This is a genomic window from Streptomyces carminius, from assembly GCF_002794255.1.
Lineage (GTDB): Bacteria > Actinomycetota > Actinomycetes > Streptomycetales > Streptomycetaceae > Streptomyces > Streptomyces carminius.
Genome location: NZ_PGGW01000063.1, coordinates 2501 through 116893, shown reverse-complemented (window position 1 = coordinate 116893; position 114393 = coordinate 2501). Strand labels below are relative to the sequence as shown.

Sequence of the window (114393 nt, the reverse complement as noted above, 5' to 3'; positions counted from 1 at the left end):
CTACGGTCCGCTGCCGGAGCCGGTGGAGAACCTGCTGCTGGTGGCGGGGCTGCGGATGCTGGCGCGGTCGTTCGGGGTCGCCGACATCACGCTCCAGGGGCCGAACGTGCGGTTCGCGCCGGTGGAGCTGCGCGAGTCGCAGGAGCTGCGGCTGAAGCGGCTGTACCCGCGGTCGGTGATCAAGCCGGCCGCGAACCAGGTGCTGGTGCCGCGTCCGGCGACGGCGCGGATCGGCGGGAAGCCGGTGGTGGGGCGTGAACTGCTGGCGTGGGTGGGTGAGTTCCTGACCACGGTGCTGGGCTGAGGGCGGCCGGTGGCGGGGGGAGCCGCCGGTGGGAGCGATCCCGCGCGGGCTGACCTGGGTGTATGAAGGCGGACCGGTCCGGTGTTCCGGGCCGGTCCGCCCGTAGGATCGCGTTCATGGAGCAGCGAGTACTGGGAAGGACGGGCCGCGCGGTGTCCGTCGTGGGACTGGGCACCTGGCAGCTGGGTGCGGACTGGGGTCAGGTGCGTGAGGAGGACGCCCTGGCGGTGCTGGACGCGGCGGTGGAGTCCGGGGTGACGTTCTTCGACACCGCGGACGTGTACGGGGACGGCCGCAGCGAGCGGCTGATCGGCCGGTTCCTGCGGGAGCGTCCGGGGCTGGACGTGTTCGTGGCGACGAAGATGGGCCGCCGGGTGGAGCAGCTTCCCGAGCACTACGCCCTGGACAACTTCCGGGCCTGGACGGACCGTTCGCGCACCAATCTGGGTGTGGAGACGCTGGACCTGGTGCAGCTGCACTGCCCGCCGACGGCGGTGATCTCCTCGGACGAGGTGTTCGACGGGCTGGACACCCTGGTGGCCGAGGGGCGGGTGGCGGCGTACGCGGTGAGTGTGGAGACCTGTGCGCAGGCGCTCGCGGCGATCGCCCGGCCGGGGGTGGCGAGTGTGCAGATCATCCTCAACCCGTTCCGGCTCAAGCCGCTGGAGGAGGTCCTTCCGGCGGCGTCGGAGGCGGGGGTGGGCATCATCGCGCGGGTGCCGCTGGCCTCGGGCCTGCTGTCGGGCCGCTACACCCGCGAGACGGTGTTCTCGCCGGACGACCACCGGAACTTCAACCGGCACGGTGAGGCGTTCGACCAGGGCGAGACGTTCTCGGGGGTGGACTACGAGACGGGTCTGGCGGCGGCGAAGGAGTTCACGGAGCTGGCTCCGGAGGGTTACACCCCGGCGCAGACGGCGCTGCGGTGGATCGTCCAGCAGCCGGGGGTGACCTCGGTGATCCCGGGGGCACGCAGTGTGGAGCAGGCGCGGGCGAACGCGCGGGCCGCCGAGCTGCCGCCGCTGCCGGAGCGGACGCTTCAGGCGATCGGGGAGCTGTACGACCGGCGGATCCGGGCGCAGGTGCACCACCGCTGGTGACGGGTGCGGGCGGCCGGTGGGCCGGGCGGGACACACCGCCCGGCCCACCGGTCTTTTCTGTTTCTTTTCGAAACGCTTACCGGTGTTATGCGCCGTGTTTCCCCAGGTGGGCGAATGGTCGCCGGGCCGCAGGGTAGCCGGAAGGACTCGTGATCCAACGCGCGAGGAGGCGGCAGTGGCCCAGACGAACGTGTTCGTCATCGGACTGGACGAGGAGAACCGGCGGACCCTGAGTGAGGTGCCGTTCGCGGTGGGCTACCGGTTCCACCCGCTGCTGGACGTCGCGGAGCTCCAGCAGGGCGAGATCCCCGTGGCGGACCTGCTGGCGAAGGCATGCAAGGAGCTGGACGCCTTCGACGGGAGCATCGACGCGATCGTCGGCTACTGGGACTTCCCGGTCAGCACGCTGGTGCCGATCCTGGCCGAGCGGTACGGGACGCGCGCCACCAGCCTGGAGTCCGTGGTCAAGTGCGAGCACAAGTACTGGAGCCGGCTGGAGCAGAGCCAGGTCGTCGACGAGCACCCGCGTTTCGCGCTGGTGGACCTGGAGGGTGAGCCGAAGCCGCCGGAGGGCCTGCGGTTCCCGATGTGGCTCAAGCCGGTCAAGTCCTACTCCTCGGAGCTGGCCTTCGGGGTGGCGGACGAGACGGAGTTCCGGCAGGCCGTGGCCGAGATCCGGGAGGGCATCGGCCGGATCGGCCGCCCCTTCGAGTTCGTCATGGACCGCCTGGACCTGCCGCCCGAGGTCGCCGAGGCGGGCGGGCAGGCGTGTCTGGCCGAGGAGTCGCTGTCGGGGGTGCAGGCCGCCGTCGAGGGCTATGTGTACGACGGCGAGGTGGTCGTCTACGGGGTGCTGGACTCGATCAACTACCCCGGCACCTCCAGCTTCCTGCGGCACCAGTACCCCTCGGCGCTGCCCGAGCCGGTGGTGCGGCGGCTGCGGGAGGTCTCCCGGCGGGTGATCGAGCGGATCGGCATGAACTGGGCGACGTTCAGCATCGAGTACTTCTACGACGCGGCGAAGGACGAGATAGCCCTGCTGGAGATCAACCCGCGGCACTCCCAGTCGCACGCCGAGCTGTTCGAGTTCGTCGACGGCGTGCCCAACCACCACTGCATGCTCAGCCTGGCGCTGGGACGCGACCCGGAGCTGCCGTACCGCGCCGGCCCCTACGCGGTGTCCGGCAAGTGGTACCACCGGCAGTTCACCGACGGCGTGGTGCGGCGGGTGCCGACGGAGGAGGAGATCGAGCGGGTGGAGCGCGAGATACCCGGGGTGCGGGTCGCGGTGAAGGTGGCCGACGGGCAGCGGCTGTCGGAGCTGTCGGGCCAGGACAGCTACAGCTACGAGCTGGCGCACGTCTACGTCGGCGCGGACAGCGAGGCGGAGCTGCGCGAGAAGTACGACCGCTGTCTGGCGATGCTGCCCTACGAGTTCGGAGAGGAGTAGGTTCCCCCGTGCGCTGTGTGACGAGCCTGCCGTACGCGGTCAAGGAGGAGGAGCACGTCTGGATCCCGGTCTCGGACGGGACCCGGCTGGCGGCCCGGATCTGGCGCCCGGTCTCCTCCGACACCGAGCCGGTGCCCGCGGTCCTGGAGTACATCCCCTACCGCCGGCGCGATCTGACCTCGGTGCGCGACTCGATCCACCACCCCTACATGGCCGGGCACGGCTACGCGTGTGTGCGGGTGGACGTCCGCGGCACCGGCGAGTCCGAGGGCGTGCTGCGCGACGAGTACCTGGAGGTGGAGCAGACCGACGCCGAGGACGTGCTGGCCTGGCTCGCCGAGCAGCCGTGGTGCGACGGCGGCACCGGGATGATGGGCATCTCCTGGGGTGCCTTCGCCGCGCTCCAGGTGGCCGCCCGCCGCCCGCCGAGCCTGAAGGCGATCGTCGTCTCCTCCTTCACCGACGACCGGTACGCCGACGACATGCACTACATGGGCGGCTGTCTGCTGTCGGACAACCTGGCCGAGGCGGGCACGATGTTCGCCTACGCCACCTGCCCGCCGGACCCGGCGCTGGTGGGGGAGCGGTGGCGCGAGATGTGGCGGGAGCGGCTGGAGAACACCCGGCCGTGGGCCCTGGAGTGGCTGCGCCACCAGCGGCGCGACGAGTACTGGCGGCACGCCTCGGTCTGTGAGGACTACTCGGCGGTGAACGTCCCGGTGCTGGCCTCCAGCGGCTGGGCGGACGGCTACTCCAACGCCGTCACCCGGCTGCTGGAGAACCTGGACGTGCCGCGCAGGGGGCTGATCGGCCCGTGGTCGCACAAGTACCCGCACCTGGGGCAGCCGGGGCCGGCGATCGGCTATCTGCAGGAGGTGGTGCGCTGGTGGGACCACTGGCTCAAGGGCGCCGGCCACGCTGACAACGGAGCGCTGGACGCGCCCGTGCTGCGCGCCTGGATGCAGGAGAGCGTCCCGCCGTCCACCTCGTACGAGGAGCGGCCCGGCCGCTGGGTGGGTGAGCCCGACTGGCCGTCGCCGCACATCACGCCGACGGTGCTGCCGCTGGACGCGCACCGGATCGGCCGGCCGGCGGAGACGGCGGACGGCCGGGCCGAGGAGACGGAGCTGACGGTGCAGTCGCCGCTGTCGGTGGGCCAGTTCGCCGGGAAGTGGGCCTCGTACAACGCGCCGCCGGACCTGCCGTACGACCAGCGCGAGGAGGACGGCGGCTCCCTGGTGTTCGACAGCGACGTCCTCACCGAGCGGGTGGAGATCCTCGGCGAGCCGACCGTGGAGCTGGAGCTGTCGGCGAGCGAGCCGGTGGCGATGGTGGCCGCGCGGCTGTCGGACGTGGCCCCGGACGGCCGTGCCACCCGGGTCACCTACGGGCTGCTGAACCTCACCCGGCTCGGCGGGCACGAGGCGGATCCCGAGCCGCTGGTGCCGGGCCGCCGGTACCGGGCGACGGTACGGCTCAACGGGGTGGCGCAGGCCTTCCCGCCGGGCCACCGCATCCGGCTGTCGCTGTCCACGTCGTACTGGCCGCTGGCCTGGCCGCCGCCGAGGCCGGTGCTGCTGAGCGTGTACACACCCGCCAGCACCCTGACGCTGCCGGTGCGCCCGACCGCCGAGTCCGACGAGGTGTACGGGGACCCGTTCGGCGAGCCCGAGGGCGCCGAGCCGCTGCGGACCACCCAGCTCACCCCGCCCGAGCAGCGCTGGAGGGTCACCCGGGACCTGGTGGGCTACGAGTCGGCGCTGGAGATCGTCAAGGACGGCGGCACGGTCCGCTTCGACGGCATCGACCTGACGGTGCACCGCCGCGCCTGGGAGCGGTACGCCTCGGTGGCCGACGACCTCACCTCCGCGCGGGGCGAGACGGAGTGGACGATGGAGTTCTCCCGCGGCGACTGGCGGGCGCGGACGGTGACCCGCCAGGTGCTGCGGTGCACCGAGGAGGAGTTCCTGCTGGACGCCACGCTGGACGGCTACGAGGGGGAGCACCGGGTGTTCTCCCGCACCTGGAACGAGCGCCTGCCCCGCGACCACGTCTGACACGTCTGACACGTCTGACGCGCCCGGCGGGGACCCGTGGTGACGCGGCCCCGGGCCGCCCGGCTCCGGTCCGGCTCCTGTGCCGGGCCGGTGCCGGGCGGTGCCGTCAGAGCGGCAGGCTCCACTGGGCGGGCTCGGAGGTGAAGTCCAGCAGGTCCACCTCGACGTCGAGGTTCTTCGCGTCGGCCGGGACGTCGAAGGCGAGCACCGCGGTGGCCTTCTTGCCCGGCAGCAGGTTGCCCTGGAAACCGTCACCGACGCCGTTCTCGCTGTCGAAGACCTGCTCGGCGGTCACGCCCTCCTCGCCCGCGCGGGCGGTGGGCATGATCAGACTGATGTCGATCTTCTCGTCGCCGTTGTTCGCCAGGGTGACGGTGACCTTGTACGCCTTGTTGCCCTCGGTGTGACCGGCCGAGTACTCGCCGGGGGTGTAGGCGGCGGCCTCGGAGACGGTGACGCCCAGGCCGCTGTCGTAGCTCGCGGTGTCGCCCGCGCCGAGCGGGCCGTCCGCCGCGGTCTCCTTCTTGTCGGCGGCCTTGGCGTCCCCGCTCTTCTCCGTGCTCTTGTCCGCACCGGCCGCCGTGGCCTTGGTGACGGTCGGCTCCTCCGTCGTCCCGCAGGCGGTGAGACCGCCCAGGGCGAGGACGGCGACGGCCGCGGCGGCGGTCAGACGCTTGCGGGCGGGGCGGGTCTGCTGAGCGGGCATGGGCGGAACACCTTCCGGGCGCATGGAACCTTGAACGGTGAACCAACTACAGCACCATGTGTGAATGCAGTCAATGGACGTTTATCTCATCGAGATGTCAATGACCGTCAGCCGACGGGATGCCGGACGGCTGTCCGGCATCGGAACGGTATCGGCGTCCCGGGACCGGGTCCGGAGAGTGTCCGGGGCGGTGTATACCTTCACTGCGAACGATGTCGGAGTCAGGAGTCGGAGCACTGATGTACGGTCCGGCCGTCCCGCCCCCCGCGCCCTCCCGCCGCGGGCCGGGCGCCGGGGGCATGGTGGTGCGGCTGCTGTTCGCCGCGGTCCCGCTGCTGTCGCTCGGGCTGCTGTCCTGGGTGCCCTCGCTGCGCTTCGCGCTCATCCGCGGGCGCCGGGCGGACTGGGCCGTCTTCGCCGTCTCCGCCGTGCTGACCGCGGTCTACGTGGTGCTGCTGTTCACCGTGCCCGAGGGCGGGAAGGACGCGGAGGGTACGGCCTCGCTGCCGGCCGGGCTGTACATGGTCCTGCTGTTCGGCGGTGCCACGGTGCACGCGGTTCTCGGCGACCGCTTCCTGCGCGACCCGGCCGCGTACCGGACCGGCCGTCCCGTGCCGTACCCCCTCGCGGGACACCCCGGCCCGCCTCCCGCCGCGTACCCGCAGCCGTACGCCGCGCCCGTACCGTTCCAGCCGCAGCCGCAGCCGCAGCCGCAGCCGCCGTCGACGCGTATGCGCCAGGTCGCCTCGGAGCTGGACGAGCTGGACGCGCTGCTGCGCGGGCGGGACGGGTACGGCCGCGGGCACGAGCAGGGAAGCCGGTGAACGGGCGGCTGATCGCCGGGCGGTACGAGCTGACCGGACCACTGGGCCGGGGCGCCATGGGCCAGGTGTGGGAAGCCCGCGACCACGGACTCGGCGGGCGCCGGATCGCCGTGAAGCTGATGCACTCCGGCCAGGTCGCCTCGCTGGCGGGCGGCACGGACCCGGAAGAACTGCGGGGGCGGTTCGAGCGCGAGTGCCGCGTCACCGCGCAACTGGACCATCCGGGCCTGGTCGCCGTCCACGACGCCGGCCGGGACGGCGACGACCTGTACCTGGTGATGCAGCTCCTGGAGGGCAGCGACCTGCGCGACCACCTCGCCGAGCGGGAGCCCTATCCCTGGCGGTGGGCGGTGGCCGTGGCCGCCCAGTTGTGCTCGGCGCTGGTGGCGGTGCACGGGGTCGGCATCGTCCACCGGGACCTCAAGCCCGGCAACGTCATCGTCCGGGAGGACGGCCGGGTCGTCATCCTGGACCTGGGCATCGCGTCGGTACGGACGGGCGGCGAGACCGCCCGGCTGACCCGTACCGGCGCCCTCGTCGGCACCCCCGCCTACATGGCGCCCGAGCAGGCCGTGGGCGGCAGCCCCGTCGGCCCCCGCGCCGACCTGTACGCGCTGGGGACGCTGCTGTACGAGCTGCTGACCGGGCGGATCCCCTTCCAGGCTCCGGAGCCGCACGGGCTGCTGTACAAGAAGCTCCACCACACCCCCCACTCCGTGCGGGAACTGCGCCCCGAGGTGCCCGCGGAGCTGGCCGACCTGGTGCGGCGGCTGCTGGACCGCGGCCCGGAGGGACGTCCCGCCGACGCCCGCGAGGTGTACGTGGCCCTCGCCCCGCTGCTGCCCCGGCCCGGGGCGGCCGGACCGGTCCTGCCGCTGGACCCCACCCGCCCGTTCCGCGAGCCCATGGCACCGTGGCCGCCGCACGGCCCCGCTGCGGCCGTACCGCCGCCGCCCCCGCAGGCCGGGCCGCCCCCGCAGTCCCCGCCGGCCGGGCCCGGCACCTCCGCGCCGGGCTTCGGGCCCCCTCCACCGTGGCCGCCCGCGCCCGCCGCCGGGCTGGGCGCCACCCTGGAGGAGGCGCGCGCCCTGCTCACCGCGGGCCACTACACCCGGGTCGCCGAACTGCTCGGCGGTGCCCTGCCCGCGGCCGTCGCCGAGCACGGCCCGCAGTCGCCCGTCGTCCGCACCCTGCGCAAGCAGTACGCGGCGGTGCTGCTGGACACCGGCCAGTACGCCCGGGCGCTGCCCGAACTGACCCGGCTCGCCCAGGAGTACACCGCCGAGCGCGGGCCGTACGACCCGGTGGTGGCCCAGCTCCGCCGGGACGAGTCCCTGTGCCGGGAGCGGCTCGGCCGCTGACCCGGGCGGGCCGCCACCGGCCGTACGCCGAGAGTTAATCCAGGCGTCCCCTGACGGGCACCCGCAGGGCCGGGTGCGTGGCTAGCCTCCAGCCGGGGCCGGGTGGTTCAGTGCCGCGACCGGCCGTGCCGTCCTGTCCGCAGCGTCTGGAAACCACGTGCCGAAGCTCTCAGTCATCGTCCCCTTCCACAACGTCCAGGACTACGCGCCGGACACCCTGCGCAGCCTCGCGGCCAACGCGCGGCCCGGGACGGAGTTCATCCTGGTGGACGACTGCTCGACGGACGCCACCGGGGAGATCCTGGAACGGGCCGCGGCCGGGCTGCCGCGCGCCCGGCTGCTGCGCCACGAGGAGAACCGGGGCATCTCCGCGGCCCGCAACACCGGCATCGATGCCGCCGAGGGCGACTACCTGACCTTCCTCGACGGCGACGACTGGTACGCGCCCGGCTACCTGGACGAGCTGGTGGGCGCCGCCGAGGAACTGGGCTGCGACTTCGTCCGCACCGACCACGTGCGGTCCACCGGCCGCGCGCGCTCCGTCAAGCGGGCGCCCGCGCGGCGGCGGGACGCCGTGCTGGACCCCCGGGACGCCGTCGCGCCGCCCGAGATGGAGACGATGGTGGACTACCCCTTCGTCTGGGCCGGGATCTACCGCCGCGCCCTGTTCGACCCCGGCGAGGGGGCGGGCCTGCGGTTCACCGAGCATCTGCGCACCGCCGAGGACCGGGTGTTCACCTGGCAGCTCCACCTGCGCGCGCGGACGTTCGCCGCGGTCGGCCTGCTGGGGGTCTTCTACCGGCGCGGGGTGGCGAACTCCCTGACCCAGATCCGCGACGCGCGGCAGCTCGACTTCATCCCGGCCCACGACCTGATCCTGGCCGAGGTCGCCGCCGACCGGGACGCCGAACGCTTCCTCCCCAAGATCGTGCGGACCTACTGCGCCATGATCGCCTTCCACGCGGCCGGGGCGCACCGCTACGAGTCCGCCGCCGCCCGGCGGCTGCGGCACGAGTCGGCGGCGGCGCTGCGCCGCATGCCGCGCGAGGTGCTGGAGCGGACACTGACGGCCATGGACCACGAACGTGCCCGGACGCTGCGGCGGCTGCTGGGCGGCGCGACCCGGAAGGCGGCCTGACATGCCGGACACCACCGACACGCCCGGCACCTCCGGCGTCGCGACCGGCGGGCGCACCCCCGTCCAGCTCTTCGAGGTCTCCACGCTCTACGGCGCCGCCACCCTGGCCGCCGCCCTGGACGCGGGCCTGTTCGGGCCCCGGCACCGGGCGCTGCGCGTGCTGCTGGTCTCCAACAACGCCGAGGTGCCCGAGACCGCCTCCCGGCTGGACGGGATGCGGGGCTGGCACCGGATCGCGGCCCGTTTCGACCGGGTGGTGGACTGGAACGACACGATCCGCCCCCACCACCCCGGCGCCTGGACCCCGGCGGCCGACGACGCCCCGCTGTGGGAGCGGCTGTTCCGGTCGAGCTGGGAGCTGGGCGACGGACCGGTCGACCTGGTGGTGGAGTCGGTGCACGTCAGCCCGGCGAAGGCGCTGGCCGCGGTGTTCGCGAGCGCGTCCGTCCACGTCTACGCCGACGGCCTGATGAGCTACGGCCCCACCCGCGAGAAGCTGCCGCAGACGACCGCCTGCCGCATCCGGCGCCTGCTCCACCTCGACCTGGTGCCCGGTCTGCGGCCGCTGCTGCTGACCGAGTACGGGGTGCCGGCCGAGCTGGTGCCGAACGAGGTGTTCCGGGCGGTCCTGGACGGACTCGACGAATCCGGGCCGGAGGACGGGCCGGACGCCGTGCCGGCCGCGGGCACGGAGAACGCGCCCACCGCCGTGCTGCTGGGCCAGTACCTGGCGGCGCTGGGCATCCTCACCGTGGCCGAGGAGGAGGCGCTGCACGAGCGGATGCTGCGCGGCGCCGCCGCGGCCGGGCACCGGTCCGTGCTGTTCAAGCCGCACCCCACGGCCCCCGTGAGCTATTCGAGGACGCTGGACAAGGCCGCCGCGGACGCCGGGGTGCGGCTGACCGTCCTGGACCGGCCCATGCTGGCCGAGACGGTGTTCCGGCGCTGCCGCCCCCGGCTGGTGGTGGGCTGCTTCTCCACGGCCATGCTCACCGCCGCCGCCCTGTACGGGGTGCCCGTCGCCCGGGTGGGCACCGAGCCGCTGCTGGACCGGCTGACGCCGTACCAGAACAGCAACCGCGTCCCGGTGACCGTCGTCGACGCCCTCGTGCCGGACCTGGAGACGGAGCGCCGGGGCGAGGTGGTCACCGACTCCGCGGCGGCGGTACGGCGGATCGGGCCGCTGGTGCGGGCCGTCGGGTACTGCATGCAGGCCGAGCGGTACCCCGGTCTGCGGGCCGAGGCCGAGGAGTGGCTGACCGCCCACCCGGGCGAGGACACCGCGCGCTACTTCAAACGGCGCCGGCTGACGGCCCTCGGCCTCCCCGGCGGTCTCACGCCCGGCCTGGTGCGCCGGCTGCCGGGCAGCGGCACCGCGCTGCGCGCCGCGCGCCGGGTGAAGCGGGCCACCGCGGCCCGCGCCCGCGCGAACCGCGGGAGCTGAGAGCGGCGGCGGGGACGGGCCGGTCCACGGCCCCGGCCCGTCCCCGCCGCACTGGGCGGTACACCTAGCCCAGGTACCTGCGCAGTCCCAGCCGCCCCCACAGCAGGCTGGCACCGAACGACACCGCGACCGTCGCGGCCAGCAGGAGGACGGACAGCGGGCCCGTGACCGCGCCGGACAGCTCCGGGGCGACCAGGGGCTCGACGATCGCCGAGATCACCATCACGTGCACCAGGTAGGCGCCCAGCGCCGCCCCGGACAGCCGCCCCAGCAGCGGCCGCCACCGCTCGGGCACCCGCACCCGGACGAGCGTCATGAGCAGGGCTCCGGTCATCACGGCGACCAGCGGGTGCGCGTTCGGGATCACGTAGTGGACCTGGGTGTGGTACCAGAGCACCCCGGCCGCCGTCAGCAGCAGCGGCACCGTCCACAGCAGGCGCCGTCCGGCCACGGCGTGCGCCGGGAGGGCGAACAGCAGCGCGCCGCCCAGCGCGTACATCAGCTGGTAGACGCCGAAGCCCCAGCCGAAGTGCGGCAGGTCCCAGCCGGTCCACCGTTCCAGGTCGGCCAGGAGGGAGGGCGCGGCCGCGCACACCAGCAGCACGGCGCCCAGGCCCCACGGCCGCTTCCCGGCCCGGAGCAGCACCGCGAAGGCCAGCGCGATGATGAGCGGGATGTAGGCGTACATGAACCACAGGTGGTAGGCGGGCCGGACCGAGCCGAAGACGGCGTCCAGCGCCAGCCGGGTCACGGGCCCGTCGTTGGTGCCCCACAGCCGGCCCCAGAGCAGGTAGAGGGCCGTCCAGACGAACATCGGCAGCACGTTCCGCGTGATCCGCCGCCACATCCGGCGGTCGTCGGCGGGCGGCGCCCCGACCAGCACGGCCCAGCCGGCGATGGCGAAGAACACCGGCACCGCGAAGGGGTTGACGGCCTCGATGAGGTGCCCGGTCCAGTACACGGCGGGGCCGTTGGCCTCCTCGCGCTCGACCGCGGTCAGGAACACGCCGCCTATGTGCCCCAGCATCACGGCGACCGAGCACACCAGCCGTGCCAGGTCGACGTCGTACCGGTGCTCCCGGTCCGGCCGGGGCGGGCGGGGGGCGGGTCCGGAGGACACGTCGGAGGGGCCGGTGGAGGGGCCGCCGGACGGATCCTCGGAGAGGGCGTCCGGCGTGCCGGGGGGAGAGGGCCGCCGGGACTCGTTCCCCCGGGGGACCGGGCCGGTGCCGTTCCCGTGGGGCTGCAGGGCTGTTTCGTTGGACACGGCGCCCCACTCTGGGTCATCCGGGTGTACGGAACGGTAACGGCGGGCAACGGCGGGCCGACGCGGCCCACCCGTACCGCGTGAACCGTCGGTGTCCGGCCCGCGCGGCCCGGAACCGTACCGCCGCCCGGCTCGTTGGCCGAAACGGTGCCGAACGGTGCTCCGAAACGGTGGTGGGAGCCGAGCGGACTGCTTAGCATCGATCATCGCCGGGACGGCCCTGCACAGGTGTTCCCCAGCACCGTCCACACCGTCCGCTCCACCGCCGCTCTCAGGAGGCTCAATGTTCCGCCGCAGGACCTCGCTCTCCCTCTCCGCCGCGGCAGCGGTGCTCGTCGCGGCACCGCTGCTGACCGCGTGCGGCGGTGAAGCCCACGCGGGCGCGGCGGCCGTCGTCGGCGGTGAGCGGATCACGATGTCGCAGGTCCAGTCGAAGGTCGAGGCCGTACGGGCCGCCCAGCGCGATCACGAGCAGGCCGACATCCTGATCAAGGAGACCGGTCAGCTCACCCGGAGCACCCTCAACGGCCTGGTCCTCCGGGAGGTGCTGGAGCGGGCCGCCGGGGACGCCGGGGTGACGGTGAGCCGGGGGGAGATCCAGGAGGCCCGCGAGCTGGCCGCGCGCCAGGTGGGCGGTCCGGAGCGGCTGGAGTCGCTGATGCTGCGGCAGCAGGCCGCCACCCCGGACGAGATCGACGAGATGCTGCGCGTCCAGCTCCTGGTCCAGGGGCTGGCCGAGAAGCTGGGCGCGAACCTGCAGACCCCGCAGGGCCAGGAGGAGCTGCGGGCGGAGCTGGAGAAGGCCTCCAGGGAACTGGACGTGAGCGTCAACCCGCGCTACGGCAAGTGGGACGACGAGCAGGTCAGCCTGACCGAGGCCGACCGGCCGTGGATCAGGGAGCTCACGAACCCCGAGCCCGAGCAGGCCGCCTGACGCCCGCCCGCCTGACGCCCGCCCGCCGGGCGGGCGCCGGCGTGCCGACGCTTCCCCCACTGTTCACCCGGAGGGCACCCGGGCGCCACGTGTGCCGCATCGCGCTCGGGCACAGTTCGGCGTCCTGCCGCCGAACCGTGGAGAGCGATGAAGGGGACGAAGAGGCCCGAGGGCGCGAGGAGGGCCAGGGCCTGGACGGAGATTCTCCGGCCGGCCGGACCGGGCGCCGCGCGTGAGGCCGCGGCGCGCGCCGCGCTCGCCGAGTGCGTCCACGACTGCGCCGGGCGGCTCGCCGCCCTCGCCGGGGCCGCGGACACCGCCGGACCGGACCGCCCCGGGCACCCCCGGCTGGTGGCCGCGCTCGGCGCCCTGGCCGCCGCGTACACCGCCCACGCCGCACAGGCGGGACGGTCCGGCCCGGCGGCCGACCGGGAGACCTTCGACGCCCTGCTGCGCGCCGGTGACCGCGCCCTGGAGACGGGGCCGGGGACGGATCCGGCGGATCCGGCGGCCGACGGGAACGGGGCCGGGCTGGCCCTGCGGCTGGCGGACACCGCGCTGGCCGTCCGCCGCCGGTCCCGGGGCGCCCAGCTGCTGCGGGCCCGCGCGCTGGAGGCCCTGGGCCGCGAGACGGCGGCCGCCGAGGCGTACGAGCGGCATCTGGAGCTGTGCGAGCCCGGCCCCGGCGCCCGTACGGTCGCCGCGCACCTGGCCACGCTCACCGAGCGGCGGGACTGTCTGACCGGGGCGCTGCGGCTGTTCCCGGCGGACGACTGCGCCGAGGCGCGCGCCCTGGCCGCGGCCGTCGCGGACGAACGGCCCGCCGCCGAGGTCCGCGCGGTCTTCACCGCCTGCGTGGGGCGGCGGCTGCGCGAGCACGGCGCCGCCGACCCGGCCGTACGCCGGCTGGCCGCGCTGTACGCCACGTACTGCCGGCTGTCCGAACGGGACCGCATGCCCGACCCGCTGCTCGGCGGCGCCGGGCCGGTCGGGGTGTGGGACCTGCGCAACGCGGTGGCGGGCCGGACGGTGTGCCTGGTGGCGAACACCCGGGAACTCGCCGGGCACCCGCCCGACCCCGGAGTCGACGACTACGACCTGGTGGTCCGCTGTGACGCCTTCCCCCACCCCGCCCCCGGCGCCGGGGAGCGCACCGACATCCACGTCCTGAACCACCGCACCACCGCGCGCCTGGACCACCCGGTGGACATCCGGCTGGTCCTGGGCGACCCGGCCGGACAGTGGCGGCAGGCGGTACGGCGGCTGGTGCCCGGCGCGCAGCGCCGGGTCGGCGACGACACGCTCCGCCGCCCGGTGACCGACCCGGACCTGCTCGGCGAGGGAGCCGAGCACCCCGCCCCGAGCACCGCCTTCTCGGTGCTGCGGCTGCTGGACTTCCTGGACGCCGCCCCGGTCCTCGACCTGATCGGCTTCGACCTGCCCGGCCCCGGCCGGCTCGGCCCCACCGAACGCGCCTGGGTCGAGGCCCGCGCCACGGACCGCACCCCGACGAGGATCAGCCTTCGATGACCGCGCCCCGACCGCACACCCCCGCTCCGGGCGGCACCCCCGCTCCGGGCGACAGCGCCGCCCTGACCGGCCGGCGCCGGATCGCCTTCGCCTGCCACGCCGACGAGGACACCCTCCCCGGGCTGCTGACCCTGCTGCGCAGCCTGGCCCTGACCAACCCCCGGGTCTGCGAGGACTTCCTCCTGCTGCACCCCGGGCTGCCCGAGGACGCCCTGGCGGCCGCCCGCCGGCTGCACCCGAGGATCACCGACCGCGCCGTCCCGGCCGGCCGGGACCTCCGCGCCGAGGTCTTCCGGACGACCGGCCACGACACCGTGATCGCCCTCAGCCCGCACATGGTCGTCCTGGGCGACATCGGCGAACTGCTGCGGGCCCGGCACGGTGTGGCGGCGGTGCCGCAGCTCCCGCTGCCGTCCGGCCCCCGCCGGGTGGACACCGGCGAGGGCCTGCTGGTGGTCCAGCGCGAGCACCTCACCGAGGACACCCCCGGCCGGCTGGCGGACGGCACCCTGGAGTGCGTCCCGCTCCCCGCCCGCCACGACTTCCTGGTCCGCCGCCTGTACGACGGCGCGCCCGTGCCGGAGGACACCGTGATCCTGCGGTTCGACGGCGCCGCGCGGGGCCCCGGCCCCGGGCGGGACGAGGGGTACGGCCCCGCCGAACGCGCCCGGGCCCGCCACGAGCTGTCCGACGACGACTTCCGCACCGCCTACTGTGCCCTGCCCGGCCCCAAGCACCCCGAGCTCCTCACCCATCTCGCCCGCCCGCTGGCCGAGCGCGGCACCACCGTGGACCTGGCCCGCACGCTGGCCGTCCACCACACCGCCGAGGGCCGCTACGCCGAGGCCGTCGAGGTGCTGCTGTCGGTGACGCCCAAGGCCGACCAGCCGCGCTTCCACGAGACGCTGGGCAGCGCCCTGCTGGCCGAGTCCCGCTATGCCGAGGCGGAGACGCATCTGCTGCTGGCCACCGCCTCGCCCGAGGTCGCGCCCAAGGCGTTCAGCCGCCTGGCGCGGCTGGCCTGGCTGCGCGGCGACGAGGACGCGGCCCGCGCCCACGCCCGCGGGGGACTGGACTGCGAACCGGTCAACCGCACCTGCCGCGAGCTGGCCCTGCTGCCGGCCGAGCCCGTCCCGGACGTCCCCGACGGCGAGCAGCTCGCCCATGTGGCGCTGTTCGCCTCCGGCCAGGAGAACGCGGGCGACAAGGTGCTCCCCGAGGCCGTACGGCTGTGCTTCGGGCCCGACACCGGGCCGCGCCGCTGGCTGCCGGTGCCGGTGCACCGGCACTTCGACGAGGTGGCGCTGGAGCGCGTCAACGCCCGGCGCGCCCTGGTCGTCGGCGGGGGCGGCCTCTTCCTGCCCGACACCTGGCCCAACGGGAACAGCGCCTGGCAGTGGAACGTCCGGGACGAGACGCTGGCCCGGATCGAGGTGCCGCTGGCGGTCCTGGCGGTGGGCTACAACGTCTTCGACGGGCAGGTCTACCGGCGCGCCCGGTTCACCGGGAGCCTGCGGGCGCTGGCCGAGAAGGCGGTGTTCTTCGGGCTGCGCAACCACGGCTCCGTCGAGCGGGTCCGCGAGCTGCTGCCGCCGTCCCTGCGCGAGAAGGTGCGCCACCAGCCCTGCCCGACCACCGTGCTGCGCCTGCTGGCCCCCGACTGGCGCGACGCGGCGGAGCGCACCGACACCGTGCTGCTCAACTGCGCCTACGACCGCGCCGGCCTGCGCTTCGGCCACGACTACGGCCACTTCCTGGCCGAGATGGCCAAGGCGGTGCGGGCGATCGGCAAGCGCGCCGAGGTGCGGTACGCGCCCCACGCGCCCGCCGACGAGCGGTTCGTGTACGACCTGCGCCGGGAGCACGGCATCGCGCTGCCCGTCGAGCCGCTCTACGACCTGTCCAACGCGGAGGTCTACGACCGCTTCCGCCGGGCCCGGCTGGTCATCGGCATGCGCGGCCACGCCGGGATGATCCCCTTCGGCTGCGGCACCCCGATCCTCAGCCTGATCTCCCATCCCAAGCTGGCGTACTTCCTGGCCGACATCGGCCGCCCCGAGTGGGGCGTGTCCGTGCACGACCGGGAGCTGGGCGGACGGCTGGCCGAGCGGGCGGCGGCCCTGCTGGACGACCACGACGCGGCGGTGGCCGACGTCCTGGGGCGGCAGTGGTCGCTGTGGGAGACCACCCGCGCCAACCTCGCCGAGCTGGGCGGCCTGCTGGGCGTCCCCGTCGCGGCGGGCGCCGGGGGCGGGGACGGGCTCGCGGACGGGCTCGCGGACGGGCCGCTTCCGGCCGGGGAGCGGCCGGCATCGGTTACGTTCGAGGCGTGAACGCCACAGCATCCCCGGCCTCCCCCGCGTCCCCTCCCCCCGAGCCCTCCCGGCCGGCCCCGCCCGCCGGCCGTGTCGTCCTGCTCACCACCAGCCACCGGGTCGCCCCCGGACTGCTGTCCTGGCCCGCCTGGCAGGCGCTGCGCACCGCCGACCGCGTGCTGTGCGCGGATCCGGACCACCCGCAGCTCCCGTACGTCCGCCAGGCGGGGGTGACGGTGGAGACAGCCGCGCCCACGGCCCGTGAACTGGCGGACCTCTGCGCGGGCGGCGACGGCGGCGACGGTGACGGTGGGGACGACGGGGACGGTGACGGGGACGGCGGCGGCCGTACGGTGGCGGTCATCGCCGGGGCCGATGGTGAGCCGGAGCTGACCGACGGCCTCGCCCGGCTGGCCGGCTCCGGCCGCGCGGCGCTGCCGGAGCTGGAACTGCTCCCCGGCTCCTACGACCTGCCCGGCGCCCGGCTGCTCGATCTGGTGGGGGTGATGGACCGCATCCGCGCCGAGTGCCCCTGGAGCGGGACGCGCACCCACCGGGAGCTGGCCAAGTACGGCCTGGAGGAGGCGTACGAGCTGGTTGAGGCCATCGAGGAGGGCGACCGCGGGGAACTGCGCGAGGAACTGGGCGATGTGCTGCTCCAGGTGGTCTTCCACGCCCGGATCGCCGAGGACGATCCCGACGAGCCGTTCTCGATCGACGATGTCGCGGGCACGATCGTGGCGAAGCTGATCCACCGGCACCCCCATGTCTTCGGTGACGCCACCGCCGAGACCCCGGAGGAGGTCAAGGCCCACTGGCTGCGCACCAAGGCGGTCGAGAAGCGGCGCACCTCGGTGACCGAGGGCATACCGCTGGGCCAGCCCGCGCTGGCCCTGGCCGCGAAACTGGCGGGCCGGGCCCGTACGGCGGGCCTCGGCGCGGTCCTGGCCCCGGTCCTGGACGGGAACCGGGGCGTCGGCTACGAACTGCTGGCCCTGGCCGCCCGCGCCGAGGCCGAGGGCACCGACCCGGAGACGGCCCTGCGGGCGGCGGCCCGCGCCTACCGGGACGCCGTCCTGGCGGCGGAGGCCCGCAGGACCGCGGCCGGGACGGAGTGACCGGGGCACAGGGGGGTACCCGAGAGGCATGAACGGTACATACGGCACATACGCAGCGGGCGACGCGCTTCCCGTCGCCCTGGAGCTGCCGCTGGAGGGGCTCGGCGCCGCGATTCCCGGAATCATCGTCGCGGGCGGGCTGGTCCTGGCCGTGGTGTACGGGCTGCGCCTGCTCAAGAGGGGTGATGAGGGGATCTCCACGCCCTCCGAGCGCCCGGAGCACCCGCGCGGCTACGAGGACGGCGTCCGGGAGGACGACCCGATCCCCACCGACGGCAGGCGTCGCTACCCCCACGAGCTGCAGGAGCACGAGGACACCCACCCCTGCGACCCGAACGAGCGGCCCACCTGGAGTCCCGGCAGCAGCGGGGGCTTCGGTTCCGGAGGCCCCGGCCGCACCTGACCCGCCGGGCGCGCGGCCGTGCCCGTGTGCCGCACCCGGCCACCGGGTGCGGCACACGGGCACGGCCGCGCGCGGGGCGGCCGGGCAGGGTGCACCGGACGGCCCGGGACGAGCGTGCGCGCCGCGCGGTACCTCACCGCCGCCGAGGAGGGCGAGGAAGAAGAGGCGAAGGAAGCCGAAGGAAGCCGAAGGAAGTCGAAGGAAACCGAAGGAAGAGAAGGGCGCCACCCGCTGTCGTAACCGCTGCCGTAACCGTGCGCGACAGCAAACCCACGGACGGCGGCACGGACGGCCGCAGAGCCGGCCGCGGTCCGACGCGGTGACCGGCCGTGCCGACGCCTTCCGTCCGGGCCCGCTCACCGGGCCCCGACGGGGGAGTCGGTCCGGCGAGCCGGGGACCGAACGGGGCCGCCGCAGCCGGGGACGAGCCGGGGACGGGGCCGGGGACACCGCGCGGTGTCCCGGCCCCGTCCCCGGCTCGTCCCCGGTCGGCGACTCCGGTCAGTTGTTCCGGGGTCAGTTGTTCTGGTTGGCCTCGTCACCGAAGTCCTCGGCGCACTGCCGCTCCTCGGAGGTGCTGTTGGCCGCCTCCATGCAGTCCCGGTAGTTGTCGAACTCCTCGGAGTTCAGTATGGAGACGCCCGCCGCCAGGATGAGGCCGGAGGCCACCAGGCCGAGCGCGCCGGCGATCGCGCCGATGAGCGCCATCGCGCCGTTGGTCGCCTCGCCGCGCTTCTTGCGGCGGTAACCGATGATGCCGAACACGATCGCCGCCACTCCCAGCAGGATTCCGCCGAGGACCGTCCAGAACGTCACCAGGGCGAGGATTCCGAGGACAAGGGCGGCTATCCCCATTCCGTTGCGGGGGTTGCCCCGGTACGGAGCGGTTCCCGGGGCGCCGGGGCCCTGGCTCTGCCCGGGCGAGGAGTACGAAGTCACTGTGGAGTCCTTTCGGCTCGACTTGTGGACCGCTGTGCCAGGTCTGTGAAGTCCCTTCCGCGGGAGTGGATTTCACGCCGTCCGGGTGCCCGGGCCCGTACCGTCGAAACGTCCGCCGCGAGGGCGGGAGACGGGCCGGGTGTCCTTGGATTCGGTGGTCCGCGGCCATTTTGGCCATTCTGTGGAATCCGGGCCGGGGCGGCGGCCCGCTCCCGCCGGGTCCGGGAAGCGGGTGGACCTCCCTCCGGCCCGGTGGCGGAAACCGACGCGGCGCGGTGGCCGGAATTCCGGGAATTCACGCCGTGTGCCGCACACGGGAACGGCCGCACGGCCGGGGAGCGATTCGGATTCCCGCCTTCCGATTCCTGTTCCGTCCGGTGTCCTCGGTCCCGCATAGCATGACGGCATGGCCGAACGCCCGGTTGAGACCGACACCCGCCGACCGCCCGGTACGGACGCCGCCCGACGGCCCCCTGCCCGTACCCCCTGGCTGGTCGTCGTCGCCGCCTGCGCCGGGCAGTTCCTCGTCGTCCTCGACGTCTCCGTCGTCAATGTCGCGCTGCCCTCCATCCGCGCCGACCTGCGCATGGACGGCCCCGGCCTGCAGTGGGTCGTCAACACCTACACCCTGACCTTCGCCGGGTTCATGCTGCTCGGCGGGCGGGCCGGGGACCTCTTCGGGCGCAAGCGCGTCTTCCTGGCCGGGCTCGGCCTGTTCACCGCCGCCAGCCTCGCCGGCGGCCTCGCCCAGGAGCCCTGGCAACTGCTCGCCGCGCGGGCCGTGCAGGGCGTGGGCGCCGCCGTGCTGGCACCTTCCACGCTCAGTCTGCTCACCACCTCCGTCCCCGAGGGCCCGGCCCGGCACCGGGCCATCGGCACCTGGACGGCGGTGGGGGCCGGCGGCGGGGCGGCGGGCGGATTCGTCGGCGGGGTGCTCACCGACGCGCTGTCCTGGCGGTGGGTGCTGCTGGTCAACGTGCCCGTCGGGGCGCTCGTCCTGGCCGCGGTGGCGTTCGGCCTGGTCAGGGACCGGGCGGGCGGGGACGGACGCGGCCTGGACGTGCCCGGTGCGGTACTGGTCACCGGCGGGCTCGGCACGGTGGCGTACGGGATCGTCCAGACGGAGGCGGCCGGCTGGGGCGAGCGGGCCGCCCTGGTGCCGCTGCTGGGCGGGCTGGCGCTGCTCGCCGCGTTCGTCGCGGTCGAGGCCCGGGCCGCGGCGCCGCTGATGCCGCTGCGGCTGTTCCGGCTGCCGTCGGTCGCGGGTGCGAACACCGCGATGTTCGTCTGCGGCGCGGCGACGTTCTCCTCCTGGTACTTCATGTCCCTGTACATGCAGAACGTGCTGGGCTTCACGCCCCTCCAGGCGGGTCTGGGCTTCCTGCCGCACTCGCTGAGCATCGTCGCCGGCTCCATGCTGGCGCCCCGGCTGATGCCCTGGGCGGGCGCCCGGAGCACCGCGCTGGCCGGGGTGGCGCTGGGTGCTTCCGGCTTCCTCTGGTACGGCCTGGTCATGGCCGCCGACGGCGGTTACGCGGGCACGGTCCTGGGGCCCGGGATGACGGCGATGTTCGGCGTCGGGCTGCTGGCCACCCCGCTCGCCGCCCTGGCCACCACCGGGGCGCCGCACCGGGACGCGGGTGTGGTCTCGGCGCTGGTGAACACCTCCCGCACGATGGGCGGCTCGCTGGGCCTGGCGGTGCTGTCCACCGTCGCCGCCTCCCGTATCACCGGCGACACCCCGGGAGGCCTCGCCCCGGGCTACGCGCTGGCCTTCCGCACCGGCTCGGTGATCCTGCTGTGCTGCGGGCTGCTGATCCTGCTGGTGCTGCCGAGGGTGCCGGGGGAGGGCGGCCGCCGCGCGGCGGCCCGCTGAGCGGCCGCCCGGCGCGGCGGGGCCGCCCGGCGGCTCAGGGCCACAGCCCTTCGCCGAAGTCCGTCACGCACCGCTCGACCGCGGCGCCGTCCCCGGAGTCGCGCAGGCACTCCCGCAGGGCGCCTAACTCACCCGACTCCACGGCCACCGTGGCCGCCGAGAGGACGAGGACGGCACCCGCCAGACCGAGGAACCCCAGCACGGTCCCCGCGAGGGCCGTACCACTGCCCGGCACCCCGTGGCGCCGGTCCCGGCGGCGCCCGGCGAGTCCGAGCACCAGCGCCGACAGCCCCAGCACCGCGCCGCCGGCGACCGTCCAGAAGGTCAGGAGGGCGAGCAGCCCGAGGACCAGCGCGGCGGTCCCCGGCCCGTCCCGGAACGGCTCCGCGGGCGGCTCGGGCCCCGGACCGAACTGCGGCCCGGGCTCGGGTTCCGGCTCGGGGAAGTAGGGCTCCCAGTCCCGCGGCGGGGGAGGTGGAGGTGGGTAGCGTGAGGACACCACGGCCTCCTTCGGAGGTTCTCGCCGTTCCGTCCCCCGCGCCGTACCCCCGGCACGGCCCGGCAACCGGGTTGTGCCGGGGGTACGGCCCCGGGGAACGGGCTGGAGGGAGGGGGGAAGGAAACGGCGTCACACGCGGACCCACTGCACCGGTGACGCGCGCTCGAGTGAGGCGGCCGCACAGAGCTTGGGGACATGAGAGCCGTCCGACGAGGCTACTTTCACAGGTCCTGCGGCCCTGCTCGCCGTCGCGACGACGAGCGCGTCCACAACGCACTCGTGACCGTCCAGCCCGGTGCTCTCCAGTAGTCCGGCCGCCAGATCAGCGATCTCCTCGGTCGCGGGCACGATGACGAGTCGCGATCTCAGCCAGCGCAGTCTGCTCTCGGCCTTCCCGGTGCGCCGCACCTCCGCGAGCGTCACGGTGCTGACAGCCGGAGCGAAGCTCTCCCGCCGAGCGACCTCGATCAGTGCCGCCATCCGCGGATCGTCGTCCGCCAGCAGGGACAGCGGCTGGGCATCCAGGACGAACTGGGGGCCTGCGGGCATACCCCCACCGCGTCCGGTCACTCGCCTCGCCATGCCCGCCTCGCCTCTTCCAGGGCTTCCTTGGGCAGCGGTCCGACGCGGTGCTCGTGCTCCTCCACGATCTCCCGCGCACGCAGCAGGGCCAGCCAGTGCTCCGCCGCGGCGTCTATGAAATTGGAGAACCCGCGGGCTCCTGCTCTCTCCTCGATCTCCTCGACGACGGACCGGCGCAGGGTGATCGATTTCTTGACGGTCGTCTCGCGGGGCGGAGTGCTCTCGGTCGCGTGGTCGGTAGCCATGGACCAATTATGCCACTACTGGTGGGATAATTCTCGCTGGTGCGCGCGTCCGCTTCCGTTTCCGGGTGGGGAGGGAAGCGAACGCGTGCACCGGCGGCGCGTTAGCGTCGGGGCGTGCACCAGGAGAACCGAGGCCCGGAAACCTGCCCGAACACCCGGCCGGACACCGCCGCACCGCCGCCGATGCCCGCCCTGTTCACCCACGAGTTCGCCACCGACCCGTACCCCGCGTACGCCTGGCTGCGCGAGCACGCGCCGGTGCACCGGACCGTGCTGCCCAGCGGGGTGGAGGCCTGGCTGGTGACCCGGTACGCCGACGCCCGCGAGACGCTGGCCGACCCGCGGCTGAGCAAGAACCCCGCCCACCACAGCGAGACCGCGCACGGCCGGGGGAAGATCGGCATCCCCGGGGAGCGCAGCGCGAACCTGATGACGCATCTGCTCAACATCGACCCGCCCGACCACACCCGGCTGCGGCGGCTGGTGTCCAAGGCGTTCACCCCGCGCCGGGTGGCGGCCTTCGAGCCGCGGGTGCGGGAGCTGGCCGACCGGCTCGTCGACGGCTTCGCGGGGCGCGGGAGCGCCGACCTCATCCACGAGTTCGCCTTCCCGCTGCCCATCTACGCCATCTGCGACCTGCTCGGCGTCCCCGCCGGGGACCAGGACGACTTCCGCGACTGGGCGGGCATGATGATCCGCCACGACCGCGGGCCGCGCGGCGGGGTGGGCCGGGCGGTGAAGCGGATGCGCGCGTATCTGGCCGAGCTGATCCACCGCAAGCGCGCGGAGCCGGGCGACGACCTGATCTCCGGACTGATCCGGGCGAGCGACCACGGCGAGCACCTGACGGAGAACGAGGCCGCCGCGATGGCCTTCATCCTGCTGTTCGCCGGGTTCGAGACCACCGTGAACCTCATCGGCAACGGCACCTACGCCCTGCTGCGCCATCCGGAGCAGCGCCGGCTCCTGCAGGACGCGCTGGCCGCCGGGGACACCGGGCGGCTGGAGAGCGCGGTGGAGGAACTGCTGCGCTACGACGGGCCGGTGGAGCTGGCCACCTGGCGGTTCGCCACCGAGCCGCTGGAGCTGGGCGGGCAGCGCGTGGAGGCCGGCGACCCGGTACTGGTGGTGCTGGCGGCCGCCGACCGCGATCCGGAGAGGTTCGCCCGTCCGGACACGTTGGACCTTACACGTAGTGACAGCCAGCATCTCGGCTACGGGCACGGCATCCACTACTGTCTGGGGGCGCCGCTGGCCCGGCTGGAGGGACGGGTCGCGCTGTCCGCCCTGCTGGGCCGCCTCCCTGACCTGCGACTCGCGGCGGAACCGCCCGAATTGCGGTGGCGCGGCGGTCTGATCATGCGTGGACTGCGGGCACTCCCGGTGGAGTTCGACCCGGTACTGTGATGACACAGTGTCACTTGCGTGACCTACGCGTGATCTACGCGACACTGGCTTGTGATGATCCGTCTCGGGCGCTACGTTCTGCCGTCAACACCCCCGCAGAACCTTTCTGTCTCCCCACGTACGAGAGGCCCCACACATGCTCTCCGGGACCGGTAAGCACCGCCGCCCCCGTCAGGCCCCCGCCGCGTTCGTCACGGCGGGGATGACCGGCGCGGGAATCGCCATACCCCTCCTCGGCGCGTCGGGCGCCCAGGCGGCCGACCTCGACACCTGGGACCGGGTCGCACAGTGCGAGAGTGACGGCCTGTGGAGCGCCGACACGGGCAACGGCTACTACGGCGGCCTCCAGCTCACCCAGGGGCTCTGGGAGGAGTACGGCGGCATGTCCTACGCCGACCGCCCCGACCTGGCCAGCCGCAGCCAGCAGATCGCGGTGGCCGAGAAGATCCTCGCCGACCGGGGGCCGGAGGCCTGGCCCGGCTGCGGCATCAACGCCGGACTGCGCTACGACACCACCGGTGAGGCCCCCGCCATCGCCCCCGAGAACTACCTGCCCGGCGAGGCGCCCGCCGCCCCGTCGGTTCCCGCCGCCGGGACGAAGAGCGCGGACGGCGCTCCCGGGAAGACCGAGAAGACCGGGGAGACCGGGGAGACCGGGAAGGCCGGGGAGACCGCGAAGACCGACGGGGAGGCGGACGACTCCGCCGGCGGAGCGGCCACCGAGAGCCCCGGGGCGGAGACCGTCGAGGAGACCGGGAAGGCCGGTACGGATCCGGCCGCCGGAGCCGAGGACCCGGCCGGGGCCGGTCCGACGGAGGGTGCCGGGAAGCACCGCGGCGAGCGCGACCCGCTCGAACTGGAGCTGGAACAGCAGGCGGACACCGAGGGCACCGGGGACACCGAGGGCGCCGCGGACACCGGGGACGCCGGGGAGGCGGCCGACCGCTCCGACGCGGCCACCGCGGGCGGTCAGGAGACCCTCGCCGCGGGGGACTACCTCGTGCAGCCGGGGGACTCGCTCGTGCAGATCGCCCAGAAGCACGAGCTGACCTGGAGCGAGCTGTACGAGTCGAACAAGGACGTCCTCGGTGAGAACCCGGACCTGATCGTGCCGGGGCAGGGGATCGAGCTCGACTGAGCCCGCGGAATGACCCTTCCGGACCAATTCCGGCGCCTTGCGGCGTGTCCTCGCTGTCCGGCCTAACGCCGACTCCCTGACCTGCGCACTCCACCATTCTGACCGTCAGGAAGGGTGACGGGACGGGTTCTGACATGTTTTGAGGTATTTGCCCGGGTGTGCTTACGGTCTACTCGCTCGCGACCGCGAGTGCCATCGACCGCAGCGCCGAATCCTGCCGGCGGCCGGTGGGGTAGTCGTCGCGTCAGCGCCGCTGGCAGGAGCGGGGGAACCAGGTAGGCGCCGCCGCGGGCGTACCGCGCCCGCGGCGGCTTGGGGTGAAGCCGGTACGGGGACGCCCGTCCCCGTACCGGCCGGGCTGCTCACGGCCCGAACCCGACAGCTCACCTCGCAGGCGTCGGTGAGTAGGGACGTTCATGCTGTTCACCGCCAAGGGTCACGACAGTCGTACCGCCAAGGCCGTGCGTGCGGCCGCTCTGACCGGCGCCGCGGGCGCCGCCATCGCCGTTCCGCTGGCGGGTGCCCAGGGCGCCGCCGCGGCGTCCGTGGACACCTGGGACCGGGTCGCCGAGTGCGAGAGCAGCGGCAACTGGTCCATCAACACCGGCAACGGCTACTACGGCGGGCTGCAGTTCTCGCAGTCCAGCTGGGAGGCCGCGGGCGGGACCCGGTACGCGCCGCGTGCCGACCTGGCCACCAGAGAGCAGCAGATCGCCGTCGCCGAGCGGCTGCTGGCCATGCAGGGGCCGCGCGCCTGGGGATGCGCGGACGAGGGCGGGCTCACTGCCGGCGGCCCCCGGGCGCAGGTACGCCCGGACGGCGGTGACCGGGGCGGTGCTCCGGCCGGTGACCGGGCCGGCGGGACCGGAGCAGGGGCCGGAACCAGTGCCGAAGCCGAAGCCGGTGCCCGGGCCGGTGCGGAGGACGGAGCCGGCTCCGCCGCGGACGGGACCGGCGCCTACACCGTCCGGCCGGGCGACACCCTGCGGGAGATCGCCGCCGCCCACGGCACCACCTGGCAGAGGCTCTACGAGGCCAACCGGGACGTGGTCGGCGACGACCCCGACCTGATTTTCCCGGGCCAGCAGCTCAGGGTCTGAGCCGAGGTCCGTCACCAGGCGGAGCCGACCCGGTGCGGCGCGTCACCCCTCTTGCGGAGGGTGCGCCGCATCGGGTTTATTTACTTCGGAAACAAAATGGTTCCGTTCCCTGCCGAGCCGGTGTTTCCGCGGTCTTCGACGCCTCTTCGGCGCGTCTTCGCCGACCGTTCGGCCGTACGGCGCGGACTGTCGGCGAGGTGGTGCCGCGGGGCGGATAGGCTCAGGGGCGGCAATCCCGCAGACACCTCAGTCGGACACTCCAGTCGGACACCCAGCCAGACACACACGAAGGAGACCCCCGTGCCGTCCATCGACGTCGTAGTGGCCCGCGAGATCCTCGACTCGCGAGGCAACCCCACGGTCGAGGTCGAGGTCGGCCTCGACGACGGCAGCACCGGCCGCGCGGCCGTCCCGTCCGGCGCCTCGACCGGCGCCTTCGAGGCCCTGGAGCTGCGCGACGGCGACAAGGACCGCTACGGGGGCAAGGGCGTCGAGAAGGCGGTCCTCGCCGTCATCGAGCAGATCGGCCCGGAGCTGGTCGGCTACGACGCCACCGAGCAGCGCCTGATCGACCAGGCGATGTTCGACCTGGACGCCACCCCGGACAAGTCCTCGCTCGGCGCCAACGCCATCCTCGGCGTCTCGCTGGCCGTCGCCCACGCCGCCTCCGAGGCCTCGGACCTGCCGCTCTTCCGCTACCTCGGCGGGCCGAACGCGCACCTGCTGCCGGTCCCGATGATGAACATCCTCAACGGCGGCTCGCACGCCGACTCCAACGTGGACATCCAGGAGTTCATGATCGCGCCGATCGGCGCCGAGTCCTTCTCCGAGGCCCTGCGCTGGGGCACCGAGGTCTACCACACCCTCAAGAAGGTGCTGAAGGAGCGCGGGCTGTCCACCGGCCTGGGCGACGAGGGCGGCTTCGCCCCGAACCTCGGCTCCAACCGCGAGGCGCTCGACCTCATCCTGGAGGCCATCGGACAGGCCGGTTACACCCCCGGCCAGGACATCGCCCTCGCCCTGGACGTCGCCGCCTCCGAGTTCCACAAGGACGGCAAGTACGTCTTCGAGGGCCAGGAGCGCACCGCCGCCCAGATGACCGACTACTACGCCGAGCTGGTCGAGGCGTACCCGCTGGTCTCCATCGAGGACCCGCTGTTCGAGGACGACTGGGACGGCTGGAAGACCATCACCGAGCGACTCGGCGACAAGGTCCAGCTCGTCGGTGACGACCTGTTCGTCACCAACCCCGAGCGGTTGGCCCGCGGCATCGAGGAGGGCGCCGCCAACGCCCTGCTGGTGAAGGTCAACCAGATCGGCTCCCTCACCGAGACCCTGGACGCCGTCGAGCTGGCCCAGCGCAGCGGCTTCAAGTGCATGATGTCCCACCGCTCCGGCGAGACCGAGGACGTCACCATCGCCGACCTGGCCGTCGCCACCAACTGCGGCCAGATCAAGACCGGTGCCCCGGCCCGCTCCGAGCGCGTCGCCAAGTACAACCAGCTGCTGCGCATCGAGGAGATCCTCGACGACGCCGCGGTGTACGCCGGACGCTCGGCGTTCCCGCGGTTCCGCTCCGCGGGCCAGTGAGCGCAGCCGCTCCGCGGACCAGTAGGCGCAGTCGCTTCCGCGGGCCGGTGAGCGCAGCCGCTTCCGCGGACCAGTAGGCACGGCAGGCCCGGCCGGGCCGGCGGGCGGCCGCCGCGCCGGGCACCGCCCCCGCCCTCCCGCAGCCACCGTCCCGTACGGTGGCGGGAGGGCGGGGGCACACGTCCGTGCGACGACCGCGCGCGGAGCAGGACAGGGGAGGCGAGGTGGCCGCGGAACGGGAGCGGTTCTCCACCGCGACCAGGCTCAGGGCGCTGGGGACCCAGGCGGCGGAGCGCGTCTACCGGGCGCAGCACCGCCGGATGCGCGCTCCGCGGCGCAGCAGGCTGACCGGCCGCGCCGCGCTCCTGGTGCTCGTGCTGTGCTCGCTCGTCGTCGTCCTCGCCTATCCGATGCGGCAGTACGTCTCGCAGCGCGCGGAGATAGCCGAGCAGCGCCGCCTGGTGGAGGAGAAGCGCGAGCGCGTCGAGCGGCTGCGCGACGAGAAGGCCCGCTGGCAGGACCCCGCCTATGTGGAGCGGATGGCCCGCGAGCGCCTGCTCTACCTGCGCCCCGGCGAGACCGGCTTCCTCCTGCCGGACGACACGGCCGGCCCGGACCGGGAGCGGGAGCGGGACGCCGACGGGGCCTCCCGCGCCCGGCGCTCCCCCGACGGCCGGGAGGCGGCCCCCGGCCGGCCCTGGCACCGGCGGCTGTGGGAAGGCCTGGACGCGGCGGACGCCGGGGCCGCCGAGGACCCCGCCGAGGACCCCGCCGAGGACCCGGGCGGCCGGCCGCCCGACACCGGCCGCCCCTGACCGCCCGCGCCCCGGCCCCTTCCGACTCCCGACGCCACCTTCCGAGGAACCATGCGAACACCCCCGCCCCGCACCCCGCCCACCGCGCCCACCGAGGCCGACACCGAGGCCTTCCGGCAGCAGCTCGGCCGTCCGCCGCGCGGTCTGCGCGCCATCGCGCACCGCTGTCCCTGCGGCCTGCCCGACGTGGTGGAGACGGCGCCCCGGCTGGAGGACGGCACGCCCTTCCCGACGACGTACTACCTCACCTGCCCGCGCGCGGCCTCCGCGATCGGCACGCTGGAGGCCGAGGGCGTGATGCGGGAGATGACCGAGCGGCTGCGGACCGACCCGGAGCTGGCCGCGGCCTACCGCCGGGCGCACGAGGACTACCTCGCCCGCCGGGACGCCATCGAGGTGCTGGCGGGCTTCCCCAGCGCGGGCGGGATGCCCGACCGGGTCAAGTGCCTGCACGTCCTGGTGGCCCACTCGCTGGCCGCCGGACCGGGCGTCAACCCGCTGGGCGACGAGGCGATCGCCATGCTGCCCGAGTGGTGGCGCAAGGGGCCGTGCGTGTGCGCGGCCGGTACGGAGGACGGGGCCGGGGACCGCGGGACCGGGCGGCCGGCCGGAGGACAGGGGAGCACCGCATGACCAGGGTCGCCGCCGTCGACTGCGGTACGAACTCCATCCGGCTGCTGGTGGCCGATCTCGACCCGGCCGCCGGAGTCCTGACCGACCTCGACCGCCGTATGACCGTCGTCCGGCTCGGCCAGGGCGTCGACCGCACCGGGCGGCTGGCCCCCGAGGCACTGGAGCGCACCTTCGCGGCCTGCCGCGAGTACGCGGAGGCGATCCGCGCCCACGGTGTCACCCCCGACCGCGTCCGCTTCGTCGCCACCTCGGCCTCGCGCGACGCCGAGAACCGGGACGAGTTCGTGCGCGGGGTGGTGGACATCCTGGGCACCGGGCCCGAGGTGATCACCGGCGACGAGGAGGCCGCGCTGTCCTTCGCCGGTGCCACCCGCGAGCTGACCGGCGGCATGCGCCTGCCCCGGCCGTACCTGGTGGTGGACATCGGCGGCGGCTCCACCGAGTTCGTGGTGGGCGACGACACGGTGCGGGCCGCCCGCAGCGTGGACATCGGCTGCGTGCGGCTGACCGAGCGTCACCTGCTGCGGGACGGGGCGATCGCCGACCCTCCGGTCCCCGGGCAACTCGCCGCGCTGCGCGCCGACATCGACGCCGCCCTGGACCTGGCGGAGAAGACCGTCCCGCTGCGCGAGGCCCGCACCCTGGTGGGTCTGGCGGGCTCGGTCACCACCGTCGCCGCCGTCGCCCTGGACCTGCCGGAGTACGACCCGGCGGCCATCCACCACTCCCGGATCCCCGTCGCGCGGGTCGCCGCGGTCACCGACCGCCTGCTGGCCGCCACCCACGCCGAACGCGCCGCGATCCCGGTGATGCACCCGGGCCGGGTGGACGTGATCGGCGCGGGCGGCCTGATCCTGCGGGCGGTCATGGAGCGGACCGGGGCGGCCGAGGTCGTGGTGAGCGAGCACGACATCCTGGACGGCATCGCCTGGAGCGTGCTGGGCGAGGTGTGAGGGCGCCGGGCGGCCCCGGCCCGGCCCGCCCCGCCCGGCACATTGCGCTCACAGGTTGCGGTAGACGTCCCGGCGGTCACCCACCTTGACGACGAGGACGACGAGTTCGCCGTCGTTGACCTGGTAGGCGACCCGGTAGTTGCCGACCCGGAGCTGGTAGAGGCCCGACGGGCCGGTGAGTTTCCTGACATCGGCGTCCTCGCGGTACGGATCGTCGCCGAGCGCGGTCAGCGCGGTCAGGATGCGCATGGCGTCGGGTCTGCTGACGGCCCGGAGTTGCCGTTGTGCCGCCGTGGTGAACCGGAAGGCGTACTTCACGGCGCCTCGCCGTCCTGCTCGGTGAACAGGTCCGCCAGCAGTTCCGCCATCGTCACCGTGGGGCCGCCCTCGGCCAGGACTGCTTCCGCTTCGCGCGCCAACATCACATCGGCTGCTTCCTCCAGCGCCTCGAAGTCCGAGATCGGAACCACGGCCGCCACCGGCACGCCGTTGCGCGTGACGACCGTCGGAATACCTTCCTCGGCCCGGTTGATGTGGTCCGCGAGGTGCGCGCGGGCTTCCCGTACGGTCACGGTGTTCTCGGTCATGAGGTCAGTGTACGCAGTCGCGTGTACACCTGGCTGCGGTCCGGGAGCCGCGTTCGTGAGCCGTTCTCGGCGGCATCGCCCGGAGCATGCCGGGAACCGGATGGGCGGCCCGGTCACGGCCCGGCCGCCGACCGCCGGCCGTCCGCCTCCCGGGAGGTGGTGCCCCGTGGTGAACTGCCGCCCGAGTGCCCGGAGCCGAAGGGGGTTCGGGACCCGTGGGCGCGCTGGTGGGAGCCGTGTGGCGGAGCTCGCCCGGGGCTCGCCGGAAAACTTCGTGAAGTTCTTCACAAGGAAAACCGCGGGAGCCGTCCACGTTACGGGCCGGTAGGCCGAATTCCGGGTGGCCGGGGCCGGGAGAGGGCGTTTCGAGGTCGTTACGGTGCCGCCTCCGTGGAGGTCCGGCACGTTGCCCGCCGACATCCCCGGCATGAGATCACGCAGCTCACATGGGGTGCGAGGAGGCCTGGACGGCCCGATGTCCCACAGTGCCGCGGAAGGTCCGCATCGTGAGCCGGGGCACTATAACACAGGTACCGTAGGTGCTTGTGAAGGGGCTCACGAGGTACCCCCCGGACGGCGGGGGATACTCGAAGACATGAGCACCACGGAGCGTCCGCGAATCCTCGTAGTGGGTGGCGGGTACGTCGGTATGTACGCAGCGCGCCGCATCCTGAAGAAGATGCGGTACGGCGAGGCGACCGTCACCGTCGTCGACCCGCGCTCCTACATGACGTACCAGCCCTTCCTGCCGGAAGCCGCCGCCGGCTCCATCTCCCCGCGCCATGTGGTCGTCCCGCTGCGGCGCGTGCTTCCCAAGGCGGAGGTCCTCACCGGGCGGGTCACGGCCGTCGACCAGGACCGGAAGGTCGCCACGGTCGCGCCGCTGGTCGGCGAGGCCTACGAGCTGCCCTTCGACTACCTGGTCGTCGCCCTCGGCGCCGTCTCCCGCACCTTCCCGATCCCCGGCCTGGCCGAGAACGGCATCGGCATGAAGGGCGTGGAGGAGGCCATCGGCCTGCGCAACCACGTCCTGGAGCAGCTCGACAAGGCCGACTCCACGAACGACGAGGAGGTCCGCCGCCGGGCGCTCACCTTCGTCTTCGTGGGCGGCGGCTTCGCCGGCGCCGAGACCATCGGCGAGGTCGAGGACATGGCCCGGGACGCGGCGAAGTACTACACCAACGTCCGCCGCGAGGACATGCGCTTCATCCTCGTCGACGCCGCCGACAAGATCCTCCCCGAGGTCGGCCCCGAACTCGGCCGCTGGGGTCTGGAACACCTCAAGAAGCGCGGCGTCGAGGTCTACCTGTCCACGTCGATGGAGTCCTGCGTCGACGGCCACGTGGTGCTCAAGAACGGCCTCGAGGTGGACTCCGACACCATCGTGTGGACCGCCGGTGTGAAGCCCAACCCGGCGCTGGCCCGCTACGGCCTGCCGCTGGGCCCGCGCGGCCATGTGGACGCCGAGGCGACGCTCCAGGTCAAGGGCACCGACCACATCTGGGCCGCGGGCGACAACGCCCAGGTCCCGGACCTCGCCGCCCGCGCGGCGGGCAACGAGAACGCCTGGTGCCCGCCGAACGCCCAGCACGCGCTGCGCCAGGCGAAGGTGCTCGGCGACAACGTCATCGCCGGGATGCGGGGCTTCCCGCAGACCGAGTACCGGCACGCCAACAAGGGCGCGGTGGCCGGGCTCGGCCTCCGCAAGGGCGTCGCGATGATCGCCGTCGGCAAGCGAGTCAAGATCAGGCTCAGGGGCCGGCTGGCCTGGTACATGCACCGCGGTTACCACGGCCTGGCGGTCCCCACCTGGAACCGCAAGATCCGGGTCTTCGCGGACTGGACGCTCGCCCTGTTCCTCAAGCGCGAGGTCGTCTCCCTCGGCGCGGTGCAGAACCCGCGCGAGGAGTTCTACGAGGCCGCCGCGCCGGTCTCGGCCGCGGCACGGGAGTCCGGCGACGCCCGGCCGAAGGCCAGGGCCTCCTGAGGCCGGACGGCGCCGGGCGGTAGCGGACAGCACCGGCGGATCACCGCTCCGGCGCCCTCCGAAGGGCCGCCCGCCTCCCTCGACCGGGGAGGCGGGCGGCCCTTCGCGCTGTCCCCGGCTGTCCTCCGGCCTTTCCCCGGCTTGCCCTCCGCCGCTGCCCGCCCGCCGTGCCGTACGGGCAGCACCGGCCGGTGCGCGGCGCGGCGGCGTGAACGGCGGGGCGCGCGGGGATAGCTGTCTGTGGGTGTGACGGAGCGGAGTGGCCGGCTCCGTGGAAGGGGGACCGGTGGCAGCGCAGACCGCGGCAAGACTCGTCAGAGCCCTGGAGGAGGTGCTGGGCGGGCCCGTGCCCCTGCGGGTGCGGGCCTGGGACCGCAGCGAGGCCGGACCGCCCGGCGGGCCCGTCCTCGTGGTACGGCACCGGCGCGCGCTGCGGCGGCTGCTGTGGAAGCCGGGCGAACTGGGGCTCGTCCGCGCCTGGGTGGCCGGGGAACTCGACATCGAGGGCGACCTGTACGAGGCGCTGGGCCGGCTGGCCGGGCAGGTGTGGGAGCGCCCCGCCGCCCCCGCCCCGCCGCTGCCCCGCCGGCTGGAGAGCCGGTTCGGGCTCGGCCGTGAGCTGCTGGCACTGGCCGGACCGCTGCCCCCGCCGCCCCCGCCGCGCGAGGAGGTCCGGGGCCGCACCGGGCTGCGGCACACCCTGCGCCGCGACCGGCGCGCCGTCAGCCACCACTACGACGTCGGCAACGACTTCTACGCCCAGGTGCTCGGGCCGTCCATGGTCTACTCGTGCGCCTACTGGGACGGCAGTGCCTACGGGGATGCCTACGGGGACGCCGGCGGGCGCCCGGTCATGACGCTGGAGGAGGCGCAGGAGGCCAAGCTCGACCTGGTCTGCCGCAAGCTCGCCCTGGAGCCCGGGCAGCGGCTGCTGGACGTCGGCTGCGGCTGGGGCTCACTGGTGCTGCACGCGGCCCGCGAGTACGGCGTGACGGCGGTGGGTGTCACCCTCTCCCGGGAGCAGGCCGGGCTGGCCCGCAAGCGCGTCGCGGAGGCCGGGCTGGCCGACCGGATCGACATCCGGGTCCAGGACTACCGCGAGGTCGGCGACGGACCCTACGACGCGGTCTCCTCCATAGGGATGGCCGAGCACGTCGGGGCGGCGCGCTACCGCCTGTACGCCGACCGGCTGTACGCGCTGCTGCGGCCCGGCGGGCGGCTGCTCAACCACCAGATCGCCCGGCGCCCGGAGCCGGACGAGGAGAAGTACCGGATGGACCCGTTCATCGACGCCTACGTCTTCCCCGACGGGGAGCTGTCCCCCGTCGGACGGACCGTCACGCTCCTGGAGCGGGCCGGGTTCGAGGTCCGCGACCTGGAGTCGATACGGGAGCACTACGCGCTGACCCTGCGCCGCTGGGTGGCCAATCTGGAGGCCGACCTGCCCCGGGCGGCCCGGCTGGCCGGCCCGGGCCGGGCCCGGGTGTGGCGGCTGTACATGGCGGCCTGCGCGCTCGCCTTCGAGCGCAACGAGATAGGCGTCAACCAGATCCTGGCCGTCCGCACCCCGGGGAGCGGGGTCTCGGGGCTGCCGCTGCGCACCCGCGACTGGCGGGGCTGAACCGGGTCGCCGGGGGCCGGGACCGGCCGGAGACGGCCCGGCACGCGGCACGGCGGCGGCACGGCCGGGGGCCCGGACCGCGAGCGCGGTCCGGGCCCCCGGCCGGTGGGGCCGTCCGGCCGGATCACTCGGTCTTGATGGCCGTCAGCATGTTCATGCGGGCCGCCCGGCGCGCGGGCCACAGCGCGGCCAGGATGCCGACCAGCGCGGCCAGCGCCAGGAAGAGGGCCAGCCGGTCCCAGGGCAGCGCCAGCTCGTAGGTGGTGATCGGGCCGGCGAGCAGCTCGCCGGCGGCCCAGCCGAAGAAGACGCCCAGACCGACCCCGAGCACGCCGCCGAACAGCGAGATGATCAGCGACTCCAGCCGCACCATCCGCTTGACGCCGAGCCGCTCCAGGCCGATCGCCCGCAGCATGCCGATCTCCTGGGACCGCTCGAAGACCGACATCGCCAGGGTGTTGACCACCCCGAGCACCGCGACGATCACGGCCATGGCCAGCAGCCCGTAGAGGACGTTCAGCATGATCGCGATCTCCCCGGCGGCCTTGTCGGAGATGTCCTGCTCGCTCTGGATCTGGATGGCCGGGTTGTCCCCCAGCGCCTTCGCCAGCGCGTCCTTGGCGGAGGCACTCGCGCCGCCCTGGACGGAGAGCATGATCTGCATGCTCTCGATCTTGCCCAGATGGGGGTCGAGGTCGGCGGTGTCGATCAGGGCGCCGTAGAACACCTCGTTGCTGCGGTACACGCCGCCGACGGTCAGCTCACCGCGCTCGCCGTCCTCGTACTCCGCCTCCAGGGAGGTGCCGGCCTTCCAGCCGTTTGCGTCGGCGATCCCGGAGTCCACCAGGATCTTCCCGTCGCCCAGCTCCTCGGACGAGCCCTGGGTGAATTCGAGGCTGGTCAGCTTGCCGAAGCTGTCGGCGTCCACGCCGAAGAGGTCCGCGTACTCGCCGCCGAACTCGGCGTAGGAGGAACGCATCGGGGTGAGGGCCGTGACGTCCTCCCGGTTCTCCAGCGTCTTCTCGACCTCCTCGGAGAGGTAGGAGGGGGTGGCCATGGAGACGACGTAGTCGATCCGGAGGGACTCCGCGGCCATGTTGTCGATGCTCTTCTGGACGCTGCTGGCGATCACGGTCAGTCCGGTGATCAGGGTGAGGCCGATCATCAGCGCGGACGCGGTGGCCGCGGTGCGGCGCGGGTTGCGCGCGGCGTTCAGCCGCGCGAGCCGTCCGGAGACGCCGAACCCGCGCAGGAGGGGGGCGGAGGCGGCTATCAGCGGGCGCGACAGCAGCGGGGTCAGCACGAACACGCCGATCACCGTCAGCACGGCACCCGCGCCCATCAGCGCCTCGCTGTCCTTCATGCCGGTCGCGGCCACCACGAGTGCCGCGCCGCCGGCCGTCAGGACCGTACCTATGGTGTTGCGGACGACCAGGCCGCGGGGGGTGGCGACCGCGTGGACGCTGCTCATGGCGGCGACCGGCGGGATCTTCGCGGCGCGCCGGGCGGGCAGCCAGGCGGCGAGCACGGTGATGACGATGCCGACGGCCAGCGCGGCGACCACGGCGTTCGGCGGGATCACCAGCGGACCGTCCGGGACGGTGAGGTCCAGGGCGCCCAGCAGGGCGCGCAGCCCGGCGCCGATCCCGATGCCCGCCAGCAGACCGACCGCCGCGGCGACCGTGCCGACGACCAGGGCCTCGATCAGCACCGACCGGGTGACCTGGCGGCGGCCGGCGCCGACCGCGCGCAGCAGGGCCAGCTCCCTGGTGCGCTGGGCGACCAGCATGGTGAAGGTGTTGGCGATGATGAAGCTGCCGACGAACAGCGAGATCCCGGCGAAGACCAGCAGGCCGGTGCGCATGCCCTCCATCTGGCTCTCGACCGTCCTGGCCTGGACGGCGGTGAGCTCGTCGCCGGTGACGGCCTCGGCCTGCCGCGGCAGGACCTCCTCGACGCGCTCCTTCAGCTCCGTCTGGGTCACCCCGCCCTCGGCGGCGAGGATGATCTCGGAGTAGTGGCCGGGGGAGGCGAACAGCTTCTGCGCGGTGGCGGTGTCGAACAGGACCAGGACGCCGCCCGCGGCGACGAAGCCGTCGTCGGTGTCGAAGACGCCGGTGACCTTCTCCTCGCGGACGGGGCCGTCGACGGACAGCCGCACGGTGTCACCGACCTCGTAGCCGGTGCGCTCGGCGGTCCTGGAGTCCAGCGCGACCTCTCCGGCCCGCCGCGGGGCACGGCCGTCGCGCAGGTCGTAGCGCGGGTCCTGCCCGCCGTCCACGGCGGCGTGGTTGTTGCCGAAGGTGGACCAGCCGTCGCCGACGAGCTCGCCGTCCTTGTCGGCCAGGGCCACGGTGCCGGTGGCGGTCCCGAAGGCGGACGCGACGCCGTCCACCCCCCGCAGCTTCTCCAGCAGGCCTTCGGTGAGGGCGAGTTCGGGATCGGCCGGCTCGCCGTCCGCTTCCTCGCTTCCCTCGCCTCCCCCGCCGGTGGACCAGTCGGGCTGGACGGAGACGTCGACGGCCTCGTAGCCCTTCTGCGAGCTGCGTTCGAAGGCCTCGGAGAGGGTGGCGGTGAAGACCAGGGTGCCGGCGACGAACGCCACGCCGAGCATCACGGCGAGCGTGGTCATCAGCAGTCTGGCCTTGTGCGCGAGCACGTTGCGCAGGGCGGTTCGGAACATGGGGGATCTCGTGTTCTGGAGTCGGGGTGGCGGGGGTTTCCGGGCGTGCGCGGCGCGGGGACGCGCGCCCGGAGGGCGCGGCGGTCCCCGGGGCGGCCCTGGGGGTCCCCCGGAGGTGCGGTTCTCGGAGCCGGGTGAGCGGGCGGGCGGGGCGCGCCGCGCCTCAGCTCGTACGGCCCTTGGCGTCGAAGGCCTTCATGCGGTCCAGGACGCTGTCGGCGGTGGGGTCGGCCATCTCGTCGACGATCCGTCCGTCGGCGAGGAAGACCACCCGGTCCGCGTAGGAGGCGGCCATCGGGTCATGGGTCACCATGACGACGGTCTGGCCCAGCTCCCGCACGGAGTTGCGCAGGAAGCCCAGCACCTCGGCGCCGGAACGCGAGTCCAGGTTGCCGGTCGGTTCGTCACCGAAGATGATCTCGGGGCGGGCGGCCAGGGCCCGGGCGACGGCCACGCGCTGCTGCTGGCCGCCGGAGAGCTGGTTGGGGCGGTGCCTGAGCCGGCCGGACAGGCCGACGGTCTCCACGACGCGGTCCAGCCACTCCTTGTCCGGCTTGCGGCCGGCGATGTCCATCGGGAGGGTGATGTTCTCCAGCGCGTTCAGCGTGGGCAGCAGGTTGAACGCCTGGAAGATGAAGCCGATCTTGTCCCGGCGCAGCCGGGTCAGCTTCTTCTCCTTCAGGGAGGACAGCTCGGTGTCGCCGATCCACGCCGAGCCGGAGGAGAACGAGTCCAGTCCGGCCATGCAGTGCATCAGCGTGGACTTGCCGGAGCCCGACGGGCCCATGATCGCGGTGAACCGGCCGCGGGTGAACTCCACGGAGACGGCGTCCAGGGCGACCACCTGTGTCTCACCCTGGCCGTAGACCTTGCTCAGGTTCTCGGCCCGGGCGGCCGCTGTCCCGGTGGGGGCGGTGGGGGCGGTGGCGGCACCGGTGTGGGTGGTGGTCACGAGGAGGGGCTCCTGTCACAGCGTTTTGACGGTTCCCCACCATGGTGGGTGCGGATTCGGACACCCGCGTCCCTCCTCGAACCGGTCTTCGGGGAGCCCTTCAGAGGGACGGGGGCGGTCCCGAATCATCCCTGCGGAGGAGAACCGTCCTGGCGCCCCGTCCCTGGGCAGCGACTTTCCGTCATTCCTGGAGGTGGGAAGAGGGTGGGCAAGCTGTATCCAAGAGGGGTGCGCGCCGCTGATGCGCTATCAGTTGCCAATAAAATCAGACAACTTGAGGCCATGGCCCCGTTGCCCGGACGGGCGCCCCGGCTAGGCTCGTCCAGCGTCCAGGGGAGGGTCGTTCGCAGTCGGCAGCGCGGCCCAGCAGGAGCCGGTGCCCGGATGGTGGAATGCAGACACGACGAGCTTAAACCTCGTTGGCCTACAGGCCGTGCCGGTTCGAATCCGGCTCCGGGCACACCGGACTCGCCCCCGGTCGAAGGAAACGTTTTTTCACGGCCGCCGCCCTCCGGGGGCTCAGAAGGGCCGCGGGGATCCCGTCCGCGCGTTCCGCCGAACGGCGAACATGTGCTCCCACTCCTCACAGCGCCGGCGGCGCGCGGACTGTCACACCCGGGCGGTACGGCGGGTCCCCGGAGGGTGCGGGGATCCCTCCGGGGTGTCACCGGTTGTACGCCGGGTACCGGAACAATCACGAGTCCTTCCGTCGTTCAACCCAGTGCACTACCGTGCGGTCTTTGCTAAGACATTACTCTGGAGGAAGGGCCGCGCGGTGCGGCCATGGAGGAGTGAGATGAGGAGCAGCAACCCGGTCTTCTCGCGACGGGGATTCAGCCGAGACAACGGCTACGCCGGCTTCAACGCCACGCAGCAGCCGCAGGCCGGGAACCCGTACGCGGGCGGCCCCCAGACCGCGAACCCATACGCCACCAACCCGTACGCCCAGACCCAGGGCGCGCCGCCCGCCGCCCCGCCGCGGGCGGGCCGGATGACGATGGACGACGTCGTCGCCCGGACGGCCATGACGGTGGGCCTGGTCGTCGCCACGGCGACGGTCGCCTGGATCACCGACCTGTCCCTGGGACTGGCCCTGGGCGCGATGCTGATCGCGTTCGTCCTGGGCATGGTGCAGGCCTTCAAGCGCAAGGCGTCGCCCCCGCTGATCCTGGCCTACGCCGCCTTCGAGGGACTCTTCCTCGGCGCGATCAGCAACTACGTCGACAGCTACATCGCCAACGGCGCGGCGATGCAGGCGGTGCTGGGCACCATGGCGGTCTTCGCCGCGGTGCTGTTCATGTACAAGGCCCGCATCATCCGCGTCACCCGGCGCTTCTACCGTTTCGTGATGGCCGCCGCCATCGGCTTCATCCTGCTGATGGGCATCAACCTGCTGTTCGCGGTCTTCGGCGGCGGTGACGGCCTCGGCTTCCGCAGCGGCGGCATGGGCATCATGTTCGGCATCATCGGCATCGTGCTCGGCGCCGCCTTCCTCGCCCTGGACTTCAAGCAGGTCGAGGACGGCGTCGCCTACGGTGCTCCGCGTGAGGAGTCCTGGCTGGCCGCCTTCGGGCTGACCCTGACCCTGGTCTGGATCTACCTGGAGTTCCTGCGGCTGATCGCCATCCTGCAGAGCAGCGACTGACCCGGCCGCCGGTGGCGCGCGCCACCGGCACGGCGGGGCAGGGCTGTCAGGGGCCCGCGAGGCATCGCCTCGCGGGCCCCTTCCGGCTTTCCGGACCCCCGTTGCGGTGTGCTTGCGCGGTGCTCTGTGTCTCCGGCCGGACCGGTGCCGCCCGGATACGCCCGGCGCGGGGCGGCGGACACCCCGGCCCGCGGCTCCCGGCCGGCTCCTAGTGGGCGCCCGCCGACCGCCGCAGTTCGTACTCCCGGGCGATGGCCTTGGCGTGGCCGTAGGCGAGGTGGTACTCCCGGCGCAGCCAGCCCACCCTGTCCTCCAGACGGGGAGAGGCGGGGGCGTCGGCGAGGGTGCGCAGCCAGTCGGAGATGTCCCGGCCGGTGCAGCGGGGGATGCGGGAGAGCAGGTTCCGGTGGATTTCCTCTTGGGAGAAGAGCTGGGACATCGGCGCCTCCGGACGCTTTCGATGAGTCCTCTTCACTGCACCGTGCCCCAATGTCCACCCCTTGGCAACGGGGCGTGCGCGGTGCGTAAGGTTGTCCCCGTGCCCGATGTGATCCCCCTGCTCACCGCCGTGGAGCGCCTCGCCGACCGGCTGCGCGCCATGCCGCACAGCGCCCTGGCGCGGGGCGCCGCGGCCGAGGGGCTGGGGCTGGCCGGGGAACTGGCCGACCGGGCCCAGCGGCTGGAGTTCCCCGGCCGGGCGCCCCGGCGGCTGCCCGACGCCGGTGTCTTCGCCGTCGGCGACCAGCTCGCCGTCGCCGGGCACGACCTGGCGGAGGCGCTCCGTACGGCCGGCGGTGCCGCCGGCGACGCCGTGGCCGAGGCCGTGGCGCTGGTGGAGGCCGCCGAACTCAGAACGAGGTGATCACCCGGTCCGCCAGGACGTAGACGTGCTCCTCGCCGCAGGCGAAGGTCAGGGTGTACGCGCCGAACACCCCGGAGCCGCCCAGCAGCACCGGCTCGGCGCCCTCGCGCAGGGCGGCGCCGAGCCGGTCGGCGGCCTCGCGGTGACCCGGTGCCAGGCAGACGGTGGTGCCGTCGGCGAAGACGTAGACGTCCAGCGTGCCCAGCGGCCCGGACCGGACGTCGGTCAGCGGGGTGCGGGCGTCGGCCAGCCCGGTCAGGCACCGGCGGGTGGTCTCGCAGCCGCCGGGCCCGGCGGCGGAGGCGGGCCCGGCGGGTTCGCCGTCCAGGCCGAAGCCGGGGTTCGAGGGGTGGCGGCGGCGGGCGGCGGCCAGCTCCGGGGAGTCGGCCGCACCGTCCCGGCCGCTGTCCCGGCCGGTGTCCGCGTCGGTTCCGCCGGTGCCGGGGGCCTCGGGGCCGGCGGACCGCCGGAAGCCGGGACGCGGCTCCGCCCCGTGCTCGGTCCCCTCCCGGTCGAGCTGGTGCGGAACGGACGGCCCGCTCTCCTGGACGTTCCTCAGGGCGCGCTCCAGCAGCGCCTCCAGCGGCTCCGCGCCACTGCCCGCCGCCCCGCCGCCGGCACCGTGTCCGGCGGGCCTGTCGTCGGCCCGGTGGCCGGCGCCGTGCTCGGTGCCGGTGCCGTACTCGGTGCCGTGCGTCTCGGCCGGCATGTTCTCGGTGCAGCTGTCGCGCGCCTCCTGGGCGGCCCAGAAGGCGCGGGCCTCGGCGAGTTCACGCTCGCGCTCCTCGGCGAGCGCGGCGGCCACGGCGGACCGGATCTCCGCCTGGCTCGGGGACGTACGGGGCGCGGGCAGCGCGGTCCCGCCCGGGGCGCCGTGCGGTGCGGCCGCCGCGTCGAGGAGCTGCTCGCACAGCGAGTCCACCGCCCGGCGCAGACCGCGGACGGCGTACAGGGCCGCACCGCTCACCGCCGTGGCGACACCGGCGGTCAGCAGCAGGACGAGGGATATGGCGCTCACTGACGTACTCCCGTTGGGAACTGCGATCCCTGAATTCCTACCGCAGCCCGCCGGGAATCTCCTGTCGGAACGGGCGGTGAACACCCCCGAAAGGACGCCGGAAGGGCTCCGGGCGGGCGAACGGACCGTCCTGAGCAGGAAGAACACCGGCCCCGGAGGACATAGGTCACATCCTGGGCGAGCTTCGGTCTCACCGGGGTCTCAACGGGGTCTCAACGGCCTCTCCGGCGGATCCGGGGCCGGCCGGAGAAGCCGTCGGGACCCGGACGCCGGCGGGGACTTCGCCCGGGGGCGGGCTCAGCTCAGCCGCTCGACGACCATGGCCATGCCCTGGCCGCCGCCGACGCACATCGTCTCCAGGCCGAACTGCTTGTCGTGCCACTGGAGGGAGTTGATCAGGGTGGTGGTGATCCGGGCACCGGTCATGCCGAAGGGGTGGCCGACGGCGATGGCGCCGCCGTTGACGTTCAGCTTGTCCAGGTCGATGCCCAGATCCCGGTAGGAGGGGATCACCTGGGCGGCGAACGCCTCGTTGATCTCCACCAGGTCGATGTCGCCGATGGTCAGCCCGGCCAGCTTCAGGGCCCGCCGGGTGGCCTCCACCGGGCCGTAGCCCATGATCTCGGGCGACAGGCCGGAGACGCCGGTGGAGACGATCCGGGCCAGCGGCGTGACGCCCAGCTCGCGCGCCCTGGTGTCGGACATGATCACCAGGGCGGCGGCGCCGTCGTTGAGCGCGCAGCAGTTGCCCGCGGTGACCAGGCCGTCGGGGCGGAAGACCGGCTTGAGGCCCCGGACACCCTCCAGGGTGACGCCCGGGCGCGGCCCGTCGTCCCGTGAGACCACGGTGCCGTCGGGGAGGGTCACGGGGGTGATCTCGCGCTCCCAGAAGCCGGCGGCGATGGCCTTCTCGGCGAGGTTCTGCGACCGTACGCCGAACTCGTCCATCTCCTCGCGGGTCACGCCCTTGAGCCGGGCCAGGTTCTCGGCGGTCTGGCCCATGGCGATGTAGACGTCCGGCAGCAGTCCGTCCTCGCGCGGGTCATGCCAGCCCGCCCCCTCCTGTTCGGCGTGGGCGGCGGTACGGGCCTCGGCCTCGGCGAAGAGCGGGTTGTGGGTGTCGGGCAGGCCGTCGGAGGTGCCCTTGACCGAGCGGGAGACCGTCTCGACGCCGGCCGAGACGAACACGTCCCCCTCGCCCGCCCGGATGGCGTGCATCGCCATCCGGGTGGTCTGCAGGGAGGAGGAGCAGTAGCGGGTGACCGTGCAGCCCGGCAGGTGGTCCATGCCCAGCTGCACCGCGACGACCCGGCCCAGGTTGTGGCCCTGCTCGCCGCCGGGCAGGCCGCAGCCCAGCATCAGGTCGTCGATCTCGGCGGGGTCCAGCTGCGGCACCCGGTCGAGGGCGGCCCGTACCATCGCGGCGGTCAGGTCGTCCGGCCGCATGTCCTTGAGCGAGCCCTTGAAGGCGCGTCCGATCGGCGAGCGCACGGCGGAGACGATCACTGCTTCGGGCATCACTTGCTCCAGGGGACGGGGGCGGCGGACGGTGGACTTCTGGAAAGCTACCGATACGTATGGTGGTGGTCACGTCCCGCCGTGTGTGATTCGGACCTCTTTGCCGAGCGCCTGCTCACCCGTCTGCCGTACCGGGGTCCGGAGCCCGGTACGGCAGACGGGTGAGCAGGCGGACGAGCAGGCGTGTGGAGCCCGGTGCGGCGCGGCACCGGTGGTCAGGCGCCGGGGGAGTGCCCGGCGGCGGTCTCCGCCACCGGGGGCAGCCGCCGCCCGCGGCGGTGCTTCAGCAGCGCCCAGGGACTGCGGCCGCCCTGCACCGCCGCGACCTCCGTACCGCCCTCGTCCGCGGCGACGGCGGCGGCCCGGTCGACCGGGAGGATGCCCTCGCGGCGGGCGGCGTCCGGCCGCTCGTCCTCCGGCCACAGGCCCAGGGCGGCGCAGAGGGTGGGGAGGAAGGCCATGGCGGCGGTCGCGTACCCCTGTGCCGAAGGGTGGAAGCTGTCCGGGCCGAACAGCTCGCGCGGGTTCGCCCGGAACTCCGGGCCCAGCAGATCGCCCAGCGAGACGGTGCGGCCCCCCTGCGCCACCACCGCGATCGTCTGCGCCGCCGCGAGCTGCCGGCTCGCCCGGCGGACCAGCCAGCGCAGCGGGCGGTCGACAGGCTCGACCGTCCCCAGGTCCGGGCAGGTGCCCACCACGACCTCGCTGCCGGCCGCCCGCAGCCGGGCCACCGCGTCCGACAGCAGCCGCACCGACCGGGCGGGCGGCATCCGGTGGGTTACGTCGTTGGCGCCGATCATGACGGCGCACACGTCCGGCGCGCCGCCCGGGTCGCTCGCGCCGTCCTCACCGTTCACGGGGTGTCCGCCCAGCAGCAGTTCGGTCACCTGGCGGTCCAGGTCGTCCGAGCGGGCGCCCGGCACCGCCACGTTGCGCAGCCGCACCGGCCGCTCCGCCACCGCCGCCAGCCCCGAGGCCAGCAGCGCGCCCGGGGTCTGCCGGGTCCGGTGGACACCCTGCCCGGCGGCGGTGGAGTCGCCCAGCACCGCCAGCCGCAGCGGCGGGGGCTGTGCTCCGGGCCCGGTGCGCCCGAAGGCCGCGCCGTACAGCCCGTCCGCCCGGGGCGGTGGCTCGTCGGACTCGCCCACCCGCCGTCTGGCCAGCCGTGCCTGGGCCATCAGCAGGCCGACGGCGGCTCCGCCGAGCAGCCCCACGCCGCCGCCCCCGTAGGCCGCGGCGGCCGCGATCCGGCGGGCCGCTCTCGCCCGCTGTGCGCCCGTCATGCCCGGTGTGCCCGGCATGGGGAGCCTGACCGGCATGTTCGGCGTGCTCTGCATGTTCGGCATGTTCGGCATAGGGGGTCCTCCCGTGTCTGCGCCCGTGCGCCACCACCCGCCACTGATGGTGTGTTGCCCGGCGCGGCCCGTCGCGCAACGCGCGTCACCCGCCGGCTTCCCCGGCGGGGATCGGACCCTAGGCTGGCGGGTACGGGCAGGCGACGGCGACTGCCCCCGAGCGCGGAGAACCCAGGTGCAGTATCACGAGTCGATGATCGAGCTGGTCGGCAACACCCCGCTGGTCAGGCTGAACAGCGTGACGGCCGGGATCAGGGCCACCGTCCTGGCGAAGGTCGAGTACTTCAACCCCGGCGGCTCGGTGAAGGACCGGATCGCGCTGCGGATGATCGAGGCCGCCGAGCGCTCCGGCGAGCTGGCGCCGGGCGGTGTGATCGTCGAGCCCACCTCCGGCAACACCGGGGTCGGGCTGGCGATCGTGGCCCAGCGGAAGGGGTACCGCTGCGTCTTCGTCTGCCCGGACAAGGTGTCCACGGACAAGATCAACACCCTGCGGGCGTACGGCGCGGAGGTCGTCGTCTGCCCCACCGCGGTCGATCCCGGACACCCCGACTCCTACTACAACGTCTCCGACCGGCTGGTGCGCGAGACACCGGGTGCCTGGAAGCCCGACCAGTACAGCAACCCGGCCAACCCGCGCTCGCACTACGAGACCACCGGTCCCGAACTGTGGGAGCAGACGGACGGCCGGATCACCCACTTCGTGGCCGGCATCGGCACCGGCGGCACGGTCACCGGTACCGGCCGCTACCTCAAGGAGGTCTCCGGGGGGAAGGTGCGGATCGTCGGCGCCGACCCGGAGGGCTCGGTGTACTCGGGCGGCTCGGGGCGGCCCTACCTGGTGGAGGGCGTCGGCGAGGACTTCTGGCCCGACGCCTACGACCGGGAGATCACCGACGAGATCGTCGCCGTCTCCGACAAGGACTCCTTCCGGATGACCCGGCGGCTGGCGCGGGAGGAGGGGCTGCTGGTCGGCGGCTCCTGCGGGATGGCCGTCGTCGCGGCGCTGCGGGTTGCCGAGCGGCTCGGGGAGGACGACGTGGTCGTCGTCCTGCTGCCGGACGGCGGGCGCGGCTATCTGTCGAAGATCTTCAACGACGAGTGGATGGCGGACTACGGCTTCCTGGAGGAGGGCGAGCCCACCCAGGCCCGGGTCGCCGACGTGCTGCGCCACAAGGAGGGCGCGCTGCCCTCGCTGGTCCACATGCATCCGGAGGAGACGGTCGGCGAGGCCATCGAGGTGCTGCGCGAGTACGGCGTCTCGCAGATGCCCGTCGTCAAGCCGGGCGCCGGGCATCCGGACGTGATGGCGGCGGAGGTCGTCGGCTCGATCGTCGAGCGCGAGCTGCTGGAGGCGCTGTTCGCCCGGCGCGCCGAGCTGGACGACCCGCTGGAGAAGCACATGAGCGCGCCGCTGCCGCAGGTCGGTTCGGGCGAGCCGGTCGCCGACCTGATGGCGGTGCTGGGCGAGGCCGACGCGGCGACCGTGCTGGTGGAGGGCAAACCGACCGGGGTGGTCGGCCGTCAGGACCTGCTGGCGTTCCTGGCCCGGGGGGCGGGCGCCGGGAAGAGCACGGGGAGGAGCACGGGAAGGAACACGGAGGGGAACGCCCGGAAGAAGTAGCCGGTTGTCACGGCGCCGCAAAACGCGGTTAACACCGGTCGGGCACTGTGTGACGGGTCGGCGCGGGACTTTCCGGAGCGGCTCCCGGACTGTCCGCAGGCGCCTGGACGCGGGCCCGGTTCCTGACCCGGTCGCGTGTCCGACGCGGGGACCGCCGTCGTCCCGCCCTTGGTGTTCGCACCGGGGTGCGGCGGTCCCCGCGCAACTTCCCGGCCCGCCCGGCTCCCGGCGGTCCCCGACCGTCAGTCCGTCCGTCAGTCCCAGTCGCCGGAGGCCGTGCGGCGCTCCTCGCGCCGGGCCCGGGACCAGGGCAGGCGGTCCGCGGAGTGGACGGCGTTGACGCCGACGATCCCGGCCCAGCAGACCAGCAGCCCGGGCAGGTCCGCGTTCACGGCGGCGATCGCGGAGAGCGGGATGGCCAGGACGAGCGAGATCGCGGCCAGTCCGAAGACGGCGCCGGGCCCCTCCTGGGCCTGGTCTCCCCGCGGCGTCCGGGCGCCGCGGGCCACGACCGTCTGCTGCTCGGCCAGGTGCCGCCGCACCCGGCGGTCGATCACGGAGTCCAGCCGCTGGTCCACCTTCTCCAGGAAGGATTCGACCAGCTCGGACTCGTACTCCGGCCCGAGCTCCCCGCGCGTCTGCAGGGTGGCGTCGAGCTCTTTCCTCAACTCTGGGTCAGGGCCACGGGCATCCATGGCCACCACGCTACGGGCGCGGCCGCGCCGGGGCACTGGGGCTGTCCCCCGGAAACCGCCGGGGGAGACCGCCACGGGCCGGCGCCCGTACCGTGCCGGCACCGGACGCCGTCAACCCGCCTGGACCGGTTGGTCGGCACCTCCCACACAGCCGGGGGAGGCTCAGGAGCAGGCTCAGCGCGTGATGTGGCGGAGCGCAAGGTGTCCGGCGATGACCGCGTGGCAGGTCTCGCCGATGAGGGCACACACGACGGAGTCCCGTGCGCCGGGAGTCTGCTGGTGCGTGCGGAGGGCTTCGTCGAGGAGCGAGAAGGCCGAGACGCCCGCCAGGGTTCCGACGTGTGAGCTGATGCTGTGCACAAGGCCGGGCGGGACGCCGAGTTCGCCGACGACGCCGGACACGAGATTGGGGTTCGATTCGTGGATGCACAGCCGGTGCAGGTCGTCGAACGTCGAAAGGCCCAGTGCGCTGAGCCCCTGACGGGCGACGCCGGGGACGTGGCCGCGGAACGTGCTGCTGACCTCGCGGGCGCGGATGGTCATGTGCGGTGTGCTGCCGCCCGCGAGATTGACACGCCAGTCGTCGGCAACGGTCCGCCACCGGACGTCTTCGACGAGCCAGTCATGGCCGGACCCGTCGGCGTGGCCCACGACGACCGCGCCGGCTCCTTCTCCGAAGATCGCCTGGAAGAGCCAGGAGTTGATATCGGCGCGGTGAGTCGCGGGAGCCCGGCCCCGGGCGTGCGCGAACGGCATCAGGTCACTGGCGGCCGTGATGAGGACATAGGCGTCCGGGTCGTGGCGGGCCGCGGTGTGCCGGAGCAGAAAGCGGGCGTGCCTCAGTGCCACGAGGAGCCCGGCGCAGCCCGAGAGCATGATGTCGACCGGCAGGCCGGGCTTGTGGCAGCCCACGGCGCGGCGGCCGGCCGGCAACGCGAAGCTGGCCGCGTTGTCGGTGACCGCCCCGAAGTGGATATGCCCGGCGATGGAGCGGTCGCGTGCCAGCCGGCTTCCCGACGCCTCCTCGTGGCGGCTCAGCGCGGTGTCCATGGCCCGGGTGATCATCGCGAGGACGTCGGGGTTCGTGTCCGGTCTGGGAATCCTTGCCGCTGCTTCGGTCCAGTCGAGGTCGCCGGCGACGGCGGCCCGGGCCACAGCCGCGGTGGCGTGGGTGGTGGCCACCGACTCGATTCCCAGCTTGTCCTTGAGGAAGGAGACAGGAAGATCGCTCTCCCCGGTCTGCGACCGTGCCGGGCGGATTCCCCCGAGGATCCCGTCAGTGGGAACGAGCGTGCCGAACTCCTTGCCCACCGGACCGTATCCCGGGACGATCGCGCACACGGCCTTGACGGCGATGCGGTCCGTCGAGTCCAGGCCGCTCCAGAATTCGCTGCCGTCCGGCATGGCTGCCTCCTCGCTTCGGTTGGCTGCTTCGGGTTGCCAACGAGCCCCAGCCCTCTGAGGACACTGCTGAGCGCCCCGGCCGCCGGCGCCTCCTCGCCCGCCGCGACCGCCGCACTCGCCCGCTGCCGCTGCTGCTCGGCCACCCCGGCCACCCCGCGGACCCTGGTGAAGACCGTGGACCCTCGTTGGAGCATGCTGAAGAGGACCGGTCGAGGACGAGAGTGGGTGAGCGCGGGTGGAGACGGTGAACGGTGCGGGCGCGCGGCTGCTGGAGCTGTTCGAGGGCCACCGGCTGACCCCCACCCAGCGGCGGATCGCCCACTGCATGGTGCGGCACGCGGCCGAGGCGCCGTTCCTGTCCAGCGTGGAGCTGGCGGAGCTGGCGGGGGTGAGCCAGCCCTCGGTGACCCGCTTCGCCGTGGCGCTGGGCTTCGACGGATATCCGGCGCTGCGCAGGAGGCTGCGCGAGGCGCTGCCCGCGTCCGGCGGCGTCCGGGACGGCGCGGGCGGGCCCGGCGAGCCGGCCGGCGGCGGTGCCGGGGAGGGCGTCCGCAACACCTGGCAGCAGGCCGTGCACGCCGAGATCGAGAACCTGCGCCGGCTCGCCGCGCAGCTCGCCGACCCCGCCCCCGTCACCGCGGCCGGCCGGCTGCTGGCCGCCTCCCGGCCGCTGCCCGTCCTGGGCCTGCGGGCCGCCGCCGCCCAGGCGCGCGGCTTCGCCTACTTCGCCGCCAAGGTGCACCCGGACGTACGGCTGCTGGACGAGGGCGGCTCGATGCTGGAGGACCGGCTCGACACGGCGGTACGGGCCGGGGCGAGCGCCCTGCTGTGCTTCGCGCTGCCGCGCCACCCGCGCGAGACGGTGGCGGCCCTGGAACGGGCCCGGACCGCCGGGCTGCGGGTCGTCACCGTCGCCGACAGCCTCTTCGCGCCCGTCGCCGGCCCGGGTGACGTGCTGCTGCCCGCCGCCGTCGGGACCGGGCTGTCCTTCGACACCGTGTGCGCCCCCATGCTGCTGGGACGGGTGCTGCTGGAGGCGATGTGCGACGGGCTGCCCGACGCACAGGCCCGGCTGGAGGAGTTCGACGCCCGGGCGGCCGAGCGCGGGCTGTTCGCCGACTGACCCGGCCACCGGTCTGGCCACCGGAGTGGTCCGTCGCCGGGACCCGCCGGAGCCCGCCGGGATTCCTCAGCGGATTCTCATTCTTCCTGACTACGCTTTTTCCGACCGACCAGTCCCGGGCGCGCCGCCGCGGCGGTCCCGCGGCGGCGCGCCCGGGCGAACGAGAGAGGCACCGAGGCGAAGGAGGACTGTCGTGGGGCGCGGGGCGTATGCACTGGCGAGAGTGGCGGTGTACGTACGGACGGCGGGCATCGCGCTGTGGTGGACCGGAGTGGCGGCGGCGGGCGCCGGGCTCGCGTTCCCGGGGCTGACCGGGCGGCGGATCGGGGTGCTGTCCGGGGCCGCGCTGTTCCTGCTGGCCGCCGTCGCCGCCTTCCTGGTGCGCCGCCGCCGGTGCGCGGGGCTGATCAGGGCCGCCTCCAGGGCGGGCAAGTGGGTGGTGCTGCACGACCGGAAGGTGACCGTGCGCGCCTGGCTGCGGTCCCGCCGGTGGTGGCTGGCCGCGGCCTTCCTGGTGGCGGTGGGCTCGTCCGCCGCGGTGCCGGCCGCCGGCGGCATGCTGCTGTCCGGGGCCGGCGCCGGCCTGTGGGCGAAGGCGGTGTGGCTGGGCCGCTGGGAGCGCCGCCACGAGCAGTTGCTGTGGATCCGTCCGGAGTGGGCGGCCGGCCGCAGCCCGGCCCGCAAGGACGTACGCGGCTGGCTGACCACCGGGCCGCTGGCCGGGGACGCCGCGCCGGGCGGTGCGCCGCGCCGGGCCGCGGCGGCCGCCGCCCGGGAGCGCCGGCCCCGGGCCAGGGTCACGGCCGCGGCGCGCTGAGCGTCCCGCGACGCCGGGCCCCGCGGGGCGTTCGCGGCGGCCGGGTGGCGGGAGGAGCCCTCCCGCCACCCGGCCGCCGCCGCGTTTGCGCCGCGCGCGGGCGCCGGTCCCCGTTGACTGGTTCTATTCACTGCCTAGAGTGGCTGTAGCGGCCGATTCAACGGAGGGCAGGGGACGATGGCAGGACCGTCACAGGAGCCGGGCCCGCGGACCGTACGGGCCCCGCGCGGCACCGCGCCGACCGCCCGGGGCTGGCCGCAGGAGGCCGCCCTGCGGATGCTGATGAACAACCTCGACCCCGAGGTGGCCGAGCACCCCGAGAAGCTCGTCGTCTACGGCGGCACGGGGAAGGCGGCGCGCGACTGGCCCTCCTACGACGCCATGGTGCGCACCCTGACCACCCTGGGGCCGGACGAGACGATGCTCGTCCAGTCCGGCCGGCCGGTCGGTGTGCTGACCACCCACGAGTGGGCGCCGCGGGTGCTGATCGCCAACTCCAACCTGGTGGGCGACTGGGCCACCTGGGAGGAGTTCCGCCGGCTGGAGGCCCTCGGGCTGACCATGTACGGCCAGATGACGGCCGGGTCCTGGATCTACATCGGAACCCAGGGCATCCTCCAGGGCACCTACGAGACCTTCGCCGCCGTCGCCGCCAAGCGCTTCGGCGGCTCGCTGGCCGGGACGGTCACCCTGACCGCCGGGCTCGGCGGGATGGGCGGCGCCCAGCCGCTGGCGGTCACCATGAACGGCGGCGTCGCCCTCTGCGTCGACTGCGATCCGCGCGCGATCGAGCGCCGTATCGCGCACGGCTACCTGGACGTGCGCGCCGACTCCCCCGACGAGGCCCTGCGCCTGGCGGAGGACGCCCGCACCGCGCGGCGCCCGCTGTCCGTCGGCGTCCTGGGCAACGCCGCCGAGGTGGTGCCCCGGCTGCTGGCGGCCGGCGCGCCCGTCGACATCGTCACCGACCAGACCTCCGCCCACGACCCGCTGAGCTATCTGCCGCTGGGCGTGGACTTCGCGGACATGGCCGCCCTCGCGGCGGAGAAGCCCGCCGAGTTCACCGCCCGGGCCCGGGAGTCGATGGCCCGTCATGTCGAGGCGATGGTCGGCTTCAAGGACGCGGGAGCCGAGGTCTTCGACTACGGCAACTCCATCCGGGGGGAGGCCAGGACGGCGGGCTACGGGCGCGCGTTCGACTTCCCGGGCTTCGTGCCCGCCTACATCCGGCCACTGTTCTGCGAGGGGAAGGGTCCCTTCCGCTGGGCCGCCCTCTCCGGCGACCCGCGGGACATCGCGGCCACCGACCGGGCCGTCCTCGACCTCTTCCCCGAGAACGAGTCCCTGGCCCGCTGGATCCGGCTGGCCGGGGAGAAGGTGCGCTTCCAGGGGCTGCCCGCCCGCATCTGCTGGCTCGGCTACGGGGAGCGGGACCGGGCCGGGGAGCGCTTCAACGACATGGTGGCCTCCGGTGAGCTGGCGGCGCCGGTCGTCATCGGCCGCGACCACCTGGACTGCGGCTCGGTGGCCTCCCCGTACCGCGAGACCGAGGCCATGCGCGACGGCTCCGACGCCGTCGCCGACTGGCCGCTGCTCAACGCCATGGTCAACGTGGCCTCCGGCGCCTCCTGGGTCTCCGTCCACCAGGGCGGCGGGGTCGGCATGGGGCGTTCGATCCACGCCGGGCAGGTCACCGTCGCCGACGGCACACCGCTGGCCGGGGAGAAGATCCGCCGGGTGCTGACCAACGACCCGGGCACCGGCGTCATCCGGCATGTCGACGCCGGGTACGAGCGGGCCGGGGAGGTCGCCGCCGAGTGCGGCGTCCGGGTCCCGATGCGGGAGGGCGGCGCGTGAGCACGGCACCGGCGGCCGACGGGCCGGCCTCCCCCGGGGGGTGGCGGCCGGGCGCCCCGTTCCAGGAGATGTGGCGGGAACTGCTGCCCGTCGGCCGGGCGTCCGGCGGGGGCTGGTGGCGCCACGCCTGGACCGGCGCGGACGCCGAGTGCCGGGAGTGGTTCCGGCGGCAGGCCGCCGCGCGCGGGCTGGCCTACGAGGTGGACCGCAACGGCAACCAGTGGGCCTGGCTGGGCGGCCCGGAGAAGGGCGGCGGCGGGACCGGCGGGGACACCGGGGGTGCCGGGGGAGCCGTGGTGACCGGTTCACACCTGGACTCCGTCCCCGGCGGCGGCGCCTTCGACGGCCCTCTCGGGGTCGTCTCCGCCTTCGCCGCCCTGGACGAACTGCACGGCAGGGGAACGCGCCCGGCCAGGCCGCTGGCCGTGGCGAACTTCGCCGACGAGGAGGGCGCCCGGTTCGGGGTGGCCTGCGTCGGCTCCCGGCTGGCCACCGGGCAGCTCACCGCCGAGCGGGCCCGCGGGCTGCGCGACGCGGACGGGGTGACGCTGGCCGAGGCCATGGAACGGGCCGGGCACGACCCCGGCGCGCTCGGTCCGGATCCCGGACGGCTCGCCCGCGTCGGCGCGTTCGTCGAGCTCCACATCGAGCAGGGCCGCCGCCTCGCCGCCGCCGGCGGTGACCACCCGGTGGGTGTCGCCTCCGCGATCTGGCCGCACGGCCGCTGGCGGTTCGACTTCCACGGCGCGGCCGACCACGCCGGCACCACCGCCCTGGCCGACCGCCGCGACCCGATGCTGACCTACGCCAACACCGTGCTGGCCGCCCGCAAGAAGGCCCGGCTGGCCGGGGCGCTGGCCACCTTCGGCAGGGTCGCCGTCGAGCCGAACGGCGTCAACGCCATCGCCTCCCTGGTCCGCGGCTGGCTCGACTCCCGCGCCCCCGACGAGGAGACCCTCGCCGCCGTCGTCGCCGAGATCGAGCGGGTGGCGGCCGAGCGCGGCGCACGCGACGGGGTGCGGGTGGCCGTCACCCGGGAGTCCTTCACCTCCGAGGTGGAGTTCGACCACGGACTGCGGGACCGGCTGGCCCGGCTGCTGGGCGGTGCGCCCGCCCTGCCCACCGGCGCGGGCCACGACGCGGGCGTGCTGTCCGCCGCCGTCCCCGCCGCCATGCTCTACGTGCGCAATCCCACCGGCGTCTCCCACTCGCCCGCCGAGCACGCCGGGGAGGACGACTGCGCCGCCGGGGTACGGGCCCTCGCCGACGTGCTGGAGGACCTGGCGTGCGGCTGACCGCGAAGGGCCCCGGCAGCTCCGCCGGCCCCCGGGACCGGACGGAGCCCGGGCCCGCCTACTGGGCCGAGTACGCCTGGCTCGGCGGCACGGTGGAGCCGGGCGTACTGATCGAGACGGCCGGCGGCCGCATCGCCGCCGTCCGCACCGGGACGCCCGGCCCGCCGCCCGGCGCCGAGCCGCTGCGCGGCCTGACCCTCCCGGGCCTGGCCAACGCCCACTCCCACGCCTTCCACCGCGCCCTGCGCGGCACCGTCCAGCTCGGCTCCGGGACCTTCTGGACCTGGCGCGAGGTGATGTACTCCGTCGCCGACCGGCTCACCCCCGAGAGCTACTTCTCGCTGGCCAGAGCCGTCTACGCGGAGATGGCCCTGGCGGGCATCACCTGTGTGGGCGAGTTCCACTACGTCCACCACGCCCCCGGCGGCCTCCCCTACGACGACCCCAACGCCATGGGGCACGCCCTGATCGCGGCCGCCGCCGAGGCGGGCATCCGCATCACCCTCCTGGACACCTGCTACCTGGCCGCCGGCTTCGGCACCCGCACCGGCACCCGCACCGGCATCCGCACCGCCCGCCGCGGCCGGCCGCTGGACCGCCACCAGCTCCGCTTCGGCGACGGCAGCGCCGCCGCCTGGGCCGAGCGGGCCGCCGCCCTGGCCCCGGACGGGGAGCACGCCCGGGTGGGCGCGGCGATCCACTCGGTGCGCGCCGTGCCCGCCGGTGAGCTGGCCGCCGTCGCCGGCTGGGCCCGGGAGCGGGGCGCGCCCCTGCACGTCCACCTCTCCGAGCAGCCCGCCGAGAACGATGCCTGTCTGGCCGCCCACGGCCGCACGCCCACCCGGCTGCTGGCCGACCACGGGGTGCTCGGCCCCGGGACCACCGCCGTCCACGCCACCCATCTCACCGAGGACGACATCGCCCTCCTGGGCGGCTCCGGAACCGGGGTGTGCCTGTGCCCCACCACCGAGCGCGACCTCGCCGACGGCATCGGCCCGGCGGCCGAACTGGACCGCGCGGGTGTGCCGCTGTGCCTGGGCACCGACAGCCATGCCGTGATCGACCTGCTGGAGGAGGCCCGCGCCATGGAGCTGAACGAACGGCTGCGCAGCCGCGCCCGGGGCCACTGGACCGCCGGCCGGCTGCTGCGCCACGCCACCGAGGACGGTCACGCCGCCCTGGGCTGGCCGGACGCGGGGCGGCTGGAGGCGGGCCGGCTCGCCGATCTCACCACCGTCGCCCTGGACTCGGTGCGCACCGCCGGACCGGCGCCCCGGCTGGCGGCCGAGGCGGCCGTATTCGCGGCGACCGGCGCCGATGTACGCCACACGGTCGTCGGCGGTCGCCATGTGGTGCGCGAAGGAGTACACCGGAGCGTGCCGGACGTCCCCGCGGCCCTGGTGGACGCCATCCAGCAAGGAGCCCGCAGATGAGCACCAGCACCACGGACAGCACCACGGACACCCCCCTCGGCACCGCCGGCAGCACTCTCATCACCGGCATCGCCACCCTGGTCACCAACGATCACCACCTTCCGGGCACCTCCCCCGACGACCCCCTCGGCCTGCTCCGGGACGCGGCCGTCGTCATCGAGGGCGACCGGATCGCCTGGGTCGGTACGGAGAGTCAAGCACCCGCCACTGACAGTCGCCTCCGGGCGGGCGGCCGGACCCTGCTCCCCGGTTTCGTCGACTCCCACTCGCACCTGCTCTTCGGCGGCGACCGCACCGAGGAGTTCGGCGCCCGGATGTCCGGCCGCCCCTACACCGCCGGCGGCATCCGCACCACCGTGGAGGCCACCCGTGCCACCTCCGGCGAACGGCTCGCCGCGGGACTGGAGCGCCATGTCGAGGAGGCGCTGCACCAGGGCACCACCACCCTGGAGACCAAGTCGGGCTACGGCCTGACGGTCGAGGACGAGCTCCGCGCCCTGCGGATCGCCGAGGAGCACGTGGACGAGACCACCTTCCTCGGCGCCCATGTCGTGCCGCCCGAGTACGCCGCCGACCCGGACGGCTACGTCGACCTCGTCACCGGCCCGATGCTGGCCGCCTGCGCCCCGCACGCCCGCTGGGTGGACGTCTTCTGCGAGCGGGGCGCCTTCGACGGCGACCAGGCCCGCGCCGTCCTCACCGCCGGGATCGCCCGCGGGCTGACCCCGCGCGTCCACGCCGGGCAGCTCGGCCCCGGTCCCGGCGTCCGGCTGGCCGTGGAGCTGGGTGCCGCCTCCGCCGACCACTGCACCCACCTCACCGGCGCCGACGTCGACGCGCTGGCGGGCAGCCGTACGGTCGCCACACTGCTGCCCGGCTGCGAGTTCTCCACCCGCTCGCCCTACCCCGACGCCCGCCGGCTGCTGGCCGCGGGCGTCACCGTCGCGCTGGCCACCGACTGCAACCCGGGCTCGTCGTACACCAGCTCCATGCCGTTCTGCGTCGCCGTGGCCGTGCGGGAGATGGGCATGACCCCCGACGAGGCGGTGTGGGCCGCCACCGCGGGCGGCGCCGCGGCCCTGCGCCGCATCGACATCGGGCGGATCACCCCCGGCGCCCGCGCCGACCTGGTGCTGCTGGACGCGCCCTCGCACGTCCACCTCGCCTACCGGCCCGGCGTCCCGCTGGTGGCGGCGGTGTGGCAGCGGGGCGCCCGCGTCCGGTGAGCGGCACACCGCGGGGCGGCGGTATGGCGGCGGGGGAGCCGCGCGCCGCTGTGACGAACGGCACATCCGGCTGCCGGAGACGTCTCCGGCAGCCGGACGCACGGGCGGGGACGGGGCGGAACGGGCGCTGCCACCCCCCGGCGCGGGCGTCACTCCTCGACGAGCAGGCCCTTGCGGAGTTTGCCCAGTGTCCGCGCGAGCAGACGGGAGACATGCATCTGGGAGATACCGAGCTCCTCACCGATCTCGGACTGGGTCATGTTCGCCACGAAGCGCAGGGAGAGGATCCTGCGGTCGCGCGGTGAGAGATCGGCGATCAGCGGCTTGAGGGACGCCACGTACTCGATGCCCTCCAGACCGTGGTCCTCGTATCCGATGCGGTCCGCGAGGGCGCCCTCCGTCTCGTCCTCCTCGGGCTGGGCGTCGAGGGAGCTGGCGGTGTACGCGTTGCTCGCCGCCATGCCCTCGACCACCTCCTCGCGGGAGATGTCCAGCCGGTCGGCCAGCTCGCCGACGGTGGGGGAGCGGTCGAGCTGCTGGGCGAGCTCGTCCCCGGCCTTGGCCAGGTCCAGCCGGAGCTCCTGCAGCCGCCGCGGGACGCGCACCGACCAGGAGGTGTCGCGGAAGAACCGCTTGATCTCGCCCACGATCGTCGGCATCGCGAAGGTCGGGAACTCGACCCCGCGGCCGAGTTCGAACCGGTCGATGGCCTTGATCAGGCCGATGGTGCCGACCTGGACGATGTCCTCCATGGGCTCGCTGCGGGAACGGAACCGGGAGGCGGCGAACTTCACCAGGGCGAGGTTCAGCTCGACGAGGGTGTTGCGGACGTACGCGTACTCGTGGGTGCCCTCCCGCAGTGTTTCGAGGCGGGCGAAGAGGGTCCTGGACAGAGCCCGGGCGTCCACCGCGCCGACCTCGGCGTACGGCGGGACCCCGGACATCCCGGGGATCCCGGGGAGCCCGGCCGGCTCCGGAAGGCCGTCCCCGGCCCCCTCGGGCGGGGCGGGCGACGACGCGGCGGGCGTTTCGTCGAGCCGGGGTGACATGGCGTCCTCCATGGTTCTCGGCATATGGCTGCCGGAGCCGTTGCTGTCCTGCCGGGTGCGGCGCCTCCGAGCCGACGCGGTGTTGACACGATGTTGGTACGGCGTTCCGATGTTTCTCCTACGCCTACCTGCTCTCCCGGGGACATGGCAAGTGCTGGTTGTCCGAATATGACCCAATGTGCTGGTTGTGCGGCTACCGGTTGCGGCTGTAAGGGCGTAGTGTTCGAACGTCCGACTTCGGACAGGCAGGGATCGGCCACTAATCGACTTTGAAGGGGTGTGCATGGACCGCGGGATGCCCGGCAGCACCAGCCACCGGGGCCGGCTGACGGTCGAAGTGGAGCGCCACGGCGCGAGTCTGGTGGTGACACCGGACGGTGAGCTCGACCACCACACCGCCGATCTGCTGCGCGAACCGCTGGAGCGCGCGCTCGAGGACGGGTGCAAGCTGATCGTCGTGGACTGCTCGCGACTGGAGTTCTGCGACTCCACCGGGCTCAACGTCCTCCTCGGGGCCCGGCTGAAGGCGGAGGCCGCCGGCGGTGGCATCCATCTGGCCGGAATGCGCCCTGTCGTGGCCAGGGTCTTCGAGATCACCGGCGCCGACGGTGTGTTCGCTCTGCACGAAACGCTGGCGGACGCGCTGAAGGAGACGGCACAGTCCTGAGGGGCTGCTCCGTCCATATACCGGATCCGTGACCAGAGTGTTACACCAGGATCATGATTCCGGTGAAAACAAGGGGTGTTCTCCTGGCCCGGGAGGGCAGGAGAGTCCCTGGAATACCCCCTGATGCAGTTGTCCGCGGACCAGGCGAAAACCGATGAATTGGTCAAACGGTGAGGTGAAGCACTCATGAGCACCACCCGGCCGCAACCAGCGGGCGATCGCGGCCCGGAGCCGGAAGGCACCGCCGCGACCGCAGCCGCACCGGCCGGCCAGGTGCGCGAGATGCGCCAGGTACGGCGGCTACGGCTGATGGGGGCCAGTGGCGCTGTGCCCCGCGCCCGTGACTTCACCCGCCAGGCGCTCAACGACTGGGGTTGGCTGCCCGCCGCCAACGCCGAACAGCGCGCCGTGGCCGAGGACGCCCTGCTCGTCGTCTCCGAACTGGTGACCAACGCCTGCCTGCACGCCGACGGACCCGAAGAGGTGCGGATAGGCCTGGGCGCCAAGGTGCTCAGGATCGAGGTCGCCGACCGCGGCGCGGGCCTGCCGTCCCCCCGCACCCCGCACCGCCCCGGGCGGCCGGGCGGACACGGCATGTTCATCGTCCAGCGGCTGTGCATGGACTGGGGCGTGGTACGGCACCCGGACGGCGCCGCCGGGAAGACGGTCTGGGCCGAGCTGGCCGGACCGTCCGACGAGTCCTGAGCCCCGGATCCCGCCCAGGTCCCGGCCTCCGGGGCCGCCGCCCCCGGCCGGAACGGACGTCACCGCCCGGTCGCGGCCCGCTTGCTTCTTACTTCACACCGCTCATCAGGGCACGGATCCGCCCGGCCGCCGTCATGAAGGCCAGACCGGCGGCCACCGCGACGAGACCCCACATCGTGTAGTACGCCGCGTCACCCATCGGCTCGTTGAGCCGGGTCGCCCAGCCGTTGAGGGCGTTGCCGGTGGCGGTGGCCAGGAACCACAGCCCCATGATCTGGCCGACGAACCGCTTCGGGGCCAGCTTGGTCGACAGGGACAGTCCCACCGGGGACAGGCACAGCTCGCCGAGTGTCTGCAGCAGGTACACGCCCAGCAGCCAGAAGACCGTGACCTTCCCGGTCGCGCTGTTCGCCGCCGCGGCGCCCGCCAGGCCCATCAGCCCGAAGGATCCGCCGACCAGCAGCATGGCCAGGGCGAACTTCATCGGCGCGCCGGGCTCGCGGTGGCGCCGGGCCAGCCAGACCCAGGCGCTCGCGAACAGTGGCGCCAGCACGATGATCATGGCCGGATTGACCGACTGGAACCACGAGGCCGGGAACTCCCAGCCGCCGATGGTGCGGTCGGTCTCGGTGTTCGCGAAGATCGTCAGCAGTGAGCCGGACTGGTCGTAGATCATCCAGAACAGCACGGCGGTGACGAAGAACCAGACGAACGCCTGCACCCGCGTCCGGTCCGGACCGGTCAGTTCCGGGTTGCGGAACATCGAGGCGAAGTACAGCACCGGCACGACGACGCCGAGGACGGCCAGGAAGTTCACCACGTGCTCGATGTCGTAGGTGCCCAGGGCGAGGTCCGCCAGCAGGGCGGCGGCGGCCAGAGAGGTCCACAGGGCGGCCCTGCGCAGCACGGTGCGCCTCTCCTCGGGGGAGGCGGGGGTGCCGGGCCGCAGCCCGACGTCACCGAGGTGGCGGGCGCCCAGCACGTACTGGACCATGGCCAGGGTCATGCCGACACCGGCGACGGCGAAGCCCAGGTGCCAGTCGACGTTCTCCCCGAGGTAGCCGACCACCAGCGGCGCGAGCAGGGCGCCGATGTTGATCGACATGTAGAAGACGGTGAAGCCGGCGTCTCGGCGGGCGCCGGGGAGGCCCTCGTAGAGCCCGCCGACCATCGCCGAGATGTTCGGCTTGAGCAGTCCGGTGCCGACCGCGATCAGGCCGAGCCCGGTGAAGAACGCCACGTCGGACGGGATCGCCAGGGTGTAGTGGCCCGACGCGATCACGATGCCGCCGACCAGGACGGCCCTGCGGGCGCCCCAGAGGCGGTCGGCCACCCAGCCGCCGGGCATGGCGGCCATGTAGACGACGGCGTTGTAGACGCCGTAGATCGCCGCGGCCAGGGCCTCGCGGCCGGCCAGCGGGCCCTCCAGCACGCCCGCGATCAGGTAGAGGACGAGGATGGCGCGCATTCCGTACCAGGAGAAGCGCTCCCACATCTCCGTCATGAAGAGGGTGGCCAGACCGCGCGGGTGGCCGAAGAAGGTCCCGCCGGTGGTGCCGGCGGGCCCCCTCGTCAGGCTGGACGCCATGGTGGTGGTTCCTTGCTGGGTCGGGGCCGGCCGGGACGCGCGCGACGCGGTGCGCGTGCGCCCGGGCGGTGGGGTCGGCCGCGGTCCCCGCGTGTCCGCGGCGGGCGCGTGCCCGCCCGGTGCGGGGGCGACGGGTCGGTGAGGCGTCACCGCAGCCGCAGCCGCAGCCGGGACCGGGCGGGTGACACCCGGCCGCCGGGGGTCCGGCGCCCGACGGCGTCCGGCAGGTGCCGGAGACCCGGGCGGGGGCGGCGCCTCGCGCAGGTTAACGCCGCTCCGGGACGGAACCTTGCCGACGATCCGGCCGAAGAGGCGCGTTTCACACCATCGGCGGGGAAACGGCACGGATCCGCACGACTCCCTCACACCCGGTCTGGGCGATTTCCGCGAGGTCTACCATCGGGCCATGACCCGAGTACTGCTCGCCGAGGATGACGCATCCATCTCGGAACCGCTGGCCCGTGCCCTGCGCCGCGAAGGGTACGAGGTCGAGGTGCGCGAGGACGGCCCCGGCGCGCTGGAGGCCGGCCGGGGCGGGGAGGTCGATCTGCTCGTGCTCGACCTCGGGCTGCCGGGCATGGACGGGCTGGAGGTCTGCCGCCGGCTCCGTACCGCGGGACACACCTTCCCGGTCCTGGTGCTGACCGCCCGGGCCGACGAGGTGGACACCGTCGTCGGCCTGGACGCGGGCGCCGACGACTACGTCACCAAGCCGTTCCGGCTGGCCGAACTGCTCGCCCGGGTACGGGCCCTGCTGCGGCGCGGGGCGGTCGAGCCCGCCCAGCAGCCCGTCGCCACCCACGGAGTGCGCATCGACGTGGAGTCGCACCGGGCATGGATGGGGGAGGAGGAACTCCAGCTCACCGCGAAGGAGTTCGACCTGCTGCGGGTGCTGGTGCGCGACGCGGGCCGGGTCGTCACCCGCGACCAGCTCATGCGCGAGGTGTGGGACACCACCTGGTGGTCGTCGACCAAGACCCTCGACATGCACATCTCCTGGCTGCGCAAGAAACTCGGCGACGACGCGGCCAACCCCCGCTACATCTCCACCGTCCGGGGCGTCGGCTTCCGCTTCGAGAAGGAGTGACCGGCGGCCCGCGGGGCCCGGGGGAGCCCCGAAGCCCCGGAGAACTCCCGCACAGCCCCCCGGGAAGACCTGGAAGGACTGACGTCGAGCCGTGCGCAGACGCCTGATCAACTCCATGCTGGCAGTGGTGCTCGTCGTGGTCGCCGTCTTCGGCATCTCGCTGGTCGTCATCGAGACCCGCACCATCGAGGAGAGCGCCTACGAGAGCGTCCGCTCCGACGCCGCGCGGCTGGTGTCGGTGGTCGACAGCCGGCTCGTCGCCGGGGAGGCGGTGACCGCCGAGACCATGCGCTCCCAGGTGCCCGAGGACCGCTACGTGCGCATCACGCTCCCCGGGCAGCCCGCCATCGAACTGGGCGAACGCCCCGAGGGCGGGGCCATCGAGGGGACCGCCGCCGACCCCGGCCGGGTGCGGATCACCGTCCAGCAGTCCAGCGGCACGGTCCGCGCGGAGGTGGGCCGCACCCTGCTGATCATCCTGGCGGTGGCGCTGATCGCGGTGGTCGCCGCGGTGATCCTGGCGGTGCGCCAGGCCCGCCGGGTCGCGGCCCCGCTCACGGATCTGGCCGAGGCCGCCGAGCGGCTCGGCTCCGGGGACCCCAGGCCCCGGCACCGGCGCTACGGGGTGCCCGAGCTGGACCGGGTGGCGGACGTGCTGGACGCCAGCGCCGAGCGGATCGCCCGGATGCTCACCGCCGAGCGGCGGCTGGCCGCCGACGCCTCCCACCAGCTGCGTACCCCGCTGACCGCGCTGTCCATGCGGCTGGAGGAGATCGTCACGGCGGCGGACTCCATCGAGGTGGCCGACGCCTCCCCGGCCACCGTCCACGGCGCCACCGCCACCATCCGGGAGGAGGCCGTGGTCGGGCTCGCCCAGGTGGAGCGGCTCACCGACGTGGTGCAGCGGCTGCTGACCAAGTCGCGCGACCCGGCCCTGGGCTCGTCGGTGGGCTTCGACCTGGACGAGGTGGTCAAGCAGCAGATCGAGGAGTGGCGTCCGGCGTACCGCAAGGCGGGCCGGGCCATAGTCCGCTCCGGGCGGCAGGGGCTGCGGGCGGTGGGTACCCCCGGCGCGATGGCCCAGGTGCTGGCCACCCTCATCGAGAACGCCCTGATGCACGGGGACGGCGCGGTCGCGCTGCGCACCCGGATCGCGGGCAACCAGGTGGTGGTCGAGGTGACCGACGAGGGGCCGGGCGTCGATCCGGAGCTGGGCTCGCGGGTCTTCGAGCGGACGGTCAGCGGACACAACTCCACCGGTCTGGGGCTGGCCGTCGCCCGCGACCTGGCGGAGGCGGACGGCGGGCGGCTGGAGCTACTTCAGCAGCATCCGCCGGTCTTCGCCCTCTTCCTCAGCCGGGAGGCCGAGGAGCCGCCCGGACACTGAACCACCGGCGCCGCCGGCCCCGCCGCGGAAGACCCAGGTGCGGTACGACCAGAAGCGGAAGACCGTGGCGACGCCCATGCCGACGATGTTCTTGGCGACGTTGTCCGCGAGCGGCGAGGTGAAGCCCAGACCGTAGTGCGAGATCGCCAGGGCACCGTTCTCTATCACCATGCCGATACCGCTGAACAGCAGGAACAGCCCCGCCTCCCGGTGCATCCGGCGTTTGTCGGTGTGCCGGTAGGTCCAGTAGCGGTTGCCCAGGTAGTTGGTGGCGATGGCGACCGCCGTGGCCGCCACCCCCGACCGCACCGGGGCCAGTCCCAGGACGTTGATGCACAGGTTGAACACCGCGACGTTGACGAGGAAGCCGAGGGCCCCCACGGTGCCGAACTTCGCCAGCTCGCGCCGCAGCCGCAGCAGCCGGGGCAGCAGTCGCGAGTACGGTGCGCGCCGTTCGCCCATGGTGATCCACTCGCCCCGTTCCCCGGCCCTCGCGGGTCCGCCGTCGGCATACCTCGGTCCCCCAGGGTCGCCATGCTAACCGCGTGTCTGTGCCGGACGGAGTACCCGCAGGTCCGGCCGCTAGGCTACGGACGTGGCATTTCCAGTGATCGGCATGGTGGGCGGCGGACAGCTCGCGCGGATGACCCATGAAGCGGGCATCCCGCTCGGCATCAGGTTCCGGCTGCTCAGTGACACCCCGCAGGACTCCGCCGCCCAGGTGGTGAACGACGTCGTCGTCGGCGACTACCGCGATCTGGACACCCTGCGCGCCTTCGCCCGGGGCTGCGACGTGATCACCTTCGACCACGAGCACGTCCCCACCGAGCACCTGCGCGCCCTGGAGGCCGAGGGCGTCAAGGTGCGGCCCGGCCCCGACGCCCTGGTGCACGCACAGGACAAGGGCGTGATGCGGGCGAGGCTGACGGAGATCGGCGTGCCCTGCCCGCGCCACCGGATCGTGGCCGACCCGGCCGACGTGGCGCGCTTCGCGGCGGAAGGAGCCGCGGGGGAAGGGGACGCGCCGGGCGGGGACGGCTGGCCCGTCGTCCTCAAGACCGTCCGCGGCGGCTACGACGGCAAGGGCGTGTGGGTGGTGCGCTCCGCGGCGGAGGCCGCCGAGCCCTTCCGGGCGGGCGTGCCGGTGCTGGCCGAGGAGAAGGTGGACTTCGTCCGGGAACTGGCCGCCAACGTGGTGCGCTCCCCGCACGGCCAGGCCGTCGCGTACCCGGTGGTGGAGTCGGTCCAGGTGGACGGCGTCTGCGACACCGTGATCGCCCCGGCGCCCGACCTGCCCGGGGAGCTGTCCGGACAGGCCCAGCGACTGGCTCTGACGGTCGCGCGGGAACTGGACGTCACCGGCCACCTGGCGGTCGAGCTGTTCCAGACCCGGGACGGCCGCATCCTGGTCAACGAGCTGGCCATGCGTCCCCACAACAGCGGCCACTGGACCCAGGACGGCGCGGTCACCTCCCAGTTCGCCAACCACCTGCGGGCCGTCCTCGACCTCCCGCTGGGCGACCCGCGCCCGCGCGCGCCGTGGACGGTGATGGTCAACGTGCTCGGCGGCGACTACCCCGACATGTACCAGGGCTACCCGCACTGCATGGCCCGCGATCCGCAGTTGAAGATCCACATGTACGGCAAGGACGTGAAGCCCGGCCGCAAGGTCGGCCATGTCAACACCTACGGCGACGACCTGGCGGACGTACGCGAGCGCGCCGCCCACGCCGCCGCCTATCTGAGAGGGACGATCACCGAATGAGCGGCATGAGCGGCATGAGCGGCACGGACAGCTCCCCCAGCACCGGTTCCGCCCTCTCCGCCACCCCCGTGGTGGGCATCGTCATGGGCTCCGACTCCGACTGGCCCGTCATGGAGGCCGCGGCCAAGGCGCTCGACGAGTTCGAGGTCCCCTACGAGGTGGACGTCGTCTCCGCGCACCGCATGCCGCACGAGATGATCGCCTACGGCGACGGCGCCGCCGACCGCGGTCTGAAGGCGGTCATCGCGGGCGCCGGGGGAGCGGCCCACCTGCCCGGCATGCTCGCCTCCGTCACCCCGCTGCCGGTCATCGGCGTCCCCGTACCGCTGTCACACCTGGACGGCATGGACTCCCTGCTGTCCATCGTCCAGATGCCCGCCGGGGTCCCGGTCGCCACCGTCTCGGTCGGCGGCGCCCGCAACGCCGGGCTGCTGGCCGTACGGCTGCTGGCCGCCCACGACACGGCCCTGCGGGAGCGCATGGAACGTTTCCAGGCCGAACTGAAGGAGCAGGCACAGGACAAGGGCCGCCGACTGCGTGCCAAGGTCGCCGCCGGCGGGACGGGCTTCGGTTTCGGAGGGAAGTGACGCATGGCGCCCACGGCAGGCGGTACGGACGGCACGCACGAAGCGGACGGTGCGGACGGTACGGACCGGGCCGGGGAGCGGCTGGAGGAGGCCCGCGCGCTGCTGGCCGCCCACCCCGTCTTCGACGGCCACAACGACCTGCCGTGGGCGCTGCGCACCCAGGTCCGCTACGACCTCGACCGGCGCGACATCGCCCGTGACCAGTCCGCCCACCTCCACACCGACCTCCCGCGGCTGCGCGCGGGCGGGGTGGGGGCGCAGTTCTGGTCCGTCTACGTCCCCACCGACCTGGCCGGGGACGCCGCCGTCAGCGCCTGCCTGGAGCAGATCGACGCGGTGCGGCTGCTGGCCGGCCGCTACCCGGACGACCTGCGGCTCGCCCGCACCGCCGACGAGGCGGTGGCGGTGCGGGCGGAGGGCCGTATCGCCTCGCTGATGGGGGCCGAGGGCGGGCACTGCATCGCCAACTCGCTCGCCACGCTCCGCGCCCTGTACCGGCTGGGCGTGCGCTATCTCACCCTCACCCACAACGACAACACCGACTGGGCGGACTCGGCCACCGACACCTCCCGCCACGGCGGCCTGACCCGCTTCGGCGAGGAGGTCGTACGGGAGATGAACCGGCTGGGGATGCTGGTGGACCTCTCCCATGTGGCGCCGGACACGATGCGCGACGCGCTGCGGGTGTCGGCGGCGCCGGTGCTCTTCTCGCACTCCTCCGCCCGGGCGGTGTGCGACCACCCGCGCAACGTCCCCGACGACGTGCTGGAGCGGCTCCCGGCCAACGGCGGTGTGGCGATGGCCACTTTCGTGCCCAAGTTCGTCCTGCCCGCCGCCGTCGCCTGGTCCGACGCGGCCGACGAGCACCTGCGCGCCCACGGCCTGCACCCGCTGGACGGCGGCGAGCGGGCCCAGGAGGTCCGGCGCGCGTACGAGGCGGCACACCCGCGCCCCGCGGCGACGGCGGCCACGGTCGCCGACCACCTGGACCACATGCGCGAGGTCGCGGGCATCGACCACATCGGCGTCGGCGGCGACTTCGACGGCACGCCCTTCACCCCCTCCGGCCTCGACGACGTGTCCGGCTACCCCAATCTGGTGGCCGAGCTGCTGGACCGCCACTGGTCCGAGGCCGATCTGGCCAGGCTGACCTGGCACAACGCGGTGCGGGTGCTCCGTGACGCGGAGGCGGTGGCCCGTGCGGAGCAGGCCCGGCGCGGCCCGTCGACCGCCACGATCGAGCAGCTCGACGGCTGACCCGACGCTGGCCGGATCCGGTCGGTCGGGGCCGGATCCGTGCTTGTGGACCCCTGTGTTTACCTCCTCGTGATGCACGTCACGAGTGCGATCTTCCGGCTCGTCGCTTTCCGTGCCGGGTTGTGTCGTACGGGTGGTAAACGCTGGTGGGCGAAGTGTGTGACGGCCCGTCAGAAGGGGAATACGGCACCCTTCGCATTCGCGCGGTGACCCAGAGTGCGAACGGCGGGTGCCGCAATGCCTTCGAAACGGGCGCCGTGTGACCCATCGGCTTGTTGACGACGAAACGTTGTGTTTACGGTTCTGGCCGTGTCGCACCAACGTGCGGCGACCCGCTGCCGAACGCCGAGTCCTGCCACGGCAACGGGTTGGAACATCCACACCACCGCCGGCAGGAGCGGGGGACCCAACGAAAACCGCCGGCCCGTGCCCATACGGGACGGCTTGGGGTGAAGCCACGCCTCGCGGCCCAGCGCCGCGCAACGGCTGGCCGGGCAACTCCAGCCCGAACCCGACAGCTCACCTCGCAGGCGTAGGAGAAGGAGCCACCTCATGTCCGCAAGCGGACGTCATCGTCGTGCCCACACCAGCCGTCTCTCCCGCCTGTCCCTGGCCATCTCGGTCGGCGGCGCGGGCGTGGCCCTGCCCCTGATCGCCGCCGGAAACGCCAACGCCGCCTCCGTCGACACCTGGGACCGGGTGGCGCAGTGCGAGAGCACCGGCAACTGGAGCATCAACACCGGCAACGGCTTCTACGGCGGCCTGCAGTTCCAGCAGAGCACCTGGGAGGCCTTCGGCGGTACCCAGTACGCCCCGCGCGCCGACCTGGCCACCAAGGAGCAGCAGATAGCCGTCGCCGAGAAGGTGCTGGACGGGCAGGGCCCGGGCGCCTGGCCGGTGTGCTCGGTCAAGGCCGGGCTGACCAAGGGCGGTCCCGCCCCCCAGATCTCCCCCGACGGAGCGGACCGGCAGGCCGAGAAGGCCGAGAAGGCCGAGAAGCCTGCCGCGCCGCAGCAGGACCGTTCGGAGCGGGCCGACCGCACCGAGCGGAAGGCCGAGAAGGCCGAGAAGCCTGCCGCCCCGAAGAAGTCGGCCCCGAAGCACGCGGCCCCGAAGAAGTCCGCCGAGGAGACCGCGAAGACCACCGCGTACCGGGTGGTCGGCGGTGACACCCTCTTCAAGATCGCCCGCGCCCAGGACGTCTCCGGCGGCTGGCAGGAGATCTACGAGGACAACCGCGAGGTCATCGGCGGCGACCCCAACCTGATCTACCCGGGCCAGGAGCTGAACCTGGGCGGCACCGCCGTCCAGCAGAAGGCCGCCGCCAAGCCGGAGGCCCAGCCGCAGGCCAAGACCGAGAAGAAGGTCCAGCCGAAGGTCCAGCAGAAGGCCGAGGCCAAGGCCGAGGCCCCCGCGGAGCGCGCGGCCGAGCGCTCCGACCGGAGCGAGGCGCGCACCTCCCCCGGTGTGTCCTCCGGTTACGCCGCCCCGGTCGCGGCCGCCCCCTCCGGTTCCTACAAGGCCGCGGGCGCCCGCTGGTCCAACGGCCACACCGGCGAGGACTTCGCCGCCGCCTCCGGCACCCCGGTGAAGGCCGTCACCAGCGGCACCGTGGTCTCCGCCGGCTGGGGTGGCGCGTACGGCAACCAGGTCGTCATCCGCCACGACGACGGCCGCTACAGCCAGTACGGCCACCTGTCCTCGATCTCGGTCAGCGCCGGCCAGAAGGTCAGCGCCGGCTACCAGATCGGCGGGGTCGGCTCCACCGGCAACAGCACCGGCCCGCACCTGCACTTCGAGGTGCGCACCGGTCCCGGCTACGGCTCGGACATCAACCCGCTGGCCTACCTGCGTGCCAACGGCGTCAACATCTGAGACGTCCGGACCGTGCCACCCGGCCCGGCGAGGGCCGGGTGACCCCTCCGGGGGACAGCAAGAGGCGGGCGGGGCGGGGAGTGTGCGAACACTTCCCGCCCCGCCCGCCTCGTCGTGTCCGTGCCCCCGTCCCCGGGGCTTCCGCCGTACCGCCTCAGCGGAAGCAGAGACAGAAGGGGTGCCCCGCCGGGTCCCGGTACACCCGGAACCCGCTCTCGCCGCCGTCCTCGTTCCGGAGCAGCTCCGCGCCGAGCGACAGCGCCTCCCGTTCGGCCTCCTCCAGTTCCGCGCGGGGCACGTAGAAGTCGAGGTGGAACTGCTGGGAGTGCTCGGCGCTCGGCCACTTCGGCGGTACGTGACCGGGGGCCTTCTGGAAGGCCAGCTTCCGGACCGCCGCACCCTCCGGGGCGACGGCCACCTCGACCCAGTCGCCCTCGCCCTCCACCGTCCCGCCCAGCAGGCGGGCGTAGAAGTCGGCGAGCTTCCCGGGGTCCGGGCAGTCCAGTACGACGACTGTCTCCAGTGCGGAGATGGCCATGGGTACTTCCTTCCTGCCGTGCTTCCGTCTGACGGTTACCGCTTGACGTTCTCGACCGGTAACGTGAGTTACCTCATAATGCCGGTCATCAGGTAATGCCGCAAGGCGGTAACGTGACGGACGTGGAACAGCCCGAGGACCGGGATCCCACCCCACCGGGACTCCGTCTGGTGCGGGATCTGATCAACACCCTGGACGTGGCGACGGGGGCCGACGCGCTCGCCACCGCGGACGGTCTCGCCGCTTTCACGCGCGAGCACGGGTTGACCGGGCTCGAACCGGCCAAACCCGGCCTGCCGGAGCTCGTCCGGCTCCGCGAGGGACTGCGCGCCGTCTGCCTGGCCCACGCCCACCCCGGCACCCCGGTACCGCCGGAGACGGCGGCCGAGCTGGCCGGACTGCTGCGCCGTACGCCCCTGACCGTGGTCTTCGACGCGACGGGCACGGCGGCCCTCGAACCCGTGCTCCCCGGCGGCCCCGGCGGCCCCGCCACGGGCGTCACGGCGCTCACCGCCCGGATCGCCGCCGCCGTCGCGGCCGCCGCGGCCGACGGCACCTGGGCCCGGCTCAAGGCGTGCGAGGCCGGCGACTGCCACTGGGCCTACTACGACCGCAGCCCGGCCGCCCGCAGACGCTGGTGCGACATGGCCGTCTGCGGCAGCCGGGCGAAGATGCGGACCTACCGCGCACGGCGGTCGTCCAGAAGCTGACGGGGCCCGGGCCCCCGGCCCCCGGCTCCCCCGCGCTACGCCGTCGGACGCCCCAGCGCCCGGAAGAACCAGCCCGACTTGCGCCACAGCTCCGGATCCAGGGTGTTGCGGCCGTCCAGGATGCGCCGGTGCGCCACGGCCTCGCCCAGCACCTGCGGGTCCAGCTCCCGGAACTCGCGCCACTCCGTCAGGTGCAGCACCACGTCCGCGCCGCGCACCGCCTCCGCCGCGCTGTCGGCGTAGCCGAGGGTGGGGAAGACCCGCCGGGCGTTGGCCATGCCCTTGGGGTCGTAGACCGTGACCTGCCCGCCCTGGAGGTGGATCTGCCCGGCCACGTTCAGCGCCGGGGAGTCCCGTACGTCGTCGGAGTCCGGCTTGAACGTCGCGCCCAGCACCGCGACCCGCTGCCCCAGGAAGGTGCCGCCGACCGTCTCCCGGGTCAGGTCCACCATGTGGGAGCGGCGGCGCATGTTGATCGAGTCCACCTCGCGCAGGAAGGTCAGCGCCTGGTCGGCGCCCAGCTCGCCCGCCCGCGCCATGAAGGCGCGGATGTCCTTGGGCAGGCAGCCGCCGCCGAAGCCGATCCCGGCGCGCAGGAACTTCCGGCCGATCCGGTCGTCGTACCCGATCGCCTCCGCCAGCTTCACCACGTCGCCGCCCGCCGTCTCGCAGACCTCGGCCATGGCGTTGATGAAGGAGATCTTGGTGGCCAGGAAGGAGTTGGCGGCGGTCTTCACCAGCTCGGCGGTCGGGAAGTCGGTGACCACGAACGGCGAGCCCGCCGCGACCGGCTTCGCGTACACCTCGCGCAGCAGCTCCTCCGCCCGGTCCGAGCGCACCCCCACCACGATGCGGTCCGGGCGCAGGGTGTCCTCCACGGCGAAGCCCTCACGCAGGAACTCCGGGTTCCAGGCCAGCTCCACCGCGTCCCCGGCCGGGGCCAGCCGAGCCAGCCGCGCCGCCAGCCGCTCCGCGCTGCCGACCGGCACGGTGGACTTGCCGACCACCAGCGCGGGCCGGGCCAGGTGCGGGGCCAGCGAGTCCACCGCGCTGTCCACATAGGACATGTCGCAGGCGTACTCGCCCTGCTTCTGGGGGGTGTTCACACAGACGAAGTGGACGTCGCCGAACTCGCCCACCTCCTCCCAGGAGGTGGTGAAGCGCAGCCGCCCGGTGGAGCCCGCCACCCCGGCCACATGGCGGCGCAGCAGCTCCTCCAGACCGGGCTCGTAGAAGGGGACCTCGCCTCTGGAGAGCGTCCCGATCTTCTCGGGCACCACATCCAGCCCGAGCACCTCGAAACCCAGCTCGGCCATGGCGGCGGCGTGCGTCGCGCCGAGATAACCGGTGCCGATCACGGTGATTCCGATGGCCATGGGAGTGCTCCTGGGAGACGGACGGGGCAGGACGGGGGACGCTGTGCGCGAGCATATCCGGACGGCTCCGGATGGCATCGCGGACAGTGTCGCCAAGCTCATGTACCCCGGACGGGACCAGCCCTCTAGACTTGTATTACTTAACGGTAGTTAGCAGCGTGGCCCACAGGATTGCCTACAGGGAGTGAGAGCACCGTGGCGGGACCGAACGACTTCGACCTCTACCGGCCGTCGGAGGAGCACGAGATGCTCCGCGAATCGGTGCGCGCGCTCGCCGAGGCCAAGATCGCGCCCTTCGCCGCCGAGGTGGACGAGCAGGGCCGCTTCCCCCAGGAGGCGCTGGACGCGCTGGTCGCCAACGACCTGCACGCCGTCCACGTACCCGAGTCCTGCGGCGGCGCGGGCGCCGACGCGCTGGCCACCGTCGTCGTGATCGAGGAGGTCGCCCGGGTGTGCGCCTCCTCCTCCCTGATCCCGGCCGTCAACAAGCTCGGCTCGCTCCCGGTGGTCCTGGCCGGCTCCGAGGAGCTGAAGCAGAAGTACCTCGCCCCGCTCGCCCGGGGCGAGGCGATGTTCTCCTACTGCCTGTCCGAGCCGGACGCCGGCTCGGACGCCGCGGGCATGAAGACCCGCGCGGTGCGCGACGGCGACTCCTGGGTCCTCAACGGCGTCAAGCGCTGGATCACCAACGCCGGCGTCAGCGACTACTACACGGTGATGGCCGTCACCGACCCGGAGAAGCGGTCCAGGGGCATCTCGGCCTTCGTGGTGGAGAAGGGCGATACGGGCGTCTCCTTCGGCGCCCCGGAGAAGAAGCTCGGCATCAAGGGCTCCCCGACCCGCGAGGTGTACTTCGACAACGTCCGCATCCCCGCCGACCGCATGATCGGCGCGGAGGGCACCGGCTTCGCCACCGCCATGCAGACCCTGGACCACACCCGCATCACCATCGCGGCCCAGGCCCTCGGCATCGCCCAGGGCGCGCTGGACTACGCCAAGGGCTACGTCACCGAGCGCAAGCAGTTCGGCAAGCCGATCGGCGACTTCCAGGGCGTGCAGTTCATGCTCGCCGACATGGCGATGAAGCTGGCGGCCGCCCGCCAGCTCACCTACGCCGCCGCCGCCCGCTCCGAGCGCGTCACCCTCGGCGGCTCCGGCAAGGACGAGCAGCTCACCTTCTACGGCGCCGCCGCCAAGTGCTACGCCTCGGACGCCGCCATGGAGATCACCACCGACGCCGTCCAGCTCCTCGGCGGCTACGGCTACACCCGCGACTACCCCCTCGAGCGCATGATGCGCGACGCCAAGATCACCCAGATCTACGAGGGCACGAACCAGATCCAGCGGATTGTGATGGCCCGCAACCTGCCGTAAGACCTCCACGCCCCGCGCCGGGGCTCCTCGCCGCGTGCGCGGCGAGGAGCCCCGGCGCGTTCGGCTCGCGGGCCGTCACGAACCGCGGACTCCCCGCACCAGCAGGGTGCCGATCCGGCGCCTGCCGTGCGGCGGCGCCGGGAGGACGGCAGCCGTCACATCCTCGAAGCCGTGTTCCTCGAACAGCGCGGTCCAAATCGCCGGCGGGTAGTCCCACCGTCTGACGATCGCCGGGTCCTCGTCGGCTCCGCGCGGGATGTAGGACGCCTGGCAGCCGTAGCAGCCGTCCACGGCCGGATGCTGCGACATGGCGAACACTCCACCGGGCGCGAGGTGGCGGCGGACAGTGGGGAGCGTCAGACGGGGGTCGGTGAAGTAGGCGGCCCCGAAGACCGAGTAGACGGCGTCGAACCGGGTGGCCGAGGTCGTCAGGAAGGCCAGGGCGTCGCCCTGGTGCACTTCCATCCCCTCCACCTCCGTCCAGCGCTCACGTGCCTTGGCGAGCTGTGCGCCGGACAGGTCGACTCCCGTGGCCCGCATGCCGAGAAAGGCCAGATGTGCCAGGTTCCCGCCGGAACCGCATCCGAGGTCGAGCACACTGTCTCCGGGCTTCAGGCGGAGGATCTCGGCTCCGGGACCGTGGTCGGGGTGCTGGGTCCAGTTGAACCACGTCGTCTCGCCCCTGGCATTCGTCCTTCGACGCTGGGTTCTGCTCTGCGAGTACGCGTCCCATGCGGCGCTGCGGGAGTCCCTCACATGCCTTCCAATCCTGTGCGCGGGCACGCCCGTCCGGCAGGGAGACCGGACGGGCGGCTTGGGAGGTGGCTACCTGTTGACGGGGCTGTCGGTGCAGCCGGCATGGCACTGCGTGCAGTCCGCCGCGCCCGCGCCGGGCCAGAACTCGGCGTCGATGGTGAACCCGGCCGCCTCGATCGCGTCCATGGTCCGCTTCATCACGGCACGGCCCTTGGCCGGGTCGGACATCCCGGTGGGCTCGGGAACGTGGTGGATGAATCCGGCGCCGAGGGCGTCGCAGAACGCGGCGTACTCCTTCGTCCGCAGGACGAACCGGTGCCAGAACTCGTCCACGCGCAGCGATGGCGTCAGGGTCTCACTGGTGCGGGCGCTGGTGGCCAGGAAGGCCGCCAACTGGTTCACGCCGCGCTCGCCCATGTCATCGGTGAGTTCGGTCCAGGTCCTGCGCACGTCCTCAATGAGCTGCGTCCGGAGGCCGGGACCGATGAGGTGCATGGTATCGGTCCGGTGTCCCTGTGTGGTCGTCACGTTTTCGCCTTCCTGGTCGGATGGTGCGTGAACGGTGAGCCGCTGCCATGCCGCCGCTCCGGTGAACAAATCTTCCGAAATAGAGGGAGAAAAGCTAGCCCGTTTCCTGCTGTCGCAAGAAACCGTCACGTATTTTCGCGACCAGGGTCAGCATGTCGTCGCCGGAAACCGCCGCCTGCTCGAATCCTTCGAACTTTCCGATGTAGAGTCCTATGTCTCTGGGGTCTGTGACGACCACTTCGGCATGGACGGTCTCCACCGTGACCATACGGTCATCGCGGATGACGAACGCGTGATTCGCGAAGTCGTACTGCCGGACACCCAGTGGGACCACACGGATGTCCACGTGGGGGAGACGGGAGACGGAAGCGATCCGGTCGAGTTGGGCGGCCATCACCTGCGGAGGGACGATGCGCCACCGCAGAACGGGTTCCGTGATGATGAACCGGAGTGACTTCGTTCCGTCGTAGAGGACCGACTGGCGCTCAAGCCTGCCGTTGACCGTCCGGATGAGAGTGTCCTCGCTCAGGCTGTGACGTCGCAGGACGGCCCGGATGTACTCCGGTGTCTGGAGCAGGCCGGGTACCAGCGCGGGCTGGAACAGGCGCAGCATCGACATCTGGGCTTCCAGTGCCCCGGCGGCCTGCTGCCCTTTGTGCGTACCGATCCGTTTCAGCAGCCGCCAGGCCGTCGTTTCCGTCGCCGATGCCCGAGCGGCTGCGGTGTACTCCGCCTTCACCTCGTCCGAGACACCGATGGCGGTCAGGATGCGTTCCACGTCCGCCGCACTGGGCGCGAGCCTCGCGTTCTCGATCTTCGACAGCTTGGACGGAGACATGAGTGCACTGCGAGCCACGGCCTTGGCCTCCTTGCCGGATGCCATGCGCAGCGCCCGCAGCGCGGCCCCCAACTGTGCCCTGTTCACGTCCCGTGCTCGGCCCACCATGCGGTGAACGGTTCCGCGTGCGCGAGTGCCGCGTCCCGGTACCGGGCGAATTCGGCCGCCCGCTCAGGTGGCAGGACCTCCGAGCCCAGGAACTTTCCGGCGCTGTCGTAGTTCATCACGGCCACGGATTCGGAGTCGAAGAGCCAGAAGTCCGGAACATGTTCAAGCGGGCTGGGGTTCTCGGTGGTGTCGAGGATGAAGAACTCCTCTCCGCCGGACATGTTTCTCCGGTATCCCCACCCGAGTTCGAACCTGAGGTAGTCGGTGAGTGGGCGGGAGAGAATATGGACCCGGTAGACGCGTTTTCCTCTCTCGGTGTGCGCGCGAAGCTCTTCGACCCAGTGTGCGTTGTAGTCTTCCGGTTGCGGTTCACCGGCCAAGAACGCCTTGTAGGCCGCTACGTTTCCGGACCCGCTGTAGTCGTCGAGAGTTTCCAGGCGGAACGCCTCACAGCGGAATGTGTCGAAGAGGTCCCCGAGGCTCCTAGACGAGGTTGTCACGGACAGCCTTCCGGAAGAGTTCCACCGGGATCTCCACGAGTGTTTCGTGAGCGGGAATCCGGAGCCCGTGGTCGGCCGGAGTCTCACCCTGCACCAGGAGAGTGCCGCGATCCGTCGCGTAAATCGTCGGACAGTCCTTGAGGTCACACGAACTGACCAGCTTGGTGACTTTCATGATCCGAGCCTCCCTCTCCCCGCCGCTGCCGGCACCGTGTTTCTCCTGTGATGCTCCCGGGCCCGGGGCGGACGGGTCAAGCGATCATGGTTGACGAAACGGGAAACCGTTCACCAGCCCGGGAGGGCTTTCTCAGCACCGGGGTCTCCCGAGGGAGTTGCCGGTCTCCGGGACTGTGGCCTATGGGCGCACGGATCCGGTTCCGAAGTTCTCTTCCGTGCAGCGGGTGAGCTCGAGGACGAGCTGGGAGGCGAGGAACCAGGGGGCGGCGCGGTGGCCGTAGGGAAGGTGGCCGTCTCCGGAGGCCGAGGTGAGCCGGCCGTCCGGGGCGGGGGTGACCAGGCCGCCGAAGACACCCCACACCCTCGGCTTGCGGACCCGGATCGCGACGGGGTCGGCCAGGTGCGGGCAGTGGCGTACGGCGAGCGCCGCGCAGGGGCGGCACAGCGGCGGCTTGGTGGACAGCGCCCCCTCGGGCCAACCTGGGGAACGGCGTTCGGGGTCGGGCCGGGGCAGGGCGAACAGCCAGCCGCGTGCGGTGCGGTCGGCCGTCCCGCCGCACACCTGGCACAGCAGGCCGAGCATCGCCCGCCGCTGGCGGTGGGAGTGGAGTTTCCGGAAGTCGGGCCGCCCCTGTCCGGGTGACCGGCTCATCCGCGCCCACAGCACCCCGTGCCGGTCCCGGTCGCCGGGAACCTCGTCCCGGTAGGCCAGCCCCGCCCCGCCGGGCCGTACGGTCAGCGCGCCCGCCACCGAGACCGTCTCCGCGCTCCACGCGGCGACGTACGGCACGGGCACCTTCTTCGGCCCCCACAGCAGGGGGCGGGCGGACATGTCGGATTGCACAGACACAGAAGAGATCCCTTCTCGGATTTCTCTGAGGAAATGACATGAAGGTTCGAATGCTTCACTCGTGAGGCTGGCCTTAAAATGCATGGCCCTCTCGCTCCTCAGGTTCAATTACCGTGCCGCACAGGTGGTTTTGACAGCAATAGGAAAGCTCTCTGAATCACCCACCAGACAGAAAATGGCACATGCCGACTCGGGCGCGAGGCATGGTGCGGCGGACAGTTGCCGTGCCATGCTGCGCACATCGGCGCAACGCACAGGCAGTTGAGCCGGAAAGGCGGACACATGGCCGCACCGCACAGGCCGACAGCACGTCGTATCGCTCTGGGGCACGAGCTTCGCGAGCTGCGCAGGCGCGTGGGGATGAGCCTCCAGGATGCTTCCAAGGGGATGCCGTTCAGCGACACGAAGCTGCAACGGGTCGAGACCGGGCTACAGGACCTGCGCAGCGCCGGTGCCCTGCGCAAGCTCCTGATCCGGTACGGCGTGACCGACGAGGAGGAGGTCGAGCGGCTGATCACCACCCAGCGCACCGCGGCCAGCCAGGAGTGGTGGATGCTCAACGCCGCGAACATGCCTTCCGGGGTGCCCCGCTTCCTCGGTATCGAGGCGGCGGCACAGGAGGTCCGGGCCTATCACCCGACGCTCGTCCTGGGTCTGTTGCAGACCGAGGCGTACGCACGAGCCCGGCACGAGGGCGCCAAGTCCATCGACGAGACCACGACGGAGTTCATCGAAGACAGCGTGAGTGTGCGGATGATGCGGAAGGAGGCGCTGACACGAAGTGACAACCCGCTGAGGCTGTGGGCGATCCTCTATGAACCCGCGCTGCGGCACGTCGTTGGTGGTATCGAGGTGATGCGCGAGCAGTACGACGAGATCAAGCGTCTGACAGAGCTCGGCAACGTGACCGTGCAGGTGCTTCCCCAGACGATGAGAGGGCACCTCTTCCTCCACGACTTCAGCATCCTGCTTCTCGGCGAGACCTTGCCGACGACGGTCCAGGTGGACAACGCGTTCGGTGTCGTTTCCATCTCCGACAAGCGCCGTGAGGTCGGAAGGTTCTCACGCCACTTCGAAGCACTGTCGCGGTCTGCTCTGCCACCGGAGGAGACTCCGAAGTTCCTGCACCGACTCTCCCAGGAGATCATGGGATGACAACTCGCAACCGTGCCTTGGCGGCCTCTGACCTCACTGCCGTTACCTGGTCGAAGTCCTCTTACAGTGACAACGGCCTCAACTGTGTGGAGACTGCCGACCTGACCCGCACCGCTTACGGCGCGGTCGCCATACGCGATTCGAAGGCGCCCGGCGGTCCCGCGCTGCTCTTCACGGCGCGGGCGTTCACCGCCTTCGTCGCCGGGGTGCAGGCCGACGGCCTCACGGCGTCCTGACGAGGAGGGGTGCCCGGCCGCCGGCCGGGCACCCCGTACCCGTCCCCGCTCCTCCCTTCACTCCACCGGGCCGCGCGGTCCGGGGAGCAGGACATCAGGGTCAGGGATTGCCGGGGAAACGGTGTTGCGCGGATCGTCCAGCCATGTCCACCGGCCTTCCTCGTCGGCCCCCAGGCCGAAGCGGGAGAGCTTCGGAGTGCCCAGGGCGCGTCGGCGGTGAAGTCGCGCCCGACGAGGTCCGGCACCGGGCCCGGCGCCGCCCGGGTCAGCGACCACCGCCTCGGTCCCGGCTGGCAGGGCATCAGGCCCAGCCTCCGCAGCAGCCGGCGGACCAGTTCCGGGCCGGCGGCGACGCCCCAGCGGAGCAGCTGAGCGTGGACGCGCCGGTATCCGTAGGTGCCGTCGGACATCTCGAGCGCTTTGGTGATGAGGAGCCGCAGTTCCTCACGCCGCTGGGCGGTTGTGGAGTCAGGCCGGTTTCGCCAGTCGTAGTAGCCGGAGGTGGAAACGCCGAGTTGTCTGCACATGAACTCGCCCGAACGGCAGGCTCGCTACGCGGTCCGCTCCGGAGTGGAAGGCACCATCAACGAGCTCGCCCATGGACACGGCATGCGCCGCTGCCGCTACCGGAGACGGTAGAAAGTCCGCCTACGGCACGTGTTCACAACCATCGCCGCGAACATCGAGCGTCCCGGCCTCGCCAGAAGGATGCTCAGGCCCTCTGCAACACGGTCTTGAATTCGGAGCCCGGCACCGGGGTGGTCTATTCCGTCAGGCGTGTGATGAAGGCAGGGGCGAGGGCCCGGATGCGGTCCTCTTCGAGAGAGCCCGCAAGCGCCTTGACCGCCATGTCGACACCGGGGGTGGCACGCCCGCCGAAGAGCTGGCGCAGCTTCTCCAGCCCGTCCGCCGCGACGTCGCCCACGCGCGGGTCGTTGCGCAGCACGGTGAACGTTTCGGAGACCTGTCGTGCCCTGGTGGTCATCATGATGCGCAGGACGTCACCGGCGTCCTTGTCGGTCAGGCGGTCCGGGCGCCTCTCGGCCTGGCTGAGCCGATCGGTGATCTTGAAGGCTTTGGCGACCAGGAGGGCCGCGGGGCCGGCGACGTTGACCGTGATGGAGCGATCGTCGGCGGGGTCGAGGCTGCCGACGGGCAGGGGAGAACGGTCCACGGCGGCGACCTCAAGACCCTCGATCCAGCGCGCGGACATCGTGCCATGCGGCGGGACCTTGGCACTGCGACGCCCGTTCTTGCGAGAGAGCTGCCGGGGAATGAGGAGATCCAGCTCCACGGGAACGATCTGCCCTCCCACGGTCTCCTGCCGTTCCCAGAGCCCGGGTTCGCTGTCCTTCTTCAGCGTGAAGCCGGCCTCGCGCAGGGACGCGTCGAGAAGCGGCTGATCCTCGAGAAGTGCGGGGTCGATGCTCAGGTCACCGTCGGAGGTGAAGGGCGAGTTGCGGATCGCTGCGTCCGGAGTACGCAGGTAGACGGCCTGCGCACCCACGACAGTCAGGGCATCGAGATGAGGGCTCAACGCGATCAGGCCGTCGAGGAGAACACGTCGGGCCACCACCGTCAGCTGATCGGGGTCGACGCCCTCCGGGATCTGTGACATGACGCCTCGCGCTTTCGTTGGCTTCGTCCCGCGTTGCGATCTTAGTGCTGAATGGGTGGTGCCCCGGCATCGTTTCCGGAAGCTCGCCACTTCTCGGGATATGTCTTCATGAAGTCCAGGAGTGCCTCTCCCTCGGCAGGCATCCGGCCGGGGCCGGCCAGGCAGTCGAGTGCCGCTTGGCTGGGCGCGACGTACTGCACGCCGTCGATGAATTCGGACCGTCTCCGGACGAAGGCGTCCGGCTCGTTCATCAGCAGAACGTCCGCACCCTCTGCGACCGGTAGGAGTCCGAGTTCGTCGGCCACGTCGTCGATGTTCAGCCAGTGCCCGACGTAGAGCATCAGTTGGCCTCCCACGGCGACCCGGACGAAGCGCTGTACGGTGTAGGAGCCGGTGACCGAAAGACCGTCGACATACTCCGTGGGCAGCTGTGAGATCTGTTGCAGCAGGGCCGGTACACCGTTGGGAGCCAGGAATCCCTGGTACGACCCATGGGCGAGGAGACTGATCTCTCGGGCTCGGGCGCGCAGAAGCTGAGCCCAGTCGACGTCCGTGATGATCCGCCCCTTGCGGCGGATCAGGAGCTGGTCCTCCAGGGTGTCCAGCAGCCTGGATACATAGGGGAGGCTCAGCGCGGAGATCCGGTGCAGGTCGATGGCTCGGTGAGGTGGCGGCACATCGGCCAGAAGCCGCACCAGGCGTCCTGCCTTCAGCCCCGCCAGAGTGGTCCTGTTGGTTTCCCGGGGAGCTGACCGCGGGGCTTTCTCGGCTCCTGCGGTGTGGATGATGATGGCCGGTCGTGCCACGCGGATGTCGACGTTGCCCGTCAGGTCCAGATACGCGATGCCGTTCTGCCGCAAGAGCTCCTGGGCCTGGGACGAGATCCATGGCGCGATGACCAGCAGATTCGTGTAACGGTTGACCTCGCGGAGCAACTGCGCCCTGGGTGCCAGCCGCTCCACCACCAACCGTGGTGGTACCGCCCGGGATACCTCCACCAGCAGTTGCGTGAAGGTGCTGTCGCCCTCCGCCCTTACCTCCAGGGCGGCGTCGAAGACCTTGCTCTTGTTCGGGCGCTGCGTGACCTGCCACTCGGGCCCCAGAAGGGCGTCCAGGGCTTGAATGCCCTGTTCCAGCAGGTGCGCCTCCCTGATCGGCGGAGATTCCACCAAGCCATCATCACACACGCAGTGGGTTAACTTGCCCAGGATGGCAACTTTACCGACTCGGTAAAGTTGCCATCCTGGGCAAGTTTTCCTAAGTTTCGGACTTGCATGTCTCAGGCAAGTTGGTCGATCAGGCAACCGTCCCGCAGTGCCGGGGCCGCACCACCGAGTGGTACGCGATACACCGGCACGGCGGTCCCGCTCGGCGGCAAGGCCCGCGGCGCGCTTTCCTTCCGGCCGCCACCTGCTGACGCTCACTCCCGGGATGTGCCGGGGTGCAGGTGTTCAGGTGCTTCATCCCGACGGGTGAAGCGGGCACGCCACGGGGCCCCGGACACCGTCTCCGGTATCCGGGGCCCGCACCTCACATGACCGCTTCACCCGCGTACCCGCGCGGGCCGGGTTCAGTCGCCCTTGACGGTGACCTTCTCGCCGTTCTTGAGCTGCTCGACCAGCTTCTTGACCTTCGGCATGTCCCACTTGAGGGAGCCCTGCGGGGCGCTGCCGGCGATCGGCATGTTCATCGAGACGCCCTCGCCGCCCGTGACGCCCTTCATCGCCCAGAACATGGTGGCCAGGTTCCACAGGCTCATGTCCTCGTCCACGATCAAGGTGTCCAGGCCCGCGCCCATCGTCGGGTAGAGCTTGAACGGGTTGAGGACGGTGGCGGGGGTGGCGGCCTGGTTGGCCAGGGCGGACAGGAACTTCTGCTGGTTCTTGGTGCGCTCCAGGTCGCTGCCCGCCTCGTAGCGGTTGCGGACGAAGGCCAGGGCCTGGGCGCCGTCGAGGGTCTGGCGGCCCTTCTTGAGGTCGGCGCCGGAGTTCTTGTCCTTGATGTCGCGGGGGATGTCCATCTCCACGCCGCCGACCGCGTCGACGATCTCGGCGAAGCCGCCGAACCCTATCTCGGCGTAGTGGTCGATGCGCAGGCCGGTGTTGTACTCGACGGTGCGGACCAGCAGCGGGGCGCCGTCCATGGAGTAGGCGGCGTTGAGCTTGCGGGCGCCGGGGGAGGGGAAGTCCTTGCCGCTCTCCGAGCCGGTGAACTCCGGGATGGTGACCCAGGAGTCGCGGGGCAGGGAGACCATCGTGACGCCCTGGGGGCCGTCGTGGAGCAGGATCATCGAGTCGGTGCGCTTGCCGTCGGCCGACCCGGTGTGCAGCTCCTTCTTCTCCGTGTCGGACAGGCCCTCGCGGCTGTCGGAGCCCACGATCAGGTAGGTGGTGCCCTCGCCGCCCTCCGGGCGGTCCTGCACGATGCCCAGGTCCACCTCGCGGCGGAGCTTGGAGTCGGCCCAGAAGTAGGTGCCGACCGACCACACCAGGGTCACGACGAGCAGGGTGATCAGACCGATCTTGACCCGGCGGCCCCAGTCGGGAGCGGGGCGGGCACCGGCGTAGCCGCCGCCGTAGCCGCCCTGGTCGCCGCCCCGGCCCGGGCCGCCGCCGTGGCCGGAGCCGGCGTAGACCTGGCCCGTGTTGTAACCGGAGTCGTAGCCCGCGGGGCCCGCGGGGCCGCCGGGGGCGGGCGCGTAGCCACTGGAGTAGCCGCCGCCACCGCGCTGGGTGGTCGGCATGGCGCGGGTCGGGTCCGGGTGCGGGCCGGGGCCGGCGGTGTTGGGCCAGTCAGTCATGGGAGGCAGTGTGCCCCCTCGGGGCGGGTGCGCCATAGAGCGGGGAGCGGAACCGGAGCGGTGCTGTTGCAGAGCTGATGCACAGCGGCCCGCACAGCGGCCCGCGCACCGGCCCGCGCACCGGCGGGCGCCGGTGACCGGGCGCTCGGGGAGGTGCTTAGGGTGGGAGGCATGAGCACTCAGGCCCAGGCGCCCCAGCACGCACTGCCGGGCAAGCCCACCTCGGTTTCCCGGACCACGCTGTCCCACATCATGACGGGCAACGACACCAACCTCCTCGGCACCGTCCACGGCGGTGTGGTGATGAAGCTGGTCGACGACGCGGCCGGGGCGGTCGCCGGGCGGCACTCGGGCGGCCCGGCGGTCACGGCGTCCATGGACGAGATGGTCTTCCTGGAGCCGGTCCGGGTGGGCGATCTGGTGCATGTGAAGGCCCAGGTGAACTGGACGGGCCGGACCTCGATGGAGGTCGGGGTGCGGGTACTGGCCGAGCGCTGGAACGAGTCCACCCCCGCCACCCAGGTCGCCTCGGCCTATCTGGTGTTCACCGCGGTCGACGAGGAGGGCAGGCCCCGTCCCGTGCCGCCGGTGCTCCCCGAGACCGAGCGGGACCGGCGGCGGTGGCAGGAGGCGCAGATCCGGCGCACCCACCGGCTCGCCCGCCGCCGGGCGATCAAGGAGCTGCGCGACCGGCGGACGGCGCAGGGGATGCTGGACGAGTAGGCCGGTAGGTGGGCAGGTCGAGTGGGGCGGGCGGGGAGCCGGACGGCCGGGACCGGAAGTGTGCCCGGACGGACACGGTGATCAGGGATGCCGGGGGCACACGACCTCGTCGCCCGTGACCACCGGGGTGCCCTTCCGTTCCGGGGTGCGCGTACTCCCGCGTTCACGCACCTGACGCACCTCGCTGTGCTCCTTGCCGAGCACCACCCTCAGCACCGGGTCCCGGTCCCTGCCCTCCCTGTTGTCCCCCTTGCCCTTCTTGCCGCTCTTGTTCGCCTCATTCGCCTCATTCGCCTCGTTCATCTCGTTCGCCTTGTCCTCCCGTAGCCGGGCGCCGGGCAGCGCGGCGGCCAGGGCGCGGGCCGCGCGGACCTGTCCGGGCCCGTGGTGGACGGTCGTGTGCCGCAGGTCCTGCCGCTTCGCGGCGCGGGGAGTGCCGGTGGTGTCGAAACCGGTGGCGCGCAGCGCCCGGTCCACCCGCATGCCCAGGTCCGCGACCGGGGTGCCGTTCTCGACCTGGACGCGGACCTTCGCCGGGTCCGCCTCCACCGGCAGGGGGCCGGACCGCGGGAAGCGGCCCGCCTTCTCGCCGGGCTTCTCCGGGTTCTTCCCGCCCGCCGTGCCCGCCGGGCCGGCCGCCAGGGGGAGGTCCCGGCGCATTGCCCGGAACAGTCCCTCGGCCTCCGGCTTGTCCCAGACCACCGTCGAGCCGATGCCCGGCACGCTGCGGTCGGGGTCGGCGACCGGCACCGAGACGAACTCCGAGGACGCCGCCGTGAGACCGCGCATCGCCCGTCCCAGGGCCACCAGATCGCCGGTGTCCAGACCGGGGTCGGCGCGCACCGAGCCGACGAGCGCGGAGACGACCCGGTTGAGCCGGACCGGGTTCATCAGCACCCCGCGCCGGGTCGCCTCGTTGATCATGGAGGCCAGGAAGTGCTGCTGGCGCCTGATGCGGCCCAGATCGCCCTCCCCGTCGAGCTGCCGGGCGCGTACGTACTGCAGGGCCCGGCCGCCGTCCAGCCGGGTGGTGCCGGCCGGCAGGTCGAGGCCGCTGTGGGGGTCGCGCAGCGGTCGGGCGGTGCACACCGGGACCCCGCCCAGCGCGTCGACCGTCCGCATGAAGCTGGTGAAGTCGACCTCCAGGTAGTGGTCGACGCGCACCCCGGTCATCTTCTCGACCGTGCGGACGGTCAGCCGCGGGCCGCCGTAGGCGTAGGCGGCGTTGATCTTCCCGGTGCGGCCGGTGCGGTGCTTCCCGGTGGCCGGGTCGGTATGGCCGGGAAACTCGGTGTAGGAGTCCCGGGGGATGCTCACCACACTGGCCCGGCTCCGGTCGGCGGACAGGTGCACCAGCATGATCGTGTCGGTGCAGTGGCAGGAGGTGCCGCCCAGGGAGTAGCGCCGCCGGTCCGCCGGGCCGATTCCGGCGCGGCCGTCGGTGCCGACGACCAGGAAGTTGGTGCCGTCGCCGGCCCTGGGACGGTGGCTGAGCCCGTGGAAGGGGTCCACCCGGCGCAGTTCGGCGTCCAGCCCGCTGACCATGGCGTGACCGATGCCGCTGGCCGTCAGCACCAGCGCCGAGAAGGCGGTGGCCGTCCGCGTGCTCCAGCGGGACAGCCGCCGGCGCCGCGGCCGGGGACGGGCGTGGCGGCCGCGCCGACGGGGCCGCGGCGGCGTCGACCGGGCTGGCATCGCAGAACCACCTCCGTGGGGTGGGGGCCGGAAGCGGCCAACGTAGGTCCATACGATCTACGGACCGGGCATCCCACGCCGCCCGATGCCCGCGGCCACCCGGCTGCCGTGCGGGGGCCTCACCCGTTCGCGGTACCGTGGCCCGGTGAGTTCCCCAGCCGAATCCCCCTCGCCGGCCGCTGCGCCGCCCGCGGTTTCCGTGATCATGCCGGTGCTCAACGAGGAGCGGTATCTGCGCAGCTCGGTGCGGCACATCCTGGAGCAGGAGTACGACGGCGAGCTCGAGGTCGTGATCGCGCTCGGCCCGTCCGAGGACCGCACCGACGCCATCGCCGCCGAACTGGTCCGCGAGGACCCCCGGGTGCGCACCGTGCCCAACCCCACCGGCCGCACCCCCGCCGGGCTCAACGCCGCCATCGCCGCCTCCCGCCACCCGGTCGTGGTGCGGGTGGACGGGCACGGGATGCTCTCGCCGGACTACATCGCCACCGCCGTACGACTGCTGGCGGAGACCGGCGCCGCGAACGTCGGCGGCATCATGCACGCCGAGGGCGAGAACGACTGGGAGAAGGCGGTGGCCGCCGCCATGACCTCGCGGATCGGGGTCGGCAACGCGGCCTTCCACACCGGCGGCGAGGCCGGCGAGGCCGAGACGGTCTATCTGGGTGTCTTCCGCCGCGAGGTGCTGGAGCGGCAGGGCGGCTACAACGAGGAGTTCATCCGGGCGCAGGACTGGGAGCTGAACTTCCGCATCCGCCAGGCCGGCGGGCTGATCTGGTTCTCGCCGGAGCTGCTGGTCTCCTACCGGCCGCGCCCGAACGTACGCGCCCTGGCCAGGCAGTACCGCAACTACGGCCGCTGGCGGCACGTGGTGGCCCGCTACCACTCCGGCTCGATCAACCTGCGCTATCTGGCGCCGCCCGCCGCCGTGGTCGCCATCGTGGCGGGCCTGGTGGCGGGCGCACTGGTCACCCCGTGGGGCCTGCTCGTCCCGGCGGGCTACCTGGCGGCGATCACCGCGGGCTCGGTCCCGGCGGGGAAGGGGCTGCCGTTCGGGGCGCGGGTGCGGATCCCGCTGGCGCTGGCCACCATGCACATGTCGTGGGGCTGGGGCTTCCTGACCAGCCCGCGGAAGCTGGCGGAGAAGGTGAAGGCCAGCCGCCGGGAGCCGGTGACCGCCGGGGGCTGACCGCCGTACGCGGGGGCGGCCCGGCCGCGGACCGTCCCCGCCGTGCGCGCCCGTGCCGTCCCCGCCGTGCGCGTCACCAGATGTGCGCGGGGTTCACGTCCATGCAGGCGTCCTTCTGCGAGCCGTTGAGCGCACCGGCGCTCTCGGGGACGGTGTTCCCGTCGGTCCCGTCGGTCCCGTCGGTCCCGTCGGTCCCGTCGGCCCCGCCCTCGTCGGGGGCCGCGGTGCCGGGGGCCTGCCCGGGATAGGCGCTCCCCCGGCGCCAGTCGGCGCCGATCACCAGGGTGATCTCCTCGGCCCCGGCCGAGTGCTTCACGGCCCGCTCGGGCAGGCCCAGGGCCTTCGCCACGGCCAGGGCGTCGCCACGCCGGTCCTCGTCCGCGTAGGAGACGGTGGTGTCGGCCTGGGCCGCCGGGGTGGTGTCGGTGGCGGCCCGGGTGAAGCCGAGCCGGTGCAGTTCGTCGGTGACGGCGGCGGCGCGGCCGTTGACGGGGGCCAGGGTGACGGTGCGGGTGCCGTTGCGCACCCGCACCGGGATCTCTTCGCTGGGGGCGGCCGGGCCGGTGGTGGCGGGCTTGTCGGTCTTCTTCCGCTTCTTGTCCTTGCCGTCGAGTGCGATGTCGTCGCGGATGAGCGAGAACACCCTCTCGGCGTCGCCCGGCTCGGGTATCACGTGGCTGCCGCCGTCGGAGTACTGCCAGGGCATGGTGGCCATGGTGATCCGGTCGGTGGGCACCTGCCTGAGCTGCTCGGCCAGGTCGTAGAGGTCCTTGACGCTGTCGATGCCCTCGTCGACGGTGAGCGCCCCGGTCGCGGCCTCGGCGAGGGCCCGGAGCTTGCCGGGGTCGGTGAGCTTGGTGCCGGCCTTGAGCTGCCGGACCATGGAGTTCATGTACATGTGCTGGGCCTTCGCCCGGCCTATGTCGGTGCCGTCGCCGAAGCCGTAGCGGGTGCGCAGCCACTGCAGGGCCTGCTCGCCCCGGACGGTGGTGGTGCCGGCCTCCAGGCGCAGCCCGGAGTTCTTGTCCTGGATGTTGTCCCGGACGCAGACCGGGACACCGCCGACGGCGTCGGCCATGTCCACCACACCCGCGAAGTCGATCATCATGAAGTGGTCGATCGGTATGCCGGTCAGCTCCATCCAGGTGGCGACCGTGCAGCCCGGACCGCCGTACTGGAGGCTGGTGTTGATCTTCCCGGTGGTCTGCTCGTGGACCGTGCCGTCCTCGGGGTCGGTGCACTGGGGGATGGTCACCTTGGTGTCCCGGGGAATGCTGAGCACCGAGATGCTGCCGCGGTCGGCCGAGAGGTGCAGCAGCATCTGCACATCGGCGAGCGGCTTGCGCCCCACCTCGTCCCGGGCGCCGCCGAGTTCGACGTTCCGGGCGGAGTTACGGCTGTCGGAGCCCAGCAGCAGGATGTTGAGCGGGGTCTGGCCGGCGGCGTTCTGCCGGTGGTCGAGCCGGTTGTCGCCCAGGGTCAGGGGTTTGCGGGTGAGGTTGCCGTTGAGGTGCTCGTAGTAGAGGTAACCGGCGCCGGCCGTGCCGAGGATCAGCAGTGACAGACCGGCCGCGGTCCAGCGCAGTATCCGCCCGGCCCGGCCGCCCGTGCCCCGGCGCGGGCCGCCGGAACGGTGGCCGCCCCCGGACCGCGGCACGGCTCTCCCGCTGCCGCCGCTGGTGTCGGCGGTGGTGCTGTTGCTGTCGGAGGTGCTGTCGGCGGTGGACCGCCCGTGCTCCTCGTACAGGCCGTCGTCCCAGCCGAAGTCCCCGGCCTCGGCGGCACGGTCGTGCGCGCCCTTCCTCCGTGCGGCGCGCTGCCCCAACGGGTTGCCCTCCCCTGGTCGTTCGGCCCGCGCTCGGAACGGGGCGTGCGCGCCGTCACTTGGCGCATATCTGTTTGTCGGCTTCCACCTTCTGAATGTCCTCCGGCGCCTTCGCCGGGGCGGTGACGGGGATGCCGGCGCCCTGGAAGTCGGCGCCGAGCGTCAGTGTCATCGGCTCCAGCCCCTCGGCGTCCTCGGTGCCCTGCTTCAGGGCGGAGGCGGGCAGGCCCATCAGGTCCGCGAGCTTGCGGGCCTGGTCGGCCTGGTTGGGCGCGTACTCCAGGACCGTCTTCGGGAGCTGCTCGGGCGCGTTGCCGCCGTTGCTGGACTTCAGCACGTTCTGGGTGTTCTGCAGCCAGGTGAGCGTCGCCTGCGCCGCACCCGCGATCTCCCCGCCGTTGAGGACCTCGACCCGCACCTCGGAGGCGTCGGCCCGCGGGCCCTCGAGCAGGGCGGCCTGCTCCTTCTGGGCCTTCTTCTTGGCGGCCTTCTCCTTCTTCTCCACCTCGGTGAGGGAGATGTCGTTCTGCATCATCGCGAAGAGCTGCGGGGCCTTGACGGGGTCGGGGACCACCGTGGCCTTGACCTTCTCCACGGGGTTGTCGATCACCGGAAGGGTCACGAAGGAGATGTTCTTGGGGTTGATGCCGCTGAGCTCCCGGCCCAGGTCGCTCAGCTTCTTGATGGTGCCTATGCCGGTGTCCACCGTCAGCGCCTTGGTGGCGGCCTCGGCCAGGCTCCACAACTTGCCCGGGTCGGTGAGCGTGTCGTTGGACTTGAACTTGCGGATCATCGAGCTCAGGAACTGCTGCTGTATCTTGATGCGGTCCAGGTCGCTGCTGTTGCCGAAGCTCTTGCGGGTGCGGACGAAGGCCAGGGCCTGCTCGCCCTCGATGACGCTCACGCCCGCGGGCAGGTCCAGGTGGGACTTGTCGTCCTTGACGGGCTTGTCCAGGCACACCTCGACCCCGCCGACCGCGGTGGTCATCGTCTTGACGGCGTTGAAGTCCGCCATCATGAAGTGGTGGACGTCCAGCCCCGTCAGCTCCTTGACGGTCCGCATGGTGCAGCCCGGGTCGCGGCCCGCCTGGCCCAGGCTGGTGTTGAACCGGGCGCCCTGCTCGCCCGGGACGATCTCGGTTTCGCCGCCCTCCTGCTTGGTGGGGCAGTCGGGGATGTCGGTGATCAGGTCCCGGGGGATGCTCAGCACGGTCGCGTTGGAGCGGTCCGCGGAGACGTGGAAGAGGAACGTGGTGTCGGCGTGGCCGGGGCTGTTCTTGTCGCCGTAGCCCTCGTTGCCCGCGCCGGTGCGCTTGTCGGTGCCGATCAGCAGGATGTTGACCGGGCCGTCGCCGCCGAAGCCGCCGCCGTCCCCGGCGTCACCGACGTCGACCGTGTTGAGGTTGCCGTTGAAGTGGTTGTAGAGGACGTAGGCGGCGGCCGAGGTGCCGACGAGCAGGAAGGCCGTCACACCGCCGGTCCACAGCAGGACCTTCTGCTTCTTGGACTTCTTCGGCTTGGCCTTGCGCCGGCTGGCCGCCCGGCCGCCCGCCGCCCGGCGTCCCTCCGGCGTCCCCCCGGCCTTCGCGGGGGCGTCGTCCGCCCGTCGCCTGCGCTGTCTGGGCACCTCGGCGCCGGACGGCACCGCCGCCCGGCCGGTGGCGTGCGAGGTGGTGGACCGGGGGGCGGAACGGGGAGAACCCGGGGAACCCGGGGAACCCGGGGAACCCGGGGAACTCGGGGAAGGAGTACGGGAAGTGCGTGGGGTACGGGGTGTCCCCGGCGCCTGGGTCGCGGCGGCGGGGGAAGGGGAAGGGGGCACGCCGGGAGACAGCGGCCGCAGCTTGTAGTCACCGGTGTCCGGGTCGAACACCCACTGGTCCGCGGGATCGATGTCGCCCGCCTGCCCACGGCTCTGCGCGTCCACGGTTGCCTGAATCCTCCGTCAAACCACGCGGCGCCTCGTCCTGGTCGGGGGACGCGGGGCGCTCGGTCGGTCGTCCTGCGGTGCGCGGCGACTATGGGCGCGCGCACCGGATTGCTCACACTATCTGGCACTGTCCAGCCTCAAGCACCCTTCCCGGCAAGTTACTTTCCTCTCGAAACGGGCATTCCGCTGCATTATCGCGGTCCGGTGGGTGTGCTGTTTCTCTCGTACGCGCGCGCCCGCCCGTACGCTCGTCCGCGCGCTCGTCCGCACCCGTGTCCCCGTGGTCATCCGCACACGCTCCCGGTCGCGGCGGGCCGCCCGTCCACGGGGGAACCGGAGGGCCCGGACAGGCCGGTCCGGGCCACGGCGAACCCGGCTCCCGGGGCATCATCCCGCGGGGCACCGGAGGGACCTTCGGAAGCGGCCGGCTCGGAACCTGAACCGGAACCGGAATCGGTCCCGGAACCGGGGTCCGCCGGGGAGTCGAGGTCCTCCGGTACGGGCCGGTCGTTGCGCAGCGCCGTGAACAGGCGCTCGGCGTCCGGCTGCACCAGTTCGTCGCGGTTGGGGTTGTGGACGTACGGCTGCCTGGGCGCGGTCAGGAACCGCACCCGGTCCTCGGGGATCTCCCGCACGCTGCCCGCCAGGTCGTACAGCTCCTTGAGGGAGTCCAGCCCGGGGTCGGCGGTGAGCGAGGACGTCACCGCGTCCAGCACCGGGTAGAGCCTGGTGGGATCGGTCAGGATTCCCTCCCCGCGGACCTTCCGCACCAGTGAGCCGAGGAACTCCTGCTGCCGGGTCATCCGCTGGGTGTCGCTGCCGTCGCCGATGCCCTTGCGGGTGCGGACGTAGCCGAGTGCCTGCTCGCCGTCGAGCGTCTGCGGGCCCGCGTCCAGGACGAGTTGGGCGTCGGGGTCGTCCACCGGCTCGGCCAGGCACACCTCGACGCCGCCCACGGCGTCCACGAGCCTGGTGAAACCGGCGAAGTCGACGACCAGGTGGTGGTCGACCCGGACGCCGGTCAGCTTCTCGGCGGTGCGGATGGTGCAGCCCGCACCCCCGAGCTCGAACGCCCAGTTGAACTGTGCGAACCGTGGTTCGGTGGTGGTGCCGTCCGGCCGCTCGCACGCGGGGACGTCCACCATCAGGTCGCGCGGGATCGACACCCCGGTGGCGCCGGAGCGGTCGGCGGACAGGTGCAGCAGGATCGTGGTGTCCGAGCGCTGGGTGCCGCTGTCGCGGCCGTACCGGCCGTTGTCGCCGCCGCGGTCGTCGGAGCCGATGAGCAGGATGTTCTTCGCCTCGTGGACGATCTGCCGGGGGCGCTCGCTCTCGAAGCGCCGCAGTTGGTTGACGGCTCCGACGTCCGTGCGGATGTTGCCGTCGAGCCGGCTGTAGAGGACCCAGACCGCCCCGGCCGTCGCGAGCACGACGAACGAGGCCCCCAGCGCGGTCCAGCGCAGCCAGCGGCGGCGGGGCCGGAGCGGGGGGTCCGCCGGGGGCGGGCCCTCGGGTTCGGTCACGTCTGAGTTCATCCCTCACGCGGTCTACGTGGTCTGCCGTCTCCGGCGCGGTGGTGCACAGAAGTACGGTCGCCGGTCTTCAGTACAGACGGGCGAAAGGCGCATGAGGTTGTACGGGAGGCGTGAAAACCCGGCCGCACGACCGTGATTCGAGTGGGTGAGTGGGGGAATGCCGGTTATGCTCCCGGTGTTCGGCGGTGGCTGACCGGCGGACCGGCGGCCGGCCGGTGGTCAGTCGGCGGTGTGGGTGACGCGCTCACTCTTCCTCCGCTCCGCGAGCGCGGACGCGGCCGGCCCGTGGGAGTTGCGGCACAGCACGACCGAGCCGCCGGCGGCCAGCGGGGCGAACAGGCCGGCAGACAGTCCCTCCCAGGTGTCGTAGGGCAGGACCGACAGCAGCCGTGAGCCGGGGCCGAGCCCGCGTACGGCGGCGTCGGCCCGGGCCCGCTCGGTGATCTGCGCCCCGGTCAGCTCCTCGCCGCCGACCACCAGCGCGGGCGCGTCCGGATCGACGGGGGAGTAGGGGGTGAAATGGTCGCCCTGCCCCGGCACCTCGACCGCGTAGTCGGTGAAACCGTCCGGCGGCCGATGGAAGCGGGCGCCCAGCGGGCGCAGGCTGAGCGCGACGCGCTCGCCGGAGCAGGCGCGGGCGGCCTCCAGGGTGTCCGGGCCGCTGACGACGAGATCGGCGGCGGAGATCGCGTCGGGTCCGGGGTCCGGTTCGGCGACGACCCCGGTGGCGGAGCAGGCGAGCAGCCAGACCGCGGTCTGCCAGTGGGCGGGCAGCAGCAGGGCGAGGCGGTCGCCGGGCTCGGCGGACAGCTCGTCCCGCAGGAGGTTGGCCGTCTTCGCCACCCAATTGGCGAGGGTGGCGACGGACAGTTCGACGCGCTCGCCGGTGGCGTCGTCGTAGAAGGTCACCAGCGGGCGGGCGGCGTCCGCGGCGAGCGCGGATCGCAGCAGGTCGGCGGGGGTGTGGTCGGTGGTGTTCATCGGCGCCAGGGTACGCGGGCCGCCGCCGTCCGGCGGGTACGGGGACGGGGAGCGCCGCGCCGGAGGTACGGGGCGCCCGGGGTGGCGGCGCACCGGGTTCGGTTCGACAGATTTGTCAGCTTCTGCCCAGTATCGGTGCCATGCGTGCATTCATTGCGTCCTCGATCGCCGTCGCGTGCGCGGCGGCTGCCGTGCTGCCGCTGTCCGCCGCGGCGGCGGACAGCGGCAGCACGGCCCCGGCATCCGCCGCCGTCCACGAGACGACTTCCCGGCTGCCGGGGAGCACCCAGACACTGCCGCTCGTACCGCTGGAATCCTCCGGCGGGGACACCGGGGCCGGACAGTCCGGCGACCCGGTGCCCCTCGGCCTTCCGGCGCGCGACATCGAACCCTTCGCACTGCTCGGCGCGGTCTGGGACGACCCGGACGAGGAACCGCGGGGCCGGATCCAGGTGCGCACCCGGGCGGCCGGCACCGGCGACTGGTCACCCTGGCGGGAGTTGGAGAGCCACGCCGACAGACCCGATCCCGGCTCCGCCGAGGGCGGTGACACCGCACCGCGCGGCGCCACGGCCCCGCTGTGGGTCGGTGACTCGGACGGCGTACAGGCCCGCTTCCTGCCCGGGCCCGGCCCGGACGGCGATCCCGGCGGCGGTCCGGAGGGTGGTCCGGGCGATGACCCGGGTGCCGGTCCGGACGGCGGGCAACCGCTGCCCGGCGGACTGCGGCTGGACCTGGTCCACCCCGGCGACGACCCCCCTCCCGGCGGCGACTCCTCCGGCGCGCTCACCCCTCAGGACCGCGCCAGCAGCGCGGCCAACGCCGGTCTCGCCCCCCTCGGCGCCCTGGAGATCCCGGCCCAGGAGGAGGAGACCCCGGGCGGGGAGCAGCTCCGCGGCGGCACACCGGCGGAGCGCGGCACCGGCGGCCGGGACCGCGGGCCGGGCGTCGTCCGGGCCGAGAAGCCGTACGCCAGGGCGCAGGCCCCCATCGGGCCGCGGCCGGGCATCGTCACCCGCCGGGGCTGGGGGGCCGACGAACGGCTGCGCGGCTCGTTCCTCTACACGAGCACGGTCAAGGCCGCCTTCGTCCACCACACCGCGATGAGCAACTCCTACACCTGCGGCCAGTCCGGTTCCGTCATCCGCGCCATCTACCGCTACCACGTTCTCAGCAACGGCTGGCGGGACGTGGGCTACAACTTCTTCGTCGACAAGTGCGGAAAGATCTTCGAGGGCCGCGCCGGAGGCGTGGCCAGGCCGGTGAAGGGCGCACACACCCTGGGCCTCAACGACAACACCACCGGGATCGCCGTCCTCGGCTCGTACGGCGCCGCCAGGCCCACCCGGGCCGCGGTGGAGGGCGTCGCCAAGCTGCTGGGGTGGAAGCTCGGCCTGCACGGCGTCAACCCGCGGGGCACCGCGGTCCTGACCTCCGCCGGCGGCAAGTACCCCAAGGGGACGAAGGTCAGGTTCCGTACCGTCTCCGGACACCGGGACGGTTCGTACACCACCTGCCCGGGCGACCGGCTCTACCGCGAGCTGCCCGGCATCCGGACGCTGGCGGCCCGGCTCCAGGGCAGGTAGCCCCGGCCCGCGGGCTCCCGAAGCGCCGGGCGGCCGGCCGCCTACACTGGCCCGGCCGCCCGGCACCCAGAGCGGAGGTCCACCGATGGCAGCACCGCCCCCGCCCGCCGTCCGCCGCCCGGCACCCGAAGCCGCCGCGGCCGTCCGCCGCTGGACCCCGCCGGAGCCCTTCGACCCCCGCGACCTGCCCCGCAACCTGCGGGTGCTGGGACGCGGACCGTACGACCCCGCGTACCGGGCGGCCGGCGGCGCGCTCTGGCGCGCCACCCGCACCCCGTGCGGACCGGCCACCCTGTGCCTGGTGCCGGACGCCGCCGCCGGACAGGTGGTGGCCGAGGCGTGGGGGCCGGGTGCCGAGTGGGTGCTGGAGGCTCTCCCGGCCCTCCTCGGCGCCGGTGACGACCCGTCGGCCTTCGTCCCCCGCCACCGGCTGGTCGCCGAGGCGCACCGCCGCCGGCCCGGGCTGCGGCTGGCCCGCACCGGACTGGTGCTGGAGTCGCTGATCCCCTCGATCCTGGAGCAGAAGGTCACCACCGACGAGGCGTACCGCGCCTGGCGGCTGCTGCTGCGGCGGTACGGCGAGCCCGCGCCGGGCCCGGCCGGCCGGCTCCCCGAGGGGATGCGCGTGATGCCCGGGCCGCGTACCTGGGCACTGATCCCCTCCTGGGAGTGGCACCGCGCCGGGGTGGACAACAAGCGCTCCGCCACCGTGCTGCGCGCCGTCTCCCGCGCCCGGCGCATGGAGGAGGCGGCGGGCATGGACCTGGCGGCGGCGGTGACCCGGCTGACGGCCGTCCCCGGCATCGGCCCGTGGACGGCGGCCGAGACGCTCCAGCGCAGCAACGGCGCGGCGGACGCGGTGACGGTCGGCGACCTGCACCTGCCGGGCACCGTGGTCTACGCGCTCACCGGCGAGCGGGACGGCGACGACGCGCGGATGCTGGAACTGCTGGCCCCCTACGCGGGCCAGCGCCACCGCGCCACCCGGCTGATCCTGGCCACCGGCCGCCGCCCGCCCCGCCGGGCGCCGCGCTTCCCGCGCGGCGACATCGCCCGGCTGTGACGCGCGCCGCGCGGTGACGCGTTCGGACCCGGCCTCCGGCTTCCGGCTTCCGGTTCTCGGCTTCCGGGGAACCCGTACCGCGGGCGCGCTCAGCGGACGACGGTGAAGGCCTCGGCCGTCCGGGCCGGGCGGGGCCGGGGCGGGGCCGCCGGCCGCCCGACGGCCACCGCGCCCATCGGGTCCCAGTTCCCGGGCAGGTCCAGCACCTCGCGCACCACCTCGCGGCAGAACATCGTGGAGGACACCCAGGCCGAGCCCAGTCCCTCACCGGCCAGCGCGACCAGGAAGTTCTGCACCCCGGCCCCGGCCGCGACCACGAACATCTCGCGTTCGGCCGCCGAGCGCCGCTCGTCCGGGTAGTCGTGCGCCCCCTCGGCCACCAGGCACGGCACCGCCAGATACGGCGCGTCGCGCAGGACGTCGCCGCGCCGGATCCGCTTCGCGATGCTCTCCTCGCCCTTCCCGTCCGCGCGCAGGTCGGCGATCCACGCCTCGCGCATCGCGTCCAGCAGCCGGGTGCGGGTCCGTGCCGACTCCAGCAGCACGAACCGCCACGGCGTGGTGTGGTGCGGGGCCGGAGCGGTGACCGCCGCGGCCACCGCCCGCCGTACCGCCGCGCCGTCCACCGGCTCGGCGGTGAACTCCCGCACCGTGCGGCGCAGCGTCACCGCCTCCCGTACCGCCTCCGAGGTGCCCAGCCGGAACATGTCGGTGGCCGCGCCGCGGATCAGTGCGCGGGCCCCGGTGTCCCCGGACGCCTCCCCGGCACCTTTCCCGGCCTCTTCCTCATGGCCTTCCTCATGGTCCTCCTCGGCGGGGTCGTCCCAGCTCAGATGCTGGGGCAGACCGCGCACCACCGCGACCGGCAGCCCGTCGGCCTTGCCCTTCACCAGTTCGCCGGCCCCGGCCAGTTCGTCGCCGACCGCGGTGAGCGTCACCCCCAGCGGGTTGCCGTACATGTCGGCGGTGCCGCGCAGGTCCTCCAGCACCCGCACCCCGGCGGCTCCGACGGCCACATCGGTCTGGCCCTCGCGCCAGGGACGCCCGAAGGTGTCGGTGACGATCACCCCGACCGTCACGCCCAGCAGTTCCCGCAGGCCCGCGCGGATCCGGCGCGCGGAGGCGTCCGGGTCCTCGGGAAGCAGCAGCACCGTGCCGGCCGGGGTGTTGGAGGCGTCCACCCCGGCCGCGGCCATCACGAAGCCGTGCCGGCTCTCCACGATCCGCGCCGGGCCGCGCCGGGCGACCACCCGCACGGTCTCGGCGTCGACGGCGGCCTCCCGGTCGGCGGCCTCGACGATCCGCCCCTCGGCCTTGCTCACGATCTTCGACGTGACCACCAGCACGTCGCCGTCCGCCAGACCGGGCAGCCCCGGCCCGGTGGCCGCGTCGGCGATCAGCTTCACCAGGTCGTCGCCCGGCCGCACCTCGGGGATACCGGGCAGCGCCCACACCCGGTACCCCGGAACCTCCGGTGCCCGGTGCCCGGCCGGCCCGGCGGATCCGGCGGTCCCGCCCAGGGGATCCGTCATGCCCGTACCTCCCCGGCGAGCGCGAGCGCTTCGCGGGCCATCCCCGCGGCGGCCCCGGCGTCCGTCATCAGCAGCGGCACGGCGCGGCAGCGGATGCCCGCCGCCTCGACCCCGGCCACGGCGCCGGAGTCCGCGGTGTCCACCAGCCAGCCGTCCAGCAGTCCCGACCCGTAGTGCCCGGCCACGGCCGCCGCGGTGGACTCCACCCCGACGGCGGCGAGCATCTTGTCGGCCATGCCGCGCACCGGGGCGCCCCCGATGATCGGGGACAGGCCCACCACCGGCACTCCGGCGTCGGCGATCGCCTCGCGGATGCCGGGCACGGCCAGGATGGTGCCGATGCTGACCACCGGGTTGGACGGCGGGAAGAGGATGACGTCGGCACCGGCGATCGCGTCCAGTACGCCCGGCGCCGGCTTGGCCTGCTCGGCGCCCACCGGCACCACGGCCTGTGCGGGCGGCTCGGCCCGCAGCCGCACCCAGTACTCCTGGAAGTGCACGGCCCGGCGGCCGCCGTCCTCGGTCCCGATCACCACATGGGTCTCGACCCGGTCATCGGTCATGGGCAGCAGCCGCACGCCCGGCCGCCAGCGCGCGCACAGCGCCTCGGTGACGGCGCTGAGCGGATAGCCCGCGCCGATCATCTGGGTGCGGACGATGTGGGTGGCGAAGTCCCGGTCGCCCAGGCCGAACCACTCCGGCCCGACGCCGTACGCCGCCAGTTCCTCCTTCACAGTGAAGGTCTCGTCGGAGCGGCCCCAGCCCTGCTCCTCGTGGATGCCGCCCCCGAGGGTGTACATCACCGTGTCGAGGTCCGGGCAGACCTTGAGGCCGAAGAGATGGATGTCGTCACCGGTGTTGCCGACGACCGTGATCTCGGCTCCGGGCGCCGCCTCCTTCAGACCGCGCAGGAAGCGGGCACCGCCGATGCCCCCGGCCAGAACCACAATGCGCTGCATGCCCGACAGTCTCTCAGCAAGCGGCGGCCCGGGACGGAGGGGACCGCCGGGAGACCGCCGGAGACGGCCGGGACGCGCACGGCGCGCGGGGGAGCGGTCAGCCCACGGCCGTGTCCCGGCGGGCGGCCGGAGCCGCGCAGGTCAGGGTGTGCGGGGCGGTGTGCATCGGCATCTCGGTGAGGCCGGGGAAGTAGACGTGCAGGCTGACGGCCGGCTCCAGGGCGTCGTTGACGACCTCGTGCGCGTAGCCGGGCGCGAACACCCGCTGCGCTCCGGCGCCGAGTGTGCGGTCCCCGCGCGCGGTCCGCTCGGTCAGCTCGCCGTCGAGGACGGTGAGCACTCCGGAGGAGGGGCCGTGGTCGTGGGGACCGCTGCCCTGCCCGGGCACCCAGCTCAGCAGCCAGACCTCGTAGCCGGGGCCGGTGCGCAGCCGGTGGTACCAGCGGGTGGTGGCGTCGTACCGGACGAGCGGCGCCCAGCCGGCCCGGTCGGCGGTGATCGTCCGGGCCAGGCCGGCGAAGCCGGCGACGGTGGAGGGGTGGGCGGGGACGGGCGGCAGCAGGTGCGGCACGGCGAGCGGGTCGCCTGCGATCTCGACGTCGCTGTTCACGGTCGGGGATTCCTAGCGGGGGTGGGCGAGCGGGGGGGAACTGAGGAAACCAGTGGAAACCAGAGGGAAACAGAGGGAAGCCGTACGTGCCGGGAAGTGGCAGGGCCAGGCGGTGGAACGGCGGGAGGGAGCACCGGAGGCGAACGCCGGGGAGGCCGGAGGACCGGTGGGTTCACGAGCCTCACGGGAGGCGGCGCCTCGGCGGGTGCCTCAACGGCGGGCCCGGGCGGCCGGCTTCAGCGGCGACAGCTCAGCGGCGACAACAGCGGCAGCGAGTCCGGGCAGCGCGGAGGGCCCCGCAGTGGCGGGCCGGGCTGAGCGCGCGAATCGCTGGCATGACATCAAGAAGACCGGGTACCCCGTCCCGCTGTCAACCGGATGGCCCGTTCGGCGGGTGTGTTTCACCACATCCGGTTGGCAGGGGCGATGAAAGGTTTACACGGACGAAGATCGGACAGGTGGCGGATCATCCGTGCACTCGCGAACGCCGTTGCGGATCCGTGATCCAACTGTGATCATGCTTCCTTCGGCGCACGGCGGGCAACGCGGACGGACCCGCTCGCGTCCTCCCGGGCAGGGAGCTCTCCGGGAGGGCGGGTGAGCGAGATGTCCGTTCTGCCTGTCATAGTTTGTCGCGATATAAACACTAAATGCTAGGGCTTGGTTCCGGAGAGTGAATAACGGGCCCAATAGCAGATCTCGGCTTGACTCGGGTGGATGCACGCACTTGTAATTTCACTCGTGTCGTTCGGCTGGGAGCGATAACGACAGCATCACGGGGACGTAAAGACAGACGAGGGGCGCGCATGGCCGAGCTGTTCGAACAACTGCTGGTCGAAGAGGTGGAAGAGGAGCTCGGCTGGCAGGAGCGCGCGTTGTGCGCCCAGACCGACCCGGAGTCCTTCTTCCCGGAGAAGGGCGGCTCGACGCGGGAGGCCAAGAAGGTCTGCCTCGCCTGCGAGGTCCGCTCCGAGTGCCTGGAGTACGCCCTCGCCAACGACGAACGCTTCGGCATCTGGGGCGGACTGTCCGAACGCGAGCGCCGCCGTCTGAAGAAGGCCGCCGTCTGATCCCCGCCCACCGGCCCCCGTGCCGGCGGTCCGCCGGGGCGGACCGTCCGGCCGTCCCGCACCGGCCGTCCGGCGGACCGCCGGCCGGATTACCGGACAGGGACCCGCGCAAGCGGAAGAACCCCCATACCGCCCATATCGCTTCCGGTACGCCTCCCGCTCCGTGCGGGAGGCGTACTGCTGTGCGGAGCGCTCCGCGGCCGCCGTCCGGCCGGACCCCGGACGGCGGCCCCCGGTAAGCCATTAGTGTGGGTCCGTCCATGACGCAGCGGCCGCCCGCGTGGCCCGGCGCGCCTGGACCGGTCCACAGCAGTTCCGACGCAGCAGCCTTCCGGGGGGACGCCCCCCGGACCCCGGCCGGAGGGCCCCTACCCCGATGTCCGTGCACAGCCACCCGGCGGCCCAGTACGAGGCGGCCACAGCGGCGTTCGCCGCTTCCCAGTCCGCGTCGCACCGGTCTCCCGAGACCGCGGTGTCCGACCACGCCCACCTTCCCGAGTTTCCGCGCCACGTCGTCACCGCCGTGCTCGTCTCCCACGACGGTGCGCGCTGGCTGCCCGACGCGCTGGCCGGACTCGTGAACCAGGAACGGCCCGTGCAGAACATCGTCGCCGCCGACACCGGCAGCGCCGACGACTCCGCCCGGCTGCTCACCGAGACCCTCGGCCCCGACCGCGTCCTGCACCTCGCCCGCCGCAGCGGGTTCGGCGCGGCCGTCGACGAGGCGGCCCGCACCGCGCCCGTCCTCACCCCCGACGACCTGCCGTACCTCAAGCGGCCCAGCGGCTGGGACCCGGTCACCCGCACCTGGCGGGACGACGCCTACGACCTGCCCGAGCTGCCGCACGGCGAGCCCGTCCAGTGGCTGTGGCTGCTGCACGACGACTGCGCACCCGAGCCGGACGCCCTCGCCGAACTGCTGAAGGTGGCCGATGCCAGCCCCTCGGCCGCCGTCGTCGGACCGAAGCTGCGCAGCTGGTACAACAACCGCCAGCTGCTGGAGGTCGGGGTCTCCGTCGCCCACAGCGGGCGCCGCTGGACCGGCCTGGACCGGCGCGAGCAGGACCAGGGCCAGTACGACCAGGTGCGGCAGGTGCTGTCCGTCTCCACCGCCGGCATGCTCATCCGGCGCGACGTCTTCGAGGAGCTCGGCGGCTTCGACCGCAGGCTGCCGCTGATGCGCGACGACGTGGACCTGTGCTGGCGCGCCCAGGCCGCCGGGCACCGGGTGCTCGTCGCGCCCGAGGCCGTCCTGCGGCACGCCGAGGCGGCCTCCCGCGAGCGGCGGCCCATCGACTGCGTCGGCCGCTCGGTCACCGGACCGCACCGGGTGGACAAGGCGGGCGCCGTCTACACGCTGCTCGTCAACACCCCCGGCAAGTTGCTGCCCTGGGTCCTGCTGCGGCTGGTCGTGGGCACCGCGCTGCGCATCGTCGCCTACCTGGTCGGCAAGGTGCCCGGGCAGGCGCTGGACGAGTTCACCGGGCTCGTCGGCACCCTGCTGCGCCCCGGTCTGATCCTCGCCGCCCGGCGCAGGCGCGGCAGACCCGCCGTCGCCCACTCCGACCTGCGCCCCCTCTTCCCGCCGCCCGGCGCCACGGTGCGGGCCACCGTCGAGCAGGTCGCGGGAAACCTCGCCGGACGCTCCGACCCCGAAGCCTCCTCCGGCGGACGGCACGGTGCCGTCGAGACCGGTCCCGGCGACGACGACGCCGACTTCCTGGAGGTCGAGCAGTTCGCCCGGCTGAAGCGGATCGCCCGCCGGCCGGCGCCGGTGCTCTTCGCCGTCCTGCTGGTCACCTCGCTGGTCGCCTGCCGCAACCTGCTGGGCGGCGGCGCGCTGGCCGGCGGCGCGCTGCTGCCCGCGCCCGCCGAGGCCGCCGACCTGTGGGAGCGCTGGCTGAACGCCTGGCAGCCGGTGGGCACCGGCGGCACCGGAACCGTGCCGCCGTATCTGGCGGTCCTGGCCACCCTCGCCACCGTCCTGCTCGGCAGCACCGGCCTCACCCTCACCCTGCTGCTGGTCTGCTCGGTGCCGCTGGCCGGGCTCACCGCCTACTTCGCCTCCCGGCCGCTGGTCGCCTCCCGGCTGCTGCGCGCCTGGGGCAGCGTCGCCTACGCCTTCCTCCCGGCCGTGACCGGAGCCCTGGCGGGCGGCCGGATCGGCACCGCGGTCCTCGCGGTCGTCCTGCCGCTGATGGCCCGTGCGGCGGTCGCCGCCGCCGGGCTGCGGTCGTCCGGCGACAAGCCGTCCTGGCGGGCGGTGTGGGCCTGTGCGCTGCTGCTCGCCCTCACCACCGCCTTCACCCCCGTGGTGTGGCCCGTCGCCGCCGTGCTCACCCTGGCAGTCCTGGGGCTGCGGGTGCGGCAGGGCGCGTATCCGGTGGCGTACGCGGTCCGGGCCCTCGTCCTGCTGGCGGTGCCGCTGGTCCTGCTCGCGCCGTGGTCGCTGGAACTGCTCACCGACCCCTCGGCCTTCCTCCGCGAGGCCGGACTGCCGTACGGCGAGGGCGCCGCCTCCGCCACCGGTCTGCTGCTGCTCGACCCCGGCGGGCCGGGCGCGGTGGGCGGGGTGCTGTTCGCCGGTGTGGTGCTGGCCGCGCTCGCCGCGCTGCTGCGCGCCGAGCGGCGGACCGCGATCCTCGCCGCCTGGACCACCGCCCTGACCGGTCTGCTCTTCGCCGCTCTCGCGAACGGTTCCGGCTGGGCCGGCCCCGCCACCCTCGTCTCCGGCCTGGCGATGCTGACCGCCGCTGTGGTCGGTGCCGAGGGCGTGCGCGGCCGGGTCGCCGAGCAGAGCTTCGGCTGGCGGCAGCCGGTCGCCGCGCTCATCGGCGTCGCCGCCGCGCTGGGACCGCTTGCCGCCGCGGCGGGCTGGATGGTGGGCGGCGCGGACGGACCGCTGTCGAGGCGCAGCCCGGTACAGGTGCCGGCGTTCGTCGCGGAGGAGAGCGGCACCGGCGACCGGCCGCGCACCCTCGTCCTGGACGGCGCGGACGCGGGCGGTTCCACCGCGTCCGGGGGCGCGTCCCGGGTCTCGTACACCCTCGTCCGCGGCTCCGGCGTCCGGCTGGGCGACGGCGATCTGGCCCGTGCGGCGGGCGCCGACCGGCGGCTGGGCGAGATGGTCGGCAACCTGGTGGCGGGCTCCGGCGCGGACCAGGCCGGCCAGCTCGGCGGCTACGCGGTCCGCTACGTCCTGGTGCGCGACGGCGCCCCCCGGGACATCACCCGGGTACTGGACGCCACCCCGGGCCTGAGCCGGCTGAGCGAGCAGGACGACGGCGCGCTGTGGCGGGTGGACACCGAGGTCGCCCGGGTCACCGTCGTCCCCGGCGGGGAGCCGGAGGAGGGCGCGGCGACCGGTGCCGCCACCGACACCGCGGCCGAACCGGTGACCGTCGCGTCCGGCCCGGTCGAGGCACACACCGACGTCCCCGCCGGGCCCGGAGGACGGGTGCTGCGGATCGCCGAGGCGGCGGACGAGGGCTGGCGGGCCACCCTGGACGGACGTCCGCTGAAGCCGGTCACCGTGGACCGCTGGGCGCAGGGCTTCGAGCTGCCCGCCGAGGGCGGCCGGCTGGACCTGGTGCACGAGACTCCCGTGACCCACACCGCGTGGGTGTGGGCGCAGGGCTTCCTGGCACTGGTCGTCCTGGTCATGGCACTGCCGGGGCGGCGCCGCGAGATCGACGACGACCTGCCCGAGACGGTGGGCGCCGCGACCGTGCCCGACGAGCCGGTGGAGGGCGAGGGCCGCCGGGCCCGCAGACTGCGGGCGGCCCAGGAAGCGGCGGGCGGACCGCCCCCGGAGCCCGAACCCGAACCCGGACCCGAACCGGAGCCCGAATCCCGGCCCCAGGAGCCCCAGGAGCCGTACGTCGCCCAGCAGGGCCACGGCGGCTGGGACGAGCAGCGGCAGTACGCCGACCAGACCGATCCGTACGGCCGGGACCAGGGCCGGGGCGGGCAGCCCCGGCCCGAGTACGACGGCTACGGCGGCTACGGCTACGACTACGGCCAGGGTGGCCACGGCTACGGCTACGGTCAGGGCGGCCACGGCGGCGAGGAGTACGGCGGCTACGGCAACGAGGGCCACGGCAGCGGCTACGGCCAGGACGGCACCCCGTACGGCGACAGGAGCAACCAGGGATGAACCGCACCGTCTACTCCCTGATCGGCGTGGTCACCGCGCTGGCCGCCGTCACCGGCCTCGCCTCGCTGACCGCCCCGTCCGGCGAGTCCGCCACCGGCCCCGCCGCGGCGACCAGGCTGCCCGTGGAGCGTTCCACGCTGGTGTGCCCGCAGCCGACCTCCTCGGAGATCGGCGAGACGACCTACACCGCCTTCACCCCCAAGGGCGGAGCCGGGCGGGAGGCCGCCGGGAAGGGCTCGGCCGCCCTGCTGCCCGCCGCCAGCACCCTGGAGGGCGGCGGCCAGCGGAACGCCGACAACGCCGACAACGCCGACAAGGGCGACAAGGGCGACAAGAACGACAAGGGCGACGGGAGCGGCAAGAAGGCCGAGTCCGAGCAGGTCGTTCCGCTGAGTGAGCCCGGCAGGCCGGTCACGGCTGACACCGACGGCAGCGGCTCACCCGCGCTCACCGGGTCGGCGACCGGCCGGCTGGCCCCCGGCTGGACGGTCCAGCAGACCACCCTCGTCACCGCCGGCGTCGGCCGCGGGCTGCTGGGGACCTCCTGCACCGAGCCCGACACCGAGTTCTGGTTCCCCGGGGTGAGCACCGCCGAGACGCGCTCCGACTACATCCACCTCGTCAACCCCGACGACACCCCGGCCGTGGTCGACCTGGAGCTGTACGGCGAGGACGGCTCGGTGCGGACCGACAGCGGCCAGGGCATCAACGTCCCCGGCCGCGCCACGATCCCGGTGCTGCTCTCCACGCTCTCCACGGAGCCGGTCACCGATGTGGTCCTGCACGTCGTGGCGCGCGCCGGCCGGATCGGCGCCCAGGTGCAGGCGCTCGACGAAAAGCTCGGCGGCGACTGGCTGACCGCCTCCGCCGTCTCCCGCGGCACCCTGGTGCTGCCCGGTGTCCCGGCGGACGCCACCGGGGTGCGGCTGATCGCCTTCGCACCCGGCGACGCGGACGCCGACCTGAAGGTGCGGCTGGCCACCCCCACCGGCTCGATCACCCCGGCAGGCCAGGAGAACCTGCACGTCAAACGGGGTATGACCGTGGCCGTGGACCTCGGCGACCTCACCCGGGGCGAGGCCGGCTCCCTGCTGCTCGGTCCGGCCGAGGAAGGCGGGGACGCCCCGGTGGTGGCGGCGCTCCAGGTGCTGCGGGGCAAGGGGGGCGACCGGGAGATGGGCTTCGTCCCCGCCACCGGGCCGGTCCGGGAGCGGGCGTCCGCGGCGGGCGGCGACGCGGCGGCCACGGACGACAAGAAGGGCGAGGCGGCGGCGCTGTCGCTGGTGGCACCGGAGAAGGGCGCGAAGGTGCGGGTCACGGCCTCGGCGGGCAGCGACGGCGGCGAGCCGGTCAGCAAGACGTACACCCTCAAGGGCGGCACCACGACGGCCGTCGACGGGCTGCGCCCGCAGGGCGGCAAGGGCCGGTACGCGCTCACCGTCGAGAAGCTCTCGGGCGGGCCGGTGCACGCCGCCCGGACGCTGACGCGGACGGAGGACGGCGTTCCGATGTTCACCGTGCAGACGCTGCCGGACGACCGGAGCACGGTGGCGGTGCCCGAGGCCGAACAGGACCTGTCCGTCCTGGTCGACTGAGGCCGGGGCCGCCGCGCGGGCGGCCCCGGCCGGACGGCCTGCCCGGCCTCAGTCCTGTCCGTAGCGCGGGTCGATCGACTCCGGGGCCAGCCCCAGCAGTTCGGCGACCTGCTCGACGACGACCTCGTGGACGAGCCGCGCCCGGTCGTCGCGTGTCCTGGAGCGCAGTTCGACGGGGCGCCGGTAGACGACGACGCGGTCGGGACGGGAGTCCCGGGCCGTCTCGTGCCGGCCCAGCGGCACGCCCCCGTCGCCGTCCGCCCAGCCGTCGCCCCAGCCGTCCGGCCCGTCGCCCGGCGGTCTCCCGTCCGGCCCGCCGAACCGGTCGCCGTCCGGGCGGGGCAGCCGGACGGGCGGCACCTCCCGCACGACGAACTCCACCCCGGACAGCTGCGGCCACTGCTTCTCCAGCCGCTCCGCGGAGTCGCGCACCAGATCGTCGAACACGTCGGCACGGCTCACGGCCAGGGGCACCTGGGGCGGGGCGACCGGGCCGCGCATGCCGCGCCCGTGGCGATCCCGGCGACGCGGTCGCGGATCGGGCAGGTGGGGCGGTACGGGGTTGCTCATCACCATGAGAGTAGCCGTCCGCCGGGCGGCGGCGACCCCGGACGGCCGGTGCCCGCCCGGCCCGGCCCCGCACCGCTGTGGCGGTGCGGTTTCGGTCATCTCCTCGATCGGTGATCGCTCCTTGGTGACGGTATCCGAACGAAGAGGTAACGGCCCCGGCGGCCCCCGCAAAACGGGGCTTTCCGGCACGTGGCGGGCCAGCCGGGCCGCCGACCGTACGCGCGGTTCCGGCGCACCGGTGCGAGACGCCGGCGACGCGACGACGACACAACGACGGCACAACGACGACACAAGGGGGTGAGCTCCCGGGGAGTCGTCGCGGCCCGCTCAAGAGTGCGGTACCGTCCAACGTCGTGAGCCCTGTACGTCGCTGTTCGCGCACCGCGTGCGGCCGCCCCGCCGTGGCGACGCTGACGTACGTCTACGCGGACTCCACCGCCGTTCTCGGCCCGCTGGCCACCTACGCCGAACCGCACTGCTACGACCTGTGCGCGGAGCACTCGGAGCGGCTGACCGCGCCGCGCGGCTGGGAGGTCGTCCGCCTCGCCGTGGACCCCGGCCCCGCCCGCCCCAGCGGCGACGACCTCGAAGCCCTGGCCGACGCCGTGCGCGAGGCCGCCCGCACCCCCCAGCGCCGGGGCCCGGCACCGGACGGCCCGCCCGGCCCCGGGGGCGGGCGCGGCCGGGATCTGACGGAGGTGGCCAGACGCGGCCATCTGCGGGTGCTGCGTTCCCCCGAGAACTGATCCGTTCCGGTTACCTTTGGGCAGTCTCCGGACACTCCAGAACCGGATACTCCAGAAGGGGTGGACTGTGCCTGATCTGTCGCAGCTCGTGAAGGCCTACGACGTACGCGGTGTGGTGCCCGACCAGTGGGACGAGGCCCTGGCCGAACTGTTCGGAGCCGCCTTCGTCCAGGTCACGGACGCCGCAGCGATCGTCGTCGGACACGACATGCGCCCCTCCTCGCCGGGCCTGTCGCGGGCCTTCGCCCGGGGCGCGGCCGCCCGCGGCGCCGACGTCACCGAGATCGGTCTGTGCTCGACCGACCAGCTCTACTACGCCAGCGGCAGCCTGGACATGCCCGGCGCGATGTTCACCGCCAGCCACAACCCCGCGCGCTACAACGGCATCAAGATGTGCCGGGCGGGCGCCGCCCCGGTCGGCCGGGACACCGGGCTGGCCGACATCCGCGCACTGGTGGAGCGGTGGGCGGAGACCGGCGCACCGGAGCCGGTGGAGAAGCCGGGGAACATCGCACAGCGGGACGTCCTGGCCGACTACGCCGCCCACCTGCGCTCCCTGGTGGACCTGGCCGCCATCCGCCCCCTGAGGGCCGTCGTGGACGCGGGCAACGGCATGGGCGGCCACACCGTGCCCACCGTCCTGGCGGGCCTGCCGGTCGAACTGGACGCCCTCTACTTCGAGCTGGACGGCACCTTCCCCAACCACGAGGCCGACCCGATGAACCCGGCCAACATCGCCGACCTCCAGGCCCGGGTGCGGGAGACCGGTGCCGACATCGGCATCGCCTTCGACGGCGACGCCGACCGCTGCTTCGTGGTCGACGAACGCGGCGAGCCGGTCTCCCCGTCGGCCATCACCGCCCTGGTCGCCGCCCGCGAGCTGGCCAAGCACCCCGGCGGCACGGTGATCCACAACTGCATCACCTCCTGGTCGGTGCCCGAGGTCGTGAAGGAGGCGGGCGGCACCCCGGTGCGCACCCGGGTCGGCCACTCCTTCATCAAGGCGGAGATGGCGCGGACCGGCGCGATCTTCGGCGGCGAGCACTCGGCGCACTACTACTTCCGCGACTTCTGGAACGCCGACACCGGCATGCTCGCCGCCCTCCACGTGCTGGCCGCGCTCGGCGGCCAGGAGGGCACCCTGTCCGAGCTGGTGGCGCAGTACGACCGCTACACCGCCTCCGGGGAGATCAACAGCACCGTGGACGACCAGGCCGGCCGCGCCGCCGCGGTGAAGGAGGTCTACGCCGCCCGCGAGGGGCTGGAGCTGGACGAGCTGGACGGGCTGACGGTCACCGCGCCCGGCGAGTGGTGGTTCAACCTCCGCCCCTCCAACACCGAGCCGCTGCTGCGGCTGAACGTCGAGGCACGGGACGCGGCCACGGCCGCCAGGGTCCGCGACGAGGTGCTGGCCGTCGTCCGCGGCTGACCGCGCCCGGCCGGGGACGGGGCCGCCCCGCCCCCGGCCGTTCCTCCCGCGCCACCCGCCGTGCCACCCGCCGCCGGGGTGCGCCCCGGCGGCGGTACGCTGACCGCACGGCCACCCCGGCCGTTCGACGACCGCAGTGTCCGAGCACCTCCGACGAGCACCTCCGAAGGGACCACGCCCCATGCCGCTCGAAGCCGGCCTCCTGGAGATCCTCGCCTGCCCGGCGTGCCACGCCCCGCTCCGCGAGGAGGGCGGCGAACTGCTCTGCCAGGGCACCGAGTGCGGGCTGGCGTACCCCGTCCGCGACGGCATCCCCGTCCTCCTCGTCGACGAGGCCCGCCGCCCCGCCTGACTGTCCGCCCGAACGCCCCGGCGACCGGAGAGGCCGCACATGCTGGACGAGACCCTGCTCGACGCCCCCGAGGCCCTGACCGGAGCCGACACCCACGGTCTGCTGCGCGGGGCCGCCGCGGCCGGCGCCCGTGTCCGTACGGCCGTCCGGCACGCCGACGAGGCGGGTCTGGGGGAGCTGCGTCCCGACGGCCGTCCCCGTGCCCTCCTCGTCGCGGGCACCGGGCCCGCCGTGAGCTGCGCCGCCGACCTGCTCGGCGCCTTCGGCAACGGCGCCGTCCCCGTCACCCTCCTGCGCCCCACCGGCTCGCTGGCCGACCCCGGTGCCCTGCGCTGGACCCTGCCCGGCTGGGCCGGGCCGCTGGACCTGCTGCTGGCCGTCACACCCGACGGCGACGAGGGCGGTCTGTCCGGACTCGTCGAGCAGGCGTACCGCCGCGGCTGCACCGTCGTCTCGGTGAGCCCCGCCGGCACCCCGCTGGCCGAGGCGACCGTCCAGGCCCGCGGCCTGACCGTGCCGCTGGCGGCGGCACCGGGCGAGGAGTACGAGGGCCCGGACCCCCGCGACGCGTACCAGCGGCCGCGCTCGGTCCCGCACGCCGCCCCCGGCGTCCTGTGGGCGCTGCTCACTCCGCTCCTGGTGCTGGCCGACCGGCTCGGCCTGGCCGCCGCCGAGCCCGCCGGGCTCGCCGCGCTGGCCGACCGGCTCGACCGGGTCGCCGAGCGCTGCGGCCCCGCCGCCGCCACCTACGGCAACCCCGCCAAGACCCTGGCCGCCGAACTCTCCGACGCGCTGCCGCTGCTGTGGAGCGAGGGCACCGTCGCGGACGCCGTCGCCCGCCACTGCGCCACCACCCTCACCGCGCTCGTCGGCAGCCCGGCGCTGGCCGCCGAGCTGCCCCAGGCGATGGCCACGCACGGCGCCCTGCTCAGCGGAGCCTTCGCGGGCGGCGACGACGGGGACGACTTCTTCCGCGACCGGGTGGACGCGCCGGAGACGCTGCGCGCCCGGGTGGTCCTGCTGCGCGAGGGCCCGCCGGCGGCCGACTCCGCCGCCGTCGCCGCCCGCGACCTGGCGTACGGGCACGGCGCCCCGCTCAGCGAGCTGGAGCCGGGCGAGGGCAGCAGCCCGCTGGAGGCCGCCGCCGAACTGCTGGCCACCGTGGACTTCACCGCCGTCTACCTCCGGATCGCCGGCGGCGCGCGGCCCTGAGGGCCGCCCCGACTGCGACCCGGACCCGGCACGGCAGAACGTCCGCGACCTCCGAACCCGACCGGCCGAGCGACCAAGGACACCGATCCGGCATGGACCTCCTCACGAACACCGTGCGTCCCTACGCCTGGGGCTCCACCACCGCCATCCCCGAACTGCTGGGCACCGAGCCGACCGGCGAACCACAGGCCGAGCTGTGGATGGGCGCCCACCCCGGCGCGCCGTCCCGGATCGTCCGCGGCGGAGTGGAGACCTCCCTGCCGGAGGTGATCGGGGCCGACCCCGAGGGCGAGCTGGGTCCGCAGACCGTACGGGCCTTCGGCCCCCGGCTGCCCTTCCTGCTCAAGGTCCTGGCCGCCGCCGCCCCGCTCTCCCTCCAGGTCCACCCCGACCCCGTCCAGGCACGGGAGGGCTTCGCCGACGAGGAGGAGCGCGGCATCCCGCTGGACGCCCCGCACCGCAACTACAAGGACGCCAACCACAAGCCCGAACTCATCTGCGCCCTCACCCCCTTCACCGGCCTGTGCGGTTTCCGCAGCCCCGGACGGACGGCCGACCTGCTGGAGGCGCTGGAGGTCGGCGGGCTCAAGCCGTACGCGGACATCCTGCGCGCCCGCCCCGAGGACGAGGCGCTGAGCGAGGTGCTGACCGCCGTGCTGTCGGCCGACCGGGAGGCGATGGCCGGGACCGTCGAGGAGGCGGCGCGCGCCGCCCGGCGGCTGGGCTCGGCCGAAGGGGGCGACGGTCCCGCCGCGCGGACGTACGCCGCCTACGCGGACATCGCCGGCCACTACCCGGGCGACCCGGGCGTGGTGGCCGCGATGCTGCTCAACGTCGTGCGCCTGGAGCCCGGTGAGGCCCTGTACCTCGGCGCCGGGGTCCCGCACGCCTACCTGTCCGGCCTGGGCGTGGAGCTGATGGCCGACTCCGACAACGTGCTGCGCTGCGGCCTCACCCCCAAGCACGTGGACGTCCCCGAGTTGCTGCGCGTCGTGCGCTTCGAGCCCACCGAGCCGCGGGTGCTGCGACCGGTGGCGGGACCGGACGGCGAGGAGGTGTACGAGGCACCGGTGGAGGAGTTCCGCCTCTCCCGCCACGTCCTGACGCGGCCGGACGCGCCGCGCCCGCTGGACGACCGCGCCCCGCAGATCCTGCTGTGCACGGCCGGGGAGGTCACGGTGCGGACGGCGGACCGGACACCCGGTGAGGACACCGGCCGGGACACCGGTGAGAACACCGAACTGACCCTCACCGGCGGCCGCTCGGCATTCGTCCGGGCGGGTGAGCGTGTGACGATCTCGGGCGGCGGTACGCTCTTCCGCGCGACCGTGGCCCGGTAGCGGGCCGCACGGCCGCGGTCCGGGTACGGGCGCCACCGAGACCCACTGTCTTCCAGGAGAGTCCCTCTGTCATGAGTGCATCAGGCGGTACCAAGGCGATCGTCGCCGCGCTGGTCGCGAACATGTCCATCGCCGTGGCCAAGTTCACGGCGTTCGCCTTCAGCGGCTCCTCGTCGATGCTCGCGGAGGGCGTCCACTCCGTGGCCGACTCGGGCAACCAGGCACTGCTGCTGCTCGGCCGCAAGCGGTCGGAGCGCAAGGCGAGCGAGGAGCACCCCTTCGGGTACGGGCGTGAGCGCTACATCTACGCCTTCCTCGTCGCCATCGTCCTGTTCACCGTCGGCGGCCTCTTCGCCCTCTACGAGGGCTACCAGAAGATCAGACATCCGCACGAGCTCGACCACTGGTACTGGCCGGTGGGCGTCCTGGTCTTCGCGATCATCGCCGAGATCTTCTCCTTCCGCATGGCCATCAAGGAGTCCAACGAGGTCCGCGGCACACAGTCGTGGACGGCCTTCGTCCGGCGGGCCAAGGCACCCGAACTGCCGGTCGTACTCCTGGAGGACCTCGGCGCCCTGGTCGGCCTGATCCTGGCGCTGGGCGGCGTCGGCCTGGCCCTGCTGACCGGCGATCCGGTGTGGGACGGCATCGGCACCCTCTGCATCGGCGTGCTGCTCATCGTCATCGCCGTCATCCTGGCCTTCGAGACCAAGTCCCTGCTGCTGGGCGAGGGGGCCGACCCGGCCGCGCTCGGCCAGATCCGCGGGGCGCTCGTCGACGGCGAGACGGTCACCCGGATCATCCACATGCGCACGCTCCACCTCGGCCCGGAGGAGCTGCTGGTCGCCGCCAAGGTGGCGGTGGAGAGCCACGAGTCGGCGGCGGAGATCGCCCGCGCGATCGACGAGGCCGAGACCCGGGTCCGCGCGGCGGTGCCGATCGCCCGGGTGATCTACCTGGAGCCGGACATCTACCGGACCCAGGCCGTCGCCGCCGACGCGTCCGGTACGTCCGAAGCGTCCGACGGAGCCGGGAAGGCCTGAGACGCCCCGCAGCCCTGCGGGTGCGGGGGCGGGCGGCGGACCGTGGCCGGAATCCTCCGGCGTCCGCCGCCCGCCCCCGCGCTGCTCCGGCCGGGTGACGCCCCGAGCGTGTAAATTCGACAGGGCACAGACGTCGCTGCTGATGGCGGTCGGGCGGCCGGACGGGCCGACCGAGGGAGAGAGGGCCTCCGACGGACTGCGCTGCGGTCAGGGGACACGTACGCCCGTACCGTGCGGTGCGTACGAGCCGACGGCACACGGCATCACAACGGCCGGGTGTCCGTCCGTGCACGCCTGCCCGCCGCCGCAGACCAGCCAGCCGTACACCTCGACCGATTCCGAGGAGCAGCCTCTTATGACGACGACCGACGGCCCGACCGGCGCACCGGCCGCCACCACCCGTGACTTCAAGGTCGCGGATCTCTCCCTGGCGGCGTTCGGCCGCAAGGAGATCACGCTGGCCGAGCACGAGATGCCCGGCCTGATGGCGATCCGCCGCGAGTACGCCGAAGCCCAGCCGCTGGCCGGCGCCCGTATCACCGGCTCGCTGCACATGACCGTGCAGACCGCGGTGCTGATCGAGACCCTGGTCGCGCTCGGCGCACGGGTGCGCTGGGCGTCCTGCAACATCTTCTCCACCCAGGACCACGCCGCCGCCGCGGTCGCGGTGGGCCCCGACGGCACCCCGGACGACCCGCGCGGCGTCCCCGTCTTCGCCTGGAAGGGCGAGACGCTGCAGGAGTACTGGTGGTGCACCGAGCAGGCGCTGACCTGGCCGGACGCCGCCAGCGGCGGGCCGAACATGATCCTGGACGACGGCGGTGACGCCACCCTGCTGGTCCACAAGGGGGTCGAGTACGAGAAGGACGGCGCCGTGCCCGACGTGGCCGGCGCGGAGAACGAGGAGCACCGGGTCGTCCTGGAACTGCTCACCCGCACCCTCGCCGAGAGCCCGGGCAAGTGGACGCAGCTGGCCTCGGAGATCCGGGGGGTGACGGAGGAGACCACCACCGGTGTGCACCGGCTGTACGAGATGCAGCGCGGGGGCACCCTGCTCTTCCCCGCCATCAACGTCAACGACTCCGTCACCAAGTCGAAGTTCGACAACAAGTACGGCTGCCGCCACTCACTGATCGACGGCATCAACCGGGCCACCGACGTGCTCATCGGCGGCAAGGTCGCGGTGGTGTGCGGCTACGGCGACGTGGGCAAGGGCTGCGCCGAGTCGCTGCGCGGCCAGGGCGCCCGGGTGATCGTCACCGAGATCGACCCGATCTGCGCCCTGCAGGCGGCCATGGACGGCTACCAGGTCGCCACGCTGGAGGACGTGGTGGAGACCGCCGACATCTTCGTCACCACCACCGGCAACAAGGACATCATCCTGGCCGAGCACATGGCGCGGATGAAGCACCAGGCGATCGTGGGCAACATCGGCCACTTCGACAACGAGATCGACATGACCGGCCTGGCGAAGCTCCCCGGCATCGTCAAGGACGAGGTCAAGCCCCAGGTGCACACCTGGACCTTCCCCGACGGCAAGGCCATCATCGTGCTCTCCGAGGGGCGGCTGCTGAACCTGGGCAACGCCACCGGGCACCCCTCGTTCGTGATGTCCAACTCCTTCGCCAACCAGACGATCGCCCAGATCGAGCTGTTCACCAAGCCCGACCAGTACCCGACCGGGGTGTACGTACTGCCCAAGCACCTGGACGAGAAGGTCGCCCGCCTCCACCTGGAGGCGCTGGGCGCGAAGCTGACCGAGCTGCGCCCGGACCAGGCCGAGTACATCGGCGTCCCCGTCGAGGGCCCGTACAAGCCCGACCACTACCGCTACTGACCCGCCGCCGCCTCCCGGGCACAGCCCGGGAGGCGGCGGACGGCGGAACGCGCACGACAGCCGTCAGGCCCCCGCTCCACGGCGGGGGCCTGACCCGTGAAGGACGACCCACCATGCCCCGCGGCCGCTACTCGCTCCACGATCCGTACGACCACACCCCCCTGGGCGAGGAGCACTTCCAGTGCGCCCCCGGCCCCACCGGCTGGCGCTACGTCTCCCGGACCACCGCGCCCTCCGGCGACCACACCGGCTCCCTCGACCTCACCCTGGACGACCTCGGCCGTCCGCTCCGCCTCGAACTGCGCACCGCGCACTGGCAGGTCCGCGGCGCCGCCCTGGACGGTGTGACCTGGGTGCGCACCGACCCGGCCGGCGAGCGGGCACAGGAGGGCAACGCGCCCGCCCACGCCTTCACCGGCACCTCCCCCGCCTTCCTCGTCGCCGCGGCCCGGCTGCTGCGCCCCGAGCCCGGCACACCCGCCACCCGCGTCCGCCTCGTCGCCTTCACACCCCCCGCGCTCGCCCCGCGCACCCTCGACCAGACCTGGGAACTGCTCGGCAGCGAAGCACACGCCACCGACAGCGGGCCGCTGACCGTGGACGGCTACCGGGTCGGCGACCCGGAGACGGGCGAGGCGCACACCGTCCACATCGCCGGGGACGTCGTCCTGGCGGCCCCCGGCGTCGAGCTGGAGGACCTGGAGTCCCCGCCCTCGGCGTTCACCTGACCGCGGGCACCGGACGGACCGGTGGACCGGCGGACCGGACCGGCGGATCAGGCCGCGGTGGATCAGGCGGGCGGCACGAAACCGGTGCGCCGCTCCCCGTCGCCCGGCCCCTCCCGCTCCGGGCCACCGGCGGACGGCGGCTGCCCGGCGGGCGGATCGGGCCGCACCGGCGGCACCGGCGGCACCGGAGACACAGTCGGCGGCCCGGACGGCACCGGGGGCGTGGGGAAGGGCGACCCGGAACCGTCCTGTCCGGACGCGGTACCGCCCGGCCGCCCCGCCTCCGGCCGGGCTCCGAACGCCCGCCGCGCGTCACGCGCCTGCCGCTCGGCCACCACTGCGGACAGATACGTCGCGGGCGGCATCCCCGCGGGCACCGGCGCCCCCGTACAGGCCGCGAGGTCGGCCGCCAGCCGCTGTGCCATGGACCAGCCCACCTGCGGGTCCAGTTGGTCCACCCGCAGCAGGTACTGCCGTACGGCCAGCCACAGCGCCTCCGGCACCCGCGACAGGTCCAGCTCCGCGAAGTGCCCGGCCAGCCCGGGCGGCGGAGGCGGTACCGGTGCCGGCCGCGCCACCGGGATCCGCTCCCGCACCACCAGCGTTCCGGCGAACACGTCCCCGAGCCGCCGCCCCCGCGCGGACACCAGCGAGGCGACGCACGCGACGACCCCCACCGTCATCTGGATCTCGACGAAGCCCAGTGCCCCGCGCACCAGCGCGTGCCGGAAACGGATCGGCCCGCCGTCCTCCCGCACCACCCGCAGTCCGCACACCAGCTTCCCCAGTGAACGGCCGTGGCTGAGCGTCTCGACCACGACCGGCCCGCCCATCAGCACCAGCACCAGCAGCGCGACGGCCACCGCCGCCGTGGCGGCCTCGTCCAGCGAACCGGTGGCCGACAGCAGCGCCATCGACAGGGCCAGATAGACACCCCACAACACGACCAGATCGATGAAGACGGCCAGCGCCCGGCTCGGCAGCCTCGCGGGCCGCAGCCCGAGAACCACCGCATCACCCGTCACGAGCTGACTCACCCGGTACGCCCTCCTCGCCCTCGCCGCCGACCGGCACACACCCCACACACGTACCCCGGACACGGACAGTCTGCCGCCCGCGTCCGTCCCGCCGCCAAGCGGCCCACGCCCGGTCGGCCGTGATCTGCGAAGCTCTCCCCATGGACCTCGATGTCTTCGTCACCGCGCACCGGTCCGAGTGGGACCGCCTGGAGGAGCTGCTGCGCCGCCGACGCCGCCTCACCGGTGCCGAGGCGGACGAGCTCGTCGCCCTCTACCAGCGCACGTCCACCCATCTGTCGCTCGTCCAGTCCAGCGCGCCCGACCCCGCGCTGACCGGCCGCCTCACCGGACTCGTCGCCCGGGCCCGCAGCGCGGTCACCGGCACCCGTCGCGCCGGCTGGCGGGACGTGGGGCGGTTCTTCGCGGCCGGCTTCCCCGCCGCCGTCTACCGTGCCCGTCACTGGTGGGTGCCGACGGCCCTGCTGTCCACCCTGGTCGCCGTCCTCATCGGCTGGTGGATAGGCACCCACCCCGAAATCCAGTCCGCCATCGCCGCCCCGGACCAACTCCGGGAGCTGACCCGCCCCGGCGGCCAGTACGAGACGTACTACTCCAGCCACCCGGCGGCCTCCTTCGCCGCCCAGGTGTGGACGAACAACGCCCAGGCGGCGGCGATCTGCCTGATCTTCGGTGCCTTCCTCGGCATA

General features: G+C 73.4%; 100 protein-coding genes, 1 tRNA gene, 1 pseudogene and 2 riboswitches (2 of these 104 only partly in view). Of the genes and pseudogenes, 61 read left to right on the top strand and 41 right to left on the bottom strand.

Going from position 1 to position 114393, the window contains the following annotated elements:
* From mfd to CUT44_RS22270, 4 genes are all read left to right on the top strand, one after another.
* A protein-coding gene (gene mfd, locus CUT44_RS22285; RefSeq protein WP_100203706.1) for a transcription-repair coupling factor crosses the window boundary here: on the top strand, window positions 1-304 show its final stretch. 3272 nt of this gene lie to the left of the window's left edge; the window shows 304 of its 3576 coding nt (coding positions 3273-3576); the start codon falls outside the window, past its left edge; the stop codon is at window positions 302-304.
* A gap of 116 nt (window positions 305-420) precedes the next feature.
* Window positions 421-1404 (top strand): aldo/keto reductase, encoded by a 984-nt coding sequence (locus CUT44_RS22280; protein WP_100203705.1) that lies wholly within the window; start codon window positions 421-423, stop codon window positions 1402-1404.
* A 175-nt stretch (window positions 1405-1579) separates the two neighbouring features.
* Window positions 1580-2854: an ATP-grasp domain-containing protein gene (locus tag CUT44_RS22275; RefSeq protein WP_100203704.1), complete on the top strand. Its 1275-nt coding sequence runs from the start codon at window positions 1580-1582 to the stop codon at window positions 2852-2854.
* A gap of 8 nt (window positions 2855-2862) precedes the next feature.
* Window positions 2863-4911: a CocE/NonD family hydrolase gene (locus CUT44_RS22270; RefSeq protein WP_100203703.1), complete on the top strand. Its 2049-nt coding sequence runs from the start codon at window positions 2863-2865 to the stop codon at window positions 4909-4911.
* Window positions 4912-5017: 106 nt separating this feature from the next.
* Here the strand turns inward: CUT44_RS22270 and CUT44_RS22265 are convergent, their stop codons facing one another.
* Entirely contained in the window at window positions 5018-5617 is a 600-nt protein-coding gene (locus tag CUT44_RS22265; protein ID WP_100203702.1) for a DUF4352 domain-containing protein, read from the bottom strand.
* A gap of 212 nt (window positions 5618-5829) precedes the next feature.
* Between CUT44_RS22265 and CUT44_RS22260 the strand changes: the two genes are divergently transcribed.
* The 4 genes from CUT44_RS22260 (at window position 5830) to CUT44_RS22245 (ending at window position 10384) form a co-directional block, all read left to right on the top strand.
* The gene (locus tag CUT44_RS22260; RefSeq protein ID WP_146252281.1) at window positions 5830-6441 is read left to right on the top strand and encodes a hypothetical protein; all 612 of its coding nucleotides are present in this window, start codon (window positions 5830-5832) and stop codon (window positions 6439-6441) included.
* On the top strand, window positions 6438-7802 hold the full coding sequence (locus CUT44_RS22255) for a serine/threonine-protein kinase (protein ID WP_100203700.1): 1365 nt from the start codon (window positions 6438-6440) through the stop codon (window positions 7800-7802). Before CUT44_RS22260 ends, CUT44_RS22255 begins: the two co-directional genes overlap by 4 nt.
* Window positions 7803-7959: 157 nt before the next feature.
* The gene (locus CUT44_RS22250; RefSeq protein ID WP_100203699.1) at window positions 7960-8940 is read left to right on the top strand and encodes a glycosyltransferase family 2 protein; all 981 of its coding nucleotides are present in this window, start codon (window positions 7960-7962) and stop codon (window positions 8938-8940) included.
* 1 nt (window position 8941) lies between these two features.
* On the top strand, window positions 8942-10384 hold the full coding sequence (locus CUT44_RS22245) for an alpha-2,8-polysialyltransferase family protein (RefSeq protein ID WP_233221564.1): 1443 nt from the start codon (window positions 8942-8944) through the stop codon (window positions 10382-10384).
* Window positions 10385-10448: 64 nt separating this feature from the next.
* On the opposite strand, the gene CUT44_RS22240 is transcribed toward CUT44_RS22245, so the two are convergent.
* Window positions 10449-11651, bottom strand: coding sequence for an acyltransferase (locus CUT44_RS22240; protein ID WP_332888282.1), 1203 nt, complete (start codon window positions 11649-11651; stop codon window positions 10449-10451).
* A gap of 283 nt (window positions 11652-11934) precedes the next feature.
* Here CUT44_RS22240 and CUT44_RS22235 point away from each other — a divergent pair, with 283 nt between their 5' ends.
* The 5 genes from CUT44_RS22235 to CUT44_RS22215 all read left to right on the top strand — a co-directional run bounded on the left by CUT44_RS22235 (window position 11935) and on the right by CUT44_RS22215 (window position 17951).
* Entirely contained in the window at window positions 11935-12585 is a 651-nt protein-coding gene (locus CUT44_RS22235; protein ID WP_100203697.1) for a SurA N-terminal domain-containing protein, read from the top strand.
* Between the two features lie 147 nt (window positions 12586-12732).
* Window positions 12733-14115 carry a hypothetical protein gene (locus CUT44_RS34915; RefSeq protein ID WP_100203696.1) on the top strand — a complete coding sequence of 461 codons (1383 nt, stop codon included), beginning with the start codon at window positions 12733-12735 and terminating at the stop codon, window positions 14113-14115.
* Window positions 14112-16448 carry a polysaccharide pyruvyl transferase family protein gene (locus tag CUT44_RS22225; protein WP_100203695.1) on the top strand — a complete coding sequence of 779 codons (2337 nt, stop codon included), beginning with the start codon at window positions 14112-14114 and terminating at the stop codon, window positions 16446-16448. Before CUT44_RS34915 ends, CUT44_RS22225 begins: the two co-directional genes overlap by 4 nt.
* On the top strand, window positions 16445-17548 hold the full coding sequence (locus CUT44_RS22220) for a MazG family protein (protein ID WP_100203694.1): 1104 nt from the start codon (window positions 16445-16447) through the stop codon (window positions 17546-17548). Before CUT44_RS22225 ends, CUT44_RS22220 begins: the two co-directional genes overlap by 4 nt.
* Window positions 17549-17576: 28 nt before the next feature.
* Window positions 17577-17951: a DUF6479 family protein gene (locus CUT44_RS22215; protein ID WP_100203693.1), complete on the top strand. Its 375-nt coding sequence runs from the start codon at window positions 17577-17579 to the stop codon at window positions 17949-17951.
* Window positions 17952-18467: 516 nt separating this feature from the next.
* Here CUT44_RS22215 and CUT44_RS22210 read toward each other — a convergent pair.
* The gene (locus CUT44_RS22210; RefSeq protein WP_146252280.1) at window positions 18468-18890 is read right to left on the bottom strand and encodes a DUF4190 domain-containing protein; all 423 of its coding nucleotides are present in this window, start codon (window positions 18888-18890) and stop codon (window positions 18468-18470) included.
* A 406-nt stretch (window positions 18891-19296) separates the two neighbouring features.
* On the opposite strand from CUT44_RS22210, the gene CUT44_RS22205 reads away from it, so the two are divergent.
* Window positions 19297-20766: an MFS transporter gene (locus tag CUT44_RS22205; protein WP_100203691.1), complete on the top strand. Its 1470-nt coding sequence runs from the start codon at window positions 19297-19299 to the stop codon at window positions 20764-20766.
* 34 nt (window positions 20767-20800) lie between these two features.
* On the opposite strand, the gene CUT44_RS22200 is transcribed toward CUT44_RS22205, so the two are convergent.
* The 3 genes from CUT44_RS22200 to CUT44_RS22190 all read right to left on the bottom strand — a co-directional run bounded on the left by CUT44_RS22200 (window position 20801) and on the right by CUT44_RS22190 (window position 22092).
* A complete protein-coding gene (locus CUT44_RS22200; RefSeq protein WP_100203690.1) occupies window positions 20801-21265 on the bottom strand; it encodes a DUF4190 domain-containing protein in 465 nt (154 codons plus the stop codon).
* A 129-nt stretch (window positions 21266-21394) separates the two neighbouring features.
* Window positions 21395-21814 carry a type II toxin-antitoxin system VapC family toxin gene (locus tag CUT44_RS22195; protein ID WP_199185797.1) on the bottom strand — a complete coding sequence of 140 codons (420 nt, stop codon included), beginning with the start codon at window positions 21812-21814 and terminating at the stop codon, window positions 21395-21397.
* 17 nt (window positions 21815-21831) lie between these two features.
* Entirely contained in the window at window positions 21832-22092 is a 261-nt protein-coding gene (locus tag CUT44_RS22190; protein WP_100203688.1) for a hypothetical protein, read from the bottom strand.
* A gap of 183 nt (window positions 22093-22275) precedes the next feature.
* Here CUT44_RS22190 and CUT44_RS22185 point away from each other — a divergent pair, with 183 nt between their 5' ends.
* From CUT44_RS22185 to CUT44_RS22155, 7 genes are all read left to right on the top strand, one after another.
* Window positions 22276-23499 carry a cytochrome P450 family protein gene (locus CUT44_RS22185; protein WP_100203687.1) on the top strand — a complete coding sequence of 408 codons (1224 nt, stop codon included), beginning with the start codon at window positions 22276-22278 and terminating at the stop codon, window positions 23497-23499.
* A gap of 136 nt (window positions 23500-23635) precedes the next feature.
* Complete coding sequence (locus tag CUT44_RS34570) at window positions 23636-24637, top strand: LysM peptidoglycan-binding domain-containing protein (RefSeq protein ID WP_100203686.1); 1002 nt, start codon at window positions 23636-23638, stop codon at window positions 24635-24637.
* A 238-nt stretch (window positions 24638-24875) separates the two neighbouring features.
* Window positions 24876-25049, top strand: a riboswitch (cyclic di-AMP (ydaO/yuaA leader).
* 4 nt (window positions 25050-25053) lie between these two features.
* The gene (locus tag CUT44_RS22175; protein ID WP_100203685.1) at window positions 25054-25737 is read left to right on the top strand and encodes a LysM peptidoglycan-binding domain-containing protein; all 684 of its coding nucleotides are present in this window, start codon (window positions 25054-25056) and stop codon (window positions 25735-25737) included.
* Between the two features lie 300 nt (window positions 25738-26037).
* Window positions 26038-27327, top strand: coding sequence for a phosphopyruvate hydratase (gene eno, locus CUT44_RS22170; protein ID WP_100203684.1), 1290 nt, complete (start codon window positions 26038-26040; stop codon window positions 27325-27327).
* Between the two features lie 224 nt (window positions 27328-27551).
* Window positions 27552-28142: an FtsB family cell division protein gene (locus CUT44_RS22165; RefSeq protein WP_233221563.1), complete on the top strand. Its 591-nt coding sequence runs from the start codon at window positions 27552-27554 to the stop codon at window positions 28140-28142.
* 51 nt (window positions 28143-28193) lie between these two features.
* Window positions 28194-28775 carry a DUF501 domain-containing protein gene (locus tag CUT44_RS22160; protein ID WP_100203683.1) on the top strand — a complete coding sequence of 194 codons (582 nt, stop codon included), beginning with the start codon at window positions 28194-28196 and terminating at the stop codon, window positions 28773-28775.
* Window positions 28772-29728, top strand: a complete 957-nt coding sequence (locus tag CUT44_RS22155) for a Ppx/GppA phosphatase family protein (RefSeq protein ID WP_100203682.1) — start codon at window positions 28772-28774, stop codon at window positions 29726-29728. The genes CUT44_RS22160 and CUT44_RS22155 overlap by 4 nt, the downstream gene beginning before the upstream one ends.
* A gap of 48 nt (window positions 29729-29776) precedes the next feature.
* Here CUT44_RS22155 and CUT44_RS22150 read toward each other — a convergent pair whose 3' ends face one another.
* Together CUT44_RS22150 and CUT44_RS22145 are read right to left on the bottom strand one after the other, a co-directional pair.
* Complete coding sequence (locus CUT44_RS22150) at window positions 29777-30046, bottom strand: type II toxin-antitoxin system RelE family toxin (RefSeq protein ID WP_100203681.1); 270 nt, start codon at window positions 30044-30046, stop codon at window positions 29777-29779.
* Window positions 30043-30315, bottom strand: a complete 273-nt coding sequence (locus CUT44_RS22145) for a type II toxin-antitoxin system Phd/YefM family antitoxin (RefSeq protein WP_100203680.1) — start codon at window positions 30313-30315, stop codon at window positions 30043-30045. Before CUT44_RS22145 ends, CUT44_RS22150 begins: the two co-directional genes overlap by 4 nt.
* A gap of 595 nt (window positions 30316-30910) precedes the next feature.
* Between CUT44_RS22145 and CUT44_RS22140 the strand changes: the two genes are divergently transcribed.
* Together CUT44_RS22140 and CUT44_RS22135 are read left to right on the top strand one after the other, a co-directional pair.
* Complete coding sequence (locus tag CUT44_RS22140; protein ID WP_100203679.1) at window positions 30911-32302, top strand: NAD(P)/FAD-dependent oxidoreductase; 1392 nt, start codon at window positions 30911-30913, stop codon at window positions 32300-32302.
* A gap of 286 nt (window positions 32303-32588) precedes the next feature.
* Window positions 32589-33923, top strand: a complete 1335-nt coding sequence (locus CUT44_RS22135; protein WP_100203722.1) for an SAM-dependent methyltransferase — start codon at window positions 32589-32591, stop codon at window positions 33921-33923.
* A 124-nt stretch (window positions 33924-34047) separates the two neighbouring features.
* Here the strand turns inward: CUT44_RS22135 and CUT44_RS22130 are convergent, their stop codons facing one another.
* Together CUT44_RS22130 and CUT44_RS22125 are read right to left on the bottom strand one after the other, a co-directional pair.
* Window positions 34048-36606, bottom strand: a complete 2559-nt coding sequence (locus CUT44_RS22130) for an ABC transporter permease (RefSeq protein ID WP_100203678.1) — start codon at window positions 36604-36606, stop codon at window positions 34048-34050.
* Window positions 36607-36769: 163 nt separating this feature from the next.
* Window positions 36770-37558: an ABC transporter ATP-binding protein gene (locus tag CUT44_RS22125; protein ID WP_100203677.1), complete on the bottom strand. Its 789-nt coding sequence runs from the start codon at window positions 37556-37558 to the stop codon at window positions 36770-36772.
* A 378-nt stretch (window positions 37559-37936) separates the two neighbouring features.
* Here CUT44_RS22125 and CUT44_RS22120 point away from each other — a divergent pair.
* Window positions 37937-38018: transfer RNA gene (locus tag CUT44_RS22120), tRNA-Leu, on the top strand.
* A gap of 336 nt (window positions 38019-38354) precedes the next feature.
* Window positions 38355-39203, top strand: a complete 849-nt coding sequence (locus tag CUT44_RS22115) for a Bax inhibitor-1/YccA family protein (protein WP_100203676.1) — start codon at window positions 38355-38357, stop codon at window positions 39201-39203.
* Window positions 39204-39411: 208 nt separating this feature from the next.
* On the opposite strand, the gene CUT44_RS22110 is transcribed toward CUT44_RS22115, so the two are convergent.
* Window positions 39412-39642 carry a DUF4287 domain-containing protein gene (locus CUT44_RS22110; protein WP_100203675.1) on the bottom strand — a complete coding sequence of 77 codons (231 nt, stop codon included), beginning with the start codon at window positions 39640-39642 and terminating at the stop codon, window positions 39412-39414.
* A 99-nt stretch (window positions 39643-39741) separates the two neighbouring features.
* On the opposite strand from CUT44_RS22110, the gene CUT44_RS22105 reads away from it, so the two are divergent.
* A complete protein-coding gene (locus tag CUT44_RS22105) occupies window positions 39742-40065 on the top strand; it encodes a hypothetical protein (protein WP_100203674.1) in 324 nt (107 codons plus the stop codon).
* Here the strand turns inward: CUT44_RS22105 and CUT44_RS22100 are convergent.
* The 3 genes from CUT44_RS22100 to CUT44_RS22090 all read right to left on the bottom strand — a co-directional run bounded on the left by CUT44_RS22100 (window position 40052) and on the right by CUT44_RS22090 (window position 43884).
* Window positions 40052-41083 carry a hypothetical protein gene (locus CUT44_RS22100; protein ID WP_233221562.1) on the bottom strand — a complete coding sequence of 344 codons (1032 nt, stop codon included), beginning with the start codon at window positions 41081-41083 and terminating at the stop codon, window positions 40052-40054. The two genes, CUT44_RS22105 and CUT44_RS22100, sit on opposite strands and share 14 nt — an antisense overlap.
* A 297-nt stretch (window positions 41084-41380) precedes the next feature.
* Window positions 41381-42601 carry an acetyl-CoA C-acetyltransferase gene (locus CUT44_RS22095; RefSeq protein ID WP_100203673.1) on the bottom strand — a complete coding sequence of 407 codons (1221 nt, stop codon included), beginning with the start codon at window positions 42599-42601 and terminating at the stop codon, window positions 41381-41383.
* Window positions 42602-42816: 215 nt separating this feature from the next.
* Entirely contained in the window at window positions 42817-43884 is a 1068-nt protein-coding gene (locus CUT44_RS22090) for an SGNH/GDSL hydrolase family protein (RefSeq protein WP_100203720.1), read from the bottom strand.
* A 247-nt stretch (window positions 43885-44131) separates the two neighbouring features.
* Between CUT44_RS22090 and CUT44_RS22085 the strand changes: the two genes are divergently transcribed.
* Window positions 44132-45580 carry a cystathionine beta-synthase gene (locus CUT44_RS22085; protein WP_100203672.1) on the top strand — a complete coding sequence of 483 codons (1449 nt, stop codon included), beginning with the start codon at window positions 44132-44134 and terminating at the stop codon, window positions 45578-45580.
* Window positions 45581-45834: 254 nt separating this feature from the next.
* Here CUT44_RS22085 and CUT44_RS22080 read toward each other — a convergent pair whose 3' ends face one another.
* Both CUT44_RS22080 and CUT44_RS22075 read right to left on the bottom strand, forming a co-directional pair.
* The gene (locus tag CUT44_RS22080) at window positions 45835-46275 is read right to left on the bottom strand and encodes a hypothetical protein (RefSeq protein WP_100203719.1); all 441 of its coding nucleotides are present in this window, start codon (window positions 46273-46275) and stop codon (window positions 45835-45837) included.
* Between the two features lie 174 nt (window positions 46276-46449).
* Window positions 46450-47679: a beta-ketoacyl-[acyl-carrier-protein] synthase family protein gene (locus CUT44_RS22075; protein ID WP_100203671.1), complete on the bottom strand. Its 1230-nt coding sequence runs from the start codon at window positions 47677-47679 to the stop codon at window positions 46450-46452.
* A 244-nt stretch (window positions 47680-47923) separates the two neighbouring features.
* Here CUT44_RS22075 and CUT44_RS22070 point away from each other — a divergent pair, with 244 nt between their 5' ends.
* The 6 genes from CUT44_RS22070 to hutI all read left to right on the top strand — a co-directional run bounded on the left by CUT44_RS22070 (window position 47924) and on the right by hutI (window position 55430).
* Window positions 47924-48802, top strand: a complete 879-nt coding sequence (locus CUT44_RS22070) for a MurR/RpiR family transcriptional regulator (RefSeq protein WP_100203718.1) — start codon at window positions 47924-47926, stop codon at window positions 48800-48802.
* A 193-nt stretch (window positions 48803-48995) separates the two neighbouring features.
* A complete protein-coding gene (locus tag CUT44_RS22065) occupies window positions 48996-49619 on the top strand; it encodes a hypothetical protein (RefSeq protein WP_100203670.1) in 624 nt (207 codons plus the stop codon).
* Between the two features lie 177 nt (window positions 49620-49796).
* On the top strand, window positions 49797-51476 hold the full coding sequence (gene hutU, locus CUT44_RS22060) for a urocanate hydratase (RefSeq protein WP_100203669.1): 1680 nt from the start codon (window positions 49797-49799) through the stop codon (window positions 51474-51476).
* A 68-nt stretch (window positions 51477-51544) separates the two neighbouring features.
* A complete protein-coding gene (locus CUT44_RS22055) occupies window positions 51545-52771 on the top strand; it encodes an allantoate amidohydrolase (RefSeq protein ID WP_100203717.1) in 1227 nt (408 codons plus the stop codon).
* Window positions 52772-52863: 92 nt separating this feature from the next.
* Window positions 52864-54204 carry a formimidoylglutamate deiminase gene (locus CUT44_RS22050; protein WP_233221569.1) on the top strand — a complete coding sequence of 447 codons (1341 nt, stop codon included), beginning with the start codon at window positions 52864-52866 and terminating at the stop codon, window positions 54202-54204.
* Window positions 54201-55430 carry an imidazolonepropionase gene (gene hutI, locus CUT44_RS22045; protein ID WP_100203668.1) on the top strand — a complete coding sequence of 410 codons (1230 nt, stop codon included), beginning with the start codon at window positions 54201-54203 and terminating at the stop codon, window positions 55428-55430. Before CUT44_RS22050 ends, hutI begins: the two co-directional genes overlap by 4 nt.
* Before the next feature lie 149 nt (window positions 55431-55579).
* On the opposite strand, the gene CUT44_RS22040 is transcribed toward hutI, so the two are convergent.
* A complete protein-coding gene (locus tag CUT44_RS22040) occupies window positions 55580-56491 on the bottom strand; it encodes an RNA polymerase sigma factor SigF (RefSeq protein WP_100203667.1) in 912 nt (303 codons plus the stop codon).
* 271 nt (window positions 56492-56762) lie between these two features.
* Between CUT44_RS22040 and CUT44_RS22035 the strand changes: the two genes are divergently transcribed.
* The gene (locus CUT44_RS22035) at window positions 56763-57146 is read left to right on the top strand and encodes an STAS domain-containing protein (protein WP_100203666.1); all 384 of its coding nucleotides are present in this window, start codon (window positions 56763-56765) and stop codon (window positions 57144-57146) included.
* A gap of 186 nt (window positions 57147-57332) precedes the next feature.
* The gene (locus CUT44_RS22030; protein WP_100203665.1) at window positions 57333-57851 is read left to right on the top strand and encodes an ATP-binding protein; all 519 of its coding nucleotides are present in this window, start codon (window positions 57333-57335) and stop codon (window positions 57849-57851) included.
* Window positions 57852-57939: 88 nt separating this feature from the next.
* Here CUT44_RS22030 and CUT44_RS22025 read toward each other — a convergent pair whose 3' ends face one another.
* Window positions 57940-59439 (bottom strand): peptide MFS transporter, encoded by a 1500-nt coding sequence (locus tag CUT44_RS22025; RefSeq protein ID WP_100203664.1) that lies wholly within the window; start codon window positions 59437-59439, stop codon window positions 57940-57942.
* A gap of 406 nt (window positions 59440-59845) precedes the next feature.
* Here CUT44_RS22025 and CUT44_RS22020 point away from each other — a divergent pair, with 406 nt between their 5' ends.
* Window positions 59846-60526 carry a response regulator transcription factor gene (locus tag CUT44_RS22020; RefSeq protein ID WP_100203663.1) on the top strand — a complete coding sequence of 227 codons (681 nt, stop codon included), beginning with the start codon at window positions 59846-59848 and terminating at the stop codon, window positions 60524-60526.
* Window positions 60527-60617: 91 nt separating this feature from the next.
* Window positions 60618-61913, top strand: coding sequence for an ATP-binding protein (locus tag CUT44_RS22015; protein ID WP_100203662.1), 1296 nt, complete (start codon window positions 60618-60620; stop codon window positions 61911-61913).
* On the opposite strand, the gene CUT44_RS22010 is transcribed toward CUT44_RS22015, so the two are convergent.
* Window positions 61842-62375, bottom strand: coding sequence for a GtrA family protein (locus CUT44_RS22010; protein ID WP_100203661.1), 534 nt, complete (start codon window positions 62373-62375; stop codon window positions 61842-61844). The genes CUT44_RS22015 and CUT44_RS22010 overlap by 72 nt on opposite strands.
* Before the next feature lie 133 nt (window positions 62376-62508).
* Between CUT44_RS22010 and CUT44_RS22005 the strand changes: the two genes are divergently transcribed.
* The 4 genes from CUT44_RS22005 (at window position 62509) to CUT44_RS21990 (ending at window position 67397) form a co-directional block, all read left to right on the top strand.
* Window positions 62509-63678 (top strand): 5-(carboxyamino)imidazole ribonucleotide synthase, encoded by a 1170-nt coding sequence (locus tag CUT44_RS22005; RefSeq protein ID WP_100203660.1) that lies wholly within the window; start codon window positions 62509-62511, stop codon window positions 63676-63678.
* Window positions 63679-63683: 5 nt separating this feature from the next.
* Window positions 63684-64265, top strand: a complete 582-nt coding sequence (purE, locus tag CUT44_RS22000; protein WP_233221568.1) for a 5-(carboxyamino)imidazole ribonucleotide mutase — start codon at window positions 63684-63686, stop codon at window positions 64263-64265.
* A 3-nt stretch (window positions 64266-64268) separates the two neighbouring features.
* Window positions 64269-65522: a dipeptidase gene (locus CUT44_RS21995; protein ID WP_100203659.1), complete on the top strand. Its 1254-nt coding sequence runs from the start codon at window positions 64269-64271 to the stop codon at window positions 65520-65522.
* Window positions 65523-65898: 376 nt separating this feature from the next.
* A riboswitch (cyclic di-AMP (ydaO/yuaA leader) is annotated at window positions 65899-66070 on the top strand.
* 4 nt (window positions 66071-66074) lie between these two features.
* Entirely contained in the window at window positions 66075-67397 is a 1323-nt protein-coding gene (locus CUT44_RS21990) for a transglycosylase family protein (protein WP_100203658.1), read from the top strand.
* Window positions 67398-67551: 154 nt separating this feature from the next.
* On the opposite strand, the gene CUT44_RS21985 is transcribed toward CUT44_RS21990, so the two are convergent.
* Complete coding sequence (locus CUT44_RS21985) at window positions 67552-67935, bottom strand: VOC family protein (RefSeq protein ID WP_100203657.1); 384 nt, start codon at window positions 67933-67935, stop codon at window positions 67552-67554.
* 122 nt (window positions 67936-68057) lie between these two features.
* Between CUT44_RS21985 and CUT44_RS21980 the strand changes: the two genes are divergently transcribed.
* Window positions 68058-68645: a CGNR zinc finger domain-containing protein gene (locus CUT44_RS21980; protein WP_233221561.1), complete on the top strand. Its 588-nt coding sequence runs from the start codon at window positions 68058-68060 to the stop codon at window positions 68643-68645.
* Between the two features lie 35 nt (window positions 68646-68680).
* Here the strand turns inward: CUT44_RS21980 and CUT44_RS21975 are convergent, their stop codons facing one another.
* Window positions 68681-70021, bottom strand: a complete 1341-nt coding sequence (locus tag CUT44_RS21975) for a UDP-glucose dehydrogenase family protein (RefSeq protein WP_100203655.1) — start codon at window positions 70019-70021, stop codon at window positions 68681-68683.
* A 195-nt stretch (window positions 70022-70216) separates the two neighbouring features.
* Here CUT44_RS21975 and CUT44_RS21970 point away from each other — a divergent pair, with 195 nt between their 5' ends.
* Window positions 70217-71395, top strand: coding sequence for an acyl-CoA dehydrogenase family protein (locus CUT44_RS21970; protein ID WP_100203654.1), 1179 nt, complete (start codon window positions 70217-70219; stop codon window positions 71393-71395).
* Window positions 71396-71470: 75 nt separating this feature from the next.
* Here CUT44_RS21970 and CUT44_RS21965 read toward each other — a convergent pair whose 3' ends face one another.
* From CUT44_RS21965 to CUT44_RS21940, 6 genes are all read right to left on the bottom strand, one after another.
* Entirely contained in the window at window positions 71471-72151 is a 681-nt protein-coding gene (locus tag CUT44_RS21965; RefSeq protein WP_100203653.1) for a class I SAM-dependent methyltransferase, read from the bottom strand.
* A gap of 69 nt (window positions 72152-72220) precedes the next feature.
* Window positions 72221-72679: a glycine-rich domain-containing protein gene (locus CUT44_RS21960; RefSeq protein ID WP_233221560.1), complete on the bottom strand. Its 459-nt coding sequence runs from the start codon at window positions 72677-72679 to the stop codon at window positions 72221-72223.
* Window positions 72680-72773: 94 nt separating this feature from the next.
* Window positions 72774-73604, bottom strand: a complete 831-nt coding sequence (locus CUT44_RS21955) for a helix-turn-helix domain-containing protein (protein WP_233221559.1) — start codon at window positions 73602-73604, stop codon at window positions 72774-72776.
* Window positions 73601-74125, bottom strand: coding sequence for a DUF6879 family protein (locus tag CUT44_RS21950; RefSeq protein WP_100203650.1), 525 nt, complete (start codon window positions 74123-74125; stop codon window positions 73601-73603). Before CUT44_RS21950 ends, CUT44_RS21955 begins: the two co-directional genes overlap by 4 nt.
* The gene (locus tag CUT44_RS21945) at window positions 74109-74300 is read right to left on the bottom strand and encodes a hypothetical protein (RefSeq protein ID WP_100203649.1); all 192 of its coding nucleotides are present in this window, start codon (window positions 74298-74300) and stop codon (window positions 74109-74111) included. The genes CUT44_RS21950 and CUT44_RS21945 overlap by 17 nt, the downstream gene beginning before the upstream one ends.
* Window positions 74301-74480: 180 nt before the next feature.
* Complete coding sequence (locus CUT44_RS21940; RefSeq protein WP_146252278.1) at window positions 74481-75152, bottom strand: hypothetical protein; 672 nt, start codon at window positions 75150-75152, stop codon at window positions 74481-74483.
* A gap of 282 nt (window positions 75153-75434) precedes the next feature.
* Here CUT44_RS21940 and CUT44_RS21935 point away from each other — a divergent pair, with 282 nt between their 5' ends.
* Together CUT44_RS21935 and CUT44_RS21930 are read left to right on the top strand one after the other, a co-directional pair.
* Complete coding sequence (locus tag CUT44_RS21935) at window positions 75435-76307, top strand: helix-turn-helix domain-containing protein (RefSeq protein WP_100203647.1); 873 nt, start codon at window positions 75435-75437, stop codon at window positions 76305-76307.
* Window positions 76304-76507, top strand: a pseudogene (locus CUT44_RS21930) (DUF397 domain-containing protein); the annotation flags it as partial. The gene CUT44_RS21935 and the pseudogene CUT44_RS21930, both read left to right, overlap by 4 nt.
* On the opposite strand, the gene CUT44_RS34910 reads toward CUT44_RS21930, so the two are convergent.
* The 4 genes from CUT44_RS34910 to CUT44_RS21910 form a co-directional block, all read right to left on the bottom strand.
* Window positions 76423-76953 carry an IS3 family transposase gene (locus tag CUT44_RS34910; protein WP_408646773.1) on the bottom strand — a complete coding sequence of 177 codons (531 nt, stop codon included), beginning with the start codon at window positions 76951-76953 and terminating at the stop codon, window positions 76423-76425. The pseudogene CUT44_RS21930 and the gene CUT44_RS34910 overlap by 85 nt on opposite strands.
* Window positions 76954-77306: 353 nt before the next feature.
* A complete protein-coding gene (locus CUT44_RS21920; protein ID WP_100203644.1) occupies window positions 77307-78161 on the bottom strand; it encodes a hypothetical protein in 855 nt (284 codons plus the stop codon).
* A 41-nt stretch (window positions 78162-78202) separates the two neighbouring features.
* The gene (locus CUT44_RS21915) at window positions 78203-79330 is read right to left on the bottom strand and encodes a hypothetical protein (RefSeq protein WP_233221557.1); all 1128 of its coding nucleotides are present in this window, start codon (window positions 79328-79330) and stop codon (window positions 78203-78205) included.
* A gap of 401 nt (window positions 79331-79731) precedes the next feature.
* Window positions 79732-80961: an LCP family protein gene (locus CUT44_RS21910; RefSeq protein WP_199185796.1), complete on the bottom strand. Its 1230-nt coding sequence runs from the start codon at window positions 80959-80961 to the stop codon at window positions 79732-79734.
* Between the two features lie 171 nt (window positions 80962-81132).
* On the opposite strand from CUT44_RS21910, the gene CUT44_RS21905 reads away from it, so the two are divergent.
* Window positions 81133-81684, top strand: coding sequence for an acyl-CoA thioesterase (locus CUT44_RS21905; RefSeq protein WP_100203643.1), 552 nt, complete (start codon window positions 81133-81135; stop codon window positions 81682-81684).
* An 81-nt stretch (window positions 81685-81765) separates the two neighbouring features.
* Here CUT44_RS21905 and CUT44_RS21900 read toward each other — a convergent pair whose 3' ends face one another.
* Window positions 81766-83379 (bottom strand): LCP family protein, encoded by a 1614-nt coding sequence (locus tag CUT44_RS21900; RefSeq protein ID WP_100203642.1) that lies wholly within the window; start codon window positions 83377-83379, stop codon window positions 81766-81768.
* A 145-nt stretch (window positions 83380-83524) separates the two neighbouring features.
* Here CUT44_RS21900 and CUT44_RS21895 point away from each other — a divergent pair, with 145 nt between their 5' ends.
* Entirely contained in the window at window positions 83525-84568 is a 1044-nt protein-coding gene (locus CUT44_RS21895; RefSeq protein ID WP_269846195.1) for a glycosyltransferase family 2 protein, read from the top strand.
* Between the two features lie 73 nt (window positions 84569-84641).
* Here the strand turns inward: CUT44_RS21895 and CUT44_RS21890 are convergent, their stop codons facing one another.
* From CUT44_RS21890 to CUT44_RS21875, 4 genes are all read right to left on the bottom strand, one after another.
* Entirely contained in the window at window positions 84642-86393 is a 1752-nt protein-coding gene (locus CUT44_RS21890; RefSeq protein ID WP_100203640.1) for an LCP family protein, read from the bottom strand.
* Between the two features lie 55 nt (window positions 86394-86448).
* Window positions 86449-88320, bottom strand: a complete 1872-nt coding sequence (locus tag CUT44_RS21885) for an LCP family protein (RefSeq protein WP_100203639.1) — start codon at window positions 88318-88320, stop codon at window positions 86449-86451.
* 287 nt (window positions 88321-88607) lie between these two features.
* Complete coding sequence (locus CUT44_RS21880) at window positions 88608-89858, bottom strand: LCP family protein (RefSeq protein WP_100203638.1); 1251 nt, start codon at window positions 89856-89858, stop codon at window positions 88608-88610.
* A gap of 219 nt (window positions 89859-90077) precedes the next feature.
* A complete protein-coding gene (locus tag CUT44_RS21875; RefSeq protein WP_100203637.1) occupies window positions 90078-90839 on the bottom strand; it encodes a TIGR03089 family protein in 762 nt (253 codons plus the stop codon).
* Between the two features lie 140 nt (window positions 90840-90979).
* Between CUT44_RS21875 and CUT44_RS21870 the strand changes: the two genes are divergently transcribed.
* Both CUT44_RS21870 and CUT44_RS21865 read left to right on the top strand, forming a co-directional pair.
* Entirely contained in the window at window positions 90980-92425 is a 1446-nt protein-coding gene (locus tag CUT44_RS21870) for a peptidoglycan recognition protein family protein (RefSeq protein ID WP_100203636.1), read from the top strand.
* 85 nt (window positions 92426-92510) lie between these two features.
* On the top strand, window positions 92511-93488 hold the full coding sequence (locus tag CUT44_RS21865; RefSeq protein ID WP_100203635.1) for a DNA-3-methyladenine glycosylase family protein: 978 nt from the start codon (window positions 92511-92513) through the stop codon (window positions 93486-93488).
* Between the two features lie 89 nt (window positions 93489-93577).
* Here the strand turns inward: CUT44_RS21865 and CUT44_RS21860 are convergent, their stop codons facing one another.
* The 3 genes from CUT44_RS21860 to CUT44_RS21850 form a co-directional block, all read right to left on the bottom strand.
* Complete coding sequence (locus tag CUT44_RS21860) at window positions 93578-95020, bottom strand: coenzyme F420-0:L-glutamate ligase (RefSeq protein WP_100203634.1); 1443 nt, start codon at window positions 95018-95020, stop codon at window positions 93578-93580.
* Window positions 95017-95979, bottom strand: coding sequence for a 2-phospho-L-lactate transferase (cofD, locus tag CUT44_RS21855; protein ID WP_100203633.1), 963 nt, complete (start codon window positions 95977-95979; stop codon window positions 95017-95019). Before cofD ends, CUT44_RS21860 begins: the two co-directional genes overlap by 4 nt.
* A 97-nt stretch (window positions 95980-96076) precedes the next feature.
* Entirely contained in the window at window positions 96077-96589 is a 513-nt protein-coding gene (locus tag CUT44_RS21850) for a cysteine dioxygenase (RefSeq protein ID WP_100203632.1), read from the bottom strand.
* An 806-nt stretch (window positions 96590-97395) separates the two neighbouring features.
* Here CUT44_RS21850 and CUT44_RS21845 point away from each other — a divergent pair.
* The 3 genes from CUT44_RS21845 (at window position 97396) to CUT44_RS21835 (ending at window position 103410) form a co-directional block, all read left to right on the top strand.
* Window positions 97396-97659, top strand: coding sequence for a WhiB family transcriptional regulator (locus CUT44_RS21845; RefSeq protein WP_100203631.1), 264 nt, complete (start codon window positions 97396-97398; stop codon window positions 97657-97659).
* Between the two features lie 376 nt (window positions 97660-98035).
* Window positions 98036-101815 carry a glycosyltransferase family 2 protein gene (locus tag CUT44_RS21840; protein ID WP_100203630.1) on the top strand — a complete coding sequence of 1260 codons (3780 nt, stop codon included), beginning with the start codon at window positions 98036-98038 and terminating at the stop codon, window positions 101813-101815.
* On the top strand, window positions 101812-103410 hold the full coding sequence (locus CUT44_RS21835) for a DUF5719 family protein (protein WP_100203629.1): 1599 nt from the start codon (window positions 101812-101814) through the stop codon (window positions 103408-103410). The genes CUT44_RS21840 and CUT44_RS21835 overlap by 4 nt, the downstream gene beginning before the upstream one ends.
* Before the next feature lie 48 nt (window positions 103411-103458).
* On the opposite strand, the gene CUT44_RS21830 is transcribed toward CUT44_RS21835, so the two are convergent.
* Window positions 103459-103980, bottom strand: coding sequence for a metallopeptidase family protein (locus tag CUT44_RS21830; protein ID WP_100203712.1), 522 nt, complete (start codon window positions 103978-103980; stop codon window positions 103459-103461).
* A 353-nt stretch (window positions 103981-104333) separates the two neighbouring features.
* On the opposite strand from CUT44_RS21830, the gene CUT44_RS21825 reads away from it, so the two are divergent.
* From CUT44_RS21825 to CUT44_RS21790, 8 genes are all read left to right on the top strand, one after another.
* Window positions 104334-104726, top strand: a complete 393-nt coding sequence (locus tag CUT44_RS21825; RefSeq protein WP_100203628.1) for a DUF3499 domain-containing protein — start codon at window positions 104334-104336, stop codon at window positions 104724-104726.
* A gap of 67 nt (window positions 104727-104793) precedes the next feature.
* Entirely contained in the window at window positions 104794-106155 is a 1362-nt protein-coding gene (locus tag CUT44_RS21820) for a phosphomannomutase/phosphoglucomutase (protein ID WP_100203627.1), read from the top strand.
* Between the two features lie 181 nt (window positions 106156-106336).
* On the top strand, window positions 106337-106507 hold the full coding sequence (locus tag CUT44_RS21815) for a Trm112 family protein (RefSeq protein WP_100203626.1): 171 nt from the start codon (window positions 106337-106339) through the stop codon (window positions 106505-106507).
* A gap of 39 nt (window positions 106508-106546) precedes the next feature.
* On the top strand, window positions 106547-107719 hold the full coding sequence (locus tag CUT44_RS21810) for an SIS domain-containing protein (protein WP_100203625.1): 1173 nt from the start codon (window positions 106547-106549) through the stop codon (window positions 107717-107719).
* Window positions 107720-107811: 92 nt separating this feature from the next.
* A complete protein-coding gene (gene manA / locus CUT44_RS21805; protein ID WP_100203624.1) occupies window positions 107812-109059 on the top strand; it encodes a mannose-6-phosphate isomerase, class I in 1248 nt (415 codons plus the stop codon).
* A gap of 71 nt (window positions 109060-109130) precedes the next feature.
* Window positions 109131-110102 carry a cation diffusion facilitator family transporter gene (locus CUT44_RS21800; RefSeq protein WP_100203623.1) on the top strand — a complete coding sequence of 324 codons (972 nt, stop codon included), beginning with the start codon at window positions 109131-109133 and terminating at the stop codon, window positions 110100-110102.
* A gap of 355 nt (window positions 110103-110457) precedes the next feature.
* Window positions 110458-111939 (top strand): adenosylhomocysteinase, encoded by a 1482-nt coding sequence (gene ahcY / locus CUT44_RS21795; protein ID WP_100203622.1) that lies wholly within the window; start codon window positions 110458-110460, stop codon window positions 111937-111939.
* Window positions 111940-112052: 113 nt separating this feature from the next.
* A complete protein-coding gene (locus tag CUT44_RS21790) occupies window positions 112053-112667 on the top strand; it encodes a hypothetical protein (protein WP_100203621.1) in 615 nt (204 codons plus the stop codon).
* Window positions 112668-112729: 62 nt separating this feature from the next.
* On the opposite strand, the gene CUT44_RS21785 is transcribed toward CUT44_RS21790, so the two are convergent.
* Window positions 112730-113704 (bottom strand): RDD family protein, encoded by a 975-nt coding sequence (locus CUT44_RS21785; RefSeq protein WP_100203620.1) that lies wholly within the window; start codon window positions 113702-113704, stop codon window positions 112730-112732.
* A gap of 140 nt (window positions 113705-113844) precedes the next feature.
* Here CUT44_RS21785 and CUT44_RS21780 point away from each other — a divergent pair, with 140 nt between their 5' ends.
* Window positions 113845-114393: the 5' portion of a stage II sporulation protein M gene (locus CUT44_RS21780; protein ID WP_100203619.1), read on the top strand. The gene runs 459 nt beyond the window's last position; the window shows 549 of its 1008 coding nt (coding positions 1-549); the start codon lies at window positions 113845-113847; its stop codon lies beyond the right edge, outside the window.

Coding starts and splice junctions, on each gene's coding strand:
- CUT44_RS22280 (WP_100203705.1), top strand. CDS start 421: ATGGAGCAGCGAGTACTGGGAAGGACGGGCCGCGCGGTGTCCGTCGTG.
- CUT44_RS22265 (WP_100203702.1), bottom strand. CDS start 5,617: ATGCCCGCTCAGCAGACCCGCCCCGCCCGCAAGCGTCTGACCGCCGCC.
- CUT44_RS22260 (WP_146252281.1), top strand. CDS start 5,830: ATGTCGGAGTCAGGAGTCGGAGCACTGATGTACGGTCCGGCCGTCCCG.
- CUT44_RS22245 (WP_233221564.1), top strand. CDS start 8,942: ATGCCGGACACCACCGACACGCCCGGCACCTCCGGCGTCGCGACCGGC.
- CUT44_RS22235 (WP_100203697.1), top strand. CDS start 11,935: ATGTTCCGCCGCAGGACCTCGCTCTCCCTCTCCGCCGCGGCAGCGGTG.
- CUT44_RS34915 (WP_100203696.1), top strand. CDS start 12,733: ATGAAGGGGACGAAGAGGCCCGAGGGCGCGAGGAGGGCCAGGGCCTGG.
- CUT44_RS22225 (WP_100203695.1), top strand. CDS start 14,112: ATGACCGCGCCCCGACCGCACACCCCCGCTCCGGGCGGCACCCCCGCT.
- CUT44_RS22215 (WP_100203693.1), top strand. CDS start 17,577: ATGAACGGTACATACGGCACATACGCAGCGGGCGACGCGCTTCCCGTC.
- CUT44_RS22205 (WP_100203691.1), top strand. CDS start 19,297: ATGGCCGAACGCCCGGTTGAGACCGACACCCGCCGACCGCCCGGTACG.
- CUT44_RS22195 (WP_199185797.1), bottom strand. CDS start 21,814: ATGCCCGCAGGCCCCCAGTTCGTCCTGGATGCCCAGCCGCTGTCCCTG.
- CUT44_RS22190 (WP_100203688.1), bottom strand. CDS start 22,092: ATGGCTACCGACCACGCGACCGAGAGCACTCCGCCCCGCGAGACGACC.
- CUT44_RS22185 (WP_100203687.1), top strand. CDS start 22,276: ATGCCCGCCCTGTTCACCCACGAGTTCGCCACCGACCCGTACCCCGCG.
- CUT44_RS34570 (WP_100203686.1), top strand. CDS start 23,636: ATGCTCTCCGGGACCGGTAAGCACCGCCGCCCCCGTCAGGCCCCCGCC.
- CUT44_RS22175 (WP_100203685.1), top strand. CDS start 25,054: ATGCTGTTCACCGCCAAGGGTCACGACAGTCGTACCGCCAAGGCCGTG.
- CUT44_RS22160 (WP_100203683.1), top strand. CDS start 28,194: ATGCGAACACCCCCGCCCCGCACCCCGCCCACCGCGCCCACCGAGGCC.
- CUT44_RS22155 (WP_100203682.1), top strand. CDS start 28,772: ATGACCAGGGTCGCCGCCGTCGACTGCGGTACGAACTCCATCCGGCTG.
- CUT44_RS22145 (WP_100203680.1), bottom strand. CDS start 30,315: ATGACCGAGAACACCGTGACCGTACGGGAAGCCCGCGCGCACCTCGCG.
- CUT44_RS22140 (WP_100203679.1), top strand. CDS start 30,911: ATGAGCACCACGGAGCGTCCGCGAATCCTCGTAGTGGGTGGCGGGTAC.
- CUT44_RS22130 (WP_100203678.1), bottom strand. CDS start 36,606: ATGTTCCGAACCGCCCTGCGCAACGTGCTCGCGCACAAGGCCAGACTG.
- CUT44_RS22115 (WP_100203676.1), top strand. CDS start 38,355: ATGAGGAGCAGCAACCCGGTCTTCTCGCGACGGGGATTCAGCCGAGAC.
- CUT44_RS22110 (WP_100203675.1), bottom strand. CDS start 39,642: ATGTCCCAGCTCTTCTCCCAAGAGGAAATCCACCGGAACCTGCTCTCC.
- CUT44_RS22095 (WP_100203673.1), bottom strand. CDS start 42,601: ATGCCCGAAGCAGTGATCGTCTCCGCCGTGCGCTCGCCGATCGGACGC.
- CUT44_RS22090 (WP_100203720.1), bottom strand. CDS start 43,884: ATGACGGGCGCACAGCGGGCGAGAGCGGCCCGCCGGATCGCGGCCGCC.
- CUT44_RS22080 (WP_100203719.1), bottom strand. CDS start 46,275: ATGGATGCCCGTGGCCCTGACCCAGAGTTGAGGAAAGAGCTCGACGCC.
- CUT44_RS22075 (WP_100203671.1), bottom strand. CDS start 47,679: ATGCCGGACGGCAGCGAATTCTGGAGCGGCCTGGACTCGACGGACCGC.
- hutU (WP_100203669.1), top strand. CDS start 49,797: ATGGCAGGACCGTCACAGGAGCCGGGCCCGCGGACCGTACGGGCCCCG.
- CUT44_RS22055 (WP_100203717.1), top strand. CDS start 51,545: ATGTGGCGGGAACTGCTGCCCGTCGGCCGGGCGTCCGGCGGGGGCTGG.
- hutI (WP_100203668.1), top strand. CDS start 54,201: ATGAGCACCAGCACCACGGACAGCACCACGGACACCCCCCTCGGCACC.
- CUT44_RS22040 (WP_100203667.1), bottom strand. CDS start 56,491: ATGGAGGACGCCATGTCACCCCGGCTCGACGAAACGCCCGCCGCGTCG.
- CUT44_RS22035 (WP_100203666.1), top strand. CDS start 56,763: ATGGACCGCGGGATGCCCGGCAGCACCAGCCACCGGGGCCGGCTGACG.
- CUT44_RS22030 (WP_100203665.1), top strand. CDS start 57,333: ATGAGCACCACCCGGCCGCAACCAGCGGGCGATCGCGGCCCGGAGCCG.
- CUT44_RS22025 (WP_100203664.1), bottom strand. CDS start 59,439: ATGGCGTCCAGCCTGACGAGGGGGCCCGCCGGCACCACCGGCGGGACC.
- CUT44_RS22020 (WP_100203663.1), top strand. CDS start 59,846: ATGACCCGAGTACTGCTCGCCGAGGATGACGCATCCATCTCGGAACCG.
- CUT44_RS22010 (WP_100203661.1), bottom strand. CDS start 62,375: ATGGGCGAACGGCGCGCACCGTACTCGCGACTGCTGCCCCGGCTGCTG.
- purE (WP_233221568.1), top strand. CDS start 63,684: ATGAGCGGCATGAGCGGCACGGACAGCTCCCCCAGCACCGGTTCCGCC.
- CUT44_RS21995 (WP_100203659.1), top strand. CDS start 64,269: ATGGCGCCCACGGCAGGCGGTACGGACGGCACGCACGAAGCGGACGGT.
- CUT44_RS21990 (WP_100203658.1), top strand. CDS start 66,075: ATGTCCGCAAGCGGACGTCATCGTCGTGCCCACACCAGCCGTCTCTCC.
- CUT44_RS21985 (WP_100203657.1), bottom strand. CDS start 67,935: ATGGCCATCTCCGCACTGGAGACAGTCGTCGTACTGGACTGCCCGGAC.
- CUT44_RS21975 (WP_100203655.1), bottom strand. CDS start 70,021: ATGGCCATCGGAATCACCGTGATCGGCACCGGTTATCTCGGCGCGACG.
- CUT44_RS21945 (WP_100203649.1), bottom strand. CDS start 74,300: ATGAAAGTCACCAAGCTGGTCAGTTCGTGTGACCTCAAGGACTGTCCG.
- CUT44_RS21935 (WP_100203647.1), top strand. CDS start 75,435: ATGGCCGCACCGCACAGGCCGACAGCACGTCGTATCGCTCTGGGGCAC.
- CUT44_RS34910 (WP_408646773.1), bottom strand. CDS start 76,953: ATGTCCGACGGCACCTACGGATACCGGCGCGTCCACGCTCAGCTGCTC.
- CUT44_RS21920 (WP_100203644.1), bottom strand. CDS start 78,161: ATGTCACAGATCCCGGAGGGCGTCGACCCCGATCAGCTGACGGTGGTG.
- CUT44_RS21910 (WP_199185796.1), bottom strand. CDS start 80,961: ATGACTGACTGGCCCAACACCGCCGGCCCCGGCCCGCACCCGGACCCG.
- CUT44_RS21905 (WP_100203643.1), top strand. CDS start 81,133: ATGAGCACTCAGGCCCAGGCGCCCCAGCACGCACTGCCGGGCAAGCCC.
- CUT44_RS21900 (WP_100203642.1), bottom strand. CDS start 83,379: ATGCCAGCCCGGTCGACGCCGCCGCGGCCCCGTCGGCGCGGCCGCCAC.
- CUT44_RS21880 (WP_100203638.1), bottom strand. CDS start 89,858: ATGAACTCAGACGTGACCGAACCCGAGGGCCCGCCCCCGGCGGACCCC.
- CUT44_RS21875 (WP_100203637.1), bottom strand. CDS start 90,839: ATGAACACCACCGACCACACCCCCGCCGACCTGCTGCGATCCGCGCTC.
- CUT44_RS21870 (WP_100203636.1), top strand. CDS start 90,980: ATGCGTGCATTCATTGCGTCCTCGATCGCCGTCGCGTGCGCGGCGGCT.
- CUT44_RS21865 (WP_100203635.1), top strand. CDS start 92,511: ATGGCAGCACCGCCCCCGCCCGCCGTCCGCCGCCCGGCACCCGAAGCC.
- CUT44_RS21860 (WP_100203634.1), bottom strand. CDS start 95,020: ATGACGGATCCCCTGGGCGGGACCGCCGGATCCGCCGGGCCGGCCGGG.
- cofD (WP_100203633.1), bottom strand. CDS start 95,979: ATGCAGCGCATTGTGGTTCTGGCCGGGGGCATCGGCGGTGCCCGCTTC.
- CUT44_RS21845 (WP_100203631.1), top strand. CDS start 97,396: ATGGCCGAGCTGTTCGAACAACTGCTGGTCGAAGAGGTGGAAGAGGAG.
- CUT44_RS21840 (WP_100203630.1), top strand. CDS start 98,036: ATGTCCGTGCACAGCCACCCGGCGGCCCAGTACGAGGCGGCCACAGCG.
- CUT44_RS21835 (WP_100203629.1), top strand. CDS start 101,812: ATGAACCGCACCGTCTACTCCCTGATCGGCGTGGTCACCGCGCTGGCC.
- CUT44_RS21830 (WP_100203712.1), bottom strand. CDS start 103,980: ATGAGCAACCCCGTACCGCCCCACCTGCCCGATCCGCGACCGCGTCGC.
- CUT44_RS21815 (WP_100203626.1), top strand. CDS start 106,337: ATGCCGCTCGAAGCCGGCCTCCTGGAGATCCTCGCCTGCCCGGCGTGC.
- CUT44_RS21810 (WP_100203625.1), top strand. CDS start 106,547: ATGCTGGACGAGACCCTGCTCGACGCCCCCGAGGCCCTGACCGGAGCC.
- manA (WP_100203624.1), top strand. CDS start 107,812: ATGGACCTCCTCACGAACACCGTGCGTCCCTACGCCTGGGGCTCCACC.
- CUT44_RS21800 (WP_100203623.1), top strand. CDS start 109,131: ATGAGTGCATCAGGCGGTACCAAGGCGATCGTCGCCGCGCTGGTCGCG.
- ahcY (WP_100203622.1), top strand. CDS start 110,458: ATGACGACGACCGACGGCCCGACCGGCGCACCGGCCGCCACCACCCGT.
- CUT44_RS21790 (WP_100203621.1), top strand. CDS start 112,053: ATGCCCCGCGGCCGCTACTCGCTCCACGATCCGTACGACCACACCCCC.